The following is a 111,957-nucleotide window of genomic DNA, read 5'->3' as shown; positions in this document are numbered from 1 at the left end:
CGGTCGAGAGCGACCTGGTGACGTCCCTGAACCCGTCGTGCCCGGTGGTGATCCTCGACTCCCCGGGGCGGCAGAAGGACCTGCCGCGCGTCAACCTGGACGTCGGCGGCAGCGCCAGGGAACTCGCCCGCCATCTGACGGGCCTCGGCCACCGGAGGTTCGCCTACCTCGACATCGACACCCGGACGCGGACCCTGGAGGCACGCCGCAGGGCGTTCACCGACGAGGCCCGGAAGGCGTCGGAGCAGGTGGGCGTCGTGGTGGCGCGCTCCCCCATCGACGTGACGGCGGCCTACGACAGCGTGGCGGGCAACTGGCCCTCCTGGCGCGACTCCGGAGTGACCGCGCTGGTGTGCGGCTCCGACCTCCAGGCGTTCGGCGCGCTGGCGGCGCTGCGTGACCTCGGGGTCGGGGTTCCGGAGGAGGTGTCCGTGGCCGGCGCCGACGACCAGCCGATGTCCCGGATCGTGCAACCGTCCCTGACCACGGTGAAACTCCCCTCGTTCGAACTGGGCAGCCTCGGCGCGCGGGAGTTGCGCAAGGCCATGGACGGGCCGGACGCGGTCTCGGGGCGGCCGTTGGTGCTGCCGACCCGGCTGGAGATCAGGGAGTCGACCGGCAGCGCGCCGGCAGCCCGGTCCACGCCGAGCTGACGCACCCTTCGGGGGTGGGCGCCGGCACGGCCAGGTCATGCGGGCGGTGGGGTGCGCAGGGCGAGGATGGCCATGTCGTCGTGGCCGTCGCTGGGGTGGTGGCCGGCGAGGGTGCGCACGAAGTCCTGCAACGGCTGGTCCGCGTACGTGGTGGCGAGTGCGGCCAGGGCGTCCAGCCCCTCGTCGATGGAGTGTTGGGGGTGTTCGACGAGTCCGTCGGTGAAGAAGATCACCATGGCCCCCGCGGGCAGAGCCCGGGTGTGGTCGGGGCGGACCTGGTCGGTGCTGACGCCGAGTGGGACGCCCGGGTCGGCGTTCAGGTATTCGGCCCGCCGGTCGGGGGTGATCAGCAGTGGGGGCACGTGGCCGGCGGTGCTCCAGTGCAGCGTCCAGCCACCGTGCCCGTCGGGTTCGATACGGGCCAGCAGGGCGGTGGTGACGGGGTTCTCGGTGGTGGCGTGCAGGGTGATGTCGAGCTGGCGGAGGATGCCGCTGGCCGGGGTGCGGCGGTCGTAGAGCAGGGCGCGGAGCATGCTGCGGGTCTGGGCCATGGCGCCGGCCGCGTGGAGGTCGTGGCCGACGACGTCTCCGATCACGACACCGAGCGCGCCGTCGGGCAGGATGACCGCGTCGTACCAGTCTCCGCCCAGACGGTTTGGCTCGGCGGCGGGCTGGTAGATCGCGGCGGCGGTGAACGGCCGCAGGTCCGGGAGGGTCGGCAGGAGCAGGCGCTGGAAGGTCTCGGCGCTGTCGCGGATCTGGCCGAACAGGCGGGCGTTCTCGATCGCGATGCCCGCGGCGCTGGCGAGGGCGACGAGGACTTCCTCGTCCGCCCGGTCGAAGGGGCGTCCGTCGTGGCGTTCGGAGAGGTAGAGGTCGCCGTAGATCTCGCCGCGGACGCTGATGGCCACTCCGAGCAGGGTGCGCATGTGGGGGTGGCCGGGCGGGAACCCGACGGAGGCCGCGTGGGACGCGATGTCGGTGACGCGCAGCGGTTCGGGGTGGTGGATCAGCAGTCCGAGCACCCCTCGGCCGTGGGGGAACTCCACCCCGGCCAGAGCGGCGCGCTCCTCCTCGGACAGTCCGGCGGTGATGAAGGCTTCCAGGTACTCGCCGGACTCGTGCAGCACCCCCAGGGCACCGTAGCGGGCGCCGACCAGGTCCATCGCGGTGGTGACGATGCGGTAGAGCACGGACGACAGGTCCAGCTCCCGGCTGATCGCCAGCACCGCGTCCAGCAGGCCCTGAAGCCGGTCCTTGGCAGCGGCCAGCGCCTGGAGCCGCTCGCTGATCTGGTCCAGTTCCTCGTTCAGGCGCTGACTCACATCAGGGATCCCGGGCCACTGCGGCTCGTCCTCGTGCCCGGCCATCATGAGCGCCTGGTTGAGGTCTTGAACACCAGCTTGGCGCCCTTCCTGTCCAGGTCCAGGTAGCCGATGCCGTCCCGGTACACCCGGCCTCCCGACACGACCGCGGTCAAAGAAGTCACAGCCTGACACGACCGAACTACTCATACCGTCCATTACTCCGAAAGCGGCATGCCATGCTCGCACAGACCCGGGCGGCTCGCACTGCGGTGCGCACCTGTGCGCGGGGCGTGACCCCTGCTGCTCGCGAGGGGCCGGTGTTCGACTGTGCTTCCACGGGCCGGAGCGAGACCGGCCTGGTGCGCCAACGGGCCCAAGAGAGCGCGGAGTTGAGTCTGCAGCGTGTACTGGCGCCCAGCGAGGCGGCAATGGCCGCGACCGGCAGTCCCACCGTCGTCGGCTGGACACTTCACGGGGACCTGGACACCGAGTTGTTGCGCAAGGCCGTCCGGGTGCTGTCTCACCGGATGCCGGTCTTATCGGCCCGTATCGTGGAAGGACCCGGTGGTCTCGTCCTGCGATGCGACGCCGCTGATGAGCCTGTCGGCCTGAGCTTCGCGTCCGACGGATGGGCCCCGCACGATGCTCACTTCCTCAAGCCGGGTGACCAGGTGCTGCGCGTCCTGCTTCACCGCGACGGCCCGCGCGAGCACACGCTGACCTTGATGGCCTGGCATGCCGTCAGCGACGGCGCCTGCATGCTGGCGCTGCACCAGCGGTTGTGGCAAATCTACCGGGATCTGGCCGCGGGAGCAGGCAAGGCGTCGGCTGCCGAAACCGCCGGGCTGCCCGGGCCCGTTGAAGAGCGCCTGCTCGCCCGGCACAGTCCCGCCGACGTCACCGCGTACGCCGCGCAGTGGTCGGCACGGCTGGACGCGTCGCACCCGGCCGCCCTCGTTCCGCAGGCCGCCCGCGACGGCGGACCAGGGCCGGCCGACGGCGTCCACCGCCACCGCTTCGCCCTGTCCGCTCAGCAGACGGAAGCACTGGCCCGGGACGCGCACCTACGCGGCGCGAGCGCGAACACTCTGCTCTGCGCCATCGCCATGACCGCTGTCCGCGGCCTCCTCTCCCCCGTGGACGGCCATGAACAACTGACCTGCCTCATCCCCGTCGACCTGCGGCCACGACTGCGTTCTCCCCTGCCGGCGGACGAGTTCGCCTTCGCCGCTTCCACCGCCTCCGCCACTGCCACCGTCGGCCCCGAGACCGACCTCGGCACCACCGCCGTCGAGATCGGCCGCCAGTTGCAAACGGCCCTGGACGCCGGCCACGCCGAACTGGAGTACCTGGCCACCGCGCACATGCTGAGCCGACTGGCCTCCGCGGCCGTCACCCTCGCCGTCAGCAATGTCGCCCACTACAGCACTCCGCCCGTGCTGCCGCCGGGCCTGACCGCCACGCGCCTGCACGTCCTCACCATCCCGCCCGGCCCCGTCCCGACCCTCTTCGTCAGCCGCCACGACAAGGCGCTCTGCCTGGATCTCGTCCAACCCCGCGCCTGGTACACCCGCGAACAGGCCGGCCATCTGGCGAACGCTCTACAACGCACCCTGACCGCCATCACCGGAGCACCCGGCATGGAGGACCTCACCCGCCCCGCACCGCCTTCCGGATGACGGCCAAGGCCCACCAACGAGTCGGCATCTAAGAGCGACTGAGGCGTTCACGCAGCCGGTGCGCCGAACGCCCGCGCGGCGTCGAACATCGCCTCGACGGCCCGCTGCACGCTGATCTGGCCGTTGCCGGCCACGATGTGCAGTCCGTAGGCGTCCTCCAGCGCCACCAGGTTCAGGGCCGCCGTCGGCGTGTCCAGGATGAGGTTGAAGGCCCCGGCGCCGGCGCCACGTTCCAGCACGGTCCGGTACGTGGCCAGCTGCCGCTCGTACATCGACTCGACCAGCTTGGTGTGCAGGGGGGAGCTGTCGGCGAGCACGTCGAACTCGTACAGCAGGCGCATCAGCGCGTCGTCCGGTCCCGTCGGGAGCCCGGCGCGGATCGTCTCCCCCAGGAGTCGGGCCGGGTTCTCGATCGTGTCCTGCAGCGCGTCCCGCCGGTCGCAGAAGCGTTCCATGCCCGCGCGATAGGCCTCGCTCAACAGCGCGTCGAGGTCGTCGTAGTAGTACAGGACGGCCCCTCGGGTCAGCCCCGCCTTGCGTGCCACGTCCGCGAGTGAGAGGGAGCGGAGCCCGGTCTCGGCGGTCGTGTCGATGACCGCCTGGATGAGGTGGGCGCGGCGTTCGTCCTGATTTTTTCGGCGGGCCATCCCTTGACAGTAGCCGAGACGCTCATGAGACTCGAACCATTCTTTGACGCCGATGGCAAAAAATGCGGGCGCCGTCTCGGCGCACGTTCGCCGCGCGTTCGTGGCGCGGCTCAGAACCAAGGACGACCATGCTGGACACCCTGATCACCGGCGCCCGTGTGCGCACGTTCGACAACGCCCGCCCGTGGGCCGGCGCCGTCGGCATCACCGGCGGACGCATCGCCTTCGTGGGCGACGAGGCGGAGGCCCCGGCGGCCCGCGAGCACCGCCGCCTGGACGGAGGCCTCCTCACTCCGGGCATCATCGACAGCCACAACCACCTGCTGCTCGGCTTCGACCCCGACGCCGTCAGCCTCGAAGGCGCCGAGACCCTCGAGGAGGTCCGCCGCCGTATCGCCGAACTCGCCGACGCACGAGCGGACTTGACCTGGATCTGCGCCGAGAACGCCGTGTACTCGGTAGTCCACGGCCGCCGCCCCCACGCCCGCGACCTGGCCGGCATCACCTCCCGCCCCGTCTTCGTCACCACCTACGACCAGCACTCGGTGTGGGTCAACGACGCCGCCATCCGCGCGCTGCGCCTGGACGACGGCGGCGACATCCCCTGGGGCCGCCCGGAGCGCGACGCCGACGGACGCGCCACCGGGTGGGTCACCGACTTCTACACGAGCGCCATGACGACGGCGGGCCTGGCCGGCCTCCAGCGCGACATCCCCATGTACTCGCCGCAGCGTCGCTACCGCAAGCTGCTGGGCAGCCTCGAGATGGCCACCGCCGCCGGCATCACCACCGTGGTGGAACCGCAGGTCCCGCTCGCCGAGATCGACCTGTTCCAGCGTGCCCGGGACGAGGGACGCCTCAGCTCCCGCGTCATCGCGGCGCTCTTCCACCCCATGGGGTCCGACGGCGCGTTCCGGCAGCAGTTGCGCGCGGCGGCCGACGCCGCCCCGAGCGGTGACCGCCTGGCGTTCGGCCCGGTCAAGCTCTACGCCGACGACGTGATCGAGCCCCACAACGCCTGGATGCTCGACGACTACGCCAACCGGCCCGGGCACCGCGGCCACCCCTCCGCACCGCTCGGCGAACTCACCCAGGTCGTCACCGAACTGGACCGCCTCGGCTTCCAGACCCACACCCACGCGACGGGCGACGGCGGCATCCGCCTGGCCCTGGACGCGATCGAGCACGCCGCGCGCACCAACGGCACACGCGACCGCCGCCACGGGATCGTGCACGTCGAGTGCCTCGCCCCGGAGGACCTGCCGCGCTTCGCCCAGCTCGGCGTCACCGCCGCCATGCAGCCGCGCCACTGCTCCCCGGACCTCGTGGCCGGCACCTGGATGGAGAACATCGGCGAGGCCCGCTGGGATCGCGCCTGGCGCATGCGTTCACTCATGACCTCCGGTGCCCATGTGGCCCTCTCCAGCGACTGGCAGGTGGGAGAGATGGACCCCCTGATCGGGTTCTACTCGGCCCTCACCCGGGCCGGCCTCGACGGCAAGGACGCCTGGACCCCGGCGGAGCGCCTGGGACTCGACGACACGTTGCGCGGCTATACGGCCGAGGGCGCCTGGGCCTGGCACCGGGAGGACGAGTACGGCGTCATCCGCGAGGGCGCCAAGGCGGACCTCGTCGCATGGTCCGAGGACCTCTACGCGCTCGAACCGGACCCGGCGGCGCTGCTCCAGCAGCGAGCCGAGGTCACCTGGGTGGGCGGCGAGGTGGTCCACGAGGCCGCCACGGCACGCGCCACCGCCGGCCACTACGGTGCGCTCACCTCCTGCTCCGCCCAAGCCGAAGGCGGTCACGCCCATGTCTGACAGCAGCCTTCCCTCAGGCTCCGTCGAGGGCACCGCCACACAGACCGCGGCAAAGCGCTCGGGCATCGGGCAGGGCACCGCGACCGTCACCGACGGCGACCGGGACCAGGCGGCCCAGGGCGGCGCACAGTTGCGCCGCAGCCTGAAGCTGCGCCACATCGTCTTCCTCGGCCTGGCGTTCATGGCGCCGCTGGCGGTGTTCGACACCTTCGGTCTGGTCTCCGAAGCGACCGACGGCCATGTGCCGCTGGCCTACCTGGCCGTTCTCGTCGCGGTGGGGCTCACCGCGCTCAGCTACGCGCGGATGGCCCGCCGCATCACCTCCGCCGGATCCGTGTACACCTACGCCGGCAAGTCGCTCGGGGCGCCCGTGGGCTTCCTGGTGGGCTGGTCCGCCACGCTGGACTACGTGCTGCTGCCCATGCTCAATGCCCTGCTGGCAGCGATCTACATGGGCGCCGTGCTGCCCGGCATCCCGGCGTGGGTGTGGGTGCTCTCCACCGTGGTGGTCTGCACGGCACTGAACCTGGTGGGCGTGAAGCTGGCCGCCAAGGTGAACGTGGCGCTCGTGGTCATCCAGGCCGGCGTGGCCATCGCCTTCCTCGTGTTCGCCGTGCGTGCCATCTCCACCCATGGCGAGTCCTTCGGGACCACCGGCTGGGACCCGGCCTCGGTGCCGCTGCCCGCCCTGCTCAGCGGCGCCTCGCTGCTGGCTCTGTCGTTCCTGGGCTTCGACGCCGTCTCCACCCTCTCCGAGGAGGCCGAGCACCCGCGCCGGGACATCCCGCGGGCCATCCTGCTCATCGTGGCCGCGGCCGGGGTGTTCTTCCTGGCCATCACCTACGCCATGCAGACGCTCTTCCCGGACGTCTCGGCCGTGGGCAACATCGTGGGTGCCTCGCCGGAGATCGCCAAGTACATCGGCGGTGCCGCGTTCCAGGCGGTGTTCGTGGGCGGCTACCTCACCGCGGTGCTCGGGTGCGGTCTGACCCAGCAGATGAGCGCGGCACGACTGCTGTTCGCCATGGGGCGTGACGGCATGCTGCCGCGCGCGGTCTTCGGACGGGTCGATCCGCGCACCGGCGTCCCCGCCCTCAACGTGCTCGTCGTGGGTCTCATCGCCGCCTCCGCGGTCTTCCTGGACCTCGGCAGCGCCGCGTCGCTGATCAACTTCGGCGCCTACGTCGCCTTCGCCGCGGTGAACCTGGCGGTGATCGGGTTCTGGGTGCGCGACCGGCGCGCCGGACGGGCGGAGGCTCGTGGAGCGGTCGCCGCCGTGCTGCAACTGGTGCTGCCCGCACTCGGGTTCGTGGTGAACGTGGCCCTGTGGGTCAGCCTGGACACCCCGGCCAAGGTCGTGGGCGTCATCTGGGCGCTGGTGGGCGTGGGGATCCTCACCCTCCGCACGGGCGGATTCCGCCGCCCGGTGCGGACGTTGAACCTGGAGGACTGAGCCCGGGCAGTGCTCGGGTGCCTGGGGCGCGGTGATCAGAGCCGAAGGGCGGTACGCCCTCGTCCCGCACGCTCGGTGGAGCCGGTTCCGGTTCGCAGGGCGCGCATGGCGAGGGCGCCGGCCAGGGGGCCGGGACCCAGGAGGAGGAACGCGTAGCGCCAGCCGACGGCGTCGGCGAGCAGGGGGGTCAGCTGGATACTGACGACCGTGAGGGCGAATCCGATCGCGGTCTGGGCCGTGAGGGCCGTTCCGATGTAGCGGGAGTCGGCGACCTCGCTGAGGGCGGTGGAGAACACTCCGGAGTCGGCGATCACCGCGGCGCCCCAGAGGACGCAGAACGCGACCACGAGGGCCGGCGGGGAGTGGACGAGCAGCGGTGAGAGCAGACAGCACAGACCACTGGTGACCAGGGCCGCGATGGCGGCGGGAGGGCGGCCGAAGCGGTCGGCGCCCCAGCCGCCGAGCAGACAGCCGACGACACCGCCGATCCCCATGGTGAGGAAAACGGTGACCTCGACCGATCCGGGGAGGTGACCGGCGCTGTCCGTGGCGGCGAGAAAGGCCGGGATCCAGGTCCACAGGGCGTAGAGCTCCCACATGTGCCCGAAGTAGCCGAGGTTGGCCGAGCGGGGGCCGCGCTGGGTGAACATGGTGAGGGCGTAGCGGGGGTTGCGGGCGGGCGCGGCCGGGGCGGCATGGGGGCCGACGCGGATGAAGGCCAGCGCGATGCAGGAGGCCAGGAGCCCGGCGGCCGACGCGACCAGGAGAACGCCCCGCCAGGGCAGTGACCCGATGCCGGCGATGAGGTGCGGAAGGGTCGATCCGAGCGTCAGTGCGGCGATGAGAACACCCATGGACTTGCCGCGTGCGGCGCCGTGCGCCCAGGACGCCATGAGTTTCATGCCGATCGGATAGACACCGGCCAGGCACACACCGGTCACGAAGCGGAGCGGAACGGCTGCGGCGAACCGGTCGACCGACAGGGCCAGCAGCACTGTGCACACGGCGGCCGCGGCGGCGCCGCCGGCGAGAAGGCGCTGGGGTGGAAGACGGTCGGCGAGGGTGAGAGCGGCGGACGTGAGCGCGCCGGTGACGAACCCGAGTTGGACCGACGCGGTCAGCCATACGGCGTCGGCGGAGTCGAGCCCCCACTCGCCGCGGAGTGTGGGAACCACCGCCGACATGGAGAACCAGACGGCGAGACCGAGTACCTGTACGGCGGCGATCGCGCCGCGCTGTATGCCGGCGTTCATGGTCGCTCCCCCTCCCTCACCGGAACCAAGTGGGCGGGAGAAGCCTACGGGGCGGTCTCCCGCCTGCTCGGCTTGGCTTGGCTTGGCTTGGCTTGGCTTGGCTTGGCTTGGCTTGGCTCCCGGAGCGTGGGGCTGACGTGTCCCATCGACCCACAGCGGCCCCTTATCTACACAAACAGCACAAATCGGATTTCAGGATTGCTAAATTTCGCAATTGCTTAGATGCTGTATTCGCTGTGCCCCCAGGTAGCCGGGGGCACAGCGTCTGTGTGGCTCGCCCCGGTGGGGCTGTGCGAGGGGAAGCTGAGGGGTCGTGTCGGTTCCGCTGTACCAACGGATCACCTCCTTGTTGCCCTCCCGCTCCGATCTGTCCCAGATGCGGCGTGATCCGCGCCGTGACCTGCTCGCCGGACTGACGGTGGCGATCGTGGCGCTGCCGCTCGCCCTCGGCTTCGGGGTGTCTTCCGGGCTCGGCGCCGAGGCGGGTCTGGCGACCGCGGTGATCGCCGGCGCGCTGGCCGCCGTGTTCGGCGGGTCGAATCTCCAGGTGTCTGGGCCGACCGGGGCGATGACCGTGGTCCTGGTGCCGATCGTCGGCCAATACGGTCCGACCGCCGTTCTCACGGTGGGCCTGATGGCCGGCGTGATGCTCGTCGTCCTCGCCGCGTTCAGGGCCGGGCGCTATATGCAGTACGTGCCGGCACCCGTGATCGAGGGTTTCACGCTCGGCATCGCCGGAGTGATCGGGTTGCAGCAGGTGCCGAACGCGCTGGGCGTGCCCAAACCCGAGGGCGACAAGGTCCTCGTCATCACCTGGCACGCGGTCGAGGAGTTCGTGAAGGCGCCGGACTGGACCGCCGTGGGGCTCGCGGTCTGTGTGGTCGTGCTCATGCTGGCCGGTGCGCGGTGGCGGCCCACCGTGCCGTTCTCCATCGTCGCCGTGATCGCCGCCACAGTCGTGGCTCAGGTCGCCGGACTGGACGCGAAGCCGATCGGCGACCTGCCCGCGGGGCTGCCCGCGCCTTCCCTCTCCTTCCTCGATCCCGGCTCGCTCGGCTCACTGCTCGCCCCGGCCGTGGCGGTGGCCGCGCTGGCCGCGCTGGAGTCGCTGATGTCCGCGGCCGCCGCCGACGCGATGACGGTGGGGCAGCGCCACGACCCGGACCGGGAGCTGCTCGGCCAGGGGCTGGCCAACATCGCCGCCCCGCTGTTCGGCGGCGTCCCGGCCACCGGAGCCATCGCACGCACCGCCGTCAACGTCCGCACGGGTGCCCGCTCCCGGCTGGCCGCCCTCACCCACGCCGCCGTCCTCGCAGTGATCGTCTTCGCGGCGGCTCCCCTGGTGTCGAAGATCCCGCTGGCGGCGCTGGCCGGCGTGCTGCTGGCCACCGCGATCCGCATGGTCGAGGTCGGCTCGCTGAAGGCGATGGCCCGCGCCACCCGGTCCGACGCCGTGATCCTGGTCCTGACAGCAGCCGCGACGCTGGCTCTGGACCTGGTGTACGCGGTGATCATCGGCCTGTTGACCGCCGGCGCCCTCGCCCTGCGGGCCGTGGCGAAGCAGGCCCGCTTCGACCAGGTGTCCCTCGACCGGGGTGACCACACCGACGAGGAGCACCAGCTGCTCGCCGAGCACATCGTCGCCTACCGCATCGACGGTCCGCTGTTCTTCGCCGCCGCGCACCGCTTCCTGCTGGAGCTGACCGAGGTGGCGGATGTGAAGGTCGTCGTCCTGCGGATGTCGCGGGTGTCCACGATGGACGCCACCGGCGCCCTCGTCCTGAAGGACGCGGTGGAGAAGCTGAACCGGCGCGGCATCGTCGTCCTGGCCTCCGGGATCCGTCCCGAGCAGCGGCAGGTACTCGACTCCGTCGGCGCTTTGGAACTGCTTCAGCACGAGGGCCGCGACTACGCCAACACGCCCGAGGCGATCCACGCCGCCCGCGATCACCTGCACCTGGCCGGAGTCCTGCCGGCCGAGCCGACGGCACCGGCTGGACAGTGACGCGACCGGACACGCGAGGATAGGGCGCATGTTCTTGACGAGTAGGTGGATGCGATGCCGAGTGGGCAGGCCGTTCCGGTCGTACCGTGCCGGGGAGGGGACGGCAGGGTGAGTACGCCCCTGTACCAACTGAAGGCCGAGTTCTTCAAGACGCTCGGACACCCGGCCCGTATCCGCGTCCTGGAGTTGCTGAGCGAGCGCGAGCACGCGGTCGCGGAGATGCTGCCCGAGGTGGGGATCGAACCGGCGCACCTGTCCCAGCAGTTGGCGGTGCTGCGGCGGGCGAACCTGGTGCGGACCCGCAAGGAGGGGTCGAACGTGTACTACTCGCTGGCCAACCTGGAGGTGGCGGAGCTGATGCGGGTGGCCCGCTCGATCCTGTCGGGTGTGCTGGCGGGGCAGGCGGAGCTGCTCGCCGATCTGCGGGCGGACCAGCCGGAGAGGAAGCCGTCGTCGTAGCGACGGTCACCGGACGGCGGCGGCCCCGGGGAGGCGGCCGGTAGGGCGTCGTGGTCGGGGCTACGCCCTGCGGGCGGTCTCGTGCTCCGCCCCCTGCGGCCAGAGCACCTCGACGTCGACACCGTGGCTGCGGGCATAGGCCACCAGGTGCGCCGTCGCGTCCCGCCCCGAAGAAGGGGAGCCGTCCCAGACGGCCAGCACCCGCGCGCACGAGCGCAGCAAGCCCTCGTCGGCCGTCACACACGAGGAGCGGTCACCGGGGTCGTACTCCACCAGCCGCACCTGCTGGGACAGCAGCAGGAGTTCCCCGGCCGCCTTCCGGTCCGGCTCGGCGACATGCGCGGGTACCCCGTTGCAGGACGGCAGGACCGTCACCAGGGCCAGTCCCGCCTTCCGAGCGGCCCGCCCGAACGCCACCGGCAGTCCCTTCCCGGCGCGCACCAGCCCGGACGTTCCCGCCTGGTCGAAGGCGGCCAGACGGGAACGCAGTTCCTCCTCCAGCACAGCCAGCGTCGACGCGCTGAGATCGGCGTGCCCCACAACAGCGATCACTCGTGGCTTTCCCTTCTCCCCATGCTCTTGATCATCGTCAAGGCGGCTGGGAGGCGCAGGGGCCTGGTCGGCCCCGATATCAGGCTGTTCGGCCCTGGCGGACGGCGCTGCACGAGTACAGCGGGCACACGCTCGCAGGTTGCCTTCGGTTGCGCGTTACAGGCCGAACAGTCCTGCCGCGTTGTCGTGGCACACGGCCCGCAGCCACTCCGGTCCGAGCCCCAGCCGCTCCAGGGCGTCGAGCTGATGTACGTAGGGATAGGGGATGTTGGGGAAGTCGGAGCCGAGCAGGATGCGGTCGCCGAGCGCCGCGAGCCGGGGCAGGGCCCGGCTCGGGAAGGGCATGAATCCCTCGGTGAAGTCGGTGAACGCCATCGTCGTGTCCAGCCGCACCTGCTCGTACCGCTCGGCGAGGCCGAGGAAGTCCTCGTACTCGGGCATCCCCATGTGCGCGACGATCAGGCGCAGTTTCGGGTGCCGCGCCAGCACCCGCGCGATCGGCTCGGGGCCGGTGTGCTTGCCGGGCGCGGGCCCGGAGCCGCAGTGGATCACCACAGGGATCCGCGCCTCGGCGAGCAACCCCCATGCCCGCTGGAGAAGTTCGTCGGCCGGGTCGTAGGCCCCCACCTGTACATGTGCCTTGAACACGCGCGCGCCCGCTTCGACGGCCTCGCGGACGTATGCCTCGACGTCCAACTCGGGGTAGAGGGTGGCGGTGTGCAGGCAGTCGGGGGTGCGACGGGCGAAGTCGGCCGCCCATCCGTTCAGCCACCGGGCCATGCCGGGCTTGTGCGGGTAGAGCATCGCGGTGAAGGCCCGGACGCCGAACTCCCGCAGAACGGCCGTGCGCTCCGCCTCCTCCTTCCGGTAGGTGATCGGCCAGTCGAGCCCACCGGTCAACGGTCCCTGCGCGTCGAAGTAGTCCCAGACCTTGTGCAGGACACGCTCGGGCATGAAGTGCGTGTGGACGTCGACCAGCCCGGGAAGACCGAGCCGGCCCCAGAAACGGCGGACCTCACCGGATGCCATGCGGTGATCGTTCATGTCGTCCACGATCGGCCCTGGTGAGTGTGCGGGCCACCCTTTCCGCAACCGGCGCGGTGCGGTATCCGTCACACGGGCCCCGGCGGTGAGGTGCCGTTCCGGCTAGGGGGCTGTGCCGCGAGGGGAGACAAGGCCGGACTCGTAGGCGGCTACGACGAGTTGGGCGCGGTCGCGGGCGGCGAGTTTCGTCATGGTGCGGCTGACGTGGGTCTTGACCGTGGACGAGCTGATCACCATGTGGGCGGCGATCTCGTCGTTGCCGAGGCCTCGGCCGACCAGGGCGAGGACCTCGCGCTCCCGCCGGGTCAGCGCCGCCAGTCGGGGGTGCGTGCCCGAGCCCGGGTACAAGGGCCGGGACGTGTACTCGGCGATGAGCTTGCGGGTGATGGCCGGGGACAGCAGCGCCTCGCCCCGGGCGGCGACCCGGACCGCCTGGAGCAGGTCGGCGGGTTCGATGTCCTTGACGAGGAATCCGCTCGCGCCCGCGCGCAGCGCGCCGTAGACGTACTCGTCGACGCCGTAGTTCGTCAGGATCACCACGTGCACGGCGGACAGGGCCGGGTCCGCGGCGATCCGGCGGGTGGCCTCGATCCCGTCCACCACCGGCATCGAGATGTCGACGAGGGCCACGTCGGGCACGTGCTCGGCGGCGAGCGCGGCACCGGCCGCGCCGTCGGCCGCCTCGGCGACGACCTCGATGTCGTCCTCCGCGTCGAGGAGCGCGCGGAAGCCGCCGCGGATGAGCGGCTGGTCGTCGACGAGCAGGACCCGGATCATGGTGTGCCGCCGGGGTCGGTGCCGTTCAGCGGGAACTCGGCGCGGACGGTGAACCCGCCCTCCGGCCGGGGTCCGGCGTGCAGCCGCCCGCCGAGTCCCGTGACCCGCTCGCGCATGCCGGTCAGGCCGGTACCCGGTTCCGGTTGTACCGCGGGGGTCGCCCTGCCGTCGTCGTCGATGTGTACGGCCAGCGCGTCCGGCCGGAAGTCGAGACGGATCCAGGCGGAGGCGGCCCCGGCGTGCCGGGCGGTGTTCGTCAGCGCCTCCTGGACGACCCGGTAGACGGCCCGGTCGAGTTCGGGCGGCAGTTCCCTCGGCTCGCCCTCGACGGTGACGGTGGCGGGCAGGCCCGTGGAACTGGTCCGCTCCACCAGCACGGGCAGGAGGCCGAGTCCGGTGACCGGTGGGCCGGGCCGGCCGGGGACGGCCTCGCCGGGTGCGCGGAGCACGTCGAGGGTTGCCCGGAGCTCGCGGGTCGCGTCGCCCGCGGCCTCCTGGATGGCCAGCAGAGCCTCCGGCACACTCTCGCCGCGCTTGCGCGCCAGATGGACGGCCACTCCGGCCTGCACCTTGATCACGGAGATGCTGTGGGTGAGCGAGTCGTGCAACTCGCGGGCGATCCGCAGCCGTTCCTCCCCCGCGCGGCGGCGTGCGGTCTCCTCGCGGAGCCGCTCGGCGTCGGCCGCCCGCCGCTCGGCGTCCGCGGCGCGCTGCTCGGCCTGGCTGAGGTTGCTGTTCCACTGGCGCCGCATCTCCGCGGCCATGACCGCGGCCACCACCCAGCCGACCAGCAGGAACCGTCCCTCGACGATCTGCCGGGCGGACTGGTCGCCGGAGGACGTGAGGGTCAGCGCCACCGTGCCCGCGACGAATGCGCCTGCGCCCAGGACGACCGTCACCAGCCGGTGGCCCGCGAGGACGGCGGTGTAGATCGCCACGAGAACCGGCACGGCGGCCCCGTCACCCGGATAGCCGCGCAGATGGTAGGCGAACAGGCAGACGAGCGTGGTGGCCACGACCGCGACCGGGAAGCGGTGCCTGGCGGTGAGCGCGAGGCCCGCCACCAGCACCAGCAGGTATCCGAGCGCGTCGAGACCGGTGCGGTCGGGGACGGCCACCACTGAGCTGACCAGCGAGATCACGGCGACGGCACCCGCCGTCACCGCGTCCCGCGCGTAGCCGCGCAAGCTCAGCCGCATGCTCATCCCCGCACGGTAGCGCCGGTGCGCGGGGCAATACGTCACCTCGTAGGGCCATTTCCTGCGTACTTCCGGCGGAGTAGCCGTCGGGCCAGGTGGTCCCGGTGCGGCAGCGGGCAGTCCCGCCGCCAGGGCGACGACAGCGGCCCCCGCCCGGCCCATCATCGAAGGACGTCTCGGCCGGCACCGCAGACGGCCGGTTCGGCAAGGACTTCGGAAGGAGAACAGGTCATGAAGAGTCACGGAGTTGACACCGTCGGCACCGGGGTGCGGGAGCCGGAGCAGCCGGGCCTCCTCATCCCCTGGGCGCGCCGGTACAACCTGCTCGTCACGGTGATCTTCGGCGGCCGCCGGGGCGCGCTGAACAACACGCTGGTGGCGGCGAGCGGCGTCCGCCACGGTGACCGGGTGCTCGACGTCGGCTGCGGCCCGGGGGTCTTCGCCGGGCGGCTCGCCGAGGCGGTGGGGCCCGGGGGCCGGGTGGTCGGCGTCGACCCCTCGGCACCGATGGTCGAGTACGCGACCCGGCACGCGGGCCGGTCCGCCAACTGCCGCTTCGTCCTCGCGGCCGCGCAGTCCCTGGACCTGCCCGACGGTGAGTTCGACGTGGTCACCTCGACGTTCGCGATGCACCACATCCCCGAGGGGCACCGGAAGACCGCGCTGGCGCAGATGTACCGCGTACTGCGGCCCGGCGGGCGACTGCTGATCGCGGACGCATTCCCGAGCGGCCCGGTGGCTCCCCGGGTGACCCGCGCCATCGCCGGGATGATGGTCCACGGTGTCGCGCACGGGGAAGTCACGGAGGATCCCATGTCCGCCGCCGACGTGCGGCAGTACGCGGACGTGCTCCGTGCCGTCGGGTTCACCGAGCCCAGGTTCGCCGACGTGCGGCCCTGGACGCGGTATCTGCTCGCGGAGCGGCCGGCGGCCGCTTGAGCGCGGGGAGGGGCGCCACCGCGGGGGTGCGGCGCCGTCCCGGAACGTTCGGGCCGGGTGGCCGGGTCACGGCAGCGTGACCCGGCCACCCGGCCTGTGTTGATGTCGCTCGGAGGCCCTCTTTGAAGTCTGGCTGCCGTCTCCGGCCGGTCTGTCGGCTGTCACACACTGGTCGAGGTCTGCCAGGTGGATGAGCGCGGGAAGGACGCCGATGAGGAAATCAGCGAGGGCGCCCATGAGGAACTCCTCCGCCGAACCGCGCAGAAGGAGTTTCCCGTCACCCTCCAAGTGGAGAATGACCGGCTCTTGGCCTCCTACGAGGATCTGAAGTTGTCGGTGTCGCCGGTCGGTCTTCTCGCCGACTACTGGCGGAGTGGGGGGTAATCGCCTCCACTTGAGCGTGAATCCGCTCGCGCGGCGGGGGTTGAACGCCATACTTGCCGAAGTGGTCAGTCAGCGACTGATATACCCGGCCTATCATCACTGGGCCAGACCCCCACAGCCGGAGTGCCTGCCGCCTGACTCTCTGCACCTGGCACGCAGGTTTCGCCCGGCACGAAGCGAGGAGAGAAGGATGCCCGAAACTACGGCTCCGTCCACCGAGTTGACGTCGCAGTACATCAACCAGGTAACCAGCGACCTTGAGCGCAACGTCAAGGAGCAGGAACGCATCACGGCGGAAATCACGGCGTTGCAGTCCCAGTTGGCCGCCCTTCAGCACGACCACACCCTGCTGGTGAGCATGCAGCAGGCACTCGGTATCGTGGCAAGTGCCCCTGAGCCCGCGACCACCGGTAGTGCCTCCGTGCCCTCTCCCCGGAAGAAGACCACTGCCGAGCCTCGCAAGAAGGCGAAGACGGCGACCGCGAAACAGCCCACGGTCAAGAAGCAATCCGCCGAAAGCCCCGCGCCCAAGAACGACGCTGCCGCGAAGAAGGCACAACCCACGCTGGCCGAACTCGTCCGCCGCCACCTGACCGAGCAGAGCGAGCCGCGCTCCGCGGCGGAAATCGCCACGGCACTCGGCCAGGCACACGCCGACCGCGACATCAAAACCACCGTCGTACGCACCACTCTCGAAAACCTTGTGGCCCGGAGCCAGGCTCAGCGCAGCAAGCAGGGCACGTCCGTCTTCTACACCGCTCCCAACCCGCCGGAGCCCACGACAGCCTCCAAGACCGAGGCCCAGCCCGAACCCGCCGAATAGGCCACGCTCGTCGTGCACTGAACCACTGCCGCCCGACGCGGAGTCGGCAGACCCGAGGAAACGGGCCGGGCAGCCCCGAGGCCGGCTCCTCTACTCCGGGTCCTCCGCGTCGGCTGCGGCACGGGCGGCCAGTCGCTCATACCGCTGTCTGGCCGCCTGCGGGGTGCCCAGCCCGAGCCCGAAGGCGATCTCCTGCCAGGTCATGCCGCGGCCTCGTGCCATCTGGAGCAGTCCGGTCTCCAGTTCGTCCATTTCCCCGCGAACCAGCGGGACGAGACTCAACGCGGCCGTGATGTCGGCGCGATCCACCTCCGGCTCGCCGTCATCCGGCTGTGCCGCCCCGCTGAGCAGGAACGAGACGAGTCTGACGGCCTCGTGCGGCGCGATGACCGAGGGATGGACCTGTCGCCGGCGTTGCTCGTCGGAGGCCGCGTGCCGCTCGGCGATACGGAACAGGGACGCGTAGACGCGCTGGGCCCGCGCCTGCTCCGGTTGCGGAGGCGTGAAGGGGTCTGCGTGCTGATCAGAAGTCGACGACATGAGACGAGGCTGGGGCAGCACACCCAAGGAAGTCAACAACACGTTTTAAACAACTAGTTCAATTCCTTGCCGGCTCACGCGGAAAAGTGCACCTGGAACCCTTGACACCTTCACCCGGCCAGCGGATAGTTTCTGGCCGCTCAGCGCCACGGCGTTGCGCCGAGCGCACCGGAGGGCGGCGGAGTCGCCCGGTGCGGGGCACCACATGATCGAGGAGTCTCATGGCCGAGCCGACCGACGAACCGGGTACACCAGCGCCTCGCGGGGTGCTGCAGAGCGCCGACCGCGCCCTGGTCGCCCTGCTCTCGTTCACCGAGCGGCGGCCCGAGTGGGGCGTCAGCGAGATCGCCCGCCACCACGGCTGGGACAAGGCGGTCGCCCAGCGGCTGCTCACCACGCTCACCGCGCGCGGATTCCTCACCTGCGACACGATCACGCGCCGCTACCGTCTCGGGCCGTCCGTGCACCGGCTGGCCCGGGTGGGCGAACACAGCGGGGTCCTGCCCTCGCTGGTCCGGCCGATCCTCGCCCGTATCCTGCGCGAGACCGGGGAGAGCGTCGTCCTCAACGTCCCCAACGGGGGCGAGTACCGTTGCGCCGCGGCCGTCGACGGTACCGGACCGGTCCGCTACACCGCGATCGTGGGCGCCCTCATCCCCGGCCATGCCGGAGCGTCCGGACACGCGATCTTCGCCCACTACCCCGAGGCGGAGATCCAGAAGACCTTCGGAGCCACCCCGCTCCAGCGCTTCAACGAGCACACCATCACCGACCTCGACGCCCTGCTCGCCTGCTACGCCGACGTACGCGAGCGCGGCTACAGCGTCAGCCACGGCGAGTACGACGAGGCCGTCTCCGCCGTCTCCGCGCCCGTCTTCCAGGCCGGCACGATCGCCGCGTCCCTGACCGTCATCGGTCCCGCGCACCGCATCGATGCGGGCGTCGACCGGCTCGCCGAACTCGTCACCGCCGGAGCCGCGGAGGCCACCGCCGCCCTCGGCGCCTGACCGGCCCACCGGTCACCCGCGCCCGCGCCGGCCTTCGTCGCTCACCGGCGACGCCCGCCTCCCGCTCCACCTTCACCCTCCCCTTTTCTTCATCTCCCTGTTCCCGTCGTCCTTCGGCGTCCCCCCGACCCGCCAGGACTCGCCCACGCAAGGGATGTCCCGTGCCCCATCACACCTCCGCACCACCCACCGCGCCCCCGCCCTCCCCCGTCGAGGAGCCGACGCACCATCCCCGGGTTCGCGAGCCCGTCGTCTTCGTCCTGCTGGTCGTGCTCTCCGTCGTCGGTGCCGTGATCGGAGCGGACCTCGTCGCCAAGCTGGGGATCTCGGCGAACACCTCCGTCGTCGGCGCCCTGATCGCCATGCTCGTGGGGCGCATCCCGCTCGCCGGGCTGCGCGGTATGCGGTCCGTCCATCGGCAGAACCTCGCCCAGTCCGCCATCTCCGCCGCCACCTTCGCCTCGGCGAACGCGCTGCTCACATCCGTGGCGGTGCCGTACGTCTTCGGCCGCAAGGACCTCGTGTGGCCCATGCTGACCGGCGCGTTCATCGGACTGCTCATCGACACGTGGGTGCTCTACCGCTCCTTCGGCTCCCGGCTGCTGCCCGCCACCGCGGCCTGGCCGCCCGGCACCGCCGCCGCGGAGACCATCAAGGCCGGGGACCAGGGCGGCCGCCGCGCCCTCGTCCTGGGCGCCGGAACGCTCGTCGGCATCGGCGGGACCCTGCTCAGCCTGCCGCTGTCGGCCGCGGGCGTCGCCTTCCTCGGCAACGTGTGGGCGCTGCTGATGTTCGGCATAGGCCTCGGCATCCGCCAGTTCAGCCCCGACCTGTTCCACACCGACATCGGCGCGGGCTACATCCCCCACGGCGTGATGGTCGGCGCCGGCGTCGTCGCACTCGGCCAGGCCGCGGTGCTGCTGCTGCGCCGTCGCGCCGGCCGCACCGCGCACCAGCCGGTGCGGGCCGCCGCGGAGACCGGTCCCGCGGGCAGCCCCACCGCCGAAACCGACGCCGAAACCGACGCCGACCCCAGCACCGCCGTCACCGTCGACGAACGCACCCTGCGCCACACCCTGCTGCGCGGATACGCCCTCTTCACCGCCGGCGCCGCGGTCCTCGCCGTCGTCGGCGGGCTCGTCGGGGACATGAGCCCCACCGGTCTGGTCGCCTGGGTCCTGTTCGCCGCGTTCGCCACCCTCGTACACGAGCTGATCGTGGGCCTGGCGGCCATGCAGTCCGGCTGGTTCCCCTCGTTCGCGGTCACCCTGATCTTCCTGATCGCCGGCCTGCTCATCGGCGTCCCGTCCCTTCCCCTCGCCCTCCTCGTCGGCTACGTGTCCGCCACGGGTCCCGCGTTCGCCGACATGGGCTACGACCTCAAGGCCGGCTGGCTGCTGCGGCGCGAACACCGTCCCTGGGATCCCTTCGAGCGCGAGGGCCGCCGCGAGCAGTTCCGGGCGGCACTCATCGGCTTCGGTGCGGCGCTCGTCGTCGTCGCGGTCCTGTGGCAGTCCTACTTCCGCCAGGGACTCATCCCGCCGGTCGCCAAGGTGTACGCCGACACCGTCAAGCACGGGCTCGGCGACCCGGGCGTGATGCGCACCCTGGCACTGTGGGCGATCCCCGGCGCGCTCGTCCAGCTCCTCGGCGGCACCAAGCGGCAGATGGGCGTCATGCTCGCGACGGGCCTGCTGATCCTCACGCCGCAGGCCTGCTGGATGGTCCTGGCCGCGCTCGCCGTCCGCGTCGGCTACCGCCGTCTGCGCGGTCAGCGGGCCGAGGAGGAGCTCAACCTCGTGGGCGCCGGACTCATCGCCGGATCCTCCCTCGGCGACTCGGCCCAGATCATCAAGGCCGGCTGACCCGGGCCCGCTCCCCTTGTCCACCAGGCGGGACGCGCCCTGCCGTCCCGCCGCATCCCGCACCGCTGTCACGCGGTACCGATCACGCAGCACCAAGGAGATCCACCCCATGGAGATGTTCAGCCGCCTCGAGCCGCGCGGCGAGTACCTCAGCTTCGAGCTCGCCCTCGCCGCCCGCAAGCTCGTCGAGGAGGTCATGCTCGTCAAGCCCGGTGAGCACGTCGTCCTCACCGGCGACACCAGCAGCGACCGCCGCGTACTCGAAGCCACCGCACAGGCGGTCGCCGCCGCCGGCGCCCACCCCGTCGTCGTCTGGTACGAGACGCTGCCCAGCTCCTCCATGGAGCCGCCGCGGCCCGTCGCCGGTGCCATCGCCGACGCCGACGTGTGGATCGAGTTCGCCGTCTCGTACGTCATGCACTCCGACGCCTTCCGGACGGCCATGGCCAACGGCTGCCGGTACACCAACCTGACCGCGATGGACGTTCACATGCTCGTCGCGACCGTGGGACGGCCCGACTTCCAGGGCGTCATCAAGCTCGGCAAGGCCCTGGTGCGCTTGCTGGAGCAGGCTGACGAAGTCCGAATCACCTCGGCAGCGGGCACCGACCTGGTGGGCCGCAACGGCGACCGCCCCATCAACCTGCGCGGAAAGCCCGCCGAGAAGCCCGGCGAGACCGTGATGCTGTCCGGGCAGATCTCCTGGAACCCGCTGGAGGAGACCCAGGACGGCGTCCTCGTCTTCGACGGCGCCCTGTGGCCGCCGGACCAGCTCGGCCTGCTGCACTCCCCCGTCCGCCTCACAGTCGAGAAGGGCGTCGTCACGGCCATCGACGGCGACGGCCAGGACGCGGCCGTCTTCCGCCGCTGGATGGAGTCCTGGAACGACCCGAACATGTACCGCATCGCCCACTGGTCCCTCGGCTTCAACCCGGGCGTGCCCGCCCCCACCGGCCGGATCGTCGAGGACGAGCGTGTCTTCGGCTGCGTCGAGCTGGGCATCGGCACCAAGGGGGCCTGGATCGGCGGCGAACCGTGGGTCGCCGCCGCCCACACCGACGGCTCGGTCAGCGCGCCCTCCATCCACCTCGACGGCGAGTGCATCGAGAGGGAAGGCGTGTACGTGCATCCCGAACTCGTCGAGATCTGCCGTGAGCTGGGGGTCGAGGGCTACTGATGGCCACTGTCCATCGCCACGGCGGCATGATGTGCACCGACCACACTCTCGACGCCCCGCTGGACCACTCCCGCCCCGACGGCCCGTCTATCTCCCTCTTCGCCCGCGAGGTCGTCGCCGTCGGCAACGAGCACCGCGACCTGCCCCGCCTGCTGTGGCTCCAGGGCGGCCCGGGCGGCCGCGCGGAGCGCCCGAACGCCGCAGGTGCCTGGCTGAAGCGTGCGCTGAAGGAGTACCGGGTGGTCCTCATGGACCAGCGCGGCACGGGCCGGTCCACCCCCGCCGACCGGCACACCCTCGCGGTCCATCCGTCCCCCGAGGCCACGGCCGAGTACCTCGCGCACTTCCGTGCCGACGCGATCGTCCGCGACGCCGAGCTGCTGCGCGGGTTCCTCGTCGGCGACCGGCCGTGGACCGTGCTGGGCCAGAGTTTCGGCGGCTTCTGCGCACTGACCTATCTCAGCCATGCCCCGCACGGCCTGGACCAGGTCTTCATCACGGGCGGCCTGCCGACGCTGACGGGTCACGCCGACGATGTGTACCGGGCCGCGTACCGGCGCACCGCCCGCCACAACGAGCTGTTCTTCGCCCGCTACCCGGACGATCGGGAACTCGCCCGAAGGATCGCCGCGCACCTCGGCAGCCACGACGTGCGCATGCCGTCCGGCGAGCGGCTGAGCGCCCGCCGCTTCCAGTCCCTCGGCATAGGTCTGGGCACGTCGTCCGGCTTCGACGCCCTCCACTACCTGCTGGAGAGCGCGTTCGTGGCCGGGCCGGCCGGACCACGGCTGTCGGACGCCTTCCTGCACGGCGCCCAGGCCACGCTGTCCTTCGCGCCGCGCCCCCTGTACGCGGTGCTCCACGAGCCCATCTACGCCCAGGGCGGACGAGCCACCGCATGGTCGGCGCACCGCGTCCGCGAGGAGTTCCCCGAGTTCGACGCGGACGGTGACGGCCCGTTCCGTTTCACCGGCGAGATGATCTACCCCTGGCAGTTCGACGAGGACCCGGCGCTGGTTCCGCTGCGCGAGGCGGCGCATCTGCTGGCCGCGCGCAGCGACTGGCCCGCCCTGTACGACCTGAACCGGCTCGCCGGCAACAGGGTCCCGGTGGCGGCGGCCGTGTACTTCGACGACATGTTCGTCGACCGCGAGCAGTCCCTGGAGACCGCCGAGGTGGTCCGTGGTCTGCGGCCATGGATCACCAACACCCATGCCCACGACGGCGTCCGCGCCGACGCCGCCGTGCTGGACCGGCTGATCGCGATGGCGCGCGGCGAGGTGTGAGGCCCCGGGCCGCCGACCCGGCGCCGATCCCCGCTCGGCGTCGTACGAGCGGGGATCAACGCCGTGTCGACCATGGTGGCGGCCGACTCCGACTCCGAGCACGCCCGGCGGAGCCCTCGGTACGTCTCATGCGACCGGTGCGGGGGGACGCACGTCAGCCGGCTGACCGAGGAGCGCGGCTCAGGTGGCCTGCGGCCAGGCGCGCAGCAGGCCGGCGATCCTCTCGGCGGTGCAGCCGGGATCGCGTAGCAGGTCGCGCAGGGCGATGGCGTCCTCGCGGGTGGGCTTGACCGTGATACCGGAGGCCTCCAGATACATCACGCCCGTCGCCGCGGCCACGGCCATGTTGGAGCGTTCGAGCCAGCGACAGCGGCCGAGGATGTGCACGAGGGCGGCGGCGCGGGCGTAGGGGCCGTCGTAGACGGGTGTTCCCAGCAGTTCGGCACGGTGGCAGGCGACCGCGGCCACGGGCACCCCGTAGTCGTCAGGGGCGGGGTCCCCCGCTCCCGCGAGTTCGGCGACCTGCAGGATCCAGGGGACGTCGATGTGCAGTTCCATTACGCGGCGTGCGCTCCCCGGGGGCGGCTGTCGGTGTCTTCCGCCTCGTCGAAGAGACTCTGGTGCTCGTCGAGGAAGCGCCGCGCGGCTTCCAGACCCCGCTGCCGCAGCCCGCTGGTGTCCTCCCGCACCAGGCCGGCGATGTAGTCACCGAGGCTCAGACCACGGTCCCTCGCACGGGCCTCGGCCAGTTCCTTGATCTCGTCATCGACGCGCACGCCCAGCTGTGTCTTCGCCATCCACCGATGGTAACAGCTGTTACCACTCAGGCGGCCCGGCACGTACCGGGCTTGCGCACACCACCGAGCCGCTCAGTAGCGTTCGGCCTTGGCCAGTCGGGGCGTCAGCTTGGGCTCGGGAGGTTTCCGGCTGAACACGATGGGCTGCTCGCGCTTGCCCGGTTCCAGGTTCTCCGCGCCCGCGTAGCGGGTCTCGACCACGTGCCCCTGCGCGTCCAGGAAGTCGACCTGCACGGCGTAGGACGCCTTGCGGTCGGTCTTGTTGGTGATGGTGACCAGGGAAGCCAGCACACCTCCGGTCTGCGTCCTGGGCACTCCGGTCAGGCTCACCTCCGACCGCGCGTTGCCGCCTCCCTTGACACCCTTGAGCGCCTTCTCGGCGGCCGCGGCCCGCCGGGCGGTCTCGGCCGACACCGACGCCTCGAACTCCGAGGCACGGGCGGACGCGGACGAGGCCGCCGCCGACGCCGAGGCACGGGCGGAGGCGATGGCCGACGACGCGGAGGACGGCAGCGGCTGGGGCGAGAACGACGCCGTGTTGGGAGGAGTCGGCCTCGGGCTGACCGTGGAACCCCCGCCGCCGCTGTTGCCGCATCCGGTCAGCACGCCGGCTGCGAGAACGAACATCACGGTGGCCGAGCCCCAGGCGAAGCACTGCCGGTGCGGGCGGACACGGTGAAGGGACGGCGGCACGTCTTCCGTCGACTGAGGGCGCATGACCTCATCGTCCGCACTGCGCGTCCGGTACGCGACGCGGGCCGGTCCTGATGGGTGACCCTCCCGCCCCCTCGTATCGCACGGCGGGGCGCCGGAACACCCGGCCGACATGCGGCGCCGCCGGACACCAGTCCAGGACTCGCGGTAAGTGACCGCGTCACCTGCCGCGTCGCTGAGGGGCGCAGTTTCCGGGCGACGCACCGGACGCCGCCGGCGCGGTGATGGCCCTGACGACGCTCGCCCCCTCCCCGCACAGGCGATCACCTGGGGCCGTGAGGCCCGAGTCGCCGAGTTCCCGTACACGGCGGGCCTGGTGGACGTCGGCTCGGCGGCGGTGTTCTGCGGCGGGACGCTGATCAGCGACCGGCACGTGGTCACCGCCGCCCACGGCGTGCGCGGCGAACACGCCGATCCGTCGCGGGTGGCCGTCCGTCTCTCCCTGAGGGCCGGCGTAGGGCACCCCTCCCGGAATTCACAGCTTGGACATAAGATGTCTGACGTCTGAACTCCCAGCCGAGAAGTCGAGTGTGAGGAGCCGTGCGTGCGCTCTGCCCCCGTGCCCGGAGAGGCCGCCGTGCCCGGAGAGCCCCGAGAACCCGGGCAGAGGGAATCGCGGGACCCTGGACAGCGGCCGCGCGACCATCGCGTGGCCGTCCTCGGTGCCGGTGCCATCGCCCGTGACCACGTCGCCGCGCTCGCGGGTGTCCCGGGAATGCGGCTGGCCCACGTCGTCGACCGGCATCCCGAGCGGGCCGCCGCGCTGGCCGCCCTCGCCGAGGGAGCCACCTGGTCCACCGACCCGGCGAGCGCGTGGTCCGACGGCATCGACGTCACCGCCGTGTGCACCTCCCCCGAATCGCATGCGGAGTTCTCCGTGGCCGCGCTCGATGCCGGCCGCGCGGTCCTCCTGGAGAAGCCCGCCGCGCTGAAGGTGACCGACGTCGATCGGGTCCTCGCGACCGCGGAGACCACCGGCCGGCCCCTGCTCGTCGCCCAGACGGCCCGCTTCCAGCCCGTCCACCTGGAAATCGCCCGGGCGGTCGCCGAGGGCGCGATCGGCACACCCCGCCTGGCCCACCTCACCTGGTACACCGGGCACGTCTGGCCCGGAGGCTGGCGGGGCTGGCAGCTGAACCCGGCCCGCTCCGGAGGCCATGTCGCCCACAACGGCGTGCACGCCCTCGACCTGCTGACCTGGCTCATGGACGACGAGCCGGTCCGCGTCTTCGCCCGCCCCTGCCGCACATGGGCGCCCGGGATGCCGACCCCCGACAGCTTCCAGATCCTCGTACGCTTCGCCGGCGGCGCCCTCGCCACCGTCGAACTGTGCTACGCCCTCGCGGCACGCGGCACGTTCGTCCGCCGGCTCGTGCTGTCCGGCACGGCCGGCACCCTGCACCACAGCAGCGAGGACGAGCCGAGAGCGCACTCCGCGCCGCCGGTCGCCCCCGCCTCGATCGACGGCGCCATGACGGAGCAGACCAGGCACCTGCGCGACGTACTCGACGGTGTGGCCGCCCCGCTGACCGCGCCCCACCAGGTACGTGCCGCTCTGGCCGCCGCCCTGGCGGCACAGCTCAGCGCGGACGAAGGCCGCCCCGTCGACGTCAAGGAGGTCTGCTGACATGAGGATCCTCATCGCATCCGGGGTCCGGCACGCCCGTGACTACGTGCCGCTGCTGCGGTCCCTGCCCGGCTTCGAGGTGATCGGCTGCGCCGACTCCGCCGACAGCCCCTTCGCCGAGGACAGTGCCGCCCTCGCCCGTACGACGGGCATTCCGCTGCTCGACCTGGACCGGGGCCTCGCCTCCTGCGACATCGCCCTCGTGTGCAGCGAACCCACGCGGCACGTCGAACTCGCGCTGAGAGCGCTCGAAGCGGACCGCCACGTCATCGTCGACAAGCCCGCCGCGACCGACACCCGCGGCGCGCAGCGCCTGTGGGACGCGGCCGACCGCTCCCGCGGACTGCTCACCGCCGTCCACCGCCTCTACTCTCCGCAAGTCGTACGGGCCCGGCGCATCGTGGACTCCGGCGCGATCGGCCTGCCCCTGGCCGTCGACGCGGAGTGGCTCGCGGCCGGCGGACTCGACGGCACCACGGTCGAGCGCCCCGGACTCGTCTGCGACCCCGCCTTGTCCGGTGGCGGCGAACTGATGAACTTCGGGTGGTATCCGGCCCTGGCGGTCCGGCACCTGACCGGCCTGGACGTGGACGAGGTCGTCGCCTTCAGCAGTGCCGCGCCCCACGCGCCACTGTTCGACGGCCCGCACGGCGCCCACGGTGTCGAGGACGCGGCAGTGCTCTCGCTCCGTCTGCGCAACGGAGTGGTGGCGACCGCCACCGTGGCCCGCACACCCGCCGGCATCGGCCCGGCCCCCGTCTCGTCCACCCTGCGCGTGCTCGGCTCGCACGGCCACGTGCTCGCCGACGAGGACGCTCCCTCGGTCTCCGTGCGCGGTGCGGACGGCGTCGGCGTCTCCCGCCAGGTCGGCGGACCCGCCGGGGTGACGGCACTGCGCCGATTGTTCACCGACTTCCGCGACGACATCCGCCACGGACGCACTCCCCTGGTCACGGCGGCCGACATCCACGCGGCCGTCGCAGTGGTCGAGGCCGCGCTGAGCTCCGCACAACGGAACGGCGCCCCCGTGGCACCGGCCGTCCGCGCAGCGGGCACAGCTGGGGCGTGACTCTCCCGCCGCATCGGACGCGGCATGCCCCCTGTGAGGCGGGAGCCGGGGGCTTCAGCTCGACGTCGCACCTGCTGGGGGGCGGTAGCACGCGACCCAGGCGAGTTCATGACTGCCGGAGTCGTGCGGCTTCGCTCGATGCGGTCCGTTCCTCAGGCGGCGACGGCGGCGTCCCAGTGGATACGGTGGTCGTACTGCCAAGCCATCTTCTCGGGGGTGGCGAGGCGGGCGAAGAGCGGCAGCAGAGCGTCGCGGAACACCCGGCCGACAGCCCCGGCGGCCTTCCCGCTGTTGGTGCGGGCGGCCTGGGCGATGACCCGCTCGACCCGGGCGCGTCGGGCGCGCTCGTAAGCGGCGAAGGCTTGAGAGTGTGGCAGGTCCCGGAGCGCGCGGGCGAGTTCCACGGCACTTTCCGCAGCGAGTGAGGCGCCCTGGCCGGAGCTGGGAGAGGTGGCATGGGCGGAGTCGCCCACCAGCACCATCCGGCCGCGGTGCCAGTGCGGGACGTGCGGCAGGTCCTCCATGGGGCCGGCGGTGACCAGGGCTTCGGGCGGAGTGCGCCGCAGCAGGTCCAGTGCGGGGACGGTGTCGCCGGCGAAGGCCTCGCCCAGCCGACGCAGCCACTCCTCGTTCGGGGTCTGCCGCACGTCCTGCCACCTCGCGTAGGCGTGGGGGAGGTTGGCGAACCAGACGCCGGTCCCGTCGTCGAAGGTCTGGTACCCGAAGAAGGCCCGGCGCCCGAACGCCATGTACATCCGGTCGCTGGTGGGCGGCAGTCCGGCGCCGTCGACGCGGGCGCCGAAGCCGAGCAATCCGGAGTAGCGCGGCTGGGGAGCCTGGGGGTCGATCAGCCCGCGGACGGTGGAGCGCAGGCCGTCCGCACCGATCAGGACGTCGGCCTCCTCGCTCATGGTGCCGTCGGCGAAGACGGCCCTGATGCCGGTGCCGCTGTCGCGGACGTCGACGAGTTCGTGGCCGTGGTGGACCGGGACACCCTGGTGCAGGGCCAGGTCGTAGAGCCGCCGGTAGAGGTCGGCGCGCCAGGTGAACTGCATGGGCTGGCGGATCTCGGTGATGGCCCGGCCCTTGTGGTTCTGCAGCACGATGGCGTTCATCGGGACGCCGGCCTGGTCGAGTCCGACCAGGCCGAGAGCGGCCCGGCCGTTGGGGGCGATGCTCAGGGCGCCGCCGATGCCGTCGGCGGTCGAGGGGTGGGATTCGTGCACGGTGGCCTCGATACCGGCCCGGCGCAGCGCCAGAGCTGTTACCGGGCCGGCGATGCCGCCTCCCACGACGATGGCGGTGCGGGTACTGGTCATGTCAGCGGGTCCTCTCCCGGGTGGGGTCGTCGACGGTGGGCAGGCCGCCTTCGCGGTGGGCGCGGCGCAGGTCGTCCAGGTAGGCACGGGAACACATGGCGGTGAGCTGGGCGCTCCCGCCGCGGCGGATCCGGATCCCACCGTCGCTGACCGCTCCGACCAGCCGCAGCCGCGCCGGACCGGCGCCGGGCTGCGCGTCCTTCACCCGGCCGCGGTGGGCGAAAGCGAGGTTCCGGCTGTCCACGTCGACCTCGTCGGGCAGCAGCAAGGTGACTGCCGCTCGGACAAGTGCCAGATCCATGGTCAGCGGCTCGTCCCAGCGGATGTTCGAGGAGCGCAGGTCCAGCACGACGTTGGCGCGGCGGGCGTGCACGACGAACTCGGTGGCCTCGGTCCAGTGGCCCAGGTGCTTCACGGTGGCGTGGTCCGCGTGGATGCGCTCAGCGGACGCGAGTTGGGTCGGCGTCGTCATGAATTGATAGTTACAGTGCAACTAGTCTCAGGTCAACTAGTTCTCTTGAGATCATTCCGCTAGGCTCCAGAGATGCGCAGCTCCCCACTCGGCCTCACCGTTCTCTCGCTGCTGCACATGCAGCCGCTGCACCCGTACGGCATCCAGCGACTGATCAAGCAGTGGGGTAAGGACCAGGTCGTCAACGTCAGCCAGCGGGCAAGCCTGTACCGGACCATCGACCGGCTGCTCGACGCCGAGCTGATCGCGGTGCGCGAGACCAGCCGGGACCAGCAGTACCCCGAACGCACCGTCTACGAGGTGACCGATGCCGGCCGTGCAGCAACCCGTGAGTGGCTGCGGGAGATGCTGGCCGCCCCACGGGCGGAGTACCCGGAGTTCCCCGCCGCGCTCTCGTTCACCATGATGCTGCTGCCGCACGAGGTACAGGCCGACCTGACCACCCGCGCCGTGCAGGTGCGGGCCCAGCTCACCGAACTGGGCACCGCCGCCGAACGAGCACGGCAGATGGCACTGCCGCGCATCACCATGCTGGAGGACGAGTACCGCCGCGCCGTACTGACCGCGGAGCTCAACTGGCTCGACACGGTCACGTCCGACCTCCGCACCGGCGCACTCACCTGGGACTACGACACCCTGGCCGCCCTGGCCCGAGACACGTCCTGACCCCGGGCTCCCACACCCGTGGCCCGCGAGTACGCCAAGCCCGTGTGAGCGGCGGCACACAGCCGCGGGGCTTCCGATTCGGCCGGTGGAGGCGTACGTTCCGCTTACCTCGCGTAGGCGCCTTCGAGGCGCCGGCCCGCCGGTCCTGGGCGGCGGGCCACGCGGGGGCCAACTGAACCTGCTTCGGTGACCGTGACACCGGCCGGAGCCTGGTGACCCGGCCGCTGACGGTCCGGCCGATCATGCCGGCGAACGCGGGCAGCGGATCCGCGTGTTCGTCCCACTCGTGCGCTTGCTCCTCACCGGATAGTTGTAGTCGGCAGCCCACACGGCGCGGCGATGAGTTTTCCCCACCCGGAGAGTCTCACCACCGTTGTCGACACCACCGGAGGAACACATGGCTCAACTACTGAGGGTCCAGAACTTCAACGTCTCCAGTGACGGAATCGGCGCCGGGGAGGACCAGAGCTTCGAGAGTCCGTTCGGCCACGTCCGCCCCGAGAGGCTGTTCGCCTGGGCCGGGGCCACGGCGAGCTGGCCCATGCGCACCGACCCCGGCGGGAGCCGGGGCCTCGACGACTACTTCACGCGGGACTACGCACGCAACATCGGCGCCGAGATCATGGGCCGCAACAAGTTCGGACCCCAGCGCGGGCCCTGGAACGACTACGAGTGGCGCGGCTGGTGGGGTGAGGAACCCCCGTTCCGCACCCCGGTGTTCGTCATGACGCACCACAAGCGTCCTTCGTTCACGCTCTCCGACACCACCTTCCACTTCGTCGACGGCGACCCGGCCACGGTCCTCGATCAGGCGAAGGAGGCGGCGCAGGGCAAGGACGTACGGCTCGGCGGCGGGGTCACCACCGTCCGGCAGTTCCTCGACGCCGACCTCGTCGACACCATGCACATCGCCGTCTCCCCGGTGAAGTTCGGCTCCGGACTACGGCTCTGGGAGTCACCCGACGAGCTGCTCGACCGGTTCCACCTCGAGGTCGTGCCCAGCCCGAGCGGCGTGACGCACCACCTGTTCTGGCGGAGGTGACACGAGGACCCACCGGGTAGCGGCTCACCGGCCCTGAGTTGCCCCACCATGCCGGCGGGGGACGACGGGCCAACGCCGCCATCGGGTTGCCGGAGGTGCTGCTGACCGGATTCGTCGGCGGGTTGCGGCCGCGTGTGCGAGGGTGGTCGGCATGTCGGAGGAGCCGATACGGAGCCCGCGAAGCGGCCGTGACCGTCGACGGGATGTCATCGCGGCTGTCATCACGTGTTCGGCGATCGGAGCCGCGATCGTTCACGTGGTCAAACCCGATCTGAAGATCGACGCGGTCACCGCAGTACTCCTCGCGGTGGCCGTGGTGCCGTGGCTGGGCGCCCTGTTCGACAGTATCGAGCTGCCCGGCGGAACGAAGTTCCAGTACAAGCAACTCGTCGACCGCATCGAGGCAGCCGAGGAACACAGCGCACGAGCCGGTCACGCGGCTGATGACGCGTCACGCACCGCCCGTCTCGCTTTCGTGGCCGGCGGCAGTGCGGACGACGAGGGGGCCGCCGGCTCCACGGTGAACGAAGCCGTTGCGCAACTCGCCGCCGAATACACCCGGGTGCGAGAACGCATGGCGAGCAGCCCCGAGCGCACCAACCTGATGGAGCAGATCTTCGCGGACCTGGTGACCGCCACCCGCCGTGAACGGGACTTCGACGTCGAGGGCTCGCTCGGGTCCGAAGATCCCGGGACCCGGCTCGCTGCCTACGCGCGCCTTTACGCGCGCCCCGACGCCGACCATCTCTACCCCTTGGTGGAGGCCGTCCTCGGAGACGAGGATCGCGCCTTCAGCCAGTACTGGGGCTTCAAGGCGATCACCGCCGTCGTCGACGCGGCAGGCGCGGACAGGATGCGGATCGGCGACATCAACAGACTGGAGACCTGCCTCTCCCGCCTCCCCCGCGACAGCGACCGCATCGGTGTCCTCGCGCGCCTGCTCGACAAGATCAGCGCCCGCTGACCGAGCCACACACGCTCGAACGCATGGATCACGAAGTCACCCCGTAAGACCCAACATCGGGGTTGCGCCCCGGAGTCCCCAGACGGTTCGATGACCCGGGTTCTACGACTGTGTACGACTGTGTGCCCTTCCCGTATCGCACGTCCCTTGAATCGACAAAGAGCCGAGGCATCCGTATGTCCTTACGTCGTTCCCTGCTCGCCGTCCGTGTGGTCGCCCTGCTTCAGTCCGTGCTGCTCCTCGCCCAAGTCGCCCTGGCCGGAGGCTTTTTGGGCGGGCACTTCGACATGCTGGAGATGCACGGCATGCTGGCCCGCGGGGTCGTGGGCGTGGCCATGGTGATGGCCGTGGCCGCCTTCCTGGTGCGCCGGGCGGGCGGCCCGTCATCGTTTCTCGGTCCCTCGGTCCTGCTGCTGATCGCACTCCTCGGCCAGGTGGTGCTCGGCGTGAAGCACAGTGTGCCCGCCCACGTGGTGCTCGGGGTGACCATCGTCGCGGCTACGGCGATGCTCACCCAGGGCGTGATGGCCACCCCGCTGCCGCCCGGTGACTCCCCCGGTCCGCCGGACACCCCGGACCGTGAATCGGAGCTGGTCGCGTGAGACGGCGTACCTTCCTGAACGCGGGTGGCGCCGTCCTCGGCGTGGGAGCCGTGACCCTGGCGGCCCGACCCCTGCTGCGCTCCTATTTCAGCGAGGGCAAGCCCGGCCAACTGCTCGGCAGCACGGCGAAACTCCCCCGGCCCTACCAGGTGCCCCTGCCCGTGCCGCCGGTATTGGAGCCCGCCTCCAGCAGCGGCACCACGGACACCTACGACATCACCCAGCGCGTGGCCGAGTTGGAGATCCTGCCCGGTCTCAGGACGAAGGCCTGGACGTACGGCGGTACGTTCCCGGGGCCCACCGTCGTCTCCCGTTCCGGGCGGCGCACCGTGGTACGTCACCGCAACGAACTGGACCAGCCCGTCGTCGTGCACCTGCACGGCGGGCACACCCCGGCGGCGAGCGACGGCTACCCGACCTCGCTCATCCTGCCCGCCGACGGCTCCTACGACGCCCACCGCGCCGTCCAGGACATGGCCGGCGGCAAGCACGGCATGTCCATGGACCACGGAGCGATGGACCTGGCCGAGGGGGTGCGGAGCTACACCTATCCGTTCAAGCAGCGCGGGGCGACGCTCTGGTACCACGATCACCGCATGGGTTACACCGGGGCGAGCGTGTGGATGGGGCTGGCCGGGTTCCATCTCGTCCACGACGACGAGGAGGACCGGCTGCCGCTGCCGAGCGGCGAGCGCGACATTCCGCTGATGATCACGGACCGGTCCTTCGCGGAGGACGGATCGTTCCGTTACCCCATGGTGGATCCGGGATTTCACGCTCCAGGCGTCACCGATGCCTACATGAACGGCGTACTGGGTGACGTGGTGCTGGTCAACGGAGCGCCCTGGCCGGTGCACGAGGTGCAGCGGCTGCGCTATCGCCTGCGGTTCCTCAACGCCTCCAACGCCCGTGTGTACAAACTGGAGTTGGACCCACAGCCCGAGGGCGGGGACGCCTTCGTGCAGATCGGCGGCGACGGCGGGCTGCTGTCCTCGCCCCGCCCCCACGACGCGTTGCAGATCGCACCCGGCGAACGCTTCGACGTCGTCGCCGACTTCTCCCGCTACCGCGCGGGCACCAAGGTGCGTCTGCTGAACCGCTTCGGGGACGGCACGACCGCCGAGGTCATGCGCTTCGACGTGGGGTCGGGCTCACCCGAGGACGACACGACGGTGCCGGCGAAGCTGAGCGAGGTGGTCGCGCTGGAGCCCGGCCGGGCCGCGGTCACCCGGGACTTCCACTTCCGCGGCTCGGTCGAGGGGTGGACCATCAACGGCCTGGAGTACCAGCCGGGCCGGGCTCTGGCCAGGCCCAAGCTGGGACAGACCGAGGTGTGGCGGTTCACCACCAACTTCCACCACCCGGTCCATCTCCACCTCGACCACTTCCAGGTGGTCTCGCGGAACAACCGGGAGCCGGGGGCGTACGACCACGGCTGGAAGGACACCGTGGCCCTGCGCCCGGTCGAGGCCGTCGAAGTGGTCGTCCGTTTCACCGACTACACCGGCCCCTTCATGCTCCACTGCCACAACCTGGAGCACGAGGACATGGCCATGATGGGCGACTTCGTCACCGAGTAGCACCGCACACGGAGCGGCCGGCCGCCATGTGTCCGACGGGCTGAGGCAGCCGGCCGCCGTACGCCCGCGACGACCATCACTGCCGGATTCGGATGGATGTTTCCTTTCGTTGGTCTGTGGCGGACCCTGGAATAGAGGGGTACGGCCGGAGGGCGTGACCTGTCGGCGGTGATGGGAATGAAGGGTTCGATCCGGATCGGAAGCATCCGAGGGCTGGCGATCCAGGCTCACTGGAGCGTGCCGCTGGTCATGCTCTTCTTCGCGTACGGACTGGCCAACTGGACGCTGCCCAGGTATGAGGCGGGCCTGGCACCGGTTGTGTACGCGGCCGCCGGGGTTGTCGGTGCTTCGCTGTTGCTGGTGAGTCTGGTGGTGCACGAGGCCGCGCACGCGCTGACGGCCCGCAGGGCGGGGATGGCAGTGCGGGATGTGACGCTGTGGGCGCTCGGCGGACTGACCCGGATGGACCGGCCGACGACGGCACGCACGGCGTTCTCGGTCGCCGTCAGCGGGCCGATCGCCAGCCTGGTGCTCGGCGGTGTCTGGCTGGGCGCGGCGGCCGGTGTGGACGCGACGACGGGATGGCGGATTCCGGTTGCCGTGCTCGGCTGGCTGGGCGGCACGAACCTGCTGTTGGGCGTCTTCAACCTCCTGCCCGCCGCGCCCCTGGACGGAGGCCGGGTGGTGCAGGCCGTGGTGTGGTGGCGTACGGGGGACCGCGAGCGGGCCCAGCGGGCGGCCGGTCGCAGCGGACAGGTCGTGGGGATGGCGCTGGCCGCCGGCGGGTGGGTGGTGCTCTTGAGGGGCACGACCGGCGGTTTGTGGCTGATGGCCATCGGTCTGTTCGTGGCCGGTACCGCCGCGACCGAACGGCGGTGGGCGGAGCTGGTCACCGCCCTGCGTGGCGTGCGGGTGGGGCAGACGATGACCACTCCGGTGGTCACCGGGCCCGACTGGCTGACCGTGGACGGCTTCCTGTCCGAGGTGGCCGCCCGGACAGGGCACTCGGTGGTGCCCCTGCTGGACTTCGACGGTCACCCCAGCGGCCTCCTGCAACTGCGCCGGCTGGCCGCCGTACCGCCCGGGCAGCGGGAGCGCCTGCGGGTGCGGGACCTCGCGACCCCGCTGTCCCGGTGCACCCTCGCCGCACCGGACGAACTGCTGAACTCCGTACTGGAGCGCCTCGGTACCGCGGGTGGTGGACTGCCCATCCTGGTCATGGACGACGGCCGGCTCGGCGGGATCATCACCGCGCACGACATCGACCGGTCCCGCCGGCGCTACCGAGGCCCGTCGGCCCACAGGGAGCACCCGGCGTAAGCGGCTGGGTGCTCCTCCCTTGGTGTCCCCCGGAGGGGATTCAGTTCGCGTGGGCGAAGGGCACCCGGGTCCAGCTCAGGACCTGCTTGCTGCCCGGATCGATCGTCACCTTCAGCCAGTTGCGGACGTCGGTCGAGCCGTCGATCGTGACCCGGTGGAGGTGGGGCGCGACCGTCTTGACCCCGTAGAAGGGCAGCCACTGGGAACCGGTGTCCAGCGGCTTGTCGCTGTTGTAGACGTGGCTGTCGCCGTTGAAGAGGTACACCGGGCCCCGGAACTTGGCCGACTCCTCGGCGATCGCCTTGACGATCGGCTGGAAGGCGTAATAATCCGCGAAGGACGGGCCGGTGACCGTCGGGTCGAACATGTCGGCCTGGGTGAGCAGGACGACGGCCTTGTTGTGCTCGTGCGCGGCGGCCGCGAAGGTCTCGCGGATCTCCTGCACCACGGCGGCCGTACGGCCCAGTACCTCGGCCGCCTGCTCCGGCGTGGCCGAGGTGTTGCCGGTCCACGGGGCCATGTTGTTGTTGCTGCCGACGATGTGCAGGGCGGCGAAGGCGACGTTCGCCCGGGTGTACCGGACGTCCTCGGGGTAGCCCTGGTCGGCCTGCGAGGTCACCCGGACGCTGTTGCGGCCCAGTGTCCGGTCCGGCTGGGGGAAGAAGACCTCGCGGATGGCGGCCAGGCGCTCCAGCGGGTCGTAGCTTCCGTTGTTGGGCCGGTGGCAGTCGGTCCACTCGTTGTCGCCCACCGTGTAGACCAGCGGGTCCTCGAACATGTCGAAGTCCGACTTGATCAGCTTGAAGTAGTCGTCGCTGCAGACGGTGGAGCCGTTCTTGATGTCGCCGATGTGGTTGACGAACCGTACGTCCGGGTCGGCGTTGATCTGGCTGATCACGTTGGGGAAATCCGCGATCTGGGTGTCACCGTAGGGAATGTCGCCGATCACCGCGAAGCTGAAGCGGCTGTGCCCGGGGTCGGCCGTCGCCGACGGGGTGGTCAGCGCGAAGGTGAGGGCGCTCAAGGCCAATACGACGGATGCCGCGCGACGCCACGATCTCATCGAAACCTCCTGGTGGTATGCGGCAGCACTGTTCTGCTCGGGTCTTAACTCCGTCTCGAACCGGGATGAGGGAGGGATGAACAGGCGCCGTACACCAAGATCGTCCGGGATCTGTGCCGCGGTCTCGGCCTACGACCGCGTCGTGTACGGGCGGGCGTGCGGCTCGCCGGTCACAGGCGCGGGTGCGGGTTCTCCGGTGGTGCCGCTGAGGCTCGGGCTCGTGACGGCGGGCTGACCGGTCGGCAGGGTCAGCAGCAGGCCCAGGGTGATCCACACATAGGTGTTGCTGCCGAGGAAGCCGTCGAGTCCGGAGGCGTCGTCGAACCACAGCCAGACCACGCTGCTGCACAGCAGCCCGTACAGGACGGCCGCGGTCCGCAGACGGCGTACGCGCACCAGCACTGCGAACGACGGCAGCAGCCAGACGAGATGGTGCACCCAGGTGATCGGGCTGATCAGGCAGGAGACGAGCCCCGTGAGGGCGAGGGCGGCCGGCCAGTCGTCGGCGCGCAGGGCCCGGTGCGTGCGCCACACCCACACCGCCAGGACGAGGACGACGGTCAGGGCCCAGACGGCACGGCTGGGTTCGCCGGGTGCGGCGAGCCGGGCGAGGACGCCCTGGAGGGACTGGTTGGAGACGTAGTCGAGGCGGCCTACGCGGGTGGTGTCCCAGAGAGCGTGCGTCCAGTAGAAGCGGGACGCGTCCGGTGCCGCCCAGGCCGCGAGAACAGTGGCGACGGCGGTGACGGCGGTCGCGACGGCGGCGGCCCGCCAGCGCCGGGCGAGCAGCAGCAGGCCGATGAAGACCGCGGGCGTGAGCTTGACGGCCGCGGCGAGCCCGATGCCCGCCCCCGCCCAGCGGCCCCAGCGGCCGCGCCCGCTGGACAGCAACCAACCGTCGGCGAGCACGAGGGCCAGCAGCAGGAGGTTGACCTGTCCGAAGCTGATGGTGTCCCGTACGGGTTCGAGCAGCGCCAGCGCGCAGGCCGCCAGGGCCCAGCCGAACCAGCCGTGGCGGCGCAGTTCCCGGCCGACGAGGATCCACAGCACGGCGGCGACGGCGGCGAGGTTGAGCAGCAGCGCGCCCGCGATCGCCGTGTTCGGCCCGACGAGCGCCATCGGCAGCATGCTCAGGGCGGCGAACGGCGGGTAGGTGAAGCCGTAGGTGGTCCCCGGCACCTGGTAGTCGTAGATACGGCCGCCGTGGTGCACCCAGTCGTTCACGGCGCCGTAGTAGACGCGCAGGTCGAACCAGCCGCGCAGGAGCGGCACGGTGGCGGTGAAGACGGTCACGGCCACGGCGAGGCACAGGACGAGGACGAGCCGTCCCCTGTCGGTGCGCGGCAGTCTCACGCGGTCCCCCCCAGCACTGGTGCCTGAGCGGTCTGGTGGGCCTGCCACAGGACGACCAGGGCGAGCGCGCCTCCGGAGACCGCCAGGGCCACCTGGGCGAGATCCGGTGGGTCGCCGCTCGGCAGTACGGCGAGCGCGAGGACGGCGGTCGCGGCGCCCACCCGGTGGCGGACGGCGGCGCTGGGCGCGGCGGCGGCGATGAGGAACAGGCCCCACAGGGCGTACCAGGGCCGGATCGCCGGGCCGAGGACGGCCACGGCGGCGAGGCTCAGGCCGAGCGCGTAGATCGGGCCGGGCCGCAGCCGGAGCCAGATGAACCACACGGCGGCCGTGGTCGCGAGAAGTCCCGCCGCGTGCCAGACCGGGGTGGCGAGGGGCGCGAGGCCGCTGCCCAGTTGTGCGAGGACGTCGCCCGTGACCCGGCCGAGGACGCTGGTGGGCGACCAGTTGTGCGGGGAGACGGGTGTCCGCAGGGCCGCTATCCAGCCGTATCCCGTGCCCGTGAGGGCGGTTGCCACGACCGTGGTGGCGAGCGCGACCGCGGTGGTCGTGGCCACCGCGCGTGCCATCCCGGTGTGCCGGCGCAGCGCGATCACGGCCAGCAGGCCGAGCGCGGCCGGTGCCTTCACCAGCGCGGCGAGCGTGATCAGGACGACACCGAGGACGTGCAGGCGGCCGCGGGCGGCGAGCAGTCCGATGCCGAGCAGCCCCAGCATGATGGCGTCGTTGTGGGCGCCGGCGACCAGGTGCAGCAGCACCAGCGGGTTGAGGGCGCCGAGCCACAGTGCGGCGGCCGGGTCGGCGCCGCACTGTCGGGCGAGCCTCGGCAGTGCGACGGCCATGAGGGCCACGCCGAGCAGTGCGACCAGCCGCATGCCGATCAGGCCGGCCGGCAGTTCCCCGCGGGTCAGACCGGACAGGGCGGAGGCAACGGCGAGGAAGACCGGACCGTACGGGGCCCCGGTGTCCCGCCACACCGGCGCGACCTCGGCCGCGAGCGGCCCGCCGAGTTGTGCGGGCCCGTGCGTGTACACGTCGAGGTGGGCGTCGACCATCGCGCCCTGCGCGAGGTAGCTGTACACGTCCCGGCTGAACAGCGGCGGCGCCAGCAGCAGCGGTGCCGCCCACACGGCCAGAACGAGCAGCAGGGCACGGGGCGTGGGCGGCTCGGGGCCGCGGATCACCCGGCCGAGCAGCGCCCACGCGGCGATCAGCAGAACGACCCCGAAGTACACCCCCACCAGTCCGAGCGCGGCGCGCCCGGACTCGGGAGAGACCAGATCCGCAACCGGCAGGGCCCCGGCGGTCTGACCGCCCAACGCTAGGAAGGCGGTACCGGCCAGGCCGAGGGCCTGGCAGCGGCGGAGATCGACGGGGAAAGCCATGGCCAACACTCGGGAAGCGTGTCAACGCCTGGTGGCCGGAAGGCGACGCACGCCTCTCGGCCGGGCGGCGCGCGCATGACCGCCGTGTGAGCGGCGCGCGTAGGACTGCAGTGCGTGCGGCGCGCGTACGACTGCCGTCCGAGTGGCACGCGCATGACTGCCATGAGAGCGGCCCGCGCAGGGCCCCGTGTAAGCGGCGCGCGCATGACCGCCGTACGAGCACAGCGCGCGTACGACTGCCGTGCGAGCAGCACGCGTACGACCGCCCTGCGAGCGGCACGCGTACGACTGCCGTCCGAGTGGCACGCGCATGACTGCCATGAGAGCGGCCCGCGCAGGGCCCCGTGTAAGCGGCGCGCGCATGACCGCCGTACGAGCACAGCGCGCGTACGACTGCCGTGCGAGCAGCACGCGTACGACCGCCCTGCGAGCGGCACGCGCAGGGCCCCGTATGAGCGGTCCTGGTCAGAGGTCGCCGAGGTGCCGGTCCGCACGCACGGCATGCGGCGGCCGGCACGACCGCGGTGGCGCCGAGGCCGACGCCGCCCAGGGAGCATCGGCACCCGCACCGGATTGCCGACTCGCCGGGCGGGTGGTGGCTCAGACCTCCGGCGAGCCGTTGCCCGCGAGCACCTCGGGCCGCAGCAGCGCCTCAAGGCGTTCGGCCGGGAGCAGGCCCTTCTCCAGGACGAGTTCGGCGACGCCGCGGCCGGTGGCCAGGGCCTCCTTGGCGATGCCGGTGGCCGCCTCGTACCCGATGTACGGGTTGAGGGCGGTGACCAGACCGATGGAGTTCTCCACCGCGGCCCGCAGCTGCGCCGTGTTGGCCGTGATGCCGGCCACGCACCGCTCGGCGAGGGTCAGGCAGGCGTGCTCCAGATGCGTGATGCTCTCGGACAGGGAGTGCAGGATGATCGGCTCGAAGGCGTTCAGCTGGAGCTGACCGGCCTCGGCGGCCATGGTGATGGTCACGTCGTTGCCGATCACCTCGAAGGCGACCTGGTTGACGACCTCGGGGATCACCGGGTTGACCTTGCCGGGCATGATGCTCGAACCGGCCTGCACCGGCGGCAGGTTGATCTCGCCCAGGCCCGCGCGCGGACCGGAGGACAGCAGGCGCAGGTCGTTGCAGCTCTTGGAGAGCTTGACGGCGATCCGCTTGAGCACGCCGGACATCTGCACGAAGGCACCGCAGTCCTGGGTGGCCTCCACCAGGTTGGCGGCCGTCACCAGCGGCAGGCCGGTGATCTCGGCGAGGTGGCGGCGGGCCGACTCGGCGTATCCGGCGGGGGCGTTGAGACCGGTGCCGATCGCCGTGGCGCCGAGGTTGATCTCGTGGATCAGTTCGACGGCCTCCGCAAGCCGGAGACGGTCCTCGTCGAGCATGACCGCGAACGCGGAGAACTCCTGCCCCAGCGTCATCGGCACGGCGTCCTGGAGCTGGGTACGGCCCATCTTGAGTACGTCGCGGAACTCGACGGCCTTCCCGGCGAAGGCGTCCTGGAGTACCGCCATCGCCTTGAGCAGACCGCGTACGGCGAACACCGTGGCGATCTTGACGGCGGTCGGGTAGACGTCGTTGGTCGACTGGCCGAGGTTGACGTCCTCGTTGGGGTGCAGGTGCTGGTACTCGCCCTTGGCGTGGCCGAGCAGTTCCAGCGCGCGGTTGGCGACGACCTCGTTGGCGTTCATGTTGGTGGAGGTGCCGGCGCCGCCCTGGATGACGTCGACGACGAACTCGTCGTGCAGTTTGCCGTCGCGGATCTCGCGGCAGGCCTCGACGATGGCCGCGGCCTTCCGCGGCTCCAGCAGGCCGAGTTCCTCGTTGGCGAGGGCGGCGGCCTCCTTGACGGCGGCGAGGGCGTCGATCAGATGCGGGTAGGCGGAGATCGGCGTCCCCGTGATGGGGAAGTTCTCCTTGGCGCGCAGGGAGTGGATGCCCCAGTACGCCTCGGCGGGTACGTCGCGGTGGCCGAGCAGGTCGTGCTCGCTGCGGTGGGCTGCGGCGGTCATGGCTGTGCGGGTCCTCTTTCGGAGGTGGACGGTGCGGTCAGGCGGGCGTCTGGGCGTGGGGGCTGCCCCCGCCCGAGTGGAGCCCGGAGCCCGGGGCGGGATCGAGCGCGCGGGCGGGCCGGACGCTGCCGACCGGTCGGCCGCCGCCGAGCAGGGGCTCCCCGGCGAACTCGGCGAGCGCGGCCGGGTCGACCCCGGCCCGCGCGAGGGCCGCGGCGGCGACCGGGACACGCGCCCGGTTCGCTCCGTCGGCGATCTTCACCGCGACGGCCCGGCCGTCCGGCAGCGCGGCGACCTGGACGCCCTCGAAGCCGTCCTTGGCGAGCAGCCCGGGCACGGCGCGCATCAGCGCCGCGACGTCGCGCCCGGAGCCGGAGGCCGTCTCGGCGTGCTCGCGCATGGCGTCCGCCACCCGCGCCTCGGGGGTGCCGGCCGGCGCGGTGGTGATCCGGGCCGCGGCGCGAGCGAGCCCGTGCAGCGAGACGGCGAACAGGGGCGCTCCGCAGCCGTCGACGGTCACGCGGGCGATCGCCTGCCCGGTGAGGTCCTCGACGGCCTCGGCGACGGCCCGCTGCAACGGGTGGCCCGGGTCGAGGTAGTCCTCCAGCGGCCAGCCGTTGAGCCGACAGGTGTAGAGCATGGCCGCGTGCTTGCCGGAGCAGTTCTGCGCGAGCCGGGACGGCAGGCGCCCCTCGCGCACCCAGGCGTCGCGGACGACCGGGTCGTACGGCAGGTCGGGGACGTTGCGCAGGTCGTCCTCGGTGACTCGGGCCAGCTCCAGGATGCGCCGGGTGCCGGCCAGGTGCCGCTCCTCCCCGGAGTGGCTGGCCGCGGTCAGCGACAGCAGCTCCCCGTCGAGCGGCAGCCCGGCGCGGAGCATGGCCACCGCCTGCACCGGCTTGAGCGCCGAGCGCGGGTAGAAGGCGGCCTCGATGTCTCCGAGTTGCAGTTCCACGGCTCCGTCGGCGCCGAGGACGACGACCGAGCCGTAGTGGATGCCCTCGACGACCCCGCCGCGGACGAGGTGGGCGACGGGGGCGTGCAGGGGCTCCCGGACCACAGGAGCCTCGGCCACCGAAGTTCCGTACATCACTGCCTGGTTCATGCCTCGGGTCCGTCTTCCGTGGGGGCGTCCGTGCGGCTCGGGCGCATGATGTCGGTGAGGGTCGTCTCGACGCGGTCGAGGTGGTGGGTCATGGCCTGCACCGCGTCGTGCTCGGAGCCGTCGATGAGCGCCTCGACGATCGCCCGGTGCTCGCGGTTGGACTGCTCGCGCCGGCCGCCGAGTTCGTTGAGGAAGGCGGACTGGCGGGCCAGCGCGTCCCGGATCTCCTCGATCACCCGGCGGAAGACCGGGTTCTGGGCGGCTTCGGCCACGGCCAGGTGGAAGACGGTGTCCATCGCGACCCACGCGGTGGTGTCCGTCTCCTGCTCCATCCGGTCCAGGAGGTGGGCCAGGTGGTCGAGGTTCTCCGCGGTGCGGCGCCGCGCCGCGTACCCGGCGACCGGGATCTCGACGTGGCGGCGCACCTCCAGGAGGTCGCTGGCCGTGTAGTCGCCGAAGGTGGGGTCCTCGACGGCGGCGGCGACGACGAAGGTGCCCTTGCCGGTCCTGGAGACCGTGAGCCCCATCGTCTGCAGGGCCCGCAGGGCCTCCCGCAGCACGGGCCGGCTGATCTCCAGGGTGCGGCACAGCTCCGCTTCCGAGGGGAGCTTGTCGCCGATGGCGTAGTCACCGCGCTCGATGGCGCCGCGAAGGTGGCCGAGCACCGCTTCCATGGCGCTGACGCGCCGCGGTCCCGAACCACCTGTCTGGCTGTCTGACAGGTTCACGGGGTGATCCTGCGGGTGACGGGGCCGGACTGTCAAGGCGTGCCCGAATCCGAGAGCTACCCGGCGGGCAGCGCCTCCCGCATCGCCTTCGCGGCGCCGGTCGGGTCGTAGTCCTCGGGGACGCCCGGGACCAGGATGATGTCGCCTTCGATGTGCCGCGAGCGCAGCGGTGCGATCTCCTGGTACGCGGGTGAGTCCCACCAGGCCCGCGCCTCGGCAATCCCGGGGAAGGAGATCACCACGACATGTCCGGGCCAGCTGCCCTCCTTCACCTCGTGCCGCGCGGCGTGCACGAGGAAACGGCCACCGTACGGCTCGAAGGTGGCGGAGATGCGCTCGATGTACTCGGCGATCTCCGGGTGCGGAGCGGCCTCCTGCAAGTGAGCTATGGCGTAGGCGGGCATGTCGTCCTTCCGGCCGGTCGGGCTCTGTGACACCGGCGATCCTGGCAGGTGGGCGCGCTGGCGGCGATGACCTGGCAGGTAAGCACCCTCCGCGCGCACGGGGAGGGACGAGGCCGCCACCGCCGGCTCGTGCACCCCTCCCGGGCGCGAGCCATGAAGCGCCTCACCTCTGTGACACGCTGTGAAGCATAGGGTGGACTTTCAAGCTGCATGGTGGTGTTGCGGCTGGGCTGGGCGCCGCACTCCTCTCGCTGGCCGCGCTCACTTGGCTGCCCGGGACCTTGCCGCTGTCGGGCGCGAGTTGGTGGGAGGCCGCGATCTTCGCATCCGCCTTCTCGACCTGTGTCTCCGCTCTGGTGCGACTGGCCCTGACGCGTGCGGCCAAGGACGTGGTGTGGCTGGCCTTCCGGTGCCTGCCGGGCACAGTGCAGATGGCGCTTGGGGCGTTGGCCGTGGGAGGTGCGGCACTGCTGGTGTTCAGCACGCAGCAGGAGACCAACCTTCAGTCGGCCGAGATAAGGGATGGCCGATACGTCGCCCTCGACACGACCCCCCATGCGCGCGGCAGGGTCGAGATCTCCCGGCACCGCTACGAGGACGTGCTGGAGAGCGATCAGCGCACCATGCTCGCCATCCCGGGCCTGCTCTGCCTCGGCGGTGCCTATGCCGCGCTGACAGCCGGGGAACTGCGCCGCGCGGACCGCGCTGTTGCCCCGGCTGACGCCACGTAAGTCGCGCGCTACTGCCCCACCCGGCCGTCGATGCGCTCGCGCAGCAGATCGGCGTGCCCGCAGTGGCGGGCGTACTCCTCGATCCGGTGGACCCACAGCTCCCGGACCGAGTTGCGGTCGCGGCCCACCCGCGCACCCAGATCGGCGTACTCGGTCAACACCGCGTCGGTCGCCGCCTGTTCGCGGGCCAGATCGGTGAACGCGCCGTCCCCCGGGCCCTGTTCCCCGACGGCCCCCTCGAAGTGGCCGTCATCCGCTCCGTACAGCTTCGGCGCCGGGTCCCCGGCACGATCCAGTTGCGCCAGTCCCGCTCCACCTCGGCAAGGTGGCGGACCAGTCCCAGCAAGGACATGGTCGACGACGGCACCGACCGGCGTACCAGTTGCTCCGGGTTCAGCCCCTCGCACTTCATCCGCAGGGCCAGCCGACAGTCCGTCAGGTAGTCCAGCAACTTCGCCAACTCGCCATCGGGGCTGGGTTTGTCATTGTTACGGGGCCCTCGTGCAGGAGTTCAGGTGGTTGACGAACCTCCGAGTCCAAGGTGGAAGCGCAGCAGGCGTACCCGCCCCCTCGATTATCGGCCATGTCATGTACAGCTCTTGACCGCATTGGTTTAGACCTTTAGATTCCAGGCCGTCAGGCCCCTCCCACAGCGCCGGGTCGAGTCCTCGTGGCGCCACGACGCTCTTCGCCGGCTCGCACTCGTCCCCCACCCTCGCGGCCGCCCCGAGCCCCACCGGAGCCCGGCGGCCACGTCGTCACTCCATCACCTCTTCCTCAGGAGGAGCACTCCTCATGTCGACCCCCCACCCCGGTACCAGCCTTCGCAGACGCTCACCTCTGGCCAGGCTCACGGTCAGCGCGGTGCTCGCTCTCGCCCTCTCCGCTCTGTTCGCCGTCTCGCCCGCTTGGGCGGCGGATGGCCAGATCAGCGGCCTCGCGGGCAAGTGCGTCGACGTCGCCGCCGCGAGCAACGCCAACGGCACGGCCGTCCAGCTCTACGACTGCAACGGCACGAACGCCCAGAAGTGGTCCAACTCCGGCGACGGAACCCTGCGGGCGCTCGGCAAGTGCCTCGACGTCGTCGACCGCAGCACGGCCAACGGCGCCGCCGTCCAGCTGTGGGACTGTTCCGGCGGAGCGAACCAGCAGTGGGTCGTCACCGGCGCTCGCGACATCGTCAACCCGGCCGCGAACAAGTGCCTCGACGTCCGGGACAACAACAGCGCCAACGGCACCCGTCTGCAGATCTGGACCTGCACCGGAGGCGCCAACCAGAAGTGGAACGCTCCCGCGAGCGGCGGCGGCAACCCGTCCGGCTTCGTCGTCTCCGAAGCCCAGTTCAACCAGATGTTCCCGAACCGGAACTCCTTCTACACGTACAGCGGCCTCACCGCCGCGCTCAGCGCCTACCCCGGCTTCGCCGGTACGGGCAGCGACACGACCAAGAAGCAGGAGGCGGCCGCGTTCCTGGCCAACGTCAATCACGAGACGGGCGGCCTGGTCTACGTCGTGGAGCAGAACACCGCCAACTACCCCCACTACTGCGACTGGAACCAGCCGTACGGCTGCCCCGCCGGGCAGGCGGCCTACTACGGCCGCGGGCCGATCCAGCTCAGCTGGAACTTCAACTACAAGGCAGCCGGCGACGCGCTCGGCATCGACCTGCTCAACAACCCCTGGCTGGTGCAGAACGACGCGTCCGTGGCCTGGAAGACCGGCCTGTGGTACTGGAACACGCAGTCGGGTCCCGGCACCATGACCCCGCACGCCGCCATGGTCAACGGCGCCGGCTTCGGGCAGACCATCCGCTCGATCAACGGCTCCCTGGAATGCGACGGCAGGAATCCCGCCCAGGTGCAGAGCCGCGTGGACGCCTACCAGCGCTTCGCCTCCATCCTCGGCGTCAGCCCCGGTAACAACCTGTACTGCTGAGCAGTTCCCTTCCTCCGGCAGGCGGGGCGTGGACCGATGGAGTACCGGTCCACGCCCCGCCTGTTGCCGGCTCGGAAGCCGGTACGCGGCGTCAGGAAAGCGACGCCGTGAGCCCCCTGAGCGCCGGGAGTGCCGCGGCGCCGATGAGGCCGGTGTCCGGGCCGAGGGCGGCCCGGTGGACGGGCGGCGGCGCGGGGCGCGTGCGGGTGGTGTGGGCGTAGGCCTCGCGCAGGGCGGCGTGCAGCGGCCCGTCGCCGGTGCCGAGCCCGCCGCCGAGCACGATCGCCGAGGGGTCGAGGACGCGGACGAGCTGGCCGAGCACCGTGCCCAGCGCCTGTCCGGCGGTCGTCAGGACACGGGCCGCCGCGGGATCGCCGGACCGGGCCAGGGCGGTGACCTCCCGGGCGCCCGGTACGGGCGAGCCGCCGCAGGCGGTGCGGCGTGCGCCGATGCCGCGGCCGGAGCAGTACTGCTCGAGGTTTCCGCGCCAGTCCGGGTCCACGGAGGCCGGGACCTCCCACTCCCCCAGGGCGATGGCCTCCCCGCGCCGTCCGGCGACGGGCCGCCCGTCGAGAACGAGGGTGGAGGACAGTCCGGTGCCCAGGGAGACGTAGAAGAAGTCGGGAAGGCCGCGGCCGACGCCGTGCCGTGCCTCGCCGAGGGCCCCGCAGCGCACGTCGGAACCGACGGCCACCGGCAACCCCACCGCCATGGGCGACCGGCACGAGCTGCTGGCCCGCTGCGTCGAGGCGCTCTCCCGCCCCGGCGTGGACGGCTTCCTCGGCACCCCGGACCTGGTCGAGGACCTGACGCTGCTCGGCGCCCTTGACGGCAAGCTGGTGCTCGGCTCGATGAACCGGGGCGGCATCCCCGGCGCCTCGTTCGAACTCGACGACCGCTTCACCTGCTACGACGCCCGAGGCATCGAGGAGTCGGGGCTGGACGGCGGCAAGGTGCTGCTGCGTGTCGACCCCGCCGACCCGGGGACCGCGGAAACCCTCAGTGGTACCGCCACCGCCGTGAACGAACTGGCGGAGCGCCGGCTGCTCGCCCTGATCGAACCCTTCAAGTCCGTGCGCGAGGGCGGCAAGGTGCGCAACATCCTGGAGGCCGACGCGCAGATCTGGGTGAACAACATCGCCTCCGCGCTCGGCCGCACCTCCGCCTACACCTGGCTGAAGGTCCCGGTCGTCCCCGACATGGAGCGGATGATGGCCTCCACCACCATGCCCACCCTGCTGCTCGGTGGCGAGGGCGGCGGCGACCCCGACGCCATGTACGCGTCCTGGCAGCGCGCGCTGGACATCGAACACGTCCGAGGGCTGATCATCGGCCGTACGATGCTCTTCCCCGCCGACGGCGATGTGGCCGGCGCCGTGGACACCGCCGTCTCGCTGCTCGGCCGGGAGTCCTGATGTCCCGTCGGCTGCACCTGCCCGACGGCACCGCCGCGGCGGACGGATTCCGCCTCACCTTCACCCCTGAGGACGCGGGGTGGGCCTACAGCTCGCTGCGCGTCCTGGATCTCGCACCGGGTGCCTCGCGGACGCTGGACACCGGTGACAGCGAGATGATCGTGCTGCCGCTGTCCGGCGGCTGCCGCGTGGAGATCAACGGCACCTCCTTCGACCTCGACGGCCGCCCCGACGTCTTCAGCCGGGTCACCGACTTCGCCTACGCGCCGCGCGACGCCCGGCTCACCGTCCACTCGGCGGGCGGCGGGCGGTTCGCGCTCCCAGCGGCCCGCTGCGAGCGCCGGCTGGCGCCCGCCTACGGTCCCGCCGAGGCCGTGCCGGTCGAGATCCGCGGCGCCGGCCCCGCCACCCGGCAGGTGAACAACTTCGCCTCCCCCGAAGGCTTCCCCTGCGACCGCCTGGTCGCCGTCGAGGTGCTCACCCCCGGCGGGAACTGGTCGTCCTATCCGCCCCACAAGCACGACGAGCGGCGCCCGGGAGAGGCGGTGCTGGAGGAGATCTACTACTTCGAGATCGGCGGTCCCGGCCCGAACGGATTCGGCTACCAGCGGGTGTACGAGCCCGCCGCGGCAGGGGTCGACGGGGTGGACGTGCTGGCGGAGGTCCGGCAGGGCGACGTGGTGCTCGTCCCCCGGGGCTACCACGGCCCCTCGATGGCCGCTCCGGGACATCCCCTCTACTACCTCAATGTGCTCGCCGGGCCGGACCCGCAGCGCACCATGGCGTGCTGCGACGACCCGGCCCACCACTGGGTGCGCGCCTCCTGGGACGGCCAGGCCGCCGACCCGCGCGTGCCGATCTGCGACGCGGGAGGCCCGCGATGACCACGTCCACGTCTCTCGGGCAGGTGCGCCGACTGACCACCGCCCAGGCGCTGGTGGCGTTCCTCGCCCAGCAGTACACCGAGCGGGACGGCGTCGAACAGCGGCTGATCGAGGGCTGCTTCGGCATCTTCGGCCACGGCAACATCGCCGGTCTCGGCCAGGCGCTGCTGGAACGCCCCGACGACCTGACCTACTACCAGGCCCGCAACGAGCAGGCCATGGTGCACGCCGCGGTGGCCTACGCCCGTACCCGGCGCAGGCTCTCCACGCTGGCCTGCACCGCCTCGGTGGGGCCCGGCTCCACCAACATGGTCACCGGGGCGGCGCTGGCCACCGTCAACCGGCTGCCGGTGCTGCTGCTGCCCGGCGACACCTTCGCCTCGCGCGCCGCCTCACCGCTGCTTCAGGAGCTGGAGCAGCCGTACGCTGCCGACATCACCGTCAACGACACCTTCCGCCCCGTCTCCCGGTTCTTCGACCGGATCTGGCGGCCGGAGCAACTGCTCTCCTCGGCCGTGCAGGCGATGCGGGTGCTCACCGACCCGGCCGAGACCGGCGCCGTCACCCTGTGCCTGCCGCAGGACGTGCAGGCGGAGGCCTGGGACTTCCCCGAGGAGTTCTTCGCCCGCCGGGTGTGGCACGTCCGCCGCCCGGCACCTGACGAGGCGTCACTGGCCGCCGCCGTACGGCTGCTGCTGGGCGCACGGCGCCCGCTGATCGTGGCCGGCGGCGGAGTGATCCACTCCGACGCCACCGCCGCGCTCGCGGAGTTCGCCGCCGCCACCGGCGTTCCCGTGGCGGTCACCCAGGCCGGGAAGGCCGCGCTGCCGCACGGTCATCCGGCGGCGGTCGGCGCCATCGGCCACACCGGCAGCGCCGCCGCCAACGCCCTGGCCCGCGACGCCGATGTGGTGATCGGCATCGGCACCCGTTGGCAGGACTTCACCACCGCCTCGCGCACCCTGTTCGCCGACCCGCGGGTGGCCTTCGTCAACCTCAACATTGCCTCGTTCGACGCCGCCAAGCAGGCCGGGGTATCGCTGGTCGCGGACGCCCGCGCCGGCATCCAGTCCCTGGGCGCCGCACTGTCCGGCTGGTCCGCGGCCCCGGAGTGGCGTGAGCGCGCGGCCGGACTGGTCCGCGGCTGGGACGCGGTGGCGGACGCCGCCTTCACCGCCGGACACCGGCCGCTGCCCGCCCAGAGCGAGATCATCGGCGCGCTGCGGGATGCCATGGACGAGCGCGACGTGGTGGTGTGCGCCGCCGGTTCGATGCCGGGCGATCTGCACAAGCTGTGGCGCCCCGGCGATCCGCTGGGCTACCACGTCGAGTACGGCTACTCCTGCATGGGCTACGAGATCGCGGGAGGGCTGGGTGTGAAGATGGCCGCGCCCGACCGCGAGGTCGTGGTGCTGGTCGGCGACGGCTCGTACCTGATGATGGCTCAGGAGATCGCCACGGCCGTGGCCGAGCGCCTCAAGCTGGTCGTGGTGCTGGTGCAGAACCACGGCTACGCCTCGATCGGCGCGCTGTCGGAGTCCGTCGGCGCCGACCGGTTCGGCACCCGCTACCGCTACCGCGACCCGGCCACCGGGCACCTGGACGGCGACACCCTGCCGGTCGACCTGGCCGCCAACGCGGCGAGCCTGGGCGCGGACGTCATCCGCGCCCAGGGCCTGGACGGCTTCCGCGAGGCGCTCGCCACCGCGCTGGCCGCCGAGCGCACCACCGTCGTCCATGTGGAGACCGACCCCCTGGTGCCGGCGCCCGACTCGGACGCCTGGTGGGACGTCCCGGTCGCCGAAGTCTCCGCGCTGCCGTCGACCACCGCGGCCCGCGCCGCCTACGAGCAGCAGAAGAAGGCCCAGCGTCCGCTGCTCACCCCACCTCCGGCCTGACCCGGCACCCGGCCCGCGTCCCCTGAGACTCCCTCAGAGGGACGCGGGCCTGTAGGCCGTCACGGCACTGGTCCTTTGGTTGTCACTGATCACACCGGGGATCTGCCAAAGACGCCACTCCCCCGCATCCAGCACGTCCCTCGGTCCGGTCTCCGGCCCTCTCCAACTGCTTTGCGGTTGAGCGCGTTCCGGCCGCCTTCGGGAAGCGCGTGCAAGGAATCCGGCCGACCTGCTCCCGGAAATTCGACGCGGACGGGGTCGCGCCGACGGACGGGTCGACATCCCTGTCCGCAATATGCGCAAAACCGGCATCATCCGTCGGTATCGCACGGACAAAAAGAAAGGGAAAGGAGGTCACCCGCTCCTTTCCACTCTCAACTTATAGCGCACTGGGGGGCTTGCGGCAAGGCCCCCGTCGTGCCGCAGAATCGCCGGCCGAAGCCAGAAAACGAGGGTGGGTGTCGCGAAGTGCGTGTGGTGTTGTCGACGTATGGATCGCGTGGGGACGTCGAACCGCTGGTGGCACTCGCGGTGCGGTTGCGGGAACTCGGTGCGGAGGTGCGGGTGTGTGCGCCGCCGGACGAGGACTTCGCGCAGCGGTTGGCCGGCGTCGGCGTGCCGCTGGTGCCGGTCGGTCGGTCGGCGCGCGCGCTGACGACCGCGGCACCGTCGCCGTCGTCGCTGCCCCAGCGCGCGGCCGAGCTCATCGCCGGCCAGCTCGACGCGGTCACCGCGGCGGCCGAGGGCTGCGACGCGCTGGTGGCGACCGGCATGATGCCGGCCGCGGCCGGCGCGCTGTCGGTGGCCGAGAAGCTGGGCATCCGCTCCGTGTCCGTGACCTTCCAGCAGCTCACCCTGCCGTCGCCGCACCGCGCGCCGCTGGCGTATCCGGGCCGTCCGTTCCCTCCGGGCGTGACCGGCAACCGGGAGCTGTGGGACCTGGACGCCCAGAGCATCAACACGCTGTTCGGTGACGCCCTCAACACGAACCGCGCGTCGATCGGCCTGCCACCCGTGGACGACGTCCGCGGCTACGTCATCGGCGACCGGCCGTGGCTGGCGACGGACTCGGCCCTGGACCCGTGGCAACGGACGCCGGACCTCGACGTCGTCCAGACCGGCGCGTGGATCCTGCCCGACGTGCGCCCGCTCCCGGCGGAGTTGACGGCGTTCCTGGACGCCGGGGCGCCACCGGTGTACGTGGGCTTCGGCAGCATGCCCATGCGTACCTCGACGGACGTCGCCCGGGCGGCCGTAGACGCGATCCGAGCGCAGGGCCGCCGCGCGGTCGTGGCCCGTGGCTGGGCCGATCTGGCCCTGGTCGACGACCGTGACGAGTGCTGCGTCGTCGGCGAGGTCAACCAGCAGGCGCTGTTCGGCCGGGTGGCCGCGGTCGTGCACCACGGCGGCGCGGGCACCACGACGACGGCCACCCGGGCCGGCGCGCCTCAGGTCGTGGTGCCCCAGGCGGCGGACCAGCCGTACTGGGCCGGCCGGGTCGCGGACCTCGGCATCGGCGCGGCACACGACGGTCCGACGCCCACCTTCGAGTCCCTGTCGGCCGCGCTCGGGACGGCCCTGGCCCCCGGCACCCGCACACGAGCGACCACCGTGGCCGACATGATCCGCACCGACGGAGCGGCGGTGGCCGCGAAGCTGCTGCTCGACGCGATGAGCTGAAAAGCCTGCCGGTGCCCGCCTGAGCCACGCGGGATCACCGAGCCGGGGCCCGGAACACGACCACCCGACCACCCGACGTCACGCCGGGCCGTACACCTTGCCGCACGCAACGGTCGCAAGCGACCCCAGATCGGAACCGAAGACCATGAACCCCCTCACCACCAGCGCTTTCGACCTTCCCGACCGTCTCTCCTCCAAGGCCGACCCGACGCTGATCGCCGACGACGAGCAGCACTTCGCGGCCATCGCGGCGTGCCTCGAGCAGTCGATCGCCGAGGTGTCCGACCGCCTCGCCGCCGAACGCAGGGCGCCCGGCGGCATGGGCCGGCAGGCGTTGGACCGGGACCTGCAGATCCACCGGCTGACCGCACGCCTGCGCACACTGCGCCGCTTCGGCCTGGACCTGTGCCTCGGCCGCATGGTCGGCGCGGACCACTCCGAGCCCGTGTACGTCGGCCGGCTCGGCCTCACGGACAGCACCGGTCGCCGGCTGCTGCTCGACTGGCGCTCCCCCGCGGCTGAGCCGTTCTTCGGAGCCACCCACGCCAACCCGATGGGTCTGACGAGCCGCCGCAGGTACCGCTGGACCCGCGGCCGGATCAGCGACTACTGGGACGAGGTGTTCACCGCGGGCGACTTCGCCGGGCACGCCGCGCTCGACGACCAGTCCGCGTTCATCGCCAGCCTGGGCAGCAGCCGTTCGCCTCGGATGCGCGACGTGCTCGGCACCATCCAGGCCGACCAGGACGCCATCATCCGCGCGGGCTCCCGCGGCGCTCTCGTCGTCGACGGCGGTCCGGGCACCGGGAAGACCGTCGTCGCCCTGCACCGCGCCGCCTACCTCCTCTACTCCGACCCCCGCCTCGGTCACCGCCGCGGCGGCCTGTTGTTCGTCGGCCCGCACCAGCCCTACCTCGGCTACGTCGCCGACGTCCTCCCCAGCCTCGGCGAGGAGGGCGTACAGACCTGCACCCTGCGCGACCTCGTCGCCGAAGGGGCCACGGCGGCGGTCGAGTCCGATCCGGACGTGGCCCGTCTGAAGTCGTCCGCGGATCTGGTGAAGGCGATCGAGCCGGCCGTCAGGTTCTACGAGGAGCCGCCCGCCAAGGGGATGACGGTCTCCACCCACTGGTCCGACATCCGGCTGACCGCCGACGACTGGGCCGCCGCGTTCGAAGCGGCGGAACCCGGTACCCCGCACAACGAGGCACGCGACCAGGTCTGGGAGGAACTTGTCACCATCCTGGTGGACAAGCACGACGGCGAAGCCCCCGACGACCTGCTGCGCAGATCGCTGCGGCAGAACAGGGAACTGCGAACGACCTTCAACCGCGCCTGGCCGCTGCTCGAAGCGACCGACCTCGTCGGGGACCTGTGGTCCGTGCCCGCCTATCTGCGGATGTGCGCTCCCCGGCTCGGCCCCGGCGACGTCGAAAGACTCCAGCGCCCGGACGCCCAGGCCTGGACGGTGTCCGACCTGCCGCTGCTGGACGCGGCGCGGCAGCGCCTCGGCGACCCGGAGACGTCACGGCGCAAGGCCCGGCACGAGGCCGTCATCGCCGCCCAGCGCGAGCGCATGGCGCAGGTCGTCGACAACCTGATCGCCGCCGCGGCCGACTCCGGGGCCGACGGGGACGACGGCGAGGGCCTGGTGAGGATGCTGCGCGGTGAGGACGCCGAGGTCAGCCTGGTCGACGAGTCCGAACTGTCCACCGCCGACCCGGACCAGCTCGCCGGCCCGTTCGCGCACATCGTCGTCGACGAGGCTCAGGAACTGACCGACGCGGAGTGGCAGATGCTGCTGCTGCGGTGCCCGTCCCGGAGCTTCACCATCGTCGGGGACCGTGCCCAGGCCAGGCGCGGGTTCACGGAGTCGTGGCGGGAGCGGCTCGAACGGATCGGGCTCGACCGGATCGACCTGGCGTCCCTGAGCATCAACTACCGGACGCCGGAAGAGATCATGGCGGAAGCCGAGCCGGTCATCCGGGCCGTACTCCCGGACGCCAACGTGCCGACCTCCGTCCGCAGCAGCGGCGCCCCCGTCGTGCACGGCTCCACCGCGGACCTGCACTCGATCCTCGACACCTGGCTCGCCGCACATGCCGACGGGATCGCCTGCGTCATCGGCGATCCGACGTTCCCGAGCACGGCTCGCGTCCGGTCGCTCACCCCGGAGCTGTCCAAGGGACTCGAATTCGACCTGGTCGTCCTCGTCGACCCGGAGACGTTCGGCGAGGGCGCCGAAGGGGCGATCGACCGCTATGTCGCCATGACCAGGGCGACCCAGCGACTCGTCATCCTCACGAGCCCGTGACGTCGGCCGGGCGAGGCGGCCGGCGACCACCCACCTCGGCACCGCCGCAGGAAAAAACAGGTGTCGCCGACCGCCATGTCCTCCCTACCGTTCAGGATCATGGATGACATCACTGCCCCGCCGCGGCTGACCCGACTCACCTTCCACGGACCGCTCTCCGAGGACCGGGCCGCCAGGATGGTCCGGCGGCTCACCTCCCCAGCCGGGCCGGCAACCCCTACCACCGTGCTCGACATCGGCTGCGGCTGGGGCGAGTTCATGCTCCGCATCCTCGAGGCGCTGCCCGGCGCGACCGGAGTCGGTGTCGACCTCGTTGAGGAGGACCTCGCCCGCGGGCGCGCCAACGCCGAGAGCCGCGGGCTGGCCGAGCGCGCCCGCTTCGTCCAGGAGTCCGCCGTCGACACCTCCCGAGGCCCCGCGGACCTCGTACTCTGCCTCGGCGCCAGTCACGCCCTCAGCGAGGCCCGACCCCCCGAGCACACCACTGCCGCCCTGCACGCCCTTCGGCGTCTGGTCACCCCGGGCGGCCGTGTCCTGCTCGGTGAGGGGTTCTGGCAACGTCCGCCCGCTCCGGGCGAGTTGGCGGCCATGTGGCCTGACGCGTCCGCCTCCGAGTTCCACCACCTCGCCGACCTCGTCGACCGCGCCGTCGCCGCGAGGTTCCGTCCGGCGTGGATCGAGACCGCGAGCGACGACGAATGGGAGGAATTCGAGTCCGCCTACCAGTCCGACGTCGAGGAATGGCTCGCCACCCACCCCGATCATCCCCTGGCGAAGGAGACCCGCGACCGCGTCGACCGCCACCGCGATATGTGGCTCCGGGGTTATCGCGGCGTCCTGGGCATGGCGTACCTGACCCTCGTTCCCGTGGACTGAAGATCCGGCGGCGCCACTGGGAGCGCCCGACAGCCTCGCGCTGCCGGGCACCGCTCCCCACTGGCTCTACCGCGTTTCAGCGCCCTTCCTTCCGCCTGCTGCGAACGAGCCAGGTGGCTCCCCCGACGGCCAGGGCGACCGGCCACTCAAGGGCCCCCGCGACAGCGAGGGCTCCCAGGCCCCCGTAGAAGACCAGGTCCCGGGTGGGCACGTTCTCCAGGCTGAGGTACGGGATCGGAACCGGGGCGCGGAACATGCGAGCGCGCAGGTGGACACCCCCGTCGGGGTGAGCCTCACCGGTCCCGTTCCGGGCATGCGTACGCTCAGTGAACACTCGCGTCCTCTGAGTCCCGTACTGCCCCTTCTGGGCCCGCACGCGTGCCGCGGGCTCGAGCGTGGTCAGTCCAGCGTCCGACATCTTCTTCTGGGCCCGGACACGCTCGGTGGGCTCGAGCACGGTCTCGGCTGCCGTAACCATCCCCGCTCCTCCTCTTCTGTGAGCCGGTATGGATGTGTCTGGATGCATCTCTTTCATCCGTCCTCCCTTCCATCCTCGCGCGCCGTCCGCCATAGCAGCCCCCGCACCCGCTCACTTCACAGTCCCGAACCGAGTGATCACGGTGCGCAATGGACAAGGGGAGTGACGTCGCAGTCCTGGGTGGCGGAGGTGTTGTGGAAGTTCACGGTCCAGCTGTCATCGGGCTTCTTGCTCGCGCTCCGGTAGCTGTTCACGGGGATGACCTCGTCGCCCCCGACCCAGCCCCCGCTGACCGCATGCTGTCCCGCCGGGCACACAGCGACCAAGGCGCGCGTCTGCCCCGGTGTCAGCGTCACGTCGTCTCCGACGACCGTAGTGATGTCGGCGACACCCGAGGATCCCTGCACACCCTGCGGTCCGGTAGCACCGGTGTCACCCTTGTCGCCCTTCGCCCCGGTCGCCCCCATCGAGCCCGTCGCGCCCTGTGGACCTTGAGGTCCGGACTGCCCGCACGACGGGACGGCGCTCGAGACCCTGACGTAGCGGGCAGCCACCCAGCCCGAGCGGTTCGCGAGCCGGTACCACTCCGGGTTTCCGTCGACGCTCTCGCCCAGCGCCTGGCACCAGACGCTGATCCGCGCCCCGCTGGAATAGGTCCCCAATTCGGCGGACCTGGTCGCGGCTCCGCAGCCTGACAGGTTGGTGCCGGTCAGCGTCACCGTAATGCCCTCCCGGCTTGTCACGATGGGCACCCTCGCGGAGGGATTTGGATCGGGTCAGCCGGTGCCGTCCAGGTACCGGCTGACCCGGTGGTACTCCTGAATCACAACGCAGCGGGATTCAGGGGCTCTTGCAGGTGATGTTCCCGGGTGCCGGGGTGGAGTTGCCGGTGGCGGTGAAGCCGAAGGTGGCCGTGCCGTTGGCCGCGAGGGTGCCGTTGTACGGGCTGTTCCGCACCGTGACGGATCCGCTGGTCCCGGTGTTCACTCCGTCCCAGAGGCTGCTGATGGACTGACCGGAGCCCAAGGTCATGCCGACAGTCCAGCCGTTGAGCGTGCTGGTGCCGTTGTTACGGATCGTCATCTCACCCTGGAAGCCACCAGGCCAACTGTTGACGTTGCGGTAGCCGGCGGTGCAGGTGCCGTTGGTGCCACCGCCACCCGGGTCACCGCCCGGGTCGCCTCCCGGACCGCCGCCCGGGTCACCGCCTCCGCCGTCGGTCAGGGTCGGTGTCTGCCAGTCCCGCCACGTGGACAGGTTGCCGGACTTGCCGGGGGCGATCCTGAACACGCCGGAGCCGCTGCCCGTGCCCAGCAGGAACTTCTGGATGCTCTGCTGCAGCGGCGTCTTCCACTCGGACCTGACGGCACAGTGGGTCCCGTCCGGGACGTCGGACCAGTAGCTGATGTTACTCCCCGCGCCGAGCGCCTTGTAGACCTCGGCCGCGCCCAGCGCCGCCACACTGCCCGACCTGGCGGCCAGCCAGTCGACGTACGGGTTCTCCATGACGAACAGCCCGCGCGGCGCGACCATGCCCAGGATCTCGTGGGTGTCCACCGGCAGGGAGTTCGGGTTGCCCGTGTAGGAGCCGAACGCGTCGCCCAGCCAGGGCTGTTCCGAGTAGGCGCTGCTCAGCGGCTGGGCGCCGCTCTCCCCCGGAATACCGCGGAGGATGGGAACGCCACCGCTCCCGGACTCGATCGGCATGGTCAGAGCGACGCGCTGGTCGAACGCGCCGGCCACGATGGCGCCCTTGCCGAACCGCGAGCATCCCGTGACGCCGGTCGCGCTCGCCTTGAGGATGCTGCCGCCCGACTGCTCGATGACGTCGATGATGCGGCTCACGCCCCAGGACCAGGCCATCAGCAGGCCTGTGCTGCTGGACGAGCCGTACACGCTGTAGAAGGCCCCCTGCTTGTTGTTCCGCGCGGTGCCCTCCTTCCCCACCGAGTAGGGGTCGTAGTTGATGACGGCGACACCGGAGGCCTTGATGGTGGCCGTGTCCGCGCCGAGCCCGCCCAGCACGATGACGGCCGGGAAGGGTCCCGAACCACTCGGCAGGCTCACGCTCGCCGAGAAGCTCGCGCTCCTGCCCTGGTCCGACACGTTCACGGTGATGCTGCTTGCCGACACCGTGCCCGTGACACTGGCGGGTCTCGCGGGCTTCTGGCCGTAGACGGATCTCTGCGCCAGATCTCTGATCTCCGCCCGGCGGCACCGCCAGTCGGATTTGGCCGAGATGCGCGTGCCGTTCAGCCTCTTGAAGGGATCCGGGAGCATGGAACTGGCCGCGGGAGAGCCCGGGTTGGGCACTGCGCAGTCCGCGCCGTCGTCCTCGCCGACGGCCAGTGCCGCGGCAGGCAACGTTCGCGACGGGGCGGACGTCGCCTGTCGGGGCACCAGCACCTGGGCGGCGACGACCTGTCCGTCGGCGGCACCCGCCTGCGCGGTGAGCGAGGGCGTGATCAGGCTCGCGGCGGCCACCAGGGCCGCGGCCGCCCACACCCGGGGCCGATATCGATACCGATGGAAGCGCATTGGGGACCTCCGGAGGAAGATGCGCGATCGACGGGGACGGACCCTGCCCGGCCGGCATGACGGGGTGCCGCCGCGAGGACGGCGACCGGCAGAAACCTGGGGTTACCCGCTTCGAAAGTTGCGTGGATCGCGAGGTACCACGACCAGGGCTGGGAGCGCTCCCAAGCCTAGGAACGAGGTCGGGGCATGACAACACCCGGGAACTGAACCGCCTCAGTTTGGCCATTCCGGCACTGCCGTCGGCGCTCGACCGGCCCAGCAAAGCGGGCGGATAAGGGGAAACCGACAAGACCGGTCGGCGCCTGCGGCTCCACGCAACGGGAAGTTCCAGCCGTTTCGTAGAGCACGGCGAAAGTTTCGACGACCTCCACCGTACATCTGCGGCGAACCGCTCACGCACCTTCACCGCACCGGACGGCGCAGCACCTCCGGCGAAGGATGACAGAGTATGACGACAGGCGCATGGGGAAGGAACGTGATGAAGCGGAAGCCCTCACCGTCGACGGAACCGAAGGCGGGATCCACGCCGGAGGTCGCTGCGGCCCGTCTGCGTCTGCTGGCCGAGGCGAGCCGCGCACTCGCCTCGGGCCTGGACGCGGAGGAGTCACTGCGCCGCCTGGCCCGGGTGGTGGTTCCGCATCTGGCCGACGCCTGCGTCGTCGACATGGTCGAGGGAAACGGGCTGCGCCGTCTCACCGTCACGGACCGGGACGCGGAGCGGGTGCTGCGGGTACTGCCCGGCGGGTTCCTGCCCGGGCCGGACGACTCGGCTGCCGCTCTGGCGAAGGTGCTGCGCGGCGCGGGCCCCATGGTGGTCACCGACTTCGACATGCCCGGTCCGGGCGACTCCCTGCACGCCGCGCAGTGGACCCTTTACCGCATGCTGGGCGCCGAGACCGCGTTGATCGTGCCCATGGGCGTACGGCGGGAGGCCCTCGGGGCGCTCACCTTCGTCCGCCGTGCCCCGGCCGTCCCCTTCGACGAACAGGAGCAGGCGCTCGCCGCCGACCTGGGACACCGCGCGGGCCTCGCGCTGGACAACGCGCGCCTGTACGCGCTGCAACAGCACACCGCGGAGCAGCTCCAGCTCTCCCTCCTGCCCGATCTGACCGGGCTCGGGCACCTCCAACTCGCCACCCGCTACGTGGCCGCCCGCGAGCGGGCCGAGGTCGGCGGCGACTGGTACGACGCCTTCCCGCTCCCCGACGGCTCGGTGATCCTCGCGATCGGGGACGTGGTCGGCCACGACCTGGCGGCCGCCGTCCGCATGGGCCAGTTGCGCAACATGCTGCGCGCGCTCGCCTACGACAGCGGGGACGACCCGGCCGGAGTGATGAACCGCCTGGACCGGGTCATGCAGGGCCTGACCAGCATCGAACTCGTCACGGCCGTCATCGCCCGCATCGAGACGCCTCCCGGCGGACCGTGGCAGCTGTTCATGAGCAACGCCGGCCACCTTCCGCCGCTGCTCGCCCAGCCCGACGGCCGCACTCTCCTGCTGGAGGAAGGGCACGCCCCCGTGCTGGGAGTCGACCCCGCGCTCGAGCGCGAGACCGCGGCGGTCACCCTGCCGCCCGGAGGCACCCTGCTCTTCTACACCGACGGCCTCATCGAACGCCCCGGTGAGGACATCGGCCGCGGCCTCACCCGGCTGCGCCAGCACGCGGCCGCGCTGGCCCGGGAGCCGCTGACGGTCTTCCGCGACGAACTGCTCACCCGGTTGAGTGACGACCAGCACGACGACGTCGCCATCCTGGCCCTGCGCGTCCCCTGACCCCCGGGACGCGTGGGTACAGAGAAGCGAAAGGTCAGCTGCAGTCGTCAAAGTGTTCGCATACGACACGCTTCGATCAATGGACGTCAGTCCTGAAGACCTCCACTCCAACTCCCGGGCCGCGCGCCTACGGTGCGATCACCGGTCGGCCCGGGCCGTCCGGACTCAGCCGACGATCAAGGGGAGGCACCGTGGCGAGTGTGGAAGTGTCGCTGAAGGAAATGATGACCGCGGTCGAGGGGGCGCTGGGCGCGGCGGTCGTCGACTACACCAGCGGAATGGCCCTGGGAACGCTGGGCGGAGGCAAGGATCTGGATCTGACCATCGCCGCGGCGGGGAACACGGACGTCATCCGCGCCAAGGTGCGCACCATGGAGCAGTTGGGCCTGAACAGTCAGATCCAGGACATGCTGATCACGCTCGGCGACCAGTACCACCTGATCCGCCTGGTCACCGGACGCAACGGCAACGGCCTGTTCCTCTATCTGGTCCTGGACAAGTCCCGTTCGAATCTGGCGATGGCCCGCCACCAGCTCAAGCGTGTCGAGGAACAGCTCGAGGTCTAGGTCCTTCCGCACCCCGGGCCGACGTGCGCCCATGATGTGAAAACTTCTTCAAGTCACCACATCAGCATGATTCCAACTCGTGGTGGCACGCGGTCCGGGTCGAGAAGGATCTGCTCTGCAAGGCACATTCCATGTGGCGCCCTCCGGGGCGCCACCGCGTCTTGGACCATCCCCGATGCGGCAGGGAGCACGCACTCATGCAAGTCCCCCTCTACCAGGCCAAGGCGGAGTTCTTCCGCATGCTCGGACACCCCGTGCGCATCCGGGTCCTGGAGCTGCTCCAGCACGGTCCCGTGCCCGTACGTGATCTGCTCGCCGACATCGAGATCGAGCCGTCCAGCCTCTCGCAGCAACTGGCCGTGCTGCGACGCTCGGGCATCGTCGTGTCCATCCGGGAGGGATCCACGGTCCGTTACGCCCTCGCCGGCGGCGATGTCGCCGAACTGCTGCGCGCGGCCCGCCGCATCCTCACCGAACTCCTGGCCGGTCAGAACGAACTGCTCGCCGAACTCCGGCAGACGGAGGGCGCCGCGACCGCGGGCGCCCCGGGCGGACAGCAGATGTAGCCGAGTCGCTCAACGGCGCCGAGCCGGCGGCTCCGGGCCGAACGCGGCGGTCTTCAGCGAACGCCGCATGGCCAGCACCATCGGGCGCTCCACGAACCGGTGCACGAGATAGGACAGCACGACCAGCGCGGCGACCGTGACCCCGACCAGGAGCAGGGGATCGATCCGGTCGCCGAAGTGGTGCGCGACGGTCATTCCGAGCGTGTCGTGCAACAGGTACAGCGGGAAGGTCATCGTGCCCATGACGGTCAGCCCGCGCCAGCGAAGCCGGCGGGTCCGGCCGAGCGCGATGGCGCCGACCATCAGGAAGAAGACCGTGACCGCCAGGACCAGCCAGCCGCGCCACGGCGACCAGGTCTCCCAGTTGTTGCGGCCACCGGTGGGTGCCAGCAGGAAGTGCAGCGCCAGCAGCCACGACATGGCGACGATGCCCCACAGCAGAGGTGTCGGCCGGTACCGGTGCATGAGGTAGAAGGCCATGCCTGCGATGAAGTACGGGGCCGACGTCGGGTTCACCACGAGCGTGAGCAGCGGGATGTGGGCGGCGGGCGCGAGTACCGCGGCGACCGTCCACAACCCGCAGAAGATCACCACGCGCTGGTAGGTGAGACCCTTCCACACCACGACCGCGAACGTGAGGTAGAAGCAGAGCTCCGGCCAGAGGGTCCAGTAGACCGGGTCCAGGTTGGACACGCCGAGCGGGGTCTGCAGCATCGTGAAGTTGGCGAGCAGGACGCGCGGGTGCGGGTGTCCGAAGGGGGTGTCGGCGAAGTAGATGACGCATGCCGACACCGCGATCGCGATCCAGTACATCGGGTACAGGCGGGTGACGCGTGAGATGAAGAAGTCACGCGGTGTGCGCCCCCACGCACTCATGCAGATGACGAAGCCGCTGATCAGGAAGAACAGGTCGACGCCGAGCCGCCCGAAGGCGAGATAGCCGTGCAGCTCCGGGAAGACGCTCTGATAGGGGCGCCCCCAGATGCCCTTCATCGCCCCCGGGGTCTGGCCGACGAAGTGGAAGAGCACCACCGACAGCGCCGCCAGGAACCGCAGCCCGTCCAGCGCGGCGAGCCGGTCTCTTCCGGTGCCCTTCCCGGCGACGGTCACCCGTGCCGCAGGGGGCGCCTGCGGCACCAGCACTTCCTCGGTGACCGCCCCCTCGTTCCGCGGTCGCGTGGCTGCACCGGCCGATGCCCTGCGATCCGTGTGGGTCATATCTCCCGTTCCAGAGTCGTCCTTTATCGAAAGGGCCCTGGAATCCGGATCACACGCCCGACGGGCGGATGGCGATTTAGCCGAGTTTGTACTCATTCCGCTGCGGGGCGAATGCTGGCACCGCCTTGGCCCACAGAGGGGCCCTACCCGATGTCCCCGATGGGATACGAGGCCGCCGGGGTGACATGGACCGCACATAGGAGCGACCCCTCCCCCGCAGGGGCGCCCTGGTCATCCCGAACACTCCCAGCCGAACACCGTCGGAGCCCGCCCCCCAACAGTGTCAACTCGATGAACGCCCCGGTCGCCGTCGTCTACCCTCCGAGCATGGTTGATCACTGCGTTGTCGACGTGGGCGGGATCCGACTGGCCTATCAGGTGTGGGGGGGCGCCGCACGCCCAGCCGCTTGTCCTCTTGCACGCGCTGGGTGAGAACGTCACCACCTGGGACGGCGTGGCTCGCGTCTTCGCGCGCAGCCGACGGGTGTATGCCCTCGACCTTCGCGGTCACGGCCGCAGCGACTGGCCGGGAGACTACTCGCTGGAACTCATGAAGGCCGACGTGGTCCGGTTTCTCGACGCCTTGGGACTCGGTCCCGTGGATCTGATCGGGCATTCCATGGGCGGGGTGGTGGCCTACCTGCTCGCGGAGGACCACCCGGAGCGGGTCGGACGGCTCGTTCTCGAGGACGTTCCGGTCCCCCGTCCCCGGGAGCCGACCGTCCCGGCCAGGCCGGACGGCGACCTGGACTTCGACTGGGAGATGGTGCCGGCCATCAGACGCCAGATCGACCACCCGGACCCCCGGTGGCTGGAGCGACTCGGCCGGATCACCGCCGAGACCCTCGTGCTGGCCGGCGGTCCGCACAGTCATGTCCCCCAGGACGGCATCGCCGAGCTCGCCCGCCGCGTCCCCAACGGGAGCGTGGTCACCATCCCGGTCGGACACCTGATCCACGATGCGGCGCCGGAGGCGTTCACGAAGGCGGTTTCCGCGTTCCTGCCCGCGGTGAGCGACCGGTAACGGTGAATCGGCGAGGCTGTTCTCGGCCTCGACTACTCTGCGGGGCGTGATCAACTCGTACGCGGGACTTGATGATGCCGGGGTTGCCATGGCTGCGGCACGTGCGGGCGCGGACGTCGTGCGCACCTTGTACGGCCGGCCGCTCGCCCGCGTCGACAAGGGTGCCGGGGACTTCGCCACGGCCGCCGATGTGGAGGCCGAAAAGGCGATCTTCGCCGTCCTCCGGGCCGCCCGGCCGGATGACGCGGTGCTCGGTGAGGAGAGCGGCCAGCAGGGCGCTTCCGACGCCGCGCGTCAGTGGTTGGTGGATCCGTTGTGCGGCACGTTGAACTACGCCGTCGGCAACATGCTGGTCGCTGTCAACGTGGCGCTGCGCGACGGGGCGGCGGCGGTGGCCGATCCGTTCAGCGACGAGGTTTTCTTCACCAGCGGCGAGACCGCCTGGCTGCGGCGGGATGGGGCTTCTGCGCCGCTGACGCCCACGCCCGCGACCCGGCTGGTGGACGTCAACCTGGACCCGCCGTTCCCGAGCGCGCCCGGCTTCCGGGCCGTGGACCTGCTGGCCTGCCCCGGGTTCGTCGAGCGGTTCCGGCCGCGGATCGTCTCCACGACGCTCGCGTTGGCCTGGGTCGCTGCCGGCAGGCGCGCCGCGTACGTCACCGACGGCGGGGACCTGTCCGGGAGCGTGCATTTCGCCGCCGGCATCGCTCTGTGCCGTGCCGCCGGCTGCGTGGTCACCGGGATCGACGGCGCTCCGATCGGGCCGGCGGCCCGCGGACTCGTCGCGGCCGCCGACGCCGATACCCACCGGGCGCTGATGGCGATGATCCGCGGCGGTAGGTAGGGGCTGTCCGGCCGTTCCCGGAGGTCTTGCGATGAGTTTCGCAGGCTCACTCGGTCTGTTGATACGCAAGCCGACCGACGCCGGAAACAGTGGCCTCTGGAAGAGAGGGTCGTTCATGCCCGCCGCGAAAAACCCGCAGAGCATCGACACCGCGTCCAACCCACCGTTGGCGGATCCCGAACGGCAGACCGCCGCAGGCAAAGTGCTGTGGCGCTTCACCATGTCGCTGGACGGGTTCGTGGCAGGGCCGAACCATGCGATGGACTGGATGACGGGGGTCCCGTCCCGGCCTGGACTGATCGAGGAGTACGCGCAGACGACGGGCGCCGTGCTGGGAGGCCGGGACGGATTCGACGTCCACCCCGACGCCAGCGGCATCTACGGCGGCGCGTGGCAGGGACCCGTGTTCGTCCTCACCCACCATCCCGAGGACGCGCAGCCCGCAACCGGCGTGACGTTCCTGAGCTGCGACGTGGCCGAGGCCGTCCGGATCGGACTGGAGGCGGCCGGCGGCAGGAACCTCGAGGTCTTCTCGTCCACGATCGGCCGGCAACTCCTAGAGCGAGGACTGATCGACGATATCGACCTGCACATCGCGCCGGTGCTGCTCGGCGACGGAATCCGCCTGTTCGACAACCCCGGCGCCGCCCCCGTCCGACTCGAACTGCTCACCGGGGAGGACCACTCGGCCACGGTGAACGTGCGGTACCGCCCGATCGCGACAGGTACCACATCGCACAGCGATTGAATCGCGGCGCATGCCACCGGAGGGCTCACCTGCGGCAGTTGCTACGCGGTGCCGTGGCCGTCCAGAAAGCGGAGCAGTACCGAGGCCTCCTCGCGGAGGCGGGCGGCTCGGTCGGCGTGTGCGGGGGTGGTCAACTGTGCTGCGGCTTCGAGTCGTTCGGTGGCCTCGGCCCGCACGATGTCCGCCACGCCGCTCTCGCTCAGCTCACGTCGCAAGGCCTCGGTGGCGCCGGCGCCGACCGGTGACTGTTCCAGGGCCAGGCCACGCGTCTCGGTCTCGCCCACGGGCACCGCCTCCGCGTTGTCCAGTGCGGCGAGCGTCGCGCGCAGGGCGCTCACCGCGGCCTTGTCGCGGGCACGCATCGCTTCCGGCAGGGCTTGACGCATACGTACACGTAGGGACATGCCAGGACCCTACGGGGCTGGTCGTGGTCCCACAACGCAATATCCCCGGCCCCCGGCTGGTCACAGCCGTCAGCGCGCAGTCGCCAGTGCCCGCTCGATGAGGGCGTCGACGCTTCGGGCGGCCAAGGGGCGGTCGGCGGAGGCTGCGCGCAGCCCGGTGCGTGTGGCCGGGATCGGAGGGCTCGATCCGGCCTTCGAGGAGCCGGATGCCGTCGTACTCCCTCGCCCTGCCGATGGCGGTGGCGTCCGCGCTCTTCCCGTCGCGTCGAGGTCGGGCATTGCCCCACGACAAGACCTCGATCACCGAGGGTCCTCAGCGCTTGAGGAAGGCCTCCACCTCGTCGCGGTGGGGCAGCGACGGCTGGGCGCCGGGGCGGGTGGTGCTGAGTGCCGCCGCGGCGCAGGCCCAGCGGGCGGCCTGTTCCAGGGTGCGGCCCTCGGCCAGGGCGACGGCGAGCGCGCCGCAGAAGCAGTCACCGGCCGCCGTGGTGTCCACCGGCTGGATCGCGAAGGCCGGGATGTGCAGCCGCGCGGTGCCCTCCAGGAGCAGCACGCCGTCACCGCCGAGGGTGACGATGACCGCGCCCGGTCCGCTCAGTTTGCCCGCGGCGACGGCGACCTCGTCGATCGTCTCCGGGACCGGGGTCCCGGTGAGGGCGGCCAACTCGGTGCGGTTGGGGACCAGTACGTCGACGTGGCGCGGCGGGACGGCGCCCTCGACCGCGGGTGCGGGGTTGTGCACGACGATGCCGCCGGCCAGCTCGGCGGCCGCGTGGTTGGCCTCGTCGGGGACCTCCTGCTGGAGGACGGTGACCTTGGCCCGGTTCAGCACGTCGGCGGCGGTCCGGCAATCGGCCGCCGTCAGACGGGAGTTGGCGCCGGGGCTGACGATGATGGAGTTCTCGCCCGACGGGTTGACGGCGATCAGCGCGCGCCCGGTGGGCACCCCGGGGGTGCGGGCCAGGTGCGCGGTGTCGACGCCTTCGGCGCGCACCGCCGCGGCCATCACGTCGGCCGCGTCGTCCTCGCCGACGCGGCCGATCATGGCGACCTGTCCGCCGAGCCGGGCCGCGGCGACCGCCTGGTTGGCCCCCTTGCCGCCGGGGTGCTCGACGATGTCCCCGCCGAGCACGGTCTCCCCGGGCACCGGGTGCCGGGGAACGGGTGTGACGAGATCGAGGTTGAGGCTTCCGACGACTGCGATCACTGGTGTTCCTCTGGGGTTCTGCTGCCGGGGATGGTCGTGGGCGCGACGGCGCGGGGCGCGCTGGAGGCGCGTACGACGAGTTCGGGTGAGAGGCGGACGGACCGGTACGCCTCGGCTCCCCCGCCGGCGAGCCGCTGGTCGAGGAGCCGGAGCGCCTCGGCCGCCACTTGGGCGGCCGGCTGGCGGACGGTGGTCAGGTTCGGTTCGGCGAGGCTCGCCATGGGGATGTCGTCGAAGCCGGTGACGGCGACCTCGCCGGGCACGTCGACGCCGAGTTGTCCGAGGCGTTGCACCGCTCCGACCGCGATGAGGTCGTTGGCGCAGACGACGGCGTCCGGGCGGGCCGGCCAGATCCGCTCGACCGCGGCCCGCCCCCACTCCACGGAGAAGTCGCCGAGTTCGATGCGGTCGGGTGCCGTCGGATCCAGGGCGGCGACGCCCGCCGCGTAGGCCGTGCGCCGTTCGACGGCGGTCGAGGCGGTCCCGGCGGCGCCGAGGAAGCAGAACCGGCGGCGCCCGGTGCGGGCCAGGTGGTCCAGGACGAGGGCCATGCCGGCGGCGTTGTCGACGGCCACCGAGTCGGCGATCCCGGGGCCGCAGGAGCGGTCGAGCAGGACCAACGGGACGCGGGCCGCCGCGAGTTCGACGGCCTCGCGGCTGTGTGTCTCGTCGACGGGGATGACCAGCAGCGCGTCCACCTGCCGGTCCAGCAGTGCGGTGATCCGGGCTGTCTCGGTCCGCGGGTCGTCGTCGCAGTCGGCGAGCAGCAGGGCGCGGCCCCCGGCGTGCAGGGCGTGCTCCACCTCGCGTACGAGGGAGGGGAAGAAGGGGTTCGTGATCTGCGGCAGCACCAGGCCGATGGTGCCGGTGGAGCGGCTGCGCAGGGCGCGGGCGACCTGGTTGGGGCGGTAGCCGAGGCTTTCGGCCGCGGCCCGCACGCGGCGCGCCGTCTCCGCTCCCACCGGGCGGGTGCCGGCCAGCACGCGGGACACCGTGGCGACGGAGCAGCCCGACGCGCGAGCCACGTCTCGCAATGTCACCTCGGTCACCATGCTCCGCCCCCTTCTATCGGGTCGGTTTCCTGGTCGGCACCTGGGCCTCCAGCACCGACCAGCACCGACCAGCACCGATGCCGGAGAACGTTATCACCCGCCCCTTCCGCCGCAGACTGCTGCCGAGCAGGGGGAGGTGAAAGAAAGATGTAACGGCCATTGACACATCGGCGAGGAATGGGCGAATGTTCGGGAGAACGTTTTCCCTAACGTCTCCCGAGGCGCCGGACCACTCGGCGCCCTCCGGACGCGTCCGCCCCTGGGCGTCCCCGGAGATCGGTTTCACCAAAGGTAAGCGAGCAAAGGGGCTCTCCGTTGGCCAGAAAGATCATCCTCGACTGCGACCCGGGGCACGACGACGCCATCGCCATGCTGCTGGCGCACGGCAATCCCGAGATCGAGCTCGTGGCCGTCACGACCGTGGTCGGGAACCAGACGCTGGAGAAGGTGACCCGCAACGCCCTGTCCGTGGCCCGCATCGCCGGGATCACCGGGGTGCCCTTCGCCGCGGGTTGCCCCAGGCCTCTGGTGCGCGCCATCGAGACGGCGCCGGACATCCACGGCGAGTCCGGGCTCGACGGACCCGTGCTGCCCGAACCGACCCTGGAGCTGGACCGCCGCCACGCGGTCGACCTGATCATCGACACGATCATGTCGCACGAGCCGGGCGAGATCACGATCGTGCCGACCGCCGGTCTGACCAACATCGCCATGGCGGTCCGCAAGGAGCCGCGCATCGCCTCACGCGTCCGCGAGGTCGTCCTGATGGGCGGCGGCTACCACGAGGGCAACTGGAGCGCGGTCGCCGAGTTCAACATCAAGATCGACCCCGAGGCCGCGCACATCGTCTTCAACGAGAGCTGGCCGGTCACCATGGTCGGCCTCGACCTCACGCACCAGGCGCTCGCGACGCCCGCCGTCACCGAGAAGATCGCCGCGGTCGGCACCGCGCCCGCCAAGTTCGTGCTGGAGCTGCTGGACTTCTTCGGCGCGATGTACGAGCAGGCCCAGGGCTTCGAGTTCCCGCCCGTGCACGACCCCTGCGCGGTCGCGTACGTCATCGACCCGGAGGTCATGACGGTGCGCAAGGCCCCCGTGGACATCGAGCTCACCGGCACCCTGACCCTCGGCATGACCGTGGCCGACTTCCGGGCGCCCGCCCCGGACGACTGCCACACCCAGGTCGCGGTGAAGCTCGACCACGAGCGGTTCTGGAACCTGGTGGTGGACGCCCTCGAGCGGATCGGCGACGTCCAGGCATGACCGTTCCCAGCGTTTCCACAACCGACAGACCGCCCGGCTCGGGGCAGGGCTCCCCCGTCCGGATCGGTGTGCTGCTGACCGCGCTGCTCGCCGCGTGTGTGGCCTTCCAGCTCAACGCCAGCATGATCAGCCCGGCGCTGAAGAGCATGGAGGGCGCGCTCCACGCCACCTCCGCCGAGATCGGGCTCACCCAGACCGCGTTCTTCACCTCCGCGGCCCTGTTCTCGCTGTTCCTGCCGCGGCTGGGCGATGTGGTCGGCCGCCGCAAGGTCCTCACCGGCATGCTGGCCCTGATGGCCGTCGGATGTGTCGTCGCCGCGTTCGCGCACAACGTCCCGGTCCTGTTCGCCGGGCGCGTCATCCAGGGCGTGTCCGGCCCGGTCGTCCCGCTGTGCCTGATCATGCTGCGGGAGGAAGTGACCGAGCCCAAGCGCTACGGCACCCTGCTCGGTGTGATCACCGCCTTCAACGGCGGAGTCGCCGGTGTCGACTCCCTTGCGGGCGGCTACCTCTCCGACCACCACGGGTTCCAGTCGGTCTTCTGGGCGATGGCCGTCGTGGCAGCGGTCGCCACGGGGATGGTCGCCCTGATGAGCCGCGAGTCCAGGGCACCGGTCACCGCGCGCATGGACTGGCCCGGCGTCGTGCTCCTCGTGGTCTCGGTCGGTTCGCTGCTCATCGCGCTGAATGAGGCCGGCAAGCTCGCCGCGGCCAACTGGCCGCTGATCGCCCTGCTCGTCGTCGTCGCCGCGGCCGCCTTCGCGCTGTTCTGGCGCACCGAGGACCGCAGCGGGCATCCGCTGGTCGCCACGCGCCATCTGCGGCAGCGCTCCACTTGGGCGCTCCTGCTGACCACGGTGCTCACCATGACGGGTGTGTTCGCCGTCATGAACGGGCTGATCCCGGCGTTCGCCGAGGACGCACAGGCCGGACTGGGCATGTCCGCGCAGCAGTCCGCGTGGTGGACCCTCACGCCGTACGCCTTGGCCGGACTGGCCATGGGCCCGATCGCGGGCCGGCTGGCCGCCACCTTCGGATACGGCCGGATCCTGCGCATCGGTCTCATCGGGGCCGCGGCGACCGTCGTGCTGATGATCCTCACGCTGCACGGCCACTCGCGCGCCCTGCTGCTGACGGCGTCCATCCTGGTGGGGATCACCTATGCCGGGATCGGGAACATCGTGCTGAACGGGCTCGGCATCGTGCTGTCCCCGCGTGAGAACCCCGGGTTCCTGCCCGGTCTGAACGCGGGTGCGTTCAACCTCGGTGCCGGTCTGAGCTTCGCGGTGCTGTACGCGGTCAAGACCGCGGCCGCGCCCGCGGACCCGGCGTCGACCGGCGACTACACGACCGCCATGATCACGGGTGCGGTCATCATGGCCGTCGCCGTCGTGACGTCGTTCCTCATCCCCAAACCGGTGGCTGCGGAAGCGCGTTGAGCACGCGGGTCCCGCCGGGAGTTCGCTCCCTGCGGGACCCGCGTCCACGTGTGCCGTTCGCCGTCCGGCAGCACCGCCGGGTTGCCGGGTGGTGAAACGTCAAGCCGATCCGGAACCGTGGGCGAGCGTCAGCGCCGAGTCCGCGTGCAGCATGACGCGCACGGTGTGAAGGTGGCGGCGTCCACCGGAGACTCGCCGGTGCCGGGATTGCGCGCACAGCGCGGATGAGCGCGGACGCCTGAACTCGCCGCGGGCCTCTCCGCCCCGGGCCGGCCCCTCCCCCCGGAAGCGACGTTCACCCGCCTTCTCAACCGCCTGATCGACGACCTCGGAACCGACTGACCACTTCAGATCCCTGCGGCATGATGATCACTGTGAACACCGAGATGTCGAGGACGACCGAGGTTCCTCGGAACCGGGCTGCCGATGGGATGGCCGCATGACGGACTGGTCGCGTCTCAAGCACGCCTATGGCTCCGCGCAGGACCTTCCGGTTCTGTTCGGCCGGCTTGAAACAGAGCCGACGAAGGACCTGTGGAACGACCTGTGGTCGCGGCTCTGTCACCAGGGCAGCACCTACTCGGCGAGTTTCGCCGCGCTCACCTGGCTGTCGGACGCGGCCGGCCGGAGGGGGCTGAGCCGTGACGACGCGTTGCTCCTGGCCGGGGCGATCGTCGCGGGTGCGGACGAGGAGACCCGCGCCCGTCACGCGGACGAGATCGAGGCCCTGCGGCTGCTCGCCCACCAGCGCGTTCGCGAGCCGGCGGATCCGGAGGTGTACGTCTACCTGCTCCAGTCCGCCATGGCATTCGAGGGTGTCCCGGTGTGGTCCGAGTGCCTGGAGGGCTTGGCCGACGAAGAGTACGAGCTCGCGTGCCCGGAGTGCGACATGGGGGTGTTCATCGCGATCGGCGAGGCCGGCTACTTCTCCGCGGTCGGTGACTACGAGCCCGGCGACCCCCCGGGCACACCCCTGCGCCCCGCCCTCCCCGAGAATCTGGAGGGACCCGCGCGGCAGCTCCACGACGCGGCCTTCGAAGCGGGGGCCGAGCGCGTCGCCGTGGGGCTCACCCACCTCTTCGGCCGTGCGACGTGCGAGGAGTGCGGAGCCGAGTTCTCGATCGCCGAGCAAGTGGCCGACCAGTACTGACGCGGCTCGTCAAGGGCACCCGTGCGGCTCGGTGAGTGTCTTCTCGCCGAGCCGCACGGAGGGTGGTTCAGCAGTTCTGCCACAGGCGGGTCATCACCCGGACGCCGAAGCGCAGGCCTTCGAGGGGGACTCGTTCGTCGACTCCGTGGAAGAGGCGGCCGTAGTCGAGGTCATGGGGCAGTTTCAGGCCCTTGAAGCCGAAGCAGCGGATGCCGAGCTGCGTGAAGGCCTTCGCGTCGGTACCGCCCGGGTTGCAGTACGGCACCGGATGCCCGTCCGGGTCCTCGGCGCGTACGGCCGCGCACATCGCGTCGACGAGGGGGCCGTCGAAGGAGGTCTCCATGGCGATGTCGTGGTTGACCCACTGCCGGGCCACCGACGGCAGGAGCAACGCGTCAATGGTGTCGACGAGTTCCTGCTCGTGGCCGGGCAGGAAGCGGCCGTCGACGCGGGCGGTCGCCCGGCCCGGGATCACGTTCGTCTGGTAACCGGCCGAGAACATGGTGGGGTTGGCGGAGTTGCGCAGCACCACCTGCATGAAGTCGGCGACCGGACCGAGCTTGGCGAGTTCCTTGTCGAGGTCCTCGGCGTCGAAGTCGATGTCGACGCCCTGGAGCCGCGCGGCCTCGGCGAGCAGCGCGCGCACCGGTTCGATCAGGCGGATCGGGAAGGTGTGGCGGCCGATGCGGGTGAGCGACTCGGCGAGGTCGGTGACCGCGTTCTCGTCGTTGGGCGAGGAGCCGTGGCCCGCGCGACCGGTGGCCGTCAGTTCCATCCAGGCCATGCCGCGCTGGGCGTTCTCGATCGGGTACAGCCGCCGGGTGTCGTCGAGCGCGTAGCTGAACCCGCCGCCCTCGCCGATCGCCTCGGTGACGCCGGCGAACAACTCGGGCCGGTGCTCGACCAGCCAGTGCGCGCCGTACCTGCCGCCCGCCTCCTCGTCGGCGAGGAAGGCCAGGACGATGTCGCGGGACGGCCGGGTGCCGGTGCGGGCGAAGTGCCGTGCGGTGGCCAGCATGACCGCCACCGTGTCCTTCATGTCGATGGCGCCCCGGCCCCACAGGTAGCCGTCGCGGATCTCGCCGGAGAACGGCGGGACCTGCCACTCGTCCGGGTCGGCCGGCACGACGTCCAGGTGGCCGTGGACGAGCAGTGCCCCGCGGCCGGGATCGCCGCCGGGGATGCGGGCGACGACGTTGGCGCGGCCGGGCACGCTCTCCACCAGCTCCGAGGTGATGCCGGCCTCGGCCAGGAGCTCGACGACTCGGTCTGCGCAGGCCCGCTCGTCGCTGGTGGGGTTGGAGGTGTCGAAGCGGATCAGCTCCGCGCACAGTTCGATGACCTCACGCTGTGCCTCCTCGGAGGCGGTGACGAGTGAGGGGGTGGTGCTCATGACGCTCCTACGGGGGCCGTGCCGGTGGCGGCCGGGGACTGTCCGGTGCCGTCGGCGGGCTCGTCGTCGAGGGTGGTGGTGCCGTACGTCCTGATCCAGCCGGCGAGTCCGAGCACGCTGTACAGGACGAACGCGGTCAGCAGGGAGTTGAGGGCGGGGATCCCGCCGTCGTAGAACTTGCCGACGCAGAACGCCGCGGCCCAGATGACCAGGGACATCGGCACCCAGACCGGTGAGGTGGCGGGCAGGGTCTGCGTCTCGCGGGTGGCGTCGAGCGGTCCTCGCATGCGGCGCACCACCCAGTACTCGGCGACGATGATGCCGCCGACCGGCGGGATGGCCACGCCGAGCACCGTCAGGAAGTCGGTGAAGTGGGTCATGATACCGACCGCGGACAGCAGGGTGCCGACCAGGCCGAGGACGATGGTGACCGCGCCGCGGCTCAGGCGCTTGCGGAAGACGACCTGGAAGAAGTTCACGACGCCGAGCGAGGAGCCGTACAGGTTCCAGTCGTTGATCTTCGCCGTGGACATCAGGACGACCAGCACGCCGAAGACGCCGGAGGTGGAGAGCACGATCTGGGAGACCTGGTTGCTGCCCACCATGTGGCCGAGGAGGACACCGGTCATGCCGACGATGTACTCGGACAGGATCATGGACGAGGCGCTCTGCACGAAGACGTGCGCGCCCTTCTTGTTGTAGCGGGTCATCTCGGGCGCGACGATCGCGCCGGTCATGAAGCCGCCGGCGATGGCGGTCGCGGCGACCGACAGCGGAACCGCGGGGCCGGGTGCCGGCGAGTGGATGAGGTCCGAGATCGAGTGCTTGGTCAGGGCGTCGGTGACGGACCAGGCGACCATCGCGAAGAACAGCGGGGTGACGATCTTCGCGAAGACCGCCATGTACCGGAAGCCGAGGACCACCAGGACGGTGATGGCCAGGCCCGCGACGACGCACCACAGCCACGACGGGCCGCCGACCAGCGCGGAGACGCTGTTGCCGAAGATCGTATTCTGCACTCCGAACCAGCCGACGAGGCTGATGGCGATGACGAGGCTGACCAGCGCGGAGCCGTTGCGGCCGAAGCCGACCCAGCGGGTCAGCAGGGGGGTCGCCAGGCCCTCGCGCATTCCGGCCAGGCCGATCGCGAAGATCACGACCTCCAGGATCACGGCGCCGAGGGTGAAGGCAAGGAGCGCATTGCCGAAGGACATGCCGACGCCGATGGTGGCGCCGAGCGTGAACTGCGAGATCGATCCGGACTGGGCGAGCCACTGGAGCAGCATCGTCCAGAATCCGAGCCGTTCGCTGCGCGGGACGCGGGCGAGGGCGTAGTCGTCGCTGCCCAGGGCTCTGTGGCCGGCGGTGTCCGGTGCGGTGGCGGTGTTCTTGTGAGCGGCCATGATCACGACTCCCTGGGTGCGCGGCCGAGGGTCTGCAGGTGCGCCAGCGAGCCGTAACGGGACACGAGCTGGTCGAACTCCACGTCGTCGTGGAAGTCCAGGCGTCCGCCGCCGTAGGCCTTGGCGGTCTCGACGGCGAACCGGGCGGCGGCCGCGATGTCGGTCTCGTGGCTCGCGCCCGTCTGGCAGCCGGGCACCGCCGCGGCCGAGGTGACCGCGAGGCCGACGACCGGGGCGGACGTCGCCGTGGCCGGCTGAAGGATCGAATTGATGTGGTGTACACCGTTACCGTACGGGGTGATGTCCTGCGTGGTCACCGGGTACGTGACCAACGGCTCACCGGTGACCACGGCCAGCAGCTCCCCCAGCTGCTCGCCGACCTTGAGCACCCAGCCCTCCTTGACGGTGGGCGACAGGGCCAGGCCCTTGTGGTTGATGATCCGGTTGCCCTTGGTGGTGTCGATGGAGAGCACCGCCTCCATCTCGTCCGTGACCTCGTGCCGGTTCATGGTGGCGATGTCGACGGGCGAGTCCATGAACGGCACCGGGTCGTGCGGTGCGGTCGGGGCGTTCGGACAGATGTGGGTGGCCACGATCACGTCGCCGTCGAGCACGTCGCCGCGGCGGCGCATGTCCAGCAGCTTGGCCGCGGTGGCGATCGCGGCGATCGCGCCGTCCGCGTCGGAGACCAGACCGGTGATCTCCGGACGGGCACCCACACCGCCGAGCCGACCGACCACGCCGAGGGTGCGCGAGGCGCCACCGCCGCTGCGTCCGGTGCGGCCCGGCACGCGCACGAGGACGAAGTCCGTGGAACCCCGCTCACCGGTGACGGTGGTGACCTGGGCGCCGGAGCCGGCGGGGCCCGCCACGGAGTCGAGGTAGGCGGCGACTCCCTTGCCGTCGGCATCGGGATCGTCCAGCAGATCCACGATGTCCAGGACGTACTTCAACATGGGCAGCTTCTCCTGATCCGCACCTGAGGCGGTGCTGACAGAAGATTCGGGATCCGTTAACCTTCTTCGCAACTGTTTCCCGTTATCTGCAATTCAGGTCTGAATGGCGAGATGGGCGGAGGGGCGGACGTCATTCGGAGAGGAGTTGCCGTGCCTGACATCCCCGTCGACCGGAAGACCCCGGCCGGGGCACTGCAGACCGTCGACCGCGCCCTGCTGGTGCTGCTGGCGTTCGAGCGCACCCGTCCCGACTGGGGGGTGACGGAGGTCGCCACCGAGTTCGGCTGGGACACCTCGGTCGCACAGCGGCTGCTGTCCACCCTGGCCGGGCGCGGCTTCCTGGTGTCCGACCCGGCGACCCGCCGCTACCGGATCGGTCCCGCCGCCCTGCGGCTGGGCCGCCTCTGGGAGCGCTCCGGCTCGCTGGAACTGCTCGCGGAGCCGGTCCTTCAGGAACTGCGCGCGGCGACCGGGGACACGGTCCTGTTCTGTCTGCCCGACAGCTTCCACATGCGGTGCGTGGCGGCGGTCGAAGGCGAGGAGGGGCCGCTGCGGTACTACCCTCTGGTCGGCGAGCTGTACCCGGCGCACGCGGGGGCGACCAGCAAGTCGTACTACGCGTTCCTGCCCGACGAGCAGCGCCACCGACTGTTCCGCGGCCGGCCCATGGCCCGGTTCACCGAGCGCACGGTCACCGACCCCGACCAGTTGGAACGCGAGTTCCGCCAGGTCAGGGCGCAGGGCTACGCATGGACGACCGGCGAGTACGACGCGGGCATCGGCACCGTCGCCGTACCGGTCTTCCTCGGCGCCGAGCCCTACGGCAGCCTCAGCCTGGGGGCCGCGAGCGAGCGCTTCCCGGACGGCCCCGAGGACCGGCTCGACGCGTTGCGCAAGGCGGCCCGCCTGCTGGAGCAGCGGCTGACGCACCCGCCCCAGCACCACCGCCGCCCGCGCACCCGCACGGCCTGACGCAACGAACCCATGGTGAGGAACACCCCTTGAACCTGCTGCTCCTGTCCAACTCCACCCAGTACGGCCGCGGTTACCTGGAACACGCCCTCGACACCGTGACCGCGTTCCTGCCGGACCGGGCACGGCTCGCGTTCGTGCCGTACGCGCTCGCCGACCACGACGCCTACACGGCCAAGGTGCGCGACGCGCTCGCCGGGGCCGGCATCGACGTGCACGGGGTGCACGAGGGCGGTGACCCGGTCGGCCGGCTCGCCGAGGCGGACGCCGTGTTCGTCGGCGGCGGCAACTCCTTCCGGCTGCTGACCGCCCTGTACCGGACGGGCCTGCGGGACGCGCTGATCAAGGCGGTCGGGGACGGGCTGCCTTACATGGGCGCCAGCGCGGGCACCAACATGGCCGCTCCCACACTGCGCACCACCAACGACATGCCGATCGTCCAGCCCCCGTCCTTCGAGGCGCTGGGGCTGGTCCCGTTCCAGATCAACCCGCACTACCTGGACCCCGACCCGGGCTCCACGCACAAGGGCGAGACCCGCGAGGAGCGCCTGACGGAGTTCCTGGAGGAGAACGACGTACCCGTGCTCGGCCTGCGCGAAGGCTCCTGGCTGCGCGTGGCCGGAACCCGCGCCACGGTCGGCGGCGAGAACGACGCCCGCCTCTTCCGCCGCGGCACGCCGCCGCGGGAGGTACCGGTCGGCTCGGACGTGTCCGAACTGCTCACCGTCACACCGGAGTACGACGCACCGGCGCGGTAAGTCCCGAAGCAGGCACGGGGGCCGGGACGGCACGGGGCCCGGAACGGCCGCGGGCCCAGGGCGGCGCGGGGGTCCGGGAGGGCCGGGGGCCCGCGCTGAGCGGCGTGACGGGGGTTCGGGTCGGCCGGACTCCCGGGAACGGCCAGGCGCCTGGCACGGGCGGGGGCCCGCGCCAGGCGGCACGACGGCGGCTCTGGCGGACCGGGACAGCCAGACCCCCCGGAACAGCCGGTGACCCGCACGGGCGGGACCCGAAACGGCCGAAGTCCCACGCCGGGCGGCGCGACAGCGGCTCGGGCCGGCCGCCGGGACAGCCAGACCTCCCGGAACAGCCGGTAACCTGCACGGGCGGGACCCGGAACAGCCCAAGGCCCACGCCAGGCCGCGCGACAGCAGCACGGGCCGACCGGGACAGCCAGACCCCCCGGAACAGCCGGTAGCCCGCACGGGCCGGACCCGGAACAGCCCAAGGCCCACGCCAGGCCGCGCGACAGCAGCACGGGCCGACCGGGACAGCCAGACCCCCCGGAACGGCCGGTGACCCACACGGGCGGGACCCGAAACGGCCGAAGTCCCACGTCGGGCCGCGCGTTGCGGTTCGGGTCGGCCGGATTCGGCCGGGGCCAGGGGCGGCGTAGGCCAGGGCCCGGCGCGGTCGGGGGCCCGCGCCGGGCGATGTGCCGGCGGTTCAGGCCGGCAGGCGCGGCACGCTGTCGAGCAGGCGGCGGGTGTACGGGTGCGCCGGCCGGCCCAAGACCTGGGCGGTGTCGCCGTGTTCGACCACACGGCCGCGTTCCAGGACGGCGGTGCGCTCGCACAGGGAGGCCACGACCGACAGGTCGTGGGAGACCATCACGAGCGTCAGCCCCTGCTCCTGCTTGAGCTCGGCCAGCAGGTCGACGACCTTCACCCGGGTGGTCACGTCGAGCGCGCTCACGGGTTCGTCGGCCAGCAGGACCCGCGGGGTGCAGACGGTGGCGCGGGCGATGGCGATCCGCTGGCGCTGGCCGCCGGAGAACTCGTGCGGATAGCGGTCCGCCGCGTCGGCCGGCAGGCCGACCCGCTCCAGGGCCGCGGCCACCTTCGGCCGGGCCGTGGCGCGGCTGTCGATGCCGAGGGAGACCAGCGGCTCGGCCACGGTGGCGCCGACGCGGCGGCGCGGGTCGAGCGAGGAGTAGGGGTCCTGGAAGACGCACTGGACGCCGCGCCGGAACCGGCGCATCTGCTCCCGGTCCCGCGGGGACAGTTCGGCGCCGTCGAAGCGGACCTGGCCGGCCGTGGGGCGGGCAAGGCCCAGCAGCAGCCGCAGCAGCGTGGTCTTGCCGGCTCCGGACTCGCCGACGAGCGCGAGACTGCGTCCGGCCTCGACCTCGAAGGAGACGTCCTCGACGACGTTGTCCGTGCTGCCCCGGTAGCGCAGCGCGACGCCGGACAGTTCTAGTACGGGGGTCATCGCGCGCTCCTCAGGTCCAGGGCGGATTCCAGGCGCCGGGCGCTGGCGACGAGGGCCTTGGTGTACTCCTCGCGGGGCGCGCCGACGATGGTCTCGACCGGTCCCTCCTCCACGGCCCGGCCGTCCTTCAGCACCAGGGCACGGTCGGTCACCTTGGCCACCACGGCGAGGTCGTGGCTGACGAAGAGCACCGCCATGTCGCGTTCCCGGACCAGCGTGTCGACGAGTTCCAGCATCTCCGCCTGCACGGACACGTCCAGGGCGGTGGTCGGCTCGTCCGCGATGAGCAGTTTCGGTTCGCAGGCCAGGGCCATGGCGAGGGCCACGCGCTGGCGCTGCCCGCCGGAGATCTCGTGCGGGAACGCGCGGGCGATGCGCTCGGGGTCGGGCAGCCGGACCTGTGCGAGCGTGTCCGCCACGGCGCGCTGAAGGTCCTTGCCCTTCAGGCCGGTGCGCCTGCGGAGGGGTTCGGCGATCTGGCGGCCCACGCGCATCAGCGGGTCGAGCGCGGTGAGCGGCTCCTGGAAGACGACGGCCGCGTCCCGGCCGCGCAGGGAGGTGAGCCGCTTCTCGGGGGCGCCGACGACCTGGGTACCGGCGAGTTCGACGCTGCCCGTGGCGGTCATGCCGTCGGGCAGCAGACCGAGCACGGCGAGCGTGGTCAGGGACTTGCCGGAGCCGGACTCGCCGATGAGGCCGAGGCGTTCGCCGCCGGCCACGGTGAAGGACAGGTCGTCGACCAGGGTGCGGCCGTCACCGGTGCGGACGGTCAGCCCGCGGACGTCGAGGAGGTTCACGCGCGCCTCCGGCGGGTGGCCGGGTCGAGGGTGTCGCGCAGGCCGTCGGCGATGAGGTTGACGCCGATGACGAGCAGGACGAGCAGGATGCCGGGGGCGAGCGCGCCCGCCGGGGCGGTGGTGAAGGTGGCCTGGGCCTCCTGGAGCATCCGGCCCCACGAGGCGTTCGGCGGGGGCGCGCCGAGCCCGAGGTAGGACAGTCCGGCCTCGGCCAGTACGGCGAGACCGAACTGGAGGGCCAGGTTGACCACGAGGGTGGGCCAGATGTTGGGCAGCACATGGCCGACGACGGTCCTGGGCCGGGAGGTGCCGGAGGTGCGGGCCGCGGTGATGTAGTCCTGCGCCAGCACGCGTTTGACGAGGATGCGCACCAGCCGGGCGACGACCGCGCTCTGCGCCAGGCCGATCGCGAGGACGGCCGAGCCGAGAGTCGCCGAGCGGGCGGCGACGATGAGCATCGCGAGCAGCAGCGTCGGGAAGGCGATGAGGATGTCGAGGAACGCCGAGAGCGTGTCGTCGAGCCAGCCCTGCGCGAACGCGGCGAGCACACCGAGGGTGACGCCGATCGCGGCGGCGACGAGCACCGACCCGAGGCCCGCCTCGACGGCGATCCGCGAGCCGGTCATCACCTGGGTGAACAGGTCGCGCCCGAGCTTGTCGGTGCCCAGCAGGTGTCCGTTCCCGGGGCCGGCCAGCCGTCCGCCGGAAGTGTCGTCGGCGGAGTAGGGCAGCCAGAACAGGGAGACCAGGGCGAGCAGCGCGATGAGGCCGGCCAGGACGCAGCCGACGACGAGCGTGGCGGAGCGCCGGGACCGGCGCCGGCTCGGTGGCTTCTCCTCCGGCCGGACGGTGGGCAGGGTGTCTGCCTGGGTCATCGGGCACCTCCGGAGAGCCGGCCGCGCAGGCGCGGGTCGATGATCCGCTGGACGAGGTCGGCGACGAAACCGATGAGCAGCACGGCGAGGGTGGAGACGAACAGCACGCCCTGGATGACGGGGTAGTCGTGCTGGGCGATGGCGGTGGCGAGCAGGGAGCCGAGGCCGGGCAGCGCGTACACCGATTCCACGACGACCGCCCCGAGCAGGGTCGAGGCGAGTTCGATGCCGAGGATGGAGATGACCGGTACGGAGGCGTTGCGCAGGCCGTGCCGCCACATCGCCCGGCCGAAGGACGAGCCCAGGGCGCGGGCGGTGCGCAGGTAGTCGCTGCCGAGGACGTCGAGGGTGGCCGAGCGGACGTAGCGGATCAGGGACGCGCTCATCACCAGGGCGATGGTGGCGATCGGCAGGACGAGGGAGCGGATCGCCTCGGCGGGCTCGGACCAGCCGTCCGGCGGGAAACCGCCGGACGGGAGCCAGCCGGCGTTCAGTGCGAACACGGCGATGAGGATCATGCCGAGCCAGAACACCGGGACGGCGATGCCCAGTTGGGACACGCCGCTGAGCAGTGCGCCGTACCAGGTGTGCCGCTTGTGCGCCGCGACGAACCCGGCGGGCACGGCGAGGACGACGGCGAGGGTGAACGCGGCCAGGGTCAGCGGCACGGTGACGCTCAGCCGGGAGGCGACCTCGGGTCCGACCGGCAGCGAGCTGACGAAGGAGGTGCCGAGGTCGCCGCTCGCCAGCTGCCCGAGCCAGTGGACGAACTGCTCGGGCAGCGGCCTGTCGGACCCGATGGAGTGCCGTGCCGCGGCGATCTGCTCCGGGCTCGCACCCACCGAGGTGAGTGCGTTGGCCGGGTCGCCGGGCAGCATCCGCAGCAGGACGAACAGCACCACGCTCGCCAGGGCCAGCGACACCAGGAGGAAGGCGAAGCGGCGCAGGAGATAGCGGGCCATCAGCCCTTCTTCTTGATGTCGTAGGCGTAGAACTGCGAGTTGAGGCCGTTGAGCGGGTAGCCGGACAACTTGCTGTTCGCGACGACGATCTGCGGGTACAGGTACAGCCAGTCGCTGGCCGCGTCCTCGGCGGTCTTGCGGTTGACCTTCTTCAGCAGCTCGGTCTGCTCGGCGGTGGTGGAGGCCGCTTCGGCCTGCTCGACCCACTGGGTGACCTGCTTGTTGTCGTAGCCCCAGTAGAAGTCGGGGTTGCCGTACCAGACGAGGTCGCGGTCGTTGACGTGCTCCTGGAGCGTGGCCGAGAAGTCGTGGTTCTTGTAGACCTTCGTGTACCACTCGTCCGGTGTGATCGTGTTGATCTTGACGGTGACGCCGACCTTGGCGAGTTCGGACTTGATGAAGGTCGCGGCGGTGGGGTGCGGGTCGTAGTTCGGGGTGTCGAGGGTGAAGCTGAAGCCCTTGGCGTACCCGGCCTCGGCGAGCAGCTTCTTGGCGCGCGCCGGGTCGTAGGCGTTGACCTTGGTGAGGTCCTCGTACCAGGGGTCGGTGGGCGGCACCATCGAGCCGATGAGCTTGCCGTAGCCGCCCCAGACCGACTCAAGGAGCTTCTTGTCGTCGATGGCGGAGGACACGGCCTGGCGCACCTTGACGTCGGTGAAGGGCTTGGCCTTGTCGTTGAAGGCGAGCAGCAGCTTGGTGGTGGAGTCGCCGTCGTTGACCTTGTAGTTCTGGTTGTTCTTGAACTGGTCGAGGGCGTCGGGCGACTGCTCGCTGGTGACCACGTCGACGGCGTTGGTCAGCAGCGCGTTGTTGAGGGCGGTCGCGTCCTTGTAGTAGTGGAAGACGGCCGTCTTGTTCGCCGCGGCCTTGCCCCAGTAGCCGGCGAACCGGTCCAGGCTCAGGGCGGAGCCGCGGGTCCACTTGCCGAGCTGGTAGGGGCCGGTGCCGTCCTCGGTCGTCTTCAGGTTCTTCGCCTGGGAGTTGATGATCCAGACGTAGGAGAGGTTGTAGACGAAGGAGATCGACTTCTTGGACAGCGTGACCTTCACGGTCCGCGCATCGGGGGTGGCGATGTCCTTGATGACCTGGAGGTTGGCCTTGCGGGCCGACTGGGAGTCGTCCGCGATGACCTTCTCCAGGCTGTACTTGACGTCCTCGCTGGTGAGGGCCTTGCCGCTGTGGAACTTCACGCCGTCGCGCAGGGTGAAGGTGTAGGTGAGTCCGTCACCGCTCACCTTGTAGTCCGTGGCGAGCAGCTTCTCGACCTTGCCGTCGTCGGTGAGCTTGAACAGCCCTTCGTAGACGTTGCCGTTGAGGGCCTCGGTGACGCCCTGGCCGCCGCCCGCGGTGTTGTCGAGGTTCTGCGGCTCGTAGAGGGAGCCGATGTTGACGGTGGCGTCCTTGTTCACAGCGCCGCCGGAGGCGCTGCCACCCGAGCCGGAGCCGCCGCAGGCGGTCAGGGTCAGGGCGAGGCCGGCCGCGGTGGCGGTGGCGTACAGGGACGTCTTCTTGATGCTCATGGCTGTGGGCGCTTTCGTGCTGGTGGTGCGGGAGGCTGCGGGGTGATCAGTGCTGTGCGGGGAAGCCGCCGCGGAAGACGGGGAGCTTCTCACCGGCCTGAACGGGCAGGTGGAAACGGTTCTGCCGCGGCGGCATCGGACAGTTGTACTGATCGGAGAATCCGCAGGGCGGCACGAAGGCGCGGTTGAAGTCCAGCAGGACGCGGTCGTCGTCCTCGGTGCGCTGTACGAAGAGGAAGCGGCCGGCGCCGTAGGTGATGTCGACGTTGGTGGGGTCGCCGAAGACGAGCAGCAGGGTGCCGTCGTCGTCGAAGGCGCTGAGGGTGTAGTCGCGGCCGTCGACGGTGAGCGTGATGTCGCCGGGGACGACGAGGTCGCGGGTGCCGCCGTTGTCCCGGATGTGTTCGAAGGCCACGCGCCGGGCGCCGGGCACGGGCGTGTACGTCGCCTCGAGCACCCAGGCCGGGTCGTACGGGAACACGTCGACCCGGTCGAAGTGGCGGACCGCGGGCGAGTCGGCGTCCCAGAACCGCAGGCCGTGCTCGGGCTCGCCGGTGACGAGGTCGGTGCGCTGGAGCGTGGTGACGGTCACCGTCTGCGGCTGCCCCGCGCGCGCGGCCTCGGCGTCCGGGCGCTCACCGGCCGGCAGCCAGCGGGTCTCGACGAGGGCGAGGTTGCCCGTCGGCGAGGTGAGGGCCCGATGACGCTCGGACCGCCATGCGTCCCACTCCCCCGCGGGGTCGGCTGTGGGCTGGTCGGTGATGGGGTGGGACATGTCAGGACTCATTCGCGCAGCGTTCGTCGGCTCACGCCGCAGATGTCGCGCCGCGTGAATTGATGGCCAAAGCGTCACCTTTATCTTCTATAAGACTCTCTAATGTCAAATGAGATCCACAGCTCGGACAACGGCCCGGGGCGACAGGCCGGGCACGGCCTGTCGCCCCGCCGGCCTGCCGTCCGGTGCCCGGCGTCAGTGACGCAGCAGCAGCGTGACACCGGCCACAACGACACCGAGCACGATCGCGGCGACGCCGTGGGCGACGCGGTGCGAGCGCAGCCCGGGCAGCAGCCGGTCCACGGCGATCCGGCCGGGGCCGGTCAGGGCGAGAGCCACCGCGGACAGGGCGATGAGGAGCTCGTACTCGACGCCCTGCGGGGCGAAGAAGCCGCCACCCCACTTGACGGAGATCGCATTGACCAGCGTGCCGGCGACGGCCGCGGCGGCAAGCGGGGTGAGCAGGCCGAGCACGAGGCCGAGCCCGCCGAGGGTCTCACTGAGTCCGGCCACGACGGCGAACGCCCGGGGCGAGGGGTAGCCGGAGGCGGCGAAGAACTGCCCGGTGCCGTCGACGCCGCCTCCGCCGAACCAGCCGAACAGCTTCTGGGCGCCGTGCGCGGCCATGGTCAGCCCGAGCGCGAGGCGCAGGACGAGCAAGCCGGCGTCGTAGGCGTGGGCGGGGGCCGCCGGAGCCGTCTCCGGCGCGGCGGCGGGGCGGGACAGGGTGACGTCAGGAGTGGTCAAGGTGGGGGCTCCTCGGGTCGGACGGCGGGGCCCCACGACGCTCAGCGGCGGGACCCCCGACTTAACTTGAATCTTCAAGCTAACCCAGATGGGACCGGTGCTACAACTTTCAAGCAGCGGGGGTGGCGCCGACCGGACTGCCGCGTCTACGCGGGTGTGGTTACGTCGGAGGTGGCGGCCCTTCGCCGGCCAAAGGGGCATCACGATGACCGCACGCGACACGGCCCGGCAGGTCCTGGCCGGCCTGGACACCAGCCTGACCGCGGACCTCGAAGCGCTCTACCAGGACCTGCACGCCCACCCCGAGCTGTCCTTCGAGGAGCACCGCACGGCCGCCGAAGTCGCCAGGCGCGCCCGGGACTTGGGGTACGAGGTCACCGAGGGCGTCGGGCGGACCGGTGTCGTGGCCCGACTGGTGAACGGCCAGGGCCCGACCGTCCTGCTGCGCGCCGACTTCGACGCGCTGCCCGTCACCGAGCGGACGGGACTGCCGTACGCCTCGACGAACGAGGGCGTGATGCACGCCTGCGGCCACGACGTGCACGTCACCTGCCTGTTCGGCGCCATGGCACTCCTGGCCGACGCCCACGACCGGTGGTCGGGCACCGTGCTCGCCGTGTTCCAGCCGGCCGAGGAGCTGGGCCAGGGCGCCCAGGCCATGGTCGACGATGGCCTGTACGCCCGGTTCGGCACTCCCGACGTCGTCCTCGGCCAGCACGTGATGTCGATCCCGGCCGGCACCATCGCCTGCCACCCCGGTCTCGCCTTCGCCGCCACCGACGCGCTCGACGTGCGCATGTTCGGGCGCGGAGCGCACGCGTCCATGCCGGAAGCGTCGATCGACCCGGTGGTGATGGCCGCCTCCACCGTGATGCGGTTGCAGACCGTGGTCTCCCGCGAGATCGCCTCCGCGGACCGCGCCGTGGTCACCGTCGGCGCCCTGCAGGCCGGCACCAAGGACAACATCATCCCGGACGAGGCCCGGCTCCAGCTCAACATCCGCACCTACACCCCGCAGGTCCGCCGGACCGTCCTGGGCGCGGTGGAGCGGATCGTCCGCGGCGAGGCGGCGGCCGCGGGGGCGCAGCGGGATCCCGAGATCAGCACCCTGCACACCTTCCCGCTGATGGTCAACGACGAGGAGGCGTGCGCCCGCACCATGGCCGCCATCGGTGATGTGGTCGGCCACGACAGGCTGACCGACCCGGGCGCCTCCTCCGGCAGTGAGGACGTCGGCGTCTTCGGCACCAGCGCGAACGTGCCGGTCTGCTACTGGCTGCTGGGCGGCGTCGATCCCGGCGTCTACGCCAAGGCGGAGGTCGCGAGCACCAGAAGCCGGGACATCCCGCAGAACCACTCGCCCTTCTTCGCGCCCGTCATGCGGCCCACCCTCAGCAACGGCGTCACGGCGCTGACCACCGCGGCCCTCGCGTGGCTCGGCCCGGCCCCGCATTCCGCGTGACCCACCCGCACGGAAGCCGGATCAAGTAGGGTTCCCGACGTGAACACCGGACCGGCGATACGCCACTCACGGATTGGCCACCCGGTGGAGGGCTGATCTCACCGCGGGTGCGGAGAAGGCACCCCCATGGTTCGGCACGCGGACCTCCCCGTGCTCGTGCACCACGACGAGTACGTTTCCGTGCCGAACTACAGTCAGGTCAGCGAATGACAGCCTCGTTCAACCACACCATCATCGCCTCCAAGGACCGCGAAGAGTCGGCCCGCTTCTTCCGCGAGCTGCTGGAAGTGCGGGCAGCGCCCTCCTGGGGCCCGTTCACCAACATCCAGCTCGCCGACGGTGTGCTGCTCCAGTTCGCCGAGCCGCCGGTGGAGATCCAGATGCAGCACTACGCGTTCCTGGTCGACGACGACCTGTTCGACCGGGCGTATCAGCGGCTGCGCGATCACGGCATCGAGCACTGGGCCGACCCGCACCTGCAGCTCCCCGGCGAGATCAACCACGAGCACGGCGGCCGAGGCGTCTACTTCAAAGATCCCGCCGGCCACGGGATCGAGCTGATCACCCGCCCGTATCTGTAACCGGGGCAGAACCGGTCAGGAATGGAGAAGCGCCGGACGCCCGGCCCTCGGTAGCGTGGGCCGGGCCGTGCGGCGATCACGGGGGTGAGCCGCGCGGATTCACCGGCTCCCCGGCCGGAGGGTCCGCGCGGACCAGGTGCGTGGATAATGCCTTGGTTCTCGCGCGGAGCGCGACCCCGGTGAGCGCCGGCCGGACGTGCGTCGCGCCACCCCGGCCCGGCACCGCCGCTCAGGCGGACACCCACGTTGCCGCGAAGGCGGCGCAGCCTCACGGATGGAGACACGATGAGCAAGGCCACGAGGACGGACACCCCGTCGCCCGCGCCGCACGCTGCCGACAGCCACGACATGATCCGCGTGCACGGCGCGCGCGAGAACAACCTCAAGGACGTCAGCATCGAGATCCCGAAGCGGCGTCTGACGGTGTTCACCGGAGTCTCCGGCTCGGGCAAGAGCTCATTGGTGTTCGACACGATCGCCGCCGAGTCGCAGCGGCTGATCAACGAGACCTACAGCGCCTTCGTGCAGGGCTTCATGCCGACCCTGGCCCGGCCCGAGGTCGACGTCCTCGACGGGCTGACGACCGCGATCATCGTCGACCAGCAGCGGATGGGCGGCGACCCCCGCTCCACGGTCGGCACCGCCACCGACGCCAACGCGATGCTGCGCATCCTCTTCAGCCGGCTCGGGCAGCCGCACATCGGCTCGCCCAAGGCGTTCTCCTTCAACGTGCCCTCGATCAGCGGGGCGGGCGCGGTCACCGTGGAACGCGCCGGAAAGACCGTGAAGGAGCGCCGCAGCTTCAGCATCACCGGCGGCATGTGCCCGCGCTGCGAGGGCCGGGGCGCGGTCTCCGACGTCGACCTCACCCAGCTCTACGACGACTCCAAGTCGCTCACCGAGGGCGCGCTGACCATCCCCGGCTACAAGCCGGGCGGCTGGAACTACCGGCTCTACAGCGAGTCCGGCTTCTTCGACGCGGACAAGCCGATCCGCAAGTACACCAAGCAGGAGCTGCAGGACTTCCTGCACCGCGAGCCGACCAGGATGAAGATCGCGGGCATCAACATGACCTACGAGGGTCTGATCCCGAGGATCCAGAAGTCGATGCTCTCCAAGGACCGGGAGGCGATGCAGCCGCACATCCGGGAGTTCGTGGACCGGGCGATCACCTTCACCGACTGCCCCGAGTGCGGGGGCACCCGGCTCAGCGAGGCGGCCCGGTCGTCGCGGATCGGCGACACCAGCATCGCCGACGCCTGCGCGATGCAGATCAGCGACCTGGCCGAATGGGTCCGCGGCCTGGAGGAGCCGTCGATGGCGCCGCTGCTCGCCACGCTGCAGCAGACCCTCGACTCGTTCGTGGAGATCGGCCTCGGCTACCTCTCGCTCGACCGCCCGTCGGGCACCCTGTCGGGCGGCGAGGCGCAGCGCGTGAAGATGATCCGTCACCTCGGTTCCTCGCTCACCGACGTGACCTACGTCTTCGACGAGCCCACCACCGGCCTGCACCCGCACGACATCCAGCGGATGAACGGCCTGCTGCTGCGGCTGCGGGACAAGGGCAACACCGTCCTCGTGGTGGAGCACAAGCCGGAGACCATCGCGATCGCCGACCATGTCGTCGACCTCGGTCCCGGCGCCGGTACGGCGGGCGGCGCCGTCTGCTTCGAGGGCACCGTCGACGGGCTGCGGGCCAGTGACACGCTCACCGGCCGCCACCTCGACGACCGGGCCTCGTTCAAGGAGACGGTGCGCAAGCCCACCGGCACGCTGGAGGTCCGCGGCGCGACCACGCACAACCTGCGCGGCGTCGACGTCGACATCCCGCTCGGCACGCTCGTCGTCGTCACCGGTGTCGCCGGCTCCGGCAAGAGCTCGCTCGTGCACGGGTCGATCCCGGCCGGCGCGGGCGTGGTGTCGGTCGACCAGGGCGCGATCCGCGGCTCGCGGCGCAGCAACCCGGCGACGTACACCGGACTGCTCGACCCGATCCGCAAGGCGTTCGCCAAGGCCAACGGGGTGAAGCCGGCGTTGTTCAGCGCCAACTCCGAGGGCGCCTGCCCCACGTGCAACGGCGCCGGCGTCATCTACACCGACCTGGCGATGATGGCCGGCGTCGCCACCACGTGCGAGGAGTGCGAGGGGAAGCGGTTCGACGCGTCGGTGCTGGAGTACCACCTCGGCGGCCGGGACATCAGCGAGGTGCTGGCGATGCCGGTGGCCGAGGCCGAGGAGTTCTTCGGCGCCGGGGAGGCCCACACGCCGGCCGCGCACCGCGTCCTCGGCCGGCTCGCCGACGTCGGGCTCGGCTACCTCACCCTGGGCCAGCCGCTCACCACGCTGTCCGGCGGCGAGCGGCAGCGGCTCAAGCTGGCCACCCACATGGCCGAGAAGGGCGGCGTCTACGTCCTCGACGAGCCGACCGCCGGTCTGCACCTCGCCGACGTCGAGCATCTGCTCGGCCTGCTCGACCGGCTCGTCGACTCCGGCAAGTCGGTGATCGTCGTCGAGCACCACCAGGCGGTCATGGCGCACGCCGACTGGATCATCGACCTCGGTCCCGGTGCCGGCCACGACGGCGGCCAGGTCGTCTTCGAGGGCACGCCCGCCGACCTCGTCGCCGCCCGCTCCACCCTCACCGGTCAGCACCTCGCGACGTACGTCGGCGCCTGACCGAGGCCCCGGCGACACCGTGGGACGCGTCCGCTCCGACGCGTCCCACCGTGCGGCCCGGGTGCCGGGCGGCCTCAGCCGCGCGGGCGGGAGACGTACCGCAGGGCGGGCGAGATCATCATGCTCACGGCGAAGATGGCGAGTCCGGTGGCCGACAGGGCCGGCATCCGGTCTGTTCCACCGATATACAGCAGGGGCAGCGCGACGATCGCCGCGAGGCTCGACCAGGCTTGGACGCGTGCGGTGCTGTTCATGGGTTTCTCCGTTCCGTGGGTCTACCCGCTGGTCCGGGCGAGCAGGAAGAGCGGCAGACCGACGAGGGCGGTGGTGACGAGTCGTCCGGCTGTCACGAGGTCGGGCGTCACCAGCCGAGAGCGAGGCCGTCGCCACGCGGGTCCGCGCCGCCCATCAGGACGTCGTCGGTGACGCGGATGGCCTGGGCGTGCCCCATCACGCCGTCCCAGCTGCCGACCTCCCGGACCGGGTGGCCCCAGGTGCGCAGTTCGTCCAGCGTCCCGGAGGAGAAGCGGTCCTCCATCCGCAGATCGCGTCGCTCGTCCCCCCAGGTGCGGCCGTACAGCCAGCGGGGCGCGTCGATGGCCGACTGGACGTCCCTGCCGAAGTCCACCACCCGTGTGACCAGGGCGTTCGACGTCTGCGGCTGGCCCTCGCCGCCCATGGTTCCGAAGACGAGGTCCAGGTTCTCGCCGCGGAAGAGCATGCCGGGCATGAGGGTGTGGAAGGTCCGCTTGCCGCGTTCGAGGCGGTTCGGGTGTGCCTCGTCCAAGGAGAAGAACGATCCTCGGTTGTGCATCAGCACCCCGGTCCGGCCCGCGATGAACCCGGAGCCGAACTCGTGGTAGAGGCTCTGGATCACCGAGACCGCGTTGCCTGCCGAGTCCACCACGACGCTGCACGTAGTGTCGCCGCCCATCCGCGCCCCCGGTCCCGCGGGGGCCGGCCGGGGCGCCACCCGCTTGCTCAGTTCGGCCGCGTAGTCCTTGGACAGCAGGTGCCGCAGGGGGATGTCGTGGAAGTCGGGGTCGGTGAGGTACCGGTCGCGGTCGGCGAACGCCAGGCGGGTCGCCTCCACCAGCAGGTGGACGTACTCGGGGCTGCTGTCGGTCATGCCGCCGAGGTCGAAGTTCTCGACGATGTTCAGCGCCATCAGGTGCGCGAACCCCTGCGAGTTCGGCGGGGCCTGGTAGCAGCGGTACCCGGGGTACGTCGTGGAGATCGGTTCGGTCCACTGAAACCGGTGGGCGGCCAGGTCCTCGGTGGTGAGCAGGCCGCCGGCCTGTTGCAGGCTCGTCGCGATCTCCTCGGCCACGGGGCCCTCGTAGAAGCCGGGCCGGCCCTTCTCCGCGACGGTCTCCAGCGTTTCGGCCAGCTGCGGCAGCGCGAGGACGTCCGTCATGATCGGCAGCCGGTCCCGCGGGAGCAGCGTGCTGCGGGTGAGCGGATGGGCGCGGAGGACGTGCGCGACCTCGGCGGCGCAGGCGGCGTAGCTGTCGCAGACGGCGAAGCCCTCGCGGGCGTAGGTGATGGCCGGCTGGAGCAGGCGGGCGAGCGAGAGGCTGCCGAACCGTTCGTGCGCGCCGCACCAGCTGTCGACGGCGCCGGGCACGGTCACCGAGGCGAGCGGCCCCCGGGTCGGGATCTCCCGGTGGTCGCGCTGCCGGAAGTATGGGCGGGTCGCGTGGGCGCCGGCCCGGCCGCTGCCGTTGAGTGCGTGGACCCGGCCCGTGGCGGCGTCGTGGATGAGCCAGAAGGCGTCCCCGCCCGGTCCGGTCATGTGCGGGTAGACCACGCCGAGCGTCGCGTTGATGGCGATCGCGGCGTCCACGGCCGTACCGCCCTCCTGCAACACCTGGAGGCCGGCCGTGGAGGCGAGGTAGTGCGGGGTGCTGACCATCCCGTTGCGTGCCAGCGCCACCGGGCGGGTGGTGCGCGTCATACCGGCTCCTCCGAGACATCAGATTGCATACGATATGAAGTAGGCAGTATTCTCAAAAGTGGACGATCCTCTGTCCAGAGGTCGTACCGAATCTTTCTCCCGGCGCGGCGCACAGACCTCGGCGTGCCGGCCCACCCTCGCGTGACCTCGCTCTTTCGTCTAGCCGCCGATGGCGGACATCGGGCGCCGGGGCTGGAGGAAGGACGGGCCGTCGAGGCCGGCTCCCGCCTTCTTGCCCAGCGTCGCCGCCCGCCACAGGGCGGCGACCTCCTCGTCGGACGCCCCGGAGCGCAGCGCGGTGCGCAGGTCGGTCTCCTCCCTGGCGAACAGGCAGGTGCGGACCTGGCCGTCCGCGGTGAGCCGGGTACGGTCGCAGGCCCGGCAGAAGGGCCGGGTCACCGAGGCGATCACCCCCACCGTGGCCGGTCCGCCGTCGACCAGCCACCGCTCCGCGGGCGCCGAACCGCGCTGCCCCCGCCGCTGCGGGGTGAGGGAGAAGCACGCGGCGAGCTTCCGCAGGATCTCCTCGGCGGTCACCATCTGCTCGCGCTGCCAGCCGTGTTGGGGATCCAGCGGCATCTGCTCGATGAACCGCAGGTGGTAACCGTGCCGGACGGCCCAGGCCAGCAGCTCGGCCGGCTCGTCGTCGTTGATCCCGCGCATCAGCACCGAGTTGATCTTCACCGGTTCCAGCCCGGCCTCGCGTGCCGCGGTCAGCCCGGCCAGCACCTCCCGGTGCCGGTCGCGGCGGGTGAGCGCCTTGAAGCGGTCCGGGCGCAGGGTGTCCAGCGAGACGTTGACCCGGCCGAGCCCGGCCTCGCGGAGCGCGCCGGCGGTGCGGGCCAGCCCGATCCCGTTGGTGGTCAACGACAGCTCCGGCCGCGGGGTGAGCGCGGCGCAGCGGGCGACGATGCCGGCCAGGCCGGGGCGCAGCAGCGGCTCACCACCGGTGAAGCGCACCTCGGTGACACCCAGGCCGGTGACCGCGATACCCACCAGCCGGACCACCTCGTCGTCGGTGAGCAGCCGGGGCCGGGCCAGCCAGGCCAGACCCTCCTCGGGCATGCAGTAGGTGCACCGCAGGTTGCAGCGGTCGGTCAGCGAGACCCGTAGATCGGTGGCGATCCGACCGTGGGTGTCGATCAGCATGGGGTCCTCCCCCCTCGGTGGCGACGCAGGGAGCGGCCGGGCGCCCATGCGCCCGGCCGCTCCTCGTCACAGGGCCTTGAGTTCCTCGGTGATCTCGGCGACGGAGGACTTGGCGTCGCCGAAGAGCATCGACGTCTTGGCGTCGAAGTACAGCTCATTGTCGATGCCGGCGAACCCCGGGTTCATCGAGCGCTTGAGCACGATGACCGACCTGGCGTGGTCCACGTTGAGGATCGGCATCCCGTAGATCGGCGAGCTGGGATTGGAGCGGGCGGCGGGGTTGGTGACGTCGTTGGCGCCGATCACCAGGGCCACGTCGGTGCGGCCGAACTCCCCGTTGATGTCGTCCATCTCCTTGAGCTGCTCGTACGGCACGTCGGCCTCGGCGAGCAGGACGTTCATATGCCCGGGCATGCGGCCGGCGACCGGGTGGATGGCGTGCTTGACCTCCACGCCGCGCTGTTCGAGCAGACCGGCCATCTCGCGTACGGCGTGCTGCGCCTGCGCGACGGCCATGCCGTAGCCGGGGACGACGACCACCTGGCTCGCGTAGGCCATCTGGATGGCGGCGTCGGCCGCGCTGGTCTGCCGTACCGTCTGGTCCGCCGGGCCGCCTCCCGGTCCCGCGGTGGCGCCGGTGCCGCCGAAACCGCCGGCGACGATGGCCGGGATCGAGCGGTTCATCGCCTTGGCCATCAGATCGGTCAGGATGGTGCCGGAGGCGCCGACGATCATGCCCGCGACGATCATCGCCGTGTTGTCCAGCGCCAGGCCGGTGGCCGCGGCGGACAGTCCGGTGAAGGCGTTGAGCAGCGAGATCACCACCGGCATGTCGGCGCCGCCGATCGGCAGCACCACCATCACGCCGAGCACCGCCGCGGAGACCAGCACGCCGATGATGAGCGCCTCGGAGGCGTGCCCCAGGCCGATGCCGACGGCGCAGGCCACCGAGACCAGCAGCAGCGCCAGGTTGAGGGGTTGCTGCCCCCGGCCGAGACCGATCGGCCTGCCGGGCAGGATCTCCTGGAGCTTGCCGAAGGCGATCAGCGATCCCCAGAAGGAGAGCGAGCCGACGATCGCGGCGAACAGCGACGTGACGACGACGTAGCCGGCCTCCGTCGCGTAGCCGTGGCTGTCGCGGAACTCCACCCAGGAGATGAGGGCGACGGCGCCGCCGCCCACTCCGTTGAACAACGCCACCATCTGCGGCATCGCGGTCATCTTGACCCGCCGTGCCGCCGGTACGCCGATCACCGTGCCCAGGACCAGGCCGAACGCGATCAGCAGCCAGTTGCCCGTCCCGGGGGTCAGCAGGGCGGCCACGGTGGCGATCAGCATGCCCGCCGCCGCCGTGAGGTTGCCGCGTACGGCCGTGCGCGGTCCGGTCAGGCCCATCAGGCCATGGATGAACAGGGCGAACGCGACGATGTAGAGAATCGTGATCAGGTCATCCACGGCCGACCGCGTCCTTTCCTGCTCCGGCGCCGTCCGGCGCCTTCTTGAACATGCCGAGCATGCGGTCGGTCACCAGGAACCCGCCGACCACGTTGATCGTGCCGAACACGATCGCGACGACCAGCAGCACCCGCTCGAAGGGGCCCGAGGCGGAGCGGCCGAGCAGGACCAGGCCGCCGAGCAGGACGATGCCGTGGATGGCGTTGGTGCCGGACATCAGCGGGGTGTGCAGGGTGTTGGGCACCTTGGAGATCACCGCGAAGCCGACGAATCCGGCCAGCACCAGGATCGCCAGGTTGGCCAGGAACATCATCGGGCCTCCGTGAGCTGGTCGCTGTGCTGGGTCACACAGCAGGCGGCGAGGATCTCGTCCTCGAGGTCCGGCGCGAACTCGCCGTCGGTCAGCATGAGTTCGAGCAGCGCCTGGACGTTCCGCGCGTACAGTTCGCTGGCGTGCTCGGGCAGCGTCGCCGGCAGGTTCAGCGGGGCAGCCACGGTGACGTCGTGCCACACCACGGTCTCCCCCGGTGTGGTGAGTTCGCAGTTGCCGCCGGCCTCCCCGGCGAGGTCGACGACCACGCTGCCGGGCCGCATCCGCCGCACGGCCTCGGCGGTGACCAGCTTCGGCGCCGGGCGCCCCGGGACCAGCGCCGTCGTGATCACCACGTCGAAGCCGGCGATCGCCTCGGTCAACCGCCGCTGCTGCTCGCCCTGTTCCTCCTCGGTCAGGGCACGGGCGTACCCGCCCTCGCCCGCTGCCTCGACGCCCAGCTCCAGCCACTGCGCGCCGAGCGAGCGGACCTGCTCGGCGACCTCGGGCCGGACGTCGAAGCCGGTGGTGCGGGCGCCGAGACGTTTGGCGGTGGCCAGTGCCTGGAGCCCCGCGACGCCCACACCGAGCACCAGGGCCGTGGCCGGCTTCACCGTTCCGGCGGCCGTGGTGAGCATCGGGAAGAAACGGGTGGAGTTCCGGGCGGCGGCCAGCACCGCCTGGTAGCCGGCGACATTGGCCTGCGAGGAGAGCGCGTCCATGGACTGCGCGCAGGAGATACGCGGAACGGCCTCCATCGCGAAGCCGGCGACGCCGGCCAGACGGAGCTGCTCGGCGATCTCCGGCCTGGTCAGCGGCGCCAGGAAGCCGATCACGGCGGATCCGGGGCTCAGCAGGCCGATCTCGTGGGGCGCCGGCGGGTTCACCTTGACCACGACGTCGGCCGCCCACGGTTCCCCGATGGTGGCCCCGGACTGCTCGTACTGCTCGTCGGGGATCAGTGCCCCGGCTCCGGCCCCGGCCTCCACCACGACGGAGAGGCCCGCGGCGCGCAGCCGTTCGACGACTTTGGGCACCAGCGCGACGCGGCGTTCGCCCGTCGCGCTCTCCCGGGGGACTCCGATCAGCGTCATGTTCCTCTTCCCGGCTGCGAGGGGGCGGGGCGTCGGCCGTCGGACGGCGTGCCGCCGTCCGGTACGGACCAGGCCGCGGCGAGCCTGTTCACGGTCTCGGCGGCGGTGGCGGGCGCGATGCCGCGTCCCACGGCGACACCCAGCAGGTAGGTGGTGAGCGGTGCGGCCGGGCGGGCGACCTGGTGGGCGACGTTCTTCGCGACGTCCAGCACCTCGTCCCGGTCCAGCGCGTCCCGGCTCACTGCGAGTTCACCGGCCACCTGGGCGATCCATCTCTCCAGGGGGTTCACGCGTCACACCGCCTGCCGGGCCAGTGCCGCGGCCTCGGTCGGGGTCTTGCCGACCTTGACGCCCGCGGCCTCCAGGGCCTCCTTCTTCGCCTGGGCGGTACCGGAGGAACCCGAGACGATGGCGCCCGCGTGGCCCATGGTCTTGCCCTCCGGCGCGGTGAAGCCCGCGACGTAGCCCACGACCGGCTTGGTCACGTTCTCCTTGATGAACGCCGCGGCCCGCTCCTCCGCGTCGCCGCCGATCTCACCGATCATCACGATCAGGTCGGTGTCCGGGTCGTCCTGGAACGCCTTCAGCGCGTCGATGTGCGTGGTGCCGATGATCGGGTCACCACCGATGCCCACACAGGTGGAGAAGCCGATGTCCCGCAGCTCGTACATCATCTGGTACGTCAGCGTGCCCGACTTCGACACCAGACCGATCCGGCCCGGCTTGGTGATGTCGGCCGGGATGATGCCCGCGTTCGACTGACCCGGCGTGATCAGACCCGGGCAGTTCGGGCCGATGATCCGCGTCTTGTTGCCCTTCTTGCCGGCGTACGCCCAGAACGCGGCCGTGTCGTGCACCGCGACACCCTCGGTGATGACCACCGCGAGCGGGATCTCCGCGTCGATCGCCTCGATCACCGCGTCCTTGGTGAACTTCTCCGGCACGAAGATCACTGTGACGTCGGCGCCGGTCTTCTCGACGGCGTCCTTCACGGACCCGAAGACCGGCACCTCGGTGCCGTCGAAGTCCACGCTCTGACCCGCCTTGCGCGGGTTCACGCCACCGACGATGTTCGTGCCCGAGGCCAGCATGCGACGCGTGTGCTTCTGGCCCTCGGAGCCGGTCATGCCCTGGACGATGACCTTGGATTCCTTGGTGAGGAAGATAGCCATGGTGTTCTGTGACCTCGTCCCTTACTTCGCGGCAGCAGCCAGCTCGGCGGCCTTGTCGGCCGCGCCGTCCATGGTGTCCACCCGCTGCACGAGCGGGTGGTTGCGGTCGTCCAGGATCTGGCGACCCAGCTCGGCGTTGTTGCCGTCCAGACGTACGACCAGCGGCTTGGCGACCTCTTCGCCCTTGGACTCCAGCAGCTCCAGAGCCTGCACGATGCCGTTGGCGACCGCGTCGCACGCCGTGATGCCGCCGAACACGTTGACGAACACGGACTTCACGTCCGGGTCACCCAGGATGATCTCCAGGCCGTTCGCCATCACCTCGGCCGAGGCACCGCCGCCGATGTCGAGGAAGTTGGCCGGCTTGACGCCCTTGTGGGCCTCACCCGCGTAGGCCACGACGTCCAGGGTCGACATGACCAGACCCGCGCCGTTGCCGATGATGCCGACCTCACCGTCGAGCTTGACGTAGTTGAGGTTCTTCTCCTTGGCGGCCGCCTCGAGCGGGTTGGCCGCGGCCCGGTCGTGGAGCTCCTCGAACTCGGGGTGACGGAACTCCGCGTTGTCGTCCAGCGACACCTTCCCGTCGATAGCGACGATCTCGCCCTCGCCGGACCTGACCAGCGGGTTGACCTCGACCAGGAGCGCGTCGGAGGCGACGAAGGCCTGCCACAGCAACCGCAGTACCCCGGCCACCTGGTCGGCGACGTCGGCCGGGAAGGCGGCCTTCTCGACGATCTCGCGGGCCTTGTTCTCCGTCACGCCCTCGTGCGCGTCCACCGGGACCTTCGCCAGGGCCTCGGGCTTGGTCGCGGCGACCTCCTCGATGTCCATGCCGCCCTCGACGGAGGCCATGGCCAGGAAGGTGCGGTGGGTGCGGTCGAGAAGGAACGAGACGTAGTACTCGTCCCGGATGTCGGCCGTGGGGGCCAGCATCACCTTCTGGACCGTGTGGCCCTTGATGGCCATGCCGAGGATGTCCGTCGCGCGGGCGACGGCCTCGTCCGGGGTGGCGGCCGGCTTGACACCACCGGCCTTGCCGCGGCCACCGACCTTCACCTGGGCCTTGACGACCGCCCGGCCGCCCAGGCGCTCGGCCGCCGCGCGGGCGGCCTCGGGCGTGTCGACGACCTCGCCGGCCGGTACCGGCACACCGTGCTTGGCGAAGAGATCTCGTGCTTGGTACTCGAACAGGTCCATTGAAGTGGCCTCCCAAAGCCGCTCACGGAAGCGTCGGCGGCACTGCGAGCATAAAGTCAACTGAATACTGTATGCAATAGCTGAGACTCCCTACCCCGCACACGGCCTCGGGCCCTGGACACCACGCGACAGCATTGCATACAGTATTCAGCCTCCTACTGAGAGGAGTCCATCGTGAAGATCGCGGTCCTCGGAGCCGGTGCGATCGGTGCGTACGTCGGGGCGGCACTGCACCGGGGCGGCGCCGAGGTGCATCTGGTCGCCCGCGGTGATCATCTGCGGGCCATGCGGGCCGACGGAGTACGGGTGCTGAGCCCCCGCGGTGACTTCGTCGCCCGGCCGCACGCCACGGACGACCCGGCCGAAGTCGGTCCGGTCGACTACGTCTTCCTCGGCCTGAAGGCCCACTCCTACCCGTCGTGCGGGCCGCTCATCAAGCCGCTGCTCGCCGACCACACGGCCGTCGTGGCCGGCCAGAACGGCATTCCGTGGTGGTACTTCCACCAGCTCGCCGGGCCCTACGAGGGCCGGCGGGTGGAGGCGGTCGACCCGGACGGCGCCACCAGTGCCGTCCTGGCGCCGGAGAGGGCCATCGGCTGCGTCGTCTATCCGGCGACCGTCATCGAGTCCCCGGGAGTGATCCGGCATCTGGAGGGCACCCGGTTCTCCCTCGGCGAGCCCGGGGGCCAAGTCTCCGAACGCGGCACGGCGTTGAGCCAGGCCCTGATCGCCGGCGGGCTGAAGGCCCCGGTCGAACCGAACCTGCGCGACGACATCTGGATCAAGCTGATGGGCAACGTCGTGTTCAACCCGCTCAGCGCGCTCACCAGAGCGACGATGGCCGAGATCTGCCAACACACCCAAACCCGGCGCCTGGTCGTCCAGTTGATGGAGGAGACCCTCGACATCGCGGCGCGAGTGGGCAGTACGCCGGACATATCGATCGAGAAGCGGCTGCGCGGCGCCGAGGGGGTCGGGCACCACAAGACCTCGATGCTCCAGGACCTGGAGGCCGGCAAGCCGCTCGAACTCGACGCCATCGTGACCGCGGTGGTGGAGCTCGCCGACATCACCGGCGCGGAGGCGCCCACGCTGCGCGCCGTCCACGCGGCCACCGACCTGCTGGCGCAGTGCAGTTCACAGGGCAGCACCGCACGGAACGGCGCCGCGCCGGGAGCCGTACCCGCCTGAGCCGGGCCGCCGCCACCGGCTCCCCCCAGCGCCGCACACGGACCACCGCCTCATCTCCCCGTCGCCACGAGGGAAGATGAGGCGGTGGTGTCGGAAACGGACCAGTCAGTCGCCGGCGGTCTCGCCCGTCCGGACGGCCGGCTTCAGCGCGGCGACGATCACGGGGGACAGCCCCTCCGCTCCCCCGTCGACGAACTCGGCCAGCCTCGCGCGCATCCTCGGGTCCCAGAACCGCTGGATGTGTCCCGCGACCGCCTCGGCGGCCAGCTCGTCCGGCAGGTGCCCGAAGGCCGCGGCGATGTCGTTCGCCATCCGCTGTTCCGGTGGCACGGCGCCCGCCATCTCAGTCCACCACCGCGTGCCGGTCGTCCCGGAGCCGATCGGCTGCGTGCCCGGCGAGCGGGTGGGCGAGTCCGACCTGCACGGCGGTCACTTTGTACTCCGGGCAGTTGGTCGCCCAGTCCGAGTTCTCCGTGGTCACCACGTTGGCGCCGGTCACGGGATGGTGGAAGGTGGTGTACACGACCCCCGGCGGCATCCGGTCGGACACCTGGGCCCGCAGGGACGTCTGCCCGACGCGGCTGGTCAGCGTCACCATGTCGCCGTCGCCGATGCCGCGCACCTCGGCGTCGTGCGGGTGCAGTTCCAGCAGGTCCTCGGGGTGCCAGGCCACGTTGCCCGTACGGCGGGTCTGCGCCCCGACGTTGTACTGGCTCAGGATGCGCCCCGTGGTCAGGACGAGCGGGAAGCGGGAGGTTGTCCGCTCGTTGGTCGGCAGATAGGTGGTGACCACGAACTTCCCCTTGCCGCGGACGAATGCGTCCACGTGCATGGTCGGCGTGCCCTCCGGCGCCTCCTCGTTGCACGGCCACTGGATGCTGCCGAGCTTGTCGAGGGAGGCGTAGGAGATACCGCGGAAGGTCGGGGTGACCTGGGCTATCTCGTCCATGATCTGGCCCGGGTGGTCGTACTCCATGGGGTAGCCCATGGCGGCGGCGATCTCGCAGACGATCTGCCACTCGTGCTTGCCGGTCTTCGGCTTCATCACCGCGCGCACGCGGTTGACCCGGCGTTCGGCGTTGGTGAACGTGCCGTCCTTCTCCAGGAACGAGGCGCCCGGCAGGAAGACATGGGCGAACTTGGCCGTCTCGTTGAGGAAGAGGTCCTGCACCACGACCAGTTCCATGGCTTCGAGCGCGGCGGTGACGTGCTTGAGGTTCGGGTCGGACTGGGCGATGTCCTCGCCGTGCACGAACAGGCCGCGGAAGGAGCCGTCGATCGCCGCGTCGAACATGTTGGGGATCCGCAGTCCGGGTTCGGCGAGGATCGTGCGGCCCCACAGGTCCTCGAAGACGGTGCGGACCGCGTCGTCGGAGACATGGCGGTAGCCGGTGAACTCGTGCGGGAAGGAACCCATGTCGCACGAGCCCTGCACGTTGTTCTGCCCGCGCAGCGGGTTGACGCCGACGCCGTCGCGGCCGATGTTGCCGCACGCCATCGCCAGGTTCGCCATACCCATGACCATGGTGGAGCCCTGGCTGTGCTCGGTGACGCCGAGCCCGTAGTAGATGGCCCCGTTGGGCGCCTGCGCGTACAGCCGGGCGGCGGCCTTCAGATCCTCGGAGGGCACACCGGTGATGGGCTCGGTGGCCTCCGGGCTGTTCTCCGGACGGGAGACGAACTCCGCCCACTCGTCGAACCCTTCGCAGCGGTCCGCCACGAAGGACTTGTCGACCAGGTCCTCGGTGACCACCACGTGCGCCATGGCGTTGATGACGGCGACGTTGGTGCTCGGGGTGAGCTGGAGGTGGTGTGCCGCCTCGATGTGCGGTGAGCGCACCAGGTCGATGCGGCGCGGGTCGATCACGACGAGCTGGGCGCCCTCGCGCAGCCGGCGCTTCATCCGCGAGGCGAAGACCGGGTGGCCGTCGGTGGGGTTGGCGCCGATCACCACGATCACGTCGGCCTGGGCCACCGAGCGGAAGTCCTGTGTGCCGGCCGACTCGCCGAAGGTCTGCTTCAGCCCGTATCCCGTCGGGGAGTGACAGACCCGGGCACAGGTGTCGACATTGTTGTTGCCGAAGGCCGCCCGGACCATCTTCTGGACGACGTACACCTCCTCGTTGGTGCAGCGCGAGGAGGTGATGGCGCCGATCGCGCCGGAGCCGTGGCGCTCCTGGATGGAGCGCATCCCCCGGGCGACCGTGCGGATGGCCTCGTCCCACTCGACCTCGCGCCACGGGTCGGTGATCCTCTGCCGGACCATGGGCTTGAGGATCCGGTCGGGGTGGGTCGCGTAGCCGAAGGCGAAGCGGCCCTTCACACAGGAGTGCCCCTCGTTCGCCCCGCCGTCCTTGTAGGGCACCATTCGGACCAGTTCGTCACCGCGCAGCTCCGCCTTGAAGGAGCAGCCGACGCCGCAGTACGCGCAGGTCGTGACCACCGAGCGGGTCGGCATGCCGAGTTCGACGACCGACCGCTCCTGGAGCGTCGACGTCGGGCAGGCCTGGACGCACGCGCCGCACGAGACGCACTCGGAGTCCATGAACAGCTCGCCCGCGCCGGGTGAGACCTTGGAGTCGAATCCCCGGCCCTCGATGGTCAGCGCGAAGGTGCCCTGCACCTCGCCGCAGGCCCGCACGCAGCGGGAGCAGACGATGCACTTGGACGGGTCGAAGTCGAAGTACGGGTTGCTCCGGTCGGCCTCGGCGTCCAGGTGGTTCTCGCCCTCGTACCCGTACCGGACCTGGCGCAGCCCGACGACGCCGGCCATGTCCTGCAACTCGCAGTCGCCGTTGGCCGGGCAGGTCAGGCAGTCCAGCGGGTGGTCGGAGATGTACAGCTCCATGACGCCCTGGCGCAGCTTCTCCACCTTGGGCGTCTGGGTGCGCACCCGCATGCCGTCGGCGACCGGCGTGGTGCAGGACGCCGGGGTGCCCCTGCGGCCGTCGATCTCGACGACACACAGCCGGCAGGATCCGAACGCGTCGAGGCTGTCGGTGGCGCACAGCTTGGGTATGTCGATGCCGGCGAGCGCCGCCGCGCGCATCACCGACGTGCCCTCGGGGACCGTGACGGGCATTCCGTCCACTTCGACCGACACGGTCGGCTCCCCGGGCCTTTCGGGGGTTCCGAAGTCGGGTTCCTTGAGAAGGGTCATACCGTGTCCTCCGTCCTCGCGCCGCTCGACCGCGCGGTGCGCACCGCCGTGCGTGCGTCGCGGGCGAGGAAGTCGTCAGAGAAGTGTGTGATGGCGCTGCGCACCGGCATCGGCGTCAACCCGCCCATGGCGCACAGCGAACCGTCGGTCATCAGCTCGCAGAGGTCTTCGAGCAGGGCGAGGTTGTCGTCGCGGTCCTCGCCCGCCACGATCCGGTCGATCACCTCGACCCCGCGTACCGAACCGACGCGGCAGGGCGTGCACTTGCCGCACGACTCCACGGAGCAGAACTCCATCGCGAAACGGGCCTGCGCGGCCATGTCCACGGTGTCGTCGAAGACCACGACGCCGCCGTGGCCGAGCATCGCGCCGGCCTCGGCGAACGCCTCGTAGTCCATCGGCAGGTCGAACATGGAGGCCGGCAGGTAGGCGCCCAGCGGTCCGCCGACCTGCACCGTGCGCACCGGGCGTCCGGAGAGCGTGCCGCCGCCGTAGTCCTCGACCAGTTCGCGCAGGGTGACGCCGAACGCCGTCTCCACGATGCCCCCGCGCGCGATGTTGCCGCCGAGCTGGAAGACCTGGGTGCCTCGCGAGCGCTGCACGCCGAGTTCCTGGTAGGCCTGCGCGCCGCGCGCCATGATCACCGGCACGGTGGCGAGGGTGAGGACGTTGTTGACGACGGTCGGCTTGCCGAAGAGTCCCTCCAGCGCGGGGATGGGCGGCTTCGAGCGGACCATGCCCCGCTTGCCCTCCAGGCTCTCCAGCATGGAGGTCTCCTCGCCGCAGATGTACGCGCCGGCACCGACCCGGACGTGCAGGTCGAAGGTGAGGTCGGTGCCGAGGATCCGCTCTCCGAGCCAGTTGTTCCCGCGCGCGATGTCGATCGCGGCGCGCATCGTGGCCACGGCGTCGGGGTATTCCGACCGGATGTAGACGTAGCCCTCGCGCGCCCCGACCGCGTGCGCGGCGATCGTCATGCCCTCGATCAGCATGAACGGGTCGCCCTCCATGACCATGCGGTCCGCGAAGGTCCCGCTGTCCCCCTCGTCGGCGTTGCAGCAGACGAACTTCAGCTCGTCGGAGCACTCGGAGACGGTCTTCCACTTGACGCCGGCCGGGAATCCGGCGCCGCCCCGGCCACGCAGGCCGGACTCGGTGACCTCGGCGATCACCTCGGCGCGGGGCAGCCCGAGCGCGCACCGCAGCCCGGCGAGGCCGCCGTGCCGCAGGTAGTCGTCGGTGGAGAGGGGGTCGGTGATCCCGATCCTGGCGAACGTGACCCGCTTCTGCCGTGCCAGCCACGGCAGTTCGTCGACGACGCCGAGCCGCAGCGGATGGTCCCCGCCGTCGAGGAGGCCCGCGGCGAGGAGGCTCTCCACGTCCGAGGGGGTCACCGGTCCGTAGCCGACCCGGCCGGCGGGTGTCACCACCTCGACGAGCGGCTCCAGCCAGAGCATGCCGCGGGAGCCGTTGCGCACCACTTCGACGGGCCGGTCCTGGCCGGCGGCGGCCTGTCGGAGGGCGTCCGCGACCGCGTCCGCTCCCACGGACCGTGCCGCCGAGTCGCGGGGGACGTACACCGTCACCGGAGAGTGGGAAGTCATCGTCACGGCGACACCGCCTCGTCGAGGATCGAGCGCAGGCGCTCCACGTTCACGCGTCCGTGCAGGGCGTCGTTCACCTGGATGGACGGCCCCAGCGCGCAGTTGCCGAGGCAGAAGACCTGTTCCACGGTGACCGAGCCGTCCGCCGCCGTCTCCCCCGGTGCGAGGCCGACCCGGTCGCGGGCACAGGCCACCAGGGCGTCCGCGCCGAGGGCCTGGCAGGCCTCGGCCCGGCAGATGCGCACGGTGGTGCGGCCCGCCGGTTCGCGGCGGAAGTCGTGGTAGAAGGAGACCACCCCGTGCACGTCCGCCCGGGACAGGTTGAGTTCGTCGGCGAGCAGCGCGACGCACTCCTGCGGCACATGGCCGAGTTCCGCCTGGATGGCGTGCAGTATCGGCAGCAGCGCGCCGCGTTGGCCGCGATGGGCGGCCACGATCGCGCTGATCGCGGCTCGCACCGGTACGTCACTCACGCTTGTGGTCATGATCGCCCCCAGTCACCGGCATGCGCGGAAGTCGAGCGCGAGGCCCTCGCCGCTGTCGTACGAGTTTGGTTTCGCGAACACATGAACCCTTGCCCCTCGTCTGCGGATGCGCAGAGGCGGTGACCAGCGGCACAGCCGCTTCCGCCGACCCGGTCGGTGCACGGACAACGCTCCGCAGCATAATCGCCTACTTACAGTTTGTATACAGTGTTCAGGCTCATGGAGCGCGCCGTTCCAGGCCCCACGAGACACCGTGAGCCGGCGACTACACGCGCACCTCGGCGCCGACCGGCTGGGCCACCGCCACACCCGGGGCCGGCAGTGCGGCCAGCCACGGCAGCACCGCGCCCAGCACGGTGCTGATCCCGCCACCGCTCGGCCCGAGCATCGCGCCCGCCGGCACCAGGACGGGGTCGGCGCGGACGGTGGACGACGCGCTGCCGCGCGGTCCCTCCCCGTCAGGGCGTGCGGGCACGAACAGCCCGGGGGCGTCGGCCGGCACCAGCCAGAGGGTCAGTCCGTCGCGCCCGTCGGCCGGCCGGGAGGACCACACGTAGCTGTCGGCCTCCCCCGCCCCGACCACGTTGTGCTTCCGGGCGCGCAGCGCCACCACGTCCCCCGTGTGCGTCGCCGTCGAGGGCGGACCGGGAGGCGCGCCGTGCTCACCGGACTCGACGGCCTCCGCCAGGGCGAGGGTGCTCAGGTGGTGCCCGGTGGCGATCTTCCGGCGCACCCAGTGGATGCCGTGGGCCTCGATGACCGCGACGGCGGCGTAGTGGGACCTGAGCACGGCGCCGGTGGCCGGGCAGGCCCGGGACACCTCGGCCACCACCTCGGCGGCCTCCGCCAGACCGAGTCCCTGTCCGCCGAGGCCGGCGGAGACGGTGAGCGCCAGCAGCCCGGAGTGCCCCAGCGCGGCGACCGAGGCCCGGGGGAACACGCCGTGCGTGCGGACCCGTTCGGCCCCGGGCTCGATGACGCTGCTCATGGCGTGGGAGAGAGCGGTGCGGTACGACATGGGGCGGCCCCTTGAAGTCACTTCAACGCAGATTGCATACAGTATGCTCTCTAGCGGGAGCGCCGACCACCCCCGAGTGCGCGAATCCGCCGCCTGAGCAAAATCACGCGCAGGCGACTGGACAGCCGCCACCCGGTCGGCCGATGATTGCATACAGTATTCGTTGCCTGTATGCAGGACGCGTCCGATTCAGGACGTCCGTGTTCAGAACGCCGGCATTCAGGAGGGGAGGGCTCGGCGACTCCCGTACGGCCAGACGCACCAAACCGTGTACAAGTGAGGTGATCCCCATGACCAGGGCTCTTGAGGGCGTGCGCGTCCTCGACATGACACACGTCCAGTCAGGCCCCTCCGCCACCCAGTTGCTCGCCTGGCTCGGTGCGGACGTCGTCAAGCTGGAAGCGCCCACCGGCGACATCACCCGCAGGCAGCTGCGGGACCTCCCCGACGCCGACTCCCTCTACTTCACGATGCTCAACTGCAACAAGCGCAGCATCACCCTCAACACCAAGACGGAACGCGGCAAGGAGCTGCTCACCGAGCTGATCCGGCGCTCCGACGTCATGGTCGAGAACTTCGGACCGGGCGCCGTCGACCGCATGGGCTTCACCTGGGACCGCATCCAGGAGATCAACCCGCGGATCGTCTACGCCTCCATCAAGGGGTTCGGCGAGGGCCCGTACACCACCTTCAAGGCGTACGAGGTCGTCGCACAAGCCATGGGCGGCTCGATGGCGACCACGGGCTTCGAGGACGGCCCGCCGACGGCCACCGGCGCGCAGATAGGCGACTCGGGGACCGGGGTCCACCTCGTCGCCGGCATCCTCGCGGCGCTCTTCCAGCGCGAGCGCACCGGGCGCGGCCAGCGGGTCAACGTGGCCATGCAGCACGCGGTGCTCAACCTCTGCCGGGTAAAGCTGCGCGACCAGCAGCGCCTGGCGCACGGCCCGCTCGCCGAGTACCCGAACGAGGACTTCGGCGAGGAAGTGCCGCGCTCGGGGAACGCCTCCGGCGGCGGCCAGCCCGGCTGGGCCGTCAAGTGCGCGCCGGGAGGCCCCAACGACTACGTGTACATCGTGGTGCAGCCGCCCGGCTGGAAGCCCATCACCGAGCTGATCAACCGCCCGGAACTGGCCGAGGACCCCGACTGGGCCAGCCCCGAGGCCCGGCTGCCCAAGCTGGACAAGATGTTCCAGCTGATCGAGGAGTGGAGCAGCACCCTGCCCAAGTGGGAGGTGCTTGAGGCCCTCAACTCCCACGGCATCCCCTGCGGCCCGATCCTGTCCACCAAGGAGATCATCGAGGACCGGTCGCTGGCCGCCAACGAGATGATCGTCCCGGTCGAGCACCCCGAGCGCGGCACCTTCAAGACCGTCGGCTCGCCCCTGAAGCTGTCCGACTCCCCCGTGACCATCACCAGCTCCCCGCTGCTCGGCGAGCACAACGAAGAGGTCTACGCCGGCGAACTGGGCCTCGACGACGAGGAACTGAAGCTCCTCAAGACGAACGGAGTGATCTGAGCGATGCCCCTGAACCATGCCTCAGCCGACCGCGACACCGTGGCGAAGGTGCTCGCCACCGTGCGCGCCGAGGGCCGCAGCGCCCTGACCGCGCCCGAGGGCAAGCGGATCGCCGACGCGTACGGCATCGCCACCCCCGGCGAGGCCCTGGCACGCGACGCGGACGAGGCGGTGGCCCACGCCGGCGCCTTCGACGGGCCGGTCGTCCTGAAGATCGTCTCTCCCGACATCCTGCACAAGACCGACGCCGGCGGGGTGGTCGTCGGTCTGCACACGGCCGACGAGGTGCGTGCGGCGTTCGACCGGATCATCGCCAACGCCAAGAAGTACGACCCCAAGGCCCGGATCACCGGCGTGCAGGTGCAGCAGATGCTGCCGCCGGGCCAGGAGGTCATCATCGGGGCGGTCACCGACCCCACCTTCGGCAAGGTCGTCGCCTTCGGTCTGGGCGGGGTGCTGGTCGAGGTCCTCAAGGACGTGACCTTCCGGCTGGCGCCGGTCGCCGAGGACGAGGCGGCCTCCATGCTCGACTCGATCGGGGCGGCCGAGATCCTGCGCGGCGTGCGCGGCGCCCCCGCGGTGGACCGCGAGGCGCTGGCCGAGCAGATCCGCAGGGTCTCGCAACTGGTCACGGACTTCCCGGAGATCGCCGAGGTGGACCTCAATCCGGTGATCGCCACGCCCGAGGGCGCGCTCGCGGCCGACATCCGCGTGATCCTCGCCGAGAACGCGCCGGCCGCGCGGCCGAAGTACAGCCGTGAGGAGATCCTGACGGCGATGACGCGGCTGATGCAGCCGCGGTCGGTGGCGGTGATCGGCGCCTCCTCCGAGGCCGGCAAGATCGGCAACTCGGTGATGCGCAACCTCATCGACGGCGGGTTCGCGGGCGACATCCACCCGGTCAACCCGAAGGCCGACGAGATCGAGGGCCGCAAGGCGCACGCCTCCGTCCTCGACATCCCGGGCGAGGTGGACGTGGCCGTCTTCGCGATCCCGGCGAAGTTCGTGCCCACCGCGCTGGAGGAGGTCGGCGCCAAGGGCATACCCAACGCCGTCCTGATCCCGTCCGGATTCGCCGAGACCGGCGAGCACGAACTCCAGGAGCGGATCGTCGCCATCGCCCGGGAGCACGGCGTACGGCTGCTGGGACCGAACATCTACGGCTACTACTCGCCGTGGCAGGACCTGTGCGCCACGTTCTGCACGCCGTACGACGTCAAGGGCCCGGTGGCGCTGACCTCCCAGTCCGGCGGCATCGGCATGGCGATCCTCGGCTTCGCCCGCACCACCAAGACCGGTGTCTCCGCGATCGTGGGCCTCGGCAACAAGTCGGACATCGACGAGGACGACCTGCTCACCTACTTCGGCGAGGACCCGAACACCAAGTGCATCGCGATGCACCTGGAGGACCTCAAGGACGGCCGGGCGTTCGTCGAGGCCGCCCGCGAGACCGTGCCGAAGAAGCCGATCGTGGTGCTCAAGGCCGGGCGCACCTCGGCCGGAGCGAAGGCCGCCGGCTCCCACACCGGAGCCCTGGCCGGCGACGACGCCGTCTACGACGACATCCTGCGGCAGGCCGGCGTGATCCGCGCCCCGGGCCTGCACGAGATGCTCGAGTACGCGCGGGCGCTGCCCGTCCTGCCCACCCCGCAGGGCGAGAACGTCGTCATCATCACCGGTGCCGGCGGCTCCGGCGTGCTGCTCTCCGATGCCTGCGTGGACAACGGGCTGAGGCTGATGGAGATCCCGGACGACCTCGACGAGGCGTTCATGCGGTACATCCCGCCGTTCGGCGCGGCCGGCAACCCGATCGACATCACGGGTGGCGAGCCGCCCACCACCTACGAGGCGACGATCCGCCTCGGCCTGGAGGACCCGCGGGTGCACGCCCTGATCCTCGGCTACTGGCACACCATCGTCACCCCGCCGATGGTGTTCGCCGAACTGACCGCGCGCGTGGTCGCCGAGGCGCGGGCCAAGGGGATCCACAAGCCGGTGGTGGCCTCGCTCGCCGGGGACACCGAGGTGGAGGCGGCCAGCGCCTACCTGTTCGAGCGCGGGGTCGTCGCCTACCCCTACACCACCGAACAGCCGGTGGCCGCTCTCGGCGCCAAGTACCGCTGGGCCAGGGCCGCCGGACTGCTTCCGGCTGACGGGTAACCGCGGACGGGTTCATCAGACGGCCAGGGGGCGCCACCTTCGCGGTGGCGCCCCCTGGCCGTTCGGTGCAGGCGCGTGGCCGCGCCCGGCGTCACTCCTCGGAGCCGGCGCGCTCGTGGTAGGTGACGCGGGTCTGCTCCGTGTGCGCCCGCATCAGCTGCTGCGCGCGCTGCTCGTCCCCCGCCTCGATCGCGTCGATCAACTCGCGGTGCTCGCGCCAGGAGTGCTCGCCGCGGGTCCGCGCGATGGGCGTGTAGAACCAGCGCATGCGGCGGTCCACCTGTGCGGACAGTTCGGCGAGCACGGAGTTCGCCGCGAGTTCCATGACGTACGAGTGGAAGGCGGCGTTGGCGACGACCACCGCGTCGACGTCGTCGGACCGCAGGGCCCGCTCGCCCTCCTCGCACAACTCACGCAACCGCGCCGGCGCCTCATCTCCGGCACCAGCCGCCGCCAGCCGCGCCGCCTCGGCCTCCAACAGGCCGCGCACGACGAGCAGTTGGTCGGCCTCGTCCTCGGTGGGCTCGTGCACGAACGCGCCCTGGGCCGGGCGCAGATCGACCCATCCCTCGGTGTTGAGCCGCTGGAGCGCCTCGCGCACGGGCTGGCGGGAGACGCCGAGCTGCCCGGCGAGCTCGGTCTCGATCAGGTGCTGACCGGGCTTGAGCACCCGGGTGATGATGAGTTCGAGCAGGGCCTCGTAGACCCGCTCGCGCAGCGGGCCCGGCCGCTCCAGCTTCGGCACGGTTCCACTCGGCAAACCCGCGGAGAGCATGGCTTCCATCCCCTGATCAGCGGCCCGACCGAGCCTGGGAGTGAGATTGACTTTCGTCTACAGTCTACCGACGCACCGCCCCGCACAGGACTCACACCGACAGTGACCCAGTTCACATCATCCGGGAGTCGCGGACTACCGGACGGCGCCGGCGCCACCGGGTACCCACCCTCGCGACGGGCGGTTTTCGCCCCGGGGTCGCGGGCAGGCGGATGGGTGAGCGCCGGCGAAAGGACCGACATGAGCGCCGGAGAGAAGGCCAGGGCCACGACCGAGCAGGTGCTCGGGAAGGCCGTGAGGAAGGTGGCGCACGCGCTCCACAACGAGACCACGGCGGCCAAGGGAGCCGCACTGGAGGCCCGGGGCAAGGCCCGAGCCGCCAAGGAACGGTCGAAGAGCGGCCTCGGGAACTGAGCACGCGCGCCCGCGCGCACGGACGGGGGCGCGGCGCACCACCGCGGATTGACGCCGGACCGGGCGCGACGCGGTGAACCGAACAGGATCCACGACACGACGCCGTCCGACGCGACGGCATGACGGAGGGGGCCGGCAGCCCGTACCGCCGGCCCCCTCCGTCATGCCGCGAGGGCGCTCGTCCGCAGGGGGCGGCGCGGTGCGACCGGGGTGTCCGCGAGTCCGACGCGGTAGGTGGTCCTGGTGGAGTCGACGAGGGGCTCGCCGAGCGTGATCCGTCCGCTGGAGTGCAGCATGTCGCACACCTCCGTGGGCAACGCCACGTAGCAGCTCCCCCGGCCGGTGCGGCGGTCGAACGACTGCCAGTAGCTGTACCTGCGGCGTCCGCCCGCGTGCACGGTGAGGAACACGAGCGTGGCCGGGTCGGAGATGATGCGCAGGAGGTCAGCACCCGTGGGGCTGAGGGGGGCACCGGCACGGCTGTGGTGGTGCAGGACGACGGCGTGGGCCGGGCCGGATATGGACTGCATCAGCGGGGGCCTTCCTCGATGCTGGGACTGAAGATCACTTACCCAGCTCGGGCGATGTTGATCTCTCTTTCCCGCGGCATTTTCCTGCATGTCACTGACAATGCGGCGGCGACACGCCGCACTGGTGTCCGGTCCGCCACGGCTCGCGATCACGCGACGGCCCCGCGGGACGCGGGCCAGGAACACCGCCCCACGCGAATCCTTGCTAGCGCCTTCAACCTCGGGGATACTGAATACAGTATTCCCGAAGCCATTCGTGACGTTCAGGGAGGATCCCGACCATGACCAACGCTTCCTTGCCGGAAACAGGGCTGGGGGACACGGACGATCCGGCCGCTCTCACCGACGGGATCCACCTGGTCGTCGAAGCGCTCAAGCGCAACGGCGTCAAGAACATCTACGGCGTCGTCGGCATCCCGATCACCGATCTGGCGCGCGTCGCGCAGGCGTCGGACATGCGTTACATCGGCTTCCGCCACGAGAGCGACGCCGGGCACGCGGCGGCGGCGGCCGGATTCCTCACGAAGAGGCCGGGCATCTGCCTGACGGTCTCCGCCCCGGGCTTCCTCAATGGACTCGTGGCCCTCGCCAACGCCACCACGAACTGCTTCCCCATGGTCCAGATCTCCGGATCCAGCGAACGGCACCTGGTCGACCTCCAGCGGGGCGACTACGAGGAGATGGACCAACTGGCGGCGGCGAAGCCCTTCGTCAAGGCCGCCTACCGGGTCCACCGGGCCGAGGACATCGGCCGCGGGGTGGCCCGCGCGATCCGCACCGCGATCTCCGGGCGTCCCGGAGGGGTCTACCTCGACATCCCGGCCGCGGTGCTCGGAGAGGTCATCGACAAGGAGCAAGGGGCCGCGTCGCTGTGGGAGGTCGTGGACCCGGCGCCGCGTCAGCTGCCCGAACCCGCGGCCGTGGACCGCGCGATCGACCTGCTCGCCGGCGCGGAGCGACCCCTGGTCGTCCTCGGCAAGGGCGCGGCGTACGCACAGGCGGACGAGCAGATCCGGGAGTTCGTCGAGACGACCGGCGTGCCCTACCTGCCCATGTCGATGGCCAAGGGCCTGCTGCCCGACGACCACCCGCAGTCGGCGGCCACCGCCCGGTCACTGGCCCTGCGCAGGGCGGACGTCGTGATGCTCGTCGGCGCGCGCCTGAACTGGCTGCTCGGGCACGGCGAGGCACCGCAGTGGGACCCGTCCGCCAAGTTCATCCAGGTGGACATCGCGGCCACCGAGATGGACAGCAACCAGCCCATCGCGGCCCCGCTCGTCGGCGACGTCGCGTCGGTGATGGAGGCCCTGGTCGAGCGGAGCAAGCCCGGCCGGATCGCGGCCGCGCAGGGGTGGCGGGAGGAACTCGCGGCGCGCTCCGCGCAGAACGCGGCCAAGATGGCCAAGCGCCTCAATGCCGCGAAGACCGCGCACCCGATGAAGTTCCTCGGCGCGCTCCAGGTGATCCGCGACGTCCTGGCGGAGAACCCCCGCGCCTACGTCGTCAACGAGGGCGCCAACGCGCTCGACCTGGCCCGCAACACGATCGGCATGCGGATACCGCGCCACCGGCTGGACAGCGGTACCTGGGGCGTCATGGGCATCGGCATGGGCTACGCCATCGCCGCCGCCGTGGAGACCGGTGACCCCGTGGTCGCCATCGAGGGCGACAGCGCCTTCGGGTTCAGCGGCATGGAGATCGAGGCCGTCTGCCGCTACAACCTGCCCATCGTCACCGTCGTCCTCAACAACAGCGGCGTCTACCGCGGCGACGAGGCCTCCACCTCCGCGGACCCCGCGCCGACCGCTCTCAAGGCCCGCCACGACCTCATGATCCAGGCGTTCGGCGGCAAGGGCTACCAGGCGACGACACCCGACGAGGTCGCCACCGCCCTGCGGGAAGCCCTGGCCTCGGGCGCCCCGGCGCTCATCGACTGCGTGATCGACCCCTCGGACGGGACCGAGAGCGGCAACATCTCCCACCTCAACCCGAAGGGCATCACGGTCCAGCGCTGACCGAACCCGCCAACGCCCCGCACCCGCAGTCCCGTCGCGGTCTTCCGGGACGCTGAACAAGGAATGCCGCCGCACCCCGTGCTGACCCGCACCCTGGCGGGTCAGCAGGGGATCCTCCATGCCCGGACGCCCACTCGGCGCCTGGCCCGCGCCCAGTGCTGTGACCGGAAAGGTTTGCCGGAAAGCTCGCGGCGTCCGGTGCTGGGGGTACCTCCCACGCCGTTCAGGCTGTGGGGGAGCATCGCAAGGCGGAGCATCGCCCGCGTACTGGATGTACTCGGGTGATGCGACAACGCGGCTGGGGGTCCCCCCTGCTCGAAGA

At 71.1% G+C, this 111,957-nt stretch carries 102 protein-coding genes and 3 pseudogenes (1 of these 105 only partly in view); 50 read left to right on the top strand and 55 right to left on the bottom strand.

Translation table 11 applies throughout. The annotated features are described in order from the left end of the window. A protein-coding gene (locus ACIQFZ_RS25655) for a LacI family DNA-binding transcriptional regulator (protein ID WP_383061195.1) crosses the window boundary here: on the top strand, nucleotides 1–653 show its 3' portion. The gene continues 382 nt to the left of window position 1, outside the view; 653 of the gene's 1,035 nt are visible here — the last part of the coding sequence; its start codon lies off the left edge, out of view; its stop codon occupies nucleotides 651–653. A gap of 35 nt (nucleotides 654–688) precedes the next feature. Here the strand turns inward: ACIQFZ_RS25655 and ACIQFZ_RS25650 are convergent, their stop codons facing one another. Continuing rightward, a complete protein-coding gene (locus tag ACIQFZ_RS25650; protein WP_402692228.1) occupies nucleotides 689–2,026 on the bottom strand; it encodes a PP2C family protein-serine/threonine phosphatase in 1,338 nt (445 codons plus the stop codon). 323 nt (nucleotides 2,027–2,349) lie between these two features. Between ACIQFZ_RS25650 and ACIQFZ_RS25645 the strand changes: the two genes are divergently transcribed. Beyond that, nucleotides 2,350–3,639, top strand: a complete 1,290-nt coding sequence (locus ACIQFZ_RS25645) for a hypothetical protein (RefSeq protein ID WP_402692227.1) — start codon at nucleotides 2,350–2,352, stop codon at nucleotides 3,637–3,639. A gap of 47 nt (nucleotides 3,640–3,686) precedes the next feature. Here the strand turns inward: ACIQFZ_RS25645 and ACIQFZ_RS25640 are convergent, their stop codons facing one another. Beyond that, nucleotides 3,687–4,286, bottom strand: a complete 600-nt coding sequence (locus ACIQFZ_RS25640; RefSeq protein WP_365427435.1) for a TetR family transcriptional regulator — start codon at nucleotides 4,284–4,286, stop codon at nucleotides 3,687–3,689. A 128-nt stretch (nucleotides 4,287–4,414) separates the two neighbouring features. Here ACIQFZ_RS25640 and ACIQFZ_RS25635 point away from each other — a divergent pair, with 128 nt between their 5' ends. Then, on the top strand, nucleotides 4,415–6,106 hold the full coding sequence (locus ACIQFZ_RS25635) for an amidohydrolase (protein WP_402692226.1): 1,692 nt from the start codon (nucleotides 4,415–4,417) through the stop codon (nucleotides 6,104–6,106). After that, nucleotides 6,099–7,559, top strand: coding sequence for an APC family permease (locus ACIQFZ_RS25630; protein ID WP_365776419.1), 1,461 nt, complete (start codon nucleotides 6,099–6,101; stop codon nucleotides 7,557–7,559). Before ACIQFZ_RS25635 ends, ACIQFZ_RS25630 begins: the two co-directional genes overlap by 8 nt. Before the next feature lie 35 nt (nucleotides 7,560–7,594). On the opposite strand, the gene ACIQFZ_RS25625 is transcribed toward ACIQFZ_RS25630, so the two are convergent. Continuing rightward, nucleotides 7,595–8,812, bottom strand: a complete 1,218-nt coding sequence (locus ACIQFZ_RS25625) for an MFS transporter (RefSeq protein WP_376652548.1) — start codon at nucleotides 8,810–8,812, stop codon at nucleotides 7,595–7,597. 376 nt (nucleotides 8,813–9,188) lie between these two features. Here ACIQFZ_RS25625 and ACIQFZ_RS25620 point away from each other — a divergent pair, with 376 nt between their 5' ends. Together ACIQFZ_RS25620 and ACIQFZ_RS25615 are read left to right on the top strand one after the other, a co-directional pair. After that, entirely contained in the window at nucleotides 9,189–10,817 is a 1,629-nt protein-coding gene (locus ACIQFZ_RS25620) for a SulP family inorganic anion transporter (RefSeq protein ID WP_402692238.1), read from the top strand. Between the two features lie 108 nt (nucleotides 10,818–10,925). After that, nucleotides 10,926–11,276 carry a metalloregulator ArsR/SmtB family transcription factor gene (locus ACIQFZ_RS25615; RefSeq protein WP_365425804.1) on the top strand — a complete coding sequence of 117 codons (351 nt, stop codon included), beginning with the start codon at nucleotides 10,926–10,928 and terminating at the stop codon, nucleotides 11,274–11,276. A 60-nt stretch (nucleotides 11,277–11,336) separates the two neighbouring features. Here the strand turns inward: ACIQFZ_RS25615 and ACIQFZ_RS25610 are convergent, their stop codons facing one another. From ACIQFZ_RS25610 to ACIQFZ_RS25595, 4 genes are all read right to left on the bottom strand, one after another. Next, a complete protein-coding gene (locus tag ACIQFZ_RS25610) occupies nucleotides 11,337–11,828 on the bottom strand; it encodes a hypothetical protein (RefSeq protein ID WP_365425802.1) in 492 nt (163 codons plus the stop codon). Nucleotides 11,829–11,984: 156 nt separating this feature from the next. Next, nucleotides 11,985–12,857, bottom strand: coding sequence for an amidohydrolase family protein (locus ACIQFZ_RS25605; RefSeq protein ID WP_365776421.1), 873 nt, complete (start codon nucleotides 12,855–12,857; stop codon nucleotides 11,985–11,987). Between the two features lie 117 nt (nucleotides 12,858–12,974). Then, nucleotides 12,975–13,649, bottom strand: a complete 675-nt coding sequence (locus ACIQFZ_RS25600) for a response regulator (RefSeq protein WP_402692225.1) — start codon at nucleotides 13,647–13,649, stop codon at nucleotides 12,975–12,977. Next, nucleotides 13,646–14,854, bottom strand: coding sequence for a sensor histidine kinase (locus ACIQFZ_RS25595; RefSeq protein WP_376652551.1), 1,209 nt, complete (start codon nucleotides 14,852–14,854; stop codon nucleotides 13,646–13,648). The genes ACIQFZ_RS25600 and ACIQFZ_RS25595 overlap by 4 nt, the downstream gene beginning before the upstream one ends. 225 nt (nucleotides 14,855–15,079) lie before the next feature. Here ACIQFZ_RS25595 and ACIQFZ_RS25590 point away from each other — a divergent pair, with 225 nt between their 5' ends. The 3 genes from ACIQFZ_RS25590 (at nucleotide 15,080) to ACIQFZ_RS25580 (ending at nucleotide 16,994) form a co-directional block, all read left to right on the top strand. Continuing rightward, nucleotides 15,080–15,787 carry a class I SAM-dependent methyltransferase gene (locus tag ACIQFZ_RS25590; RefSeq protein WP_383061185.1) on the top strand — a complete coding sequence of 236 codons (708 nt, stop codon included), beginning with the start codon at nucleotides 15,080–15,082 and terminating at the stop codon, nucleotides 15,785–15,787. A 186-nt stretch (nucleotides 15,788–15,973) separates the two neighbouring features. Then, on the top strand, nucleotides 15,974–16,171 hold the full coding sequence (locus ACIQFZ_RS25585; RefSeq protein WP_402692224.1) for a hypothetical protein: 198 nt from the start codon (nucleotides 15,974–15,976) through the stop codon (nucleotides 16,169–16,171). Between the two features lie 190 nt (nucleotides 16,172–16,361). Continuing rightward, nucleotides 16,362–16,994, top strand: coding sequence for a hypothetical protein (locus tag ACIQFZ_RS25580; protein ID WP_402692223.1), 633 nt, complete (start codon nucleotides 16,362–16,364; stop codon nucleotides 16,992–16,994). A 90-nt stretch (nucleotides 16,995–17,084) separates the two neighbouring features. Here the strand turns inward: ACIQFZ_RS25580 and ACIQFZ_RS25575 are convergent, their stop codons facing one another. Further along, entirely contained in the window at nucleotides 17,085–17,534 is a 450-nt protein-coding gene (locus ACIQFZ_RS25575) for a DNA-binding protein (protein WP_365425789.1), read from the bottom strand. 221 nt (nucleotides 17,535–17,755) lie between these two features. Between ACIQFZ_RS25575 and ACIQFZ_RS25570 the strand changes: the two genes are divergently transcribed. From ACIQFZ_RS25570 to ACIQFZ_RS25555, 4 genes are all read left to right on the top strand, one after another. After that, nucleotides 17,756–18,541, top strand: coding sequence for an IclR family transcriptional regulator (locus ACIQFZ_RS25570; protein ID WP_402692222.1), 786 nt, complete (start codon nucleotides 17,756–17,758; stop codon nucleotides 18,539–18,541). A 161-nt stretch (nucleotides 18,542–18,702) separates the two neighbouring features. Continuing rightward, a complete protein-coding gene (locus ACIQFZ_RS25565; protein ID WP_402692221.1) occupies nucleotides 18,703–20,406 on the top strand; it encodes an OPT/YSL family transporter in 1,704 nt (567 codons plus the stop codon). Between the two features lie 109 nt (nucleotides 20,407–20,515). Next, on the top strand, nucleotides 20,516–21,583 hold the full coding sequence (locus ACIQFZ_RS25560; RefSeq protein WP_383061868.1) for a hypothetical protein: 1,068 nt from the start codon (nucleotides 20,516–20,518) through the stop codon (nucleotides 21,581–21,583). Further along, a complete protein-coding gene (locus ACIQFZ_RS25555; RefSeq protein WP_376652555.1) occupies nucleotides 21,583–22,869 on the top strand; it encodes an alpha/beta fold hydrolase in 1,287 nt (428 codons plus the stop codon). Before ACIQFZ_RS25560 ends, ACIQFZ_RS25555 begins: the two co-directional genes overlap by 1 nt. 180 nt (nucleotides 22,870–23,049) lie before the next feature. Here the strand turns inward: ACIQFZ_RS25555 and ACIQFZ_RS25550 are convergent, their stop codons facing one another. The 3 genes from ACIQFZ_RS25550 to ACIQFZ_RS25540 all read right to left on the bottom strand — a co-directional run bounded on the left by ACIQFZ_RS25550 (nucleotide 23,050) and on the right by ACIQFZ_RS25540 (nucleotide 24,383). After that, nucleotides 23,050–23,427 carry a fic family toxin-antitoxin system, toxin component gene (locus tag ACIQFZ_RS25550; protein ID WP_365776435.1) on the bottom strand — a complete coding sequence of 126 codons (378 nt, stop codon included), beginning with the start codon at nucleotides 23,425–23,427 and terminating at the stop codon, nucleotides 23,050–23,052. Then, nucleotides 23,427–23,666, bottom strand: a complete 240-nt coding sequence (locus ACIQFZ_RS25545) for a hypothetical protein (RefSeq protein WP_402692220.1) — start codon at nucleotides 23,664–23,666, stop codon at nucleotides 23,427–23,429. The genes ACIQFZ_RS25550 and ACIQFZ_RS25545 overlap by 1 nt, the downstream gene beginning before the upstream one ends. A gap of 72 nt (nucleotides 23,667–23,738) precedes the next feature. Beyond that, nucleotides 23,739–24,383, bottom strand: a complete 645-nt coding sequence (locus ACIQFZ_RS25540; RefSeq protein WP_402692219.1) for an FxLYD domain-containing protein — start codon at nucleotides 24,381–24,383, stop codon at nucleotides 23,739–23,741. A gap of 148 nt (nucleotides 24,384–24,531) precedes the next feature. Between ACIQFZ_RS25540 and ACIQFZ_RS25535 the strand changes: the two genes are divergently transcribed. The 3 genes from ACIQFZ_RS25535 to ACIQFZ_RS25525 are packed head-to-tail and all read left to right on the top strand — an operon-like array spanning nucleotide 24,532 to nucleotide 27,076. Further along, complete coding sequence (locus tag ACIQFZ_RS25535) at nucleotides 24,532–24,888, top strand: trypsin-like serine protease (RefSeq protein WP_402692218.1); 357 nt, start codon at nucleotides 24,532–24,534, stop codon at nucleotides 24,886–24,888. A gap of 36 nt (nucleotides 24,889–24,924) precedes the next feature. Beyond that, the gene (locus ACIQFZ_RS25530; RefSeq protein WP_383061872.1) at nucleotides 24,925–26,007 is read left to right on the top strand and encodes a Gfo/Idh/MocA family protein; all 1,083 of its coding nucleotides are present in this window, start codon (nucleotides 24,925–24,927) and stop codon (nucleotides 26,005–26,007) included. Nucleotide 26,008: 1 nt separating this feature from the next. Continuing rightward, complete coding sequence (locus ACIQFZ_RS25525; RefSeq protein ID WP_402692217.1) at nucleotides 26,009–27,076, top strand: Gfo/Idh/MocA family protein; 1,068 nt, start codon at nucleotides 26,009–26,011, stop codon at nucleotides 27,074–27,076. Nucleotides 27,077–27,228: 152 nt separating this feature from the next. Here ACIQFZ_RS25525 and ACIQFZ_RS25520 read toward each other — a convergent pair whose 3' ends face one another. Then, nucleotides 27,229–28,395 carry an FAD-dependent oxidoreductase gene (locus ACIQFZ_RS25520; RefSeq protein WP_402692216.1) on the bottom strand — a complete coding sequence of 389 codons (1,167 nt, stop codon included), beginning with the start codon at nucleotides 28,393–28,395 and terminating at the stop codon, nucleotides 27,229–27,231. A 1-nt stretch (nucleotide 28,396) separates the two neighbouring features. Further along, nucleotides 28,397–28,867, bottom strand: a complete 471-nt coding sequence (locus tag ACIQFZ_RS25515) for a hypothetical protein (RefSeq protein WP_365428721.1) — start codon at nucleotides 28,865–28,867, stop codon at nucleotides 28,397–28,399. 72 nt (nucleotides 28,868–28,939) lie between these two features. Between ACIQFZ_RS25515 and ACIQFZ_RS25510 the strand changes: the two genes are divergently transcribed. From ACIQFZ_RS25510 to ACIQFZ_RS25485, 6 genes and pseudogenes are all read left to right on the top strand, one after another. After that, the gene (locus tag ACIQFZ_RS25510; RefSeq protein ID WP_383061875.1) at nucleotides 28,940–29,533 is read left to right on the top strand and encodes a PadR family transcriptional regulator; all 594 of its coding nucleotides are present in this window, start codon (nucleotides 28,940–28,942) and stop codon (nucleotides 29,531–29,533) included. Nucleotides 29,534–29,930: 397 nt separating this feature from the next. Further along, nucleotides 29,931–30,575, top strand: coding sequence for a dihydrofolate reductase family protein (locus tag ACIQFZ_RS25505; RefSeq protein ID WP_365428727.1), 645 nt, complete (start codon nucleotides 29,931–29,933; stop codon nucleotides 30,573–30,575). Nucleotides 30,576–30,831: 256 nt separating this feature from the next. After that, nucleotides 30,832–31,539: a hypothetical protein gene (locus ACIQFZ_RS25500; RefSeq protein WP_365428730.1), complete on the top strand. Its 708-nt coding sequence runs from the start codon at nucleotides 30,832–30,834 to the stop codon at nucleotides 31,537–31,539. 176 nt (nucleotides 31,540–31,715) lie between these two features. Beyond that, nucleotides 31,716–32,141 carry a hypothetical protein gene (locus tag ACIQFZ_RS25495; RefSeq protein WP_402692215.1) on the top strand — a complete coding sequence of 142 codons (426 nt, stop codon included), beginning with the start codon at nucleotides 31,716–31,718 and terminating at the stop codon, nucleotides 32,139–32,141. After that, a complete protein-coding gene (locus ACIQFZ_RS25490; protein ID WP_402692214.1) occupies nucleotides 32,138–33,721 on the top strand; it encodes a multicopper oxidase family protein in 1,584 nt (527 codons plus the stop codon). The genes ACIQFZ_RS25495 and ACIQFZ_RS25490 overlap by 4 nt, the downstream gene beginning before the upstream one ends. A gap of 171 nt (nucleotides 33,722–33,892) precedes the next feature. Next, a pseudogene (locus ACIQFZ_RS25485) lies at nucleotides 33,893–34,477 on the top strand (site-2 protease family protein); the annotation flags it as partial. Between the two features lie 604 nt (nucleotides 34,478–35,081). Here the strand turns inward: ACIQFZ_RS25485 and ACIQFZ_RS25480 are convergent. The 7 genes from ACIQFZ_RS25480 to ACIQFZ_RS25450 form a co-directional block, all read right to left on the bottom strand. Continuing rightward, nucleotides 35,082–36,104 carry a metallophosphoesterase gene (locus ACIQFZ_RS25480; protein ID WP_402692213.1) on the bottom strand — a complete coding sequence of 341 codons (1,023 nt, stop codon included), beginning with the start codon at nucleotides 36,102–36,104 and terminating at the stop codon, nucleotides 35,082–35,084. A 129-nt stretch (nucleotides 36,105–36,233) separates the two neighbouring features. Further along, nucleotides 36,234–37,457: a glycosyltransferase 87 family protein gene (locus ACIQFZ_RS25475; protein WP_383061882.1), complete on the bottom strand. Its 1,224-nt coding sequence runs from the start codon at nucleotides 37,455–37,457 to the stop codon at nucleotides 36,234–36,236. Further along, nucleotides 37,454–38,842: a polyprenol phosphomannose-dependent alpha 1,6 mannosyltransferase MptB gene (gene mptB / locus ACIQFZ_RS25470; RefSeq protein WP_383061884.1), complete on the bottom strand. Its 1,389-nt coding sequence runs from the start codon at nucleotides 38,840–38,842 to the stop codon at nucleotides 37,454–37,456. Before mptB ends, ACIQFZ_RS25475 begins: the two co-directional genes overlap by 4 nt. 600 nt (nucleotides 38,843–39,442) lie before the next feature. Further along, complete coding sequence (aspA, locus tag ACIQFZ_RS25465; protein ID WP_365437445.1) at nucleotides 39,443–40,855, bottom strand: aspartate ammonia-lyase; 1,413 nt, start codon at nucleotides 40,853–40,855, stop codon at nucleotides 39,443–39,445. A gap of 37 nt (nucleotides 40,856–40,892) precedes the next feature. Further along, complete coding sequence (locus ACIQFZ_RS25460) at nucleotides 40,893–41,945, bottom strand: asparaginase (protein WP_376652585.1); 1,053 nt, start codon at nucleotides 41,943–41,945, stop codon at nucleotides 40,893–40,895. Between the two features lie 11 nt (nucleotides 41,946–41,956). Next, nucleotides 41,957–42,634 (bottom strand): FadR/GntR family transcriptional regulator, encoded by a 678-nt coding sequence (locus tag ACIQFZ_RS25455; RefSeq protein WP_402692237.1) that lies wholly within the window; start codon nucleotides 42,632–42,634, stop codon nucleotides 41,957–41,959. Between the two features lie 110 nt (nucleotides 42,635–42,744). Then, on the bottom strand, nucleotides 42,745–43,092 hold the full coding sequence (locus ACIQFZ_RS25450) for a DUF1330 domain-containing protein (protein ID WP_376652586.1): 348 nt from the start codon (nucleotides 43,090–43,092) through the stop codon (nucleotides 42,745–42,747). A gap of 281 nt (nucleotides 43,093–43,373) precedes the next feature. On the opposite strand from ACIQFZ_RS25450, the gene ACIQFZ_RS25445 reads away from it, so the two are divergent. Beyond that, complete coding sequence (locus ACIQFZ_RS25445; protein WP_402692212.1) at nucleotides 43,374–43,823, top strand: hypothetical protein; 450 nt, start codon at nucleotides 43,374–43,376, stop codon at nucleotides 43,821–43,823. Nucleotides 43,824–43,831: 8 nt separating this feature from the next. On the opposite strand, the pseudogene ACIQFZ_RS25440 reads toward ACIQFZ_RS25445, so the two are convergent. Continuing rightward, nucleotides 43,832–44,235, bottom strand: a pseudogene (locus tag ACIQFZ_RS25440) (DUF664 domain-containing protein). 383 nt (nucleotides 44,236–44,618) lie between these two features. Between ACIQFZ_RS25440 and ACIQFZ_RS25435 the strand changes: the two are divergent. Then, nucleotides 44,619–45,758, top strand: a complete 1,140-nt coding sequence (locus ACIQFZ_RS25435) for a glycoside hydrolase family 19 protein (protein ID WP_365435027.1) — start codon at nucleotides 44,619–44,621, stop codon at nucleotides 45,756–45,758. A 91-nt stretch (nucleotides 45,759–45,849) separates the two neighbouring features. Here ACIQFZ_RS25435 and ACIQFZ_RS25430 read toward each other — a convergent pair whose 3' ends face one another. Then, nucleotides 45,850–46,452, bottom strand: coding sequence for an ROK family protein (locus tag ACIQFZ_RS25430; protein ID WP_383059770.1), 603 nt, complete (start codon nucleotides 46,450–46,452; stop codon nucleotides 45,850–45,852). A 16-nt stretch (nucleotides 46,453–46,468) separates the two neighbouring features. Between ACIQFZ_RS25430 and ACIQFZ_RS25425 the strand changes: the two genes are divergently transcribed. From ACIQFZ_RS25425 to ACIQFZ_RS25400, 6 genes are all read left to right on the top strand, one after another. Next, nucleotides 46,469–47,173, top strand: coding sequence for an aldolase (locus ACIQFZ_RS25425; RefSeq protein ID WP_383059769.1), 705 nt, complete (start codon nucleotides 46,469–46,471; stop codon nucleotides 47,171–47,173). After that, a complete protein-coding gene (gene iolB / locus ACIQFZ_RS25420) occupies nucleotides 47,173–48,057 on the top strand; it encodes a 5-deoxy-glucuronate isomerase (protein ID WP_383059767.1) in 885 nt (294 codons plus the stop codon). Before ACIQFZ_RS25425 ends, iolB begins: the two co-directional genes overlap by 1 nt. Next, the gene (gene iolD, locus ACIQFZ_RS25415; protein WP_402692211.1) at nucleotides 48,054–49,955 is read left to right on the top strand and encodes a 3D-(3,5/4)-trihydroxycyclohexane-1,2-dione acylhydrolase (decyclizing); all 1,902 of its coding nucleotides are present in this window, start codon (nucleotides 48,054–48,056) and stop codon (nucleotides 49,953–49,955) included. Before iolB ends, iolD begins: the two co-directional genes overlap by 4 nt. Nucleotides 49,956–50,429: 474 nt before the next feature. Beyond that, a complete protein-coding gene (locus ACIQFZ_RS25410) occupies nucleotides 50,430–51,635 on the top strand; it encodes a glycosyltransferase (RefSeq protein WP_383059780.1) in 1,206 nt (401 codons plus the stop codon). Nucleotides 51,636–51,780: 145 nt separating this feature from the next. Continuing rightward, nucleotides 51,781–53,949 (top strand): RNA polymerase recycling motor ATPase HelR, encoded by a 2,169-nt coding sequence (helR, locus tag ACIQFZ_RS25405; RefSeq protein ID WP_402692210.1) that lies wholly within the window; start codon nucleotides 51,781–51,783, stop codon nucleotides 53,947–53,949. A gap of 99 nt (nucleotides 53,950–54,048) precedes the next feature. Further along, complete coding sequence (locus ACIQFZ_RS25400; RefSeq protein WP_402692209.1) at nucleotides 54,049–54,825, top strand: SAM-dependent methyltransferase; 777 nt, start codon at nucleotides 54,049–54,051, stop codon at nucleotides 54,823–54,825. 76 nt (nucleotides 54,826–54,901) lie between these two features. On the opposite strand, the gene ACIQFZ_RS25395 is transcribed toward ACIQFZ_RS25400, so the two are convergent. From ACIQFZ_RS25395 to ACIQFZ_RS25385, 3 genes are all read right to left on the bottom strand, one after another. Beyond that, nucleotides 54,902–55,303: a hypothetical protein gene (locus ACIQFZ_RS25395; RefSeq protein ID WP_365424609.1), complete on the bottom strand. Its 402-nt coding sequence runs from the start codon at nucleotides 55,301–55,303 to the stop codon at nucleotides 54,902–54,904. A gap of 137 nt (nucleotides 55,304–55,440) precedes the next feature. After that, nucleotides 55,441–56,046, bottom strand: a complete 606-nt coding sequence (locus ACIQFZ_RS25390) for a hypothetical protein (protein ID WP_402692208.1) — start codon at nucleotides 56,044–56,046, stop codon at nucleotides 55,441–55,443. Nucleotides 56,047–56,143: 97 nt separating this feature from the next. Next, entirely contained in the window at nucleotides 56,144–57,841 is a 1,698-nt protein-coding gene (locus tag ACIQFZ_RS25385; RefSeq protein WP_402692207.1) for a cellulose binding domain-containing protein, read from the bottom strand. A gap of 448 nt (nucleotides 57,842–58,289) precedes the next feature. Here ACIQFZ_RS25385 and ACIQFZ_RS25380 point away from each other — a divergent pair, with 448 nt between their 5' ends. The 3 genes from ACIQFZ_RS25380 (at nucleotide 58,290) to ACIQFZ_RS25370 (ending at nucleotide 60,747) form a co-directional block, all read left to right on the top strand. Then, nucleotides 58,290–59,615: a PP2C family protein-serine/threonine phosphatase gene (locus ACIQFZ_RS25380; RefSeq protein WP_402692206.1), complete on the top strand. Its 1,326-nt coding sequence runs from the start codon at nucleotides 58,290–58,292 to the stop codon at nucleotides 59,613–59,615. A 191-nt stretch (nucleotides 59,616–59,806) separates the two neighbouring features. Further along, the gene (locus ACIQFZ_RS25375; RefSeq protein WP_376543365.1) at nucleotides 59,807–60,181 is read left to right on the top strand and encodes a hypothetical protein; all 375 of its coding nucleotides are present in this window, start codon (nucleotides 59,807–59,809) and stop codon (nucleotides 60,179–60,181) included. Between the two features lie 197 nt (nucleotides 60,182–60,378). Continuing rightward, nucleotides 60,379–60,747 (top strand): metalloregulator ArsR/SmtB family transcription factor, encoded by a 369-nt coding sequence (locus tag ACIQFZ_RS25370; protein ID WP_365424600.1) that lies wholly within the window; start codon nucleotides 60,379–60,381, stop codon nucleotides 60,745–60,747. Nucleotides 60,748–60,756: 9 nt separating this feature from the next. Here ACIQFZ_RS25370 and ACIQFZ_RS25365 read toward each other — a convergent pair whose 3' ends face one another. Beyond that, a complete protein-coding gene (locus ACIQFZ_RS25365; protein ID WP_402692205.1) occupies nucleotides 60,757–61,965 on the bottom strand; it encodes an acyltransferase family protein in 1,209 nt (402 codons plus the stop codon). A gap of 415 nt (nucleotides 61,966–62,380) precedes the next feature. Between ACIQFZ_RS25365 and ACIQFZ_RS25360 the strand changes: the two genes are divergently transcribed. From ACIQFZ_RS25360 to ACIQFZ_RS25350, 3 genes are all read left to right on the top strand, one after another. Then, the gene (locus tag ACIQFZ_RS25360) at nucleotides 62,381–62,989 is read left to right on the top strand and encodes an alpha/beta fold hydrolase (protein WP_402692204.1); all 609 of its coding nucleotides are present in this window, start codon (nucleotides 62,381–62,383) and stop codon (nucleotides 62,987–62,989) included. A 46-nt stretch (nucleotides 62,990–63,035) separates the two neighbouring features. Beyond that, nucleotides 63,036–63,833: an inositol monophosphatase family protein gene (locus ACIQFZ_RS25355; RefSeq protein WP_402692203.1), complete on the top strand. Its 798-nt coding sequence runs from the start codon at nucleotides 63,036–63,038 to the stop codon at nucleotides 63,831–63,833. A gap of 115 nt (nucleotides 63,834–63,948) precedes the next feature. After that, nucleotides 63,949–64,581: a dihydrofolate reductase family protein gene (locus ACIQFZ_RS25350; RefSeq protein ID WP_402692202.1), complete on the top strand. Its 633-nt coding sequence runs from the start codon at nucleotides 63,949–63,951 to the stop codon at nucleotides 64,579–64,581. A gap of 41 nt (nucleotides 64,582–64,622) precedes the next feature. Here ACIQFZ_RS25350 and ACIQFZ_RS25345 read toward each other — a convergent pair whose 3' ends face one another. From ACIQFZ_RS25345 to ACIQFZ_RS25335, 3 genes are all read right to left on the bottom strand, one after another. Beyond that, a complete protein-coding gene (locus ACIQFZ_RS25345) occupies nucleotides 64,623–64,943 on the bottom strand; it encodes a hypothetical protein (RefSeq protein ID WP_402692236.1) in 321 nt (106 codons plus the stop codon). 355 nt (nucleotides 64,944–65,298) lie between these two features. Then, nucleotides 65,299–66,192, bottom strand: coding sequence for a ribokinase (gene rbsK, locus ACIQFZ_RS25340; RefSeq protein WP_365776735.1), 894 nt, complete (start codon nucleotides 66,190–66,192; stop codon nucleotides 65,299–65,301). Next, the gene (locus ACIQFZ_RS25335; RefSeq protein ID WP_402692201.1) at nucleotides 66,189–67,217 is read right to left on the bottom strand and encodes a LacI family DNA-binding transcriptional regulator; all 1,029 of its coding nucleotides are present in this window, start codon (nucleotides 67,215–67,217) and stop codon (nucleotides 66,189–66,191) included. The genes rbsK and ACIQFZ_RS25335 overlap by 4 nt, the downstream gene beginning before the upstream one ends. 342 nt (nucleotides 67,218–67,559) lie before the next feature. Here ACIQFZ_RS25335 and ACIQFZ_RS25330 point away from each other — a divergent pair, with 342 nt between their 5' ends. From ACIQFZ_RS25330 to ACIQFZ_RS25315, 4 genes and pseudogenes are all read left to right on the top strand, one after another. Continuing rightward, entirely contained in the window at nucleotides 67,560–68,507 is a 948-nt protein-coding gene (locus ACIQFZ_RS25330) for a nucleoside hydrolase (protein ID WP_383059752.1), read from the top strand. Beyond that, complete coding sequence (locus ACIQFZ_RS25325; RefSeq protein ID WP_365430503.1) at nucleotides 68,504–69,946, top strand: MFS transporter; 1,443 nt, start codon at nucleotides 68,504–68,506, stop codon at nucleotides 69,944–69,946. The genes ACIQFZ_RS25330 and ACIQFZ_RS25325 overlap by 4 nt, the downstream gene beginning before the upstream one ends. Before the next feature lie 237 nt (nucleotides 69,947–70,183). Then, nucleotides 70,184–70,288 (top strand): annotated as a pseudogene (locus ACIQFZ_RS25320) (TetR/AcrR family transcriptional regulator); the annotation flags it as partial. A 97-nt stretch (nucleotides 70,289–70,385) separates the two neighbouring features. Further along, the gene (locus ACIQFZ_RS25315) at nucleotides 70,386–71,096 is read left to right on the top strand and encodes a hypothetical protein (RefSeq protein WP_383059751.1); all 711 of its coding nucleotides are present in this window, start codon (nucleotides 70,386–70,388) and stop codon (nucleotides 71,094–71,096) included. 67 nt (nucleotides 71,097–71,163) lie between these two features. Here the strand turns inward: ACIQFZ_RS25315 and ACIQFZ_RS25310 are convergent, their stop codons facing one another. Genes ACIQFZ_RS25310 through ACIQFZ_RS25300 form a run of 3 tightly spaced genes read right to left on the bottom strand, consistent with a single transcriptional unit; the run spans nucleotide 71,164 to nucleotide 74,848 of the window. After that, nucleotides 71,164–72,489 carry a M20/M25/M40 family metallo-hydrolase gene (locus tag ACIQFZ_RS25310; protein WP_402692200.1) on the bottom strand — a complete coding sequence of 442 codons (1,326 nt, stop codon included), beginning with the start codon at nucleotides 72,487–72,489 and terminating at the stop codon, nucleotides 71,164–71,166. Beyond that, nucleotides 72,486–73,892, bottom strand: coding sequence for a cytosine permease (locus ACIQFZ_RS25305; protein ID WP_365434170.1), 1,407 nt, complete (start codon nucleotides 73,890–73,892; stop codon nucleotides 72,486–72,488). The genes ACIQFZ_RS25310 and ACIQFZ_RS25305 overlap by 4 nt, the downstream gene beginning before the upstream one ends. 2 nt (nucleotides 73,893–73,894) lie before the next feature. Continuing rightward, nucleotides 73,895–74,848 (bottom strand): DUF1177 domain-containing protein, encoded by a 954-nt coding sequence (locus tag ACIQFZ_RS25300; protein ID WP_365434168.1) that lies wholly within the window; start codon nucleotides 74,846–74,848, stop codon nucleotides 73,895–73,897. Between the two features lie 111 nt (nucleotides 74,849–74,959). On the opposite strand from ACIQFZ_RS25300, the gene ACIQFZ_RS25295 reads away from it, so the two are divergent. Then, nucleotides 74,960–75,820 (top strand): IclR family transcriptional regulator, encoded by an 861-nt coding sequence (locus ACIQFZ_RS25295; RefSeq protein WP_365434165.1) that lies wholly within the window; start codon nucleotides 74,960–74,962, stop codon nucleotides 75,818–75,820. Between the two features lie 29 nt (nucleotides 75,821–75,849). Beyond that, a complete protein-coding gene (gene pepE / locus ACIQFZ_RS25290; protein ID WP_365434162.1) occupies nucleotides 75,850–76,578 on the top strand; it encodes a dipeptidase PepE in 729 nt (242 codons plus the stop codon). A gap of 688 nt (nucleotides 76,579–77,266) precedes the next feature. On the opposite strand, the gene ACIQFZ_RS25285 is transcribed toward pepE, so the two are convergent. The 7 genes from ACIQFZ_RS25285 to ACIQFZ_RS25255 form a co-directional block, all read right to left on the bottom strand. Further along, a complete protein-coding gene (locus tag ACIQFZ_RS25285; RefSeq protein ID WP_365776723.1) occupies nucleotides 77,267–78,031 on the bottom strand; it encodes an ABC transporter ATP-binding protein in 765 nt (254 codons plus the stop codon). After that, nucleotides 78,028–78,828 carry an ABC transporter ATP-binding protein gene (locus ACIQFZ_RS25280; protein WP_225078725.1) on the bottom strand — a complete coding sequence of 267 codons (801 nt, stop codon included), beginning with the start codon at nucleotides 78,826–78,828 and terminating at the stop codon, nucleotides 78,028–78,030. Before ACIQFZ_RS25280 ends, ACIQFZ_RS25285 begins: the two co-directional genes overlap by 4 nt. Continuing rightward, nucleotides 78,825–79,703 carry an ABC transporter permease gene (locus ACIQFZ_RS25275; RefSeq protein ID WP_402692199.1) on the bottom strand — a complete coding sequence of 293 codons (879 nt, stop codon included), beginning with the start codon at nucleotides 79,701–79,703 and terminating at the stop codon, nucleotides 78,825–78,827. The genes ACIQFZ_RS25280 and ACIQFZ_RS25275 overlap by 4 nt, the downstream gene beginning before the upstream one ends. Continuing rightward, the gene (locus tag ACIQFZ_RS25270) at nucleotides 79,700–80,665 is read right to left on the bottom strand and encodes an ABC transporter permease (protein WP_365431489.1); all 966 of its coding nucleotides are present in this window, start codon (nucleotides 80,663–80,665) and stop codon (nucleotides 79,700–79,702) included. The genes ACIQFZ_RS25275 and ACIQFZ_RS25270 overlap by 4 nt, the downstream gene beginning before the upstream one ends. Beyond that, complete coding sequence (locus tag ACIQFZ_RS25265; protein WP_376410791.1) at nucleotides 80,665–82,185, bottom strand: ABC transporter substrate-binding protein; 1,521 nt, start codon at nucleotides 82,183–82,185, stop codon at nucleotides 80,665–80,667. The genes ACIQFZ_RS25270 and ACIQFZ_RS25265 overlap by 1 nt, the downstream gene beginning before the upstream one ends. A gap of 46 nt (nucleotides 82,186–82,231) precedes the next feature. Beyond that, a complete protein-coding gene (locus ACIQFZ_RS25260; protein ID WP_383059745.1) occupies nucleotides 82,232–82,960 on the bottom strand; it encodes a DUF1684 domain-containing protein in 729 nt (242 codons plus the stop codon). Between the two features lie 195 nt (nucleotides 82,961–83,155). Next, a complete protein-coding gene (locus ACIQFZ_RS25255; protein ID WP_376652580.1) occupies nucleotides 83,156–83,707 on the bottom strand; it encodes a DoxX family protein in 552 nt (183 codons plus the stop codon). Nucleotides 83,708–83,912: 205 nt separating this feature from the next. On the opposite strand from ACIQFZ_RS25255, the gene ACIQFZ_RS25250 reads away from it, so the two are divergent. The 3 genes from ACIQFZ_RS25250 to ACIQFZ_RS25240 all read left to right on the top strand — a co-directional run bounded on the left by ACIQFZ_RS25250 (nucleotide 83,913) and on the right by ACIQFZ_RS25240 (nucleotide 88,426). Next, complete coding sequence (locus ACIQFZ_RS25250) at nucleotides 83,913–85,169, top strand: amidohydrolase (protein ID WP_383059743.1); 1,257 nt, start codon at nucleotides 83,913–83,915, stop codon at nucleotides 85,167–85,169. Nucleotides 85,170–85,375: 206 nt separating this feature from the next. Beyond that, nucleotides 85,376–85,750 (top strand): VOC family protein, encoded by a 375-nt coding sequence (locus ACIQFZ_RS25245; RefSeq protein ID WP_365431501.1) that lies wholly within the window; start codon nucleotides 85,376–85,378, stop codon nucleotides 85,748–85,750. A 285-nt stretch (nucleotides 85,751–86,035) separates the two neighbouring features. After that, entirely contained in the window at nucleotides 86,036–88,426 is a 2,391-nt protein-coding gene (locus tag ACIQFZ_RS25240) for an excinuclease ABC subunit UvrA (protein ID WP_365433834.1), read from the top strand. A 74-nt stretch (nucleotides 88,427–88,500) separates the two neighbouring features. Here ACIQFZ_RS25240 and ACIQFZ_RS25235 read toward each other — a convergent pair whose 3' ends face one another. From ACIQFZ_RS25235 to sucC, 9 genes are all read right to left on the bottom strand, one after another. After that, the gene (locus ACIQFZ_RS25235; RefSeq protein ID WP_402692198.1) at nucleotides 88,501–88,680 is read right to left on the bottom strand and encodes a hypothetical protein; all 180 of its coding nucleotides are present in this window, start codon (nucleotides 88,678–88,680) and stop codon (nucleotides 88,501–88,503) included. 107 nt (nucleotides 88,681–88,787) lie between these two features. Continuing rightward, on the bottom strand, nucleotides 88,788–90,383 hold the full coding sequence (gene ggt, locus ACIQFZ_RS25230; RefSeq protein WP_402692197.1) for a gamma-glutamyltransferase: 1,596 nt from the start codon (nucleotides 90,381–90,383) through the stop codon (nucleotides 88,788–88,790). A gap of 159 nt (nucleotides 90,384–90,542) precedes the next feature. After that, on the bottom strand, nucleotides 90,543–91,532 hold the full coding sequence (moaA, locus tag ACIQFZ_RS25225; RefSeq protein WP_383059739.1) for a GTP 3',8-cyclase MoaA: 990 nt from the start codon (nucleotides 91,530–91,532) through the stop codon (nucleotides 90,543–90,545). Nucleotides 91,533–91,598: 66 nt separating this feature from the next. Continuing rightward, a complete protein-coding gene (locus tag ACIQFZ_RS25220; protein WP_365436164.1) occupies nucleotides 91,599–92,987 on the bottom strand; it encodes an NAD(P)(+) transhydrogenase (Re/Si-specific) subunit beta in 1,389 nt (462 codons plus the stop codon). After that, nucleotides 92,980–93,300, bottom strand: a complete 321-nt coding sequence (locus ACIQFZ_RS25215; protein ID WP_365436162.1) for an NAD(P) transhydrogenase subunit alpha — start codon at nucleotides 93,298–93,300, stop codon at nucleotides 92,980–92,982. The genes ACIQFZ_RS25220 and ACIQFZ_RS25215 overlap by 8 nt, the downstream gene beginning before the upstream one ends. Further along, nucleotides 93,297–94,391, bottom strand: a complete 1,095-nt coding sequence (locus ACIQFZ_RS25210; RefSeq protein ID WP_402692196.1) for a Re/Si-specific NAD(P)(+) transhydrogenase subunit alpha — start codon at nucleotides 94,389–94,391, stop codon at nucleotides 93,297–93,299. The genes ACIQFZ_RS25215 and ACIQFZ_RS25210 overlap by 4 nt, the downstream gene beginning before the upstream one ends. Further along, nucleotides 94,388–94,681: a DUF6457 domain-containing protein gene (locus ACIQFZ_RS25205; protein WP_365436157.1), complete on the bottom strand. Its 294-nt coding sequence runs from the start codon at nucleotides 94,679–94,681 to the stop codon at nucleotides 94,388–94,390. Before ACIQFZ_RS25205 ends, ACIQFZ_RS25210 begins: the two co-directional genes overlap by 4 nt. A 3-nt stretch (nucleotides 94,682–94,684) precedes the next feature. Next, entirely contained in the window at nucleotides 94,685–95,563 is an 879-nt protein-coding gene (gene sucD / locus ACIQFZ_RS25200) for a succinate--CoA ligase subunit alpha (protein ID WP_376603619.1), read from the bottom strand. 21 nt (nucleotides 95,564–95,584) lie between these two features. Beyond that, nucleotides 95,585–96,763, bottom strand: coding sequence for an ADP-forming succinate--CoA ligase subunit beta (sucC, locus tag ACIQFZ_RS25195; RefSeq protein ID WP_402692195.1), 1,179 nt, complete (start codon nucleotides 96,761–96,763; stop codon nucleotides 95,585–95,587). A gap of 174 nt (nucleotides 96,764–96,937) precedes the next feature. Here sucC and ACIQFZ_RS25190 point away from each other — a divergent pair, with 174 nt between their 5' ends. Further along, a complete protein-coding gene (locus ACIQFZ_RS25190) occupies nucleotides 96,938–97,954 on the top strand; it encodes a 2-dehydropantoate 2-reductase (protein ID WP_402692194.1) in 1,017 nt (338 codons plus the stop codon). Between the two features lie 105 nt (nucleotides 97,955–98,059). Here the strand turns inward: ACIQFZ_RS25190 and ACIQFZ_RS25185 are convergent, their stop codons facing one another. The 5 genes from ACIQFZ_RS25185 to ACIQFZ_RS25165 form a co-directional block, all read right to left on the bottom strand. Then, nucleotides 98,060–98,266, bottom strand: coding sequence for a formate dehydrogenase subunit delta (locus ACIQFZ_RS25185; RefSeq protein WP_383062839.1), 207 nt, complete (start codon nucleotides 98,264–98,266; stop codon nucleotides 98,060–98,062). 31 nt (nucleotides 98,267–98,297) lie between these two features. Beyond that, the gene (fdhF, locus tag ACIQFZ_RS25180) at nucleotides 98,298–101,114 is read right to left on the bottom strand and encodes a formate dehydrogenase subunit alpha (RefSeq protein ID WP_402692193.1); all 2,817 of its coding nucleotides are present in this window, start codon (nucleotides 101,112–101,114) and stop codon (nucleotides 98,298–98,300) included. Continuing rightward, complete coding sequence (locus tag ACIQFZ_RS25175; protein WP_383062857.1) at nucleotides 101,111–102,718, bottom strand: formate dehydrogenase beta subunit; 1,608 nt, start codon at nucleotides 102,716–102,718, stop codon at nucleotides 101,111–101,113. Before ACIQFZ_RS25175 ends, fdhF begins: the two co-directional genes overlap by 4 nt. 2 nt (nucleotides 102,719–102,720) lie before the next feature. After that, nucleotides 102,721–103,191, bottom strand: coding sequence for a formate dehydrogenase subunit gamma (locus tag ACIQFZ_RS25170; RefSeq protein WP_365420389.1), 471 nt, complete (start codon nucleotides 103,189–103,191; stop codon nucleotides 102,721–102,723). A 277-nt stretch (nucleotides 103,192–103,468) separates the two neighbouring features. Further along, nucleotides 103,469–104,221 (bottom strand): acyl-CoA dehydrogenase family protein, encoded by a 753-nt coding sequence (locus ACIQFZ_RS25165; protein ID WP_402692192.1) that lies wholly within the window; start codon nucleotides 104,219–104,221, stop codon nucleotides 103,469–103,471. A 290-nt stretch (nucleotides 104,222–104,511) separates the two neighbouring features. Between ACIQFZ_RS25165 and frc the strand changes: the two genes are divergently transcribed. Beyond that, nucleotides 104,512–105,741: a formyl-CoA transferase gene (gene frc / locus ACIQFZ_RS25160; RefSeq protein WP_361413995.1), complete on the top strand. Its 1,230-nt coding sequence runs from the start codon at nucleotides 104,512–104,514 to the stop codon at nucleotides 105,739–105,741. A gap of 3 nt (nucleotides 105,742–105,744) precedes the next feature. After that, nucleotides 105,745–107,901, top strand: coding sequence for an acetate--CoA ligase family protein (locus ACIQFZ_RS25155; RefSeq protein ID WP_402692191.1), 2,157 nt, complete (start codon nucleotides 105,745–105,747; stop codon nucleotides 107,899–107,901). Nucleotides 107,902–107,992: 91 nt separating this feature from the next. On the opposite strand, the gene ACIQFZ_RS25150 is transcribed toward ACIQFZ_RS25155, so the two are convergent. After that, nucleotides 107,993–108,676, bottom strand: a complete 684-nt coding sequence (locus tag ACIQFZ_RS25150) for a GntR family transcriptional regulator (protein WP_365420400.1) — start codon at nucleotides 108,674–108,676, stop codon at nucleotides 107,993–107,995. 240 nt (nucleotides 108,677–108,916) lie between these two features. On the opposite strand from ACIQFZ_RS25150, the gene ACIQFZ_RS25145 reads away from it, so the two are divergent. Then, nucleotides 108,917–109,090, top strand: a complete 174-nt coding sequence (locus ACIQFZ_RS25145; RefSeq protein ID WP_365420402.1) for a hypothetical protein — start codon at nucleotides 108,917–108,919, stop codon at nucleotides 109,088–109,090. 161 nt (nucleotides 109,091–109,251) lie between these two features. Here the strand turns inward: ACIQFZ_RS25145 and ACIQFZ_RS25140 are convergent, their stop codons facing one another. Next, on the bottom strand, nucleotides 109,252–109,620 hold the full coding sequence (locus ACIQFZ_RS25140) for a hypothetical protein (protein WP_402692190.1): 369 nt from the start codon (nucleotides 109,618–109,620) through the stop codon (nucleotides 109,252–109,254). Nucleotides 109,621–109,901: 281 nt separating this feature from the next. Between ACIQFZ_RS25140 and oxc the strand changes: the two genes are divergently transcribed. Beyond that, nucleotides 109,902–111,635 (top strand): oxalyl-CoA decarboxylase, encoded by a 1,734-nt coding sequence (gene oxc / locus ACIQFZ_RS25135; RefSeq protein WP_402692189.1) that lies wholly within the window; start codon nucleotides 109,902–109,904, stop codon nucleotides 111,633–111,635. The last annotated feature ends 322 nt before the right edge of the window (nucleotides 111,636–111,957 follow it).

The sequence above is a fragment of the Streptomyces sp. NPDC093064 genome (genome assembly GCF_044754605.1).
In the GTDB taxonomy this organism is placed as follows: Bacteria; Actinomycetota; Actinomycetes; order Streptomycetales; family Streptomycetaceae; genus Streptomyces.
Note: the sequence above shows the minus strand (reverse complement) of the source record. Positions and strands in the feature narration are given on the sequence as shown.

Excerpts from the sequence above, each read along its gene's own strand:
- ACIQFZ_RS25650 (WP_402692228.1), bottom strand. The coding sequence starts at position 2,026 with ATGATGGCCGGGCACGAGGACGAGCCGCAGTGGCCCGGGATCCCTGAT.
- ACIQFZ_RS25640 (WP_365427435.1), bottom strand. The coding sequence starts at position 4,286 with ATGGCCCGCCGAAAAAATCAGGACGAACGCCGCGCCCACCTCATCCAG.
- ACIQFZ_RS25635 (WP_402692226.1), top strand. The coding sequence starts at position 4,415 with ATGCTGGACACCCTGATCACCGGCGCCCGTGTGCGCACGTTCGACAAC.
- ACIQFZ_RS25630 (WP_365776419.1), top strand. The coding sequence starts at position 6,099 with ATGTCTGACAGCAGCCTTCCCTCAGGCTCCGTCGAGGGCACCGCCACA.
- ACIQFZ_RS25625 (WP_376652548.1), bottom strand. The coding sequence starts at position 8,812 with ATGAACGCCGGCATACAGCGCGGCGCGATCGCCGCCGTACAGGTACTC.
- ACIQFZ_RS25620 (WP_402692238.1), top strand. The coding sequence starts at position 9,189 with ATGCGGCGTGATCCGCGCCGTGACCTGCTCGCCGGACTGACGGTGGCG.
- ACIQFZ_RS25605 (WP_365776421.1), bottom strand. The coding sequence starts at position 12,857 with ATGGCATCCGGTGAGGTCCGCCGTTTCTGGGGCCGGCTCGGTCTTCCC.
- ACIQFZ_RS25600 (WP_402692225.1), bottom strand. The coding sequence starts at position 13,649 with ATGATCCGGGTCCTGCTCGTCGACGACCAGCCGCTCATCCGCGGCGGC.
- ACIQFZ_RS25595 (WP_376652551.1), bottom strand. The coding sequence starts at position 14,854 with ATGAGCATGCGGCTGAGCTTGCGCGGCTACGCGCGGGACGCGGTGACG.
- ACIQFZ_RS25590 (WP_383061185.1), top strand. The coding sequence starts at position 15,080 with ATGAAGAGTCACGGAGTTGACACCGTCGGCACCGGGGTGCGGGAGCCG.
- ACIQFZ_RS25580 (WP_402692223.1), top strand. The coding sequence starts at position 16,362 with ATGCCCGAAACTACGGCTCCGTCCACCGAGTTGACGTCGCAGTACATC.
- ACIQFZ_RS25575 (WP_365425789.1), bottom strand. The coding sequence starts at position 17,534 with ATGTCGTCGACTTCTGATCAGCACGCAGACCCCTTCACGCCTCCGCAA.
- ACIQFZ_RS25570 (WP_402692222.1), top strand. The coding sequence starts at position 17,756 with ATGGCCGAGCCGACCGACGAACCGGGTACACCAGCGCCTCGCGGGGTG.
- ACIQFZ_RS25560 (WP_383061868.1), top strand. The coding sequence starts at position 20,516 with ATGGAGATGTTCAGCCGCCTCGAGCCGCGCGGCGAGTACCTCAGCTTC.
- ACIQFZ_RS25555 (WP_376652555.1), top strand. The coding sequence starts at position 21,583 with ATGGCCACTGTCCATCGCCACGGCGGCATGATGTGCACCGACCACACT.
- ACIQFZ_RS25550 (WP_365776435.1), bottom strand. The coding sequence starts at position 23,427 with ATGGAACTGCACATCGACGTCCCCTGGATCCTGCAGGTCGCCGAACTC.
- ACIQFZ_RS25545 (WP_402692220.1), bottom strand. The coding sequence starts at position 23,666 with ATGGCGAAGACACAGCTGGGCGTGCGCGTCGATGACGAGATCAAGGAA.
- ACIQFZ_RS25540 (WP_402692219.1), bottom strand. The coding sequence starts at position 24,383 with ATGCGCCCTCAGTCGACGGAAGACGTGCCGCCGTCCCTTCACCGTGTC.
- ACIQFZ_RS25525 (WP_402692217.1), top strand. The coding sequence starts at position 26,009 with ATGAGGATCCTCATCGCATCCGGGGTCCGGCACGCCCGTGACTACGTG.
- ACIQFZ_RS25520 (WP_402692216.1), bottom strand. The coding sequence starts at position 28,395 with ATGACCAGTACCCGCACCGCCATCGTCGTGGGAGGCGGCATCGCCGGC.
- ACIQFZ_RS25515 (WP_365428721.1), bottom strand. The coding sequence starts at position 28,867 with ATGACGACGCCGACCCAACTCGCGTCCGCTGAGCGCATCCACGCGGAC.
- ACIQFZ_RS25510 (WP_383061875.1), top strand. The coding sequence starts at position 28,940 with ATGCGCAGCTCCCCACTCGGCCTCACCGTTCTCTCGCTGCTGCACATG.
- ACIQFZ_RS25505 (WP_365428727.1), top strand. The coding sequence starts at position 29,931 with ATGGCTCAACTACTGAGGGTCCAGAACTTCAACGTCTCCAGTGACGGA.
- ACIQFZ_RS25495 (WP_402692215.1), top strand. The coding sequence starts at position 31,716 with ATGTCCTTACGTCGTTCCCTGCTCGCCGTCCGTGTGGTCGCCCTGCTT.
- ACIQFZ_RS25480 (WP_402692213.1), bottom strand. The coding sequence starts at position 36,104 with ATGAGATCGTGGCGTCGCGCGGCATCCGTCGTATTGGCCTTGAGCGCC.
- mptB (WP_383061884.1), bottom strand. The coding sequence starts at position 38,842 with ATGGCTTTCCCCGTCGATCTCCGCCGCTGCCAGGCCCTCGGCCTGGCC.
- aspA (WP_365437445.1), bottom strand. The coding sequence starts at position 40,855 with ATGACCGCCGCAGCCCACCGCAGCGAGCACGACCTGCTCGGCCACCGC.
- ACIQFZ_RS25460 (WP_376652585.1), bottom strand. The coding sequence starts at position 41,945 with ATGTACGGAACTTCGGTGGCCGAGGCTCCTGTGGTCCGGGAGCCCCTG.
- ACIQFZ_RS25455 (WP_402692237.1), bottom strand. The coding sequence starts at position 42,634 with ATGGAAGCGGTGCTCGGCCACCTTCGCGGCGCCATCGAGCGCGGTGAC.
- ACIQFZ_RS25450 (WP_376652586.1), bottom strand. The coding sequence starts at position 43,092 with ATGCCCGCCTACGCCATAGCTCACTTGCAGGAGGCCGCTCCGCACCCG.
- ACIQFZ_RS25435 (WP_365435027.1), top strand. The coding sequence starts at position 44,619 with ATGTCGACCCCCCACCCCGGTACCAGCCTTCGCAGACGCTCACCTCTG.
- ACIQFZ_RS25425 (WP_383059769.1), top strand. The coding sequence starts at position 46,469 with ATGGGCGACCGGCACGAGCTGCTGGCCCGCTGCGTCGAGGCGCTCTCC.
- iolB (WP_383059767.1), top strand. The coding sequence starts at position 47,173 with ATGTCCCGTCGGCTGCACCTGCCCGACGGCACCGCCGCGGCGGACGGA.
- iolD (WP_402692211.1), top strand. The coding sequence starts at position 48,054 with ATGACCACGTCCACGTCTCTCGGGCAGGTGCGCCGACTGACCACCGCC.
- helR (WP_402692210.1), top strand. The coding sequence starts at position 51,781 with ATGAACCCCCTCACCACCAGCGCTTTCGACCTTCCCGACCGTCTCTCC.
- ACIQFZ_RS25400 (WP_402692209.1), top strand. The coding sequence starts at position 54,049 with ATGGATGACATCACTGCCCCGCCGCGGCTGACCCGACTCACCTTCCAC.
- ACIQFZ_RS25395 (WP_365424609.1), bottom strand. The coding sequence starts at position 55,303 with ATGGTTACGGCAGCCGAGACCGTGCTCGAGCCCACCGAGCGTGTCCGG.
- ACIQFZ_RS25385 (WP_402692207.1), bottom strand. The coding sequence starts at position 57,841 with ATGCGCTTCCATCGGTATCGATATCGGCCCCGGGTGTGGGCGGCCGCG.
- ACIQFZ_RS25380 (WP_402692206.1), top strand. The coding sequence starts at position 58,290 with ATGACGACAGGCGCATGGGGAAGGAACGTGATGAAGCGGAAGCCCTCA.
- ACIQFZ_RS25370 (WP_365424600.1), top strand. The coding sequence starts at position 60,379 with ATGCAAGTCCCCCTCTACCAGGCCAAGGCGGAGTTCTTCCGCATGCTC.
- ACIQFZ_RS25365 (WP_402692205.1), bottom strand. The coding sequence starts at position 61,965 with ATGACCCACACGGATCGCAGGGCATCGGCCGGTGCAGCCACGCGACCG.
- ACIQFZ_RS25350 (WP_402692202.1), top strand. The coding sequence starts at position 63,949 with ATGCCCGCCGCGAAAAACCCGCAGAGCATCGACACCGCGTCCAACCCA.
- ACIQFZ_RS25345 (WP_402692236.1), bottom strand. The coding sequence starts at position 64,943 with ATGCGTGCCCGCGACAAGGCCGCGGTGAGCGCCCTGCGCGCGACGCTC.
- ACIQFZ_RS25325 (WP_365430503.1), top strand. The coding sequence starts at position 68,504 with ATGACCGTTCCCAGCGTTTCCACAACCGACAGACCGCCCGGCTCGGGG.
- ACIQFZ_RS25315 (WP_383059751.1), top strand. The coding sequence starts at position 70,386 with ATGACGGACTGGTCGCGTCTCAAGCACGCCTATGGCTCCGCGCAGGAC.
- ACIQFZ_RS25310 (WP_402692200.1), bottom strand. The coding sequence starts at position 72,489 with ATGAGCACCACCCCCTCACTCGTCACCGCCTCCGAGGAGGCACAGCGT.
- ACIQFZ_RS25305 (WP_365434170.1), bottom strand. The coding sequence starts at position 73,892 with ATGGCCGCTCACAAGAACACCGCCACCGCACCGGACACCGCCGGCCAC.
- ACIQFZ_RS25300 (WP_365434168.1), bottom strand. The coding sequence starts at position 74,848 with ATGTTGAAGTACGTCCTGGACATCGTGGATCTGCTGGACGATCCCGAT.
- ACIQFZ_RS25295 (WP_365434165.1), top strand. The coding sequence starts at position 74,960 with ATGGGCGGAGGGGCGGACGTCATTCGGAGAGGAGTTGCCGTGCCTGAC.
- ACIQFZ_RS25285 (WP_365776723.1), bottom strand. The coding sequence starts at position 78,031 with ATGACCCCCGTACTAGAACTGTCCGGCGTCGCGCTGCGCTACCGGGGC.
- ACIQFZ_RS25275 (WP_402692199.1), bottom strand. The coding sequence starts at position 79,703 with ATGACCCAGGCAGACACCCTGCCCACCGTCCGGCCGGAGGAGAAGCCA.
- ACIQFZ_RS25270 (WP_365431489.1), bottom strand. The coding sequence starts at position 80,665 with ATGGCCCGCTATCTCCTGCGCCGCTTCGCCTTCCTCCTGGTGTCGCTG.
- ACIQFZ_RS25265 (WP_376410791.1), bottom strand. The coding sequence starts at position 82,185 with ATGAGCATCAAGAAGACGTCCCTGTACGCCACCGCCACCGCGGCCGGC.
- ACIQFZ_RS25260 (WP_383059745.1), bottom strand. The coding sequence starts at position 82,960 with ATGTCCCACCCCATCACCGACCAGCCCACAGCCGACCCCGCGGGGGAG.
- ACIQFZ_RS25250 (WP_383059743.1), top strand. The coding sequence starts at position 83,913 with ATGACCGCACGCGACACGGCCCGGCAGGTCCTGGCCGGCCTGGACACC.
- ACIQFZ_RS25245 (WP_365431501.1), top strand. The coding sequence starts at position 85,376 with ATGACAGCCTCGTTCAACCACACCATCATCGCCTCCAAGGACCGCGAA.
- ACIQFZ_RS25240 (WP_365433834.1), top strand. The coding sequence starts at position 86,036 with ATGAGCAAGGCCACGAGGACGGACACCCCGTCGCCCGCGCCGCACGCT.
- ACIQFZ_RS25235 (WP_402692198.1), bottom strand. The coding sequence starts at position 88,680 with ATGAACAGCACCGCACGCGTCCAAGCCTGGTCGAGCCTCGCGGCGATC.
- ggt (WP_402692197.1), bottom strand. The coding sequence starts at position 90,383 with ATGACGCGCACCACCCGCCCGGTGGCGCTGGCACGCAACGGGATGGTC.
- moaA (WP_383059739.1), bottom strand. The coding sequence starts at position 91,532 with ATGCTGATCGACACCCACGGTCGGATCGCCACCGATCTACGGGTCTCG.
- ACIQFZ_RS25215 (WP_365436162.1), bottom strand. The coding sequence starts at position 93,300 with ATGATGTTCCTGGCCAACCTGGCGATCCTGGTGCTGGCCGGATTCGTC.
- ACIQFZ_RS25210 (WP_402692196.1), bottom strand. The coding sequence starts at position 94,391 with ATGACGCTGATCGGAGTCCCCCGGGAGAGCGCGACGGGCGAACGCCGC.
- sucD (WP_376603619.1), bottom strand. The coding sequence starts at position 95,563 with ATGGCTATCTTCCTCACCAAGGAATCCAAGGTCATCGTCCAGGGCATG.
- sucC (WP_402692195.1), bottom strand. The coding sequence starts at position 96,763 with ATGGACCTGTTCGAGTACCAAGCACGAGATCTCTTCGCCAAGCACGGT.
- ACIQFZ_RS25185 (WP_383062839.1), bottom strand. The coding sequence starts at position 98,266 with ATGGCGAACGACATCGCCGCGGCCTTCGGGCACCTGCCGGACGAGCTG.
- fdhF (WP_402692193.1), bottom strand. The coding sequence starts at position 101,114 with ATGACCCTTCTCAAGGAACCCGACTTCGGAACCCCCGAAAGGCCCGGG.
- ACIQFZ_RS25175 (WP_383062857.1), bottom strand. The coding sequence starts at position 102,718 with ATGACTTCCCACTCTCCGGTGACGGTGTACGTCCCCCGCGACTCGGCG.
- ACIQFZ_RS25165 (WP_402692192.1), bottom strand. The coding sequence starts at position 104,221 with ATGTCGTACCGCACCGCTCTCTCCCACGCCATGAGCAGCGTCATCGAG.
- frc (WP_361413995.1), top strand. The coding sequence starts at position 104,512 with ATGACCAGGGCTCTTGAGGGCGTGCGCGTCCTCGACATGACACACGTC.
- ACIQFZ_RS25155 (WP_402692191.1), top strand. The coding sequence starts at position 105,745 with ATGCCCCTGAACCATGCCTCAGCCGACCGCGACACCGTGGCGAAGGTG.
- ACIQFZ_RS25150 (WP_365420400.1), bottom strand. The coding sequence starts at position 108,676 with ATGCTCTCCGCGGGTTTGCCGAGTGGAACCGTGCCGAAGCTGGAGCGG.
- ACIQFZ_RS25145 (WP_365420402.1), top strand. The coding sequence starts at position 108,917 with ATGAGCGCCGGAGAGAAGGCCAGGGCCACGACCGAGCAGGTGCTCGGG.
- ACIQFZ_RS25140 (WP_402692190.1), bottom strand. The coding sequence starts at position 109,620 with ATGCAGTCCATATCCGGCCCGGCCCACGCCGTCGTCCTGCACCACCAC.
- oxc (WP_402692189.1), top strand. The coding sequence starts at position 109,902 with ATGACCAACGCTTCCTTGCCGGAAACAGGGCTGGGGGACACGGACGAT.